Origin of the sequence: Paraburkholderia sp. J67, assembly GCF_905220265.1 — a bacterium.
Taxonomy (GTDB): domain Bacteria; phylum Pseudomonadota; class Gammaproteobacteria; order Burkholderiales; family Burkholderiaceae; genus Paraburkholderia.
The window spans coordinates 1-115,343 of the sequence record NZ_CAJMZK010000027.1 but is presented as its reverse complement, the minus strand read 5'-3'; the positions used below and the strand labels follow the sequence as shown (position 1 = coordinate 115,343).

Sequence of the window (115,343 nt, the reverse complement as noted above, 5' to 3'; positions counted from 1 at the left end):
ACGGTGATCCACAGCAACCAGGGCACAGGATTGGTGTGCTCCCCAGGCTCCGCGTGCTCGTGCAGATCAATCAGGGAGTCGTGTTGGGAACGGCGTTTCATTGCATGGCTCCAGCTTCGGAAGCGGAAATCGGATAAGTGTGGTTGAGCGAAATCAGGTAGGCCGCCAGATCGAGCGCTTCCTGCGTAGCGACGATCTGGCCCTGCGCTGGCGCACACTGCGGCGGCAGGCTGATCACCTTTTCGCCGGGCGCGGCCTGCGTGACATGCCGGAACAGGAACGGATACGACGGCATCACGCTGCCCGGCGACACCGCTCGCGGCTGATACAGATGTACAAGATTCCAGTCGAGGCTCGGCTGGCGTGCGCCGATATTGAACAGGTCAGGCCCGGTGCGGGCAACGCCAAGCTGATGCGGATCGTCATAGGCATAGTCGGCCGGCACCGAGGGGCGCCCCCAGCCGCGCAGCGCATCGGGGCCGAAGCTGGACGCGCGCGGTTGCTGCGTATGGCAGTAGACGCAGCCCATCGAGATATAGGTGGCGCGGCCGCGCAACTGGGCTATCGTGTACGGTGCGAGCCCCTCCGGTGCCGCCACGGCCCGCAATTGCCGATACGGCAAGGCCACCAGCAGCAGCGTGGCAAGCGCCAGCATGATCAGCGCGCCGATGAAAATGGTCAGCAGCCGGTTCATGCCTGCACTCCCAGAGAACCGGCTTGCTTGATACCCACGCGATCCATCCGGTGCACACGGCGCCCGACTACCATCGCAAAGAAGTGACCGGCGAAGATCACATGACCGAGTGTCATTAACGCACCGCCGACCGTGCGCGCCAGCAGCCAGGGTTCGAGCAGCGTCACTGATTCGATGAACGGACGCGAGGCATCGAGTAGTGCGATGCCCTGAAGTACGCCGCCAATCGTCAGTGCTACGAAATAGATCGCGAAGCCGACGCAGACCAGCCAGAAGTGCGCCGCGATCAGGCGCGGGTACGGCCACGGACGTTCGAGAACGCGCGGCATGATGAAATAGATCGAGCCGAACATGATCATGGAGAAAAAGCCGTAGACCCCGAGGTGCGCATGCGCGACCTTGTATTGCGTGAAATGGACCAGCCGGTTGAAGAACGGCACGGCCTCGAGCGAACCCTGCAGGGACACCAGCGTGTACAGCATCGCGCCGAGCACCACGAAGCGCAGCGTCGGTGAATGGCGCAACGCGGCGAACCGCCCCACCACGGTCATATGCTGGTTCACGCCGACAGCCAGCACTGGCACGATCATCATCACGCTCTGCACCACCGACACGCTGACCAGCCAGCCGGGCACTGGCCCTCCGATCAGGTGATGGATGCCGGCCTGACTGTAGAACATCGCGAGCGCCCAGAAGCCGACCAGCGAGAGGCTGTACGAATAGATCGGACGCCCGAGCACCTTGGCGATGAAGTAGTAGGCCGAAGCCAGACCGATCGGCGTGAGCCAGAGGCCCAACACGTTGTGCGCGTACCACCAGTTGACGATCGCCTGCTCGACGCCGGAATGGACGTGCGGGACCTTGGCGACCACATAGAGGATCGGGAACCACAGCAGCGCCGCGCTCGCATACCAGACCGACACGTACAGGTGATCGACAGTGCGCCGGCGCAGCGTGCACAGCAGCGGCACCGCGCAGAGCGCGCCGCCTGCGGCAAACAGGATGCCAATCTGCCAGGGGATCTCGAGCCATTGCTGGCCGTCGGTCCAGCCGCACAGGATCGCCGAGACGCCGCCCGCCACCGCGCCATTCCAGGCCAGCGCACCGAGCGTGGCGAAGCGCGCACCGACCAGCTCGGTGCCGAGCAGGCGCGGCAGCATCCACAGCACGACGCCAAGGCCGGCCATCGAAGCCCAGCCGTATGCGACCATGTTCAGATGAGCGGTGCGGATCCGGCCGAACGTGACCCAGGCGCTCTGCGCGAGGAAGTCGGGTGAGGTCAGCCTCTGTGAGGCAATCAGGCCGGCCAGCGAGCCCAGCACAAGCCAGACGATCGAGGACGTCAGGAAAGCGAAGGCTGGGCGACGGCTCGAGCGGTCCTGCTTCAGACGCGCTTCGCAAGCGTCGGGCGCGAGGGCGTGATGCGCGGTGCCGGCGTGAACGCCGCCCTCCGCTGCGCGCTCGACGGCCTGCAACGCCGCGAGCTGCTGCTCCGGCGCGGCGGGATCCTCGACGACACCGACCTCGTCCGCGGCGAAGATCACCTCTGCCGCTGCGGGGCCGGCGCGCATGAGCCCGTTGGTCTGGGCCCAGATGAACAGGAACAGGCCGAGCACGGAGATCAGGAATGAAAGCGCCAGAAGTGCGCCGATTGTCAGTGTCATGCGGGGAATGCCGTGGTCAGGAACGGGAAGTGTCGGGCGAGCCGGCACCAGGCGTGTTCAGGTGCGCTTTGCATAGACGTTGCACCAGCCGTCTGCGGACACGGCCTTGCCCGGGAACATCGGGCACGGCCCTGAGGTCTCATTGGCCGCGCCGGTGTAGAAGCGGCAGTTCGCACACTTCTGGCCCGCCTGATACTTGGGAAAGTGTGCAGCGTCGACTGTGCTGGCCCTGGCGCGATAACCAAGGCCCCTGGCGGCCGGGTCGTTCTCGTCGACGGACGGCGCACCTGCCTGGGCGCGTTGCGCCACGGCGAGTGCCGCGCACAGGCCTACGGTGTGGATAATGAAAGTTCTGCGTGCGTGGGAAACCATGATGGAGTGCTCGTTAAGAAGTTGAATTCGTGAGGTGCAGCGCAGGCCCGAACTAGTCCTGAGCCAATGCGAATACGTAAAGCGTGCCGCCGCGCGGAACATCCTTCGCAACGTCGGCCATCGGGCCGCCCCAGATCGGATTGGCGCCGCCGTAGCCAGCCAGCACTGCTACGTATTCCTTGCCTTCGACTTCGAATACGGAAGGTTGCGCGATGATGCCGCTCGCCAGTTGCGGGCTGGTCCAGAGGATCTTGCCGGTTGCGGTATCAAACGCATACAGATGGCCGTCGAGCGAACCACTGAAGGCAAGGCCGCTCGACGTGGTAGCCACACCGCCATTCCAGGGCATTTGGGTCCAGTGACTCCAGAGTTTTTTGCCGGTATTCACGTCGATCGCCTGCAGTTCACCGTAACCCTCACTGCCCGGTTCCGGCTTGATCTCGAAGCCTTCGCCGAGATACGGCAGTCCTTCCATGTAGCTCACCGACTTGCCCGACAGGCTCATACAGGCGTGCAAGGTCGGCACCACGGCAATATGACGGCTCGGGTCGTATGACACCGACCACCAGTTCTTGCCGCCCAGGAAACTCGGGCAGGTTTCGATAGTCGCACCGGCTTTCGGATACTTGCTGGCGTCGGCAATCGGCTGTCCGTCCTTCGTGTAGCCCGTGACGGATTCCGTCTTGACGAACGCCTTGGCATAGATCAGCTTGCCGGTAGTGCGATCGATTGCGTGGAAGAAGCCATTGCGGTCGGCGTGCACGATCGCGTCGTAGTCCTTCCCCTGGTAGGTAATCCTGGCGAGGATCGGCGTGTTGACGCCGTCATAGTCCCACGTGTCGTTACGCGTGAACTGGTAGTGCCACTTTAGGTCGCCGTTCTTTGGATTGAGCGCGAGCAGTGAATCGGAGTACAGATTGTCGCCAGGACGCAGTGCGGCCAGCCATGGGCCGGGGTTGCCCACGCCCCAATACAGCGTGTTTGAGGAGACGTCGTAGGTACCGGTCAGCCAGGCCGCGCCGCCACCGTGATCCTGCATGCCGTCGGGCCATGTATCGCTGCCCTTCTCTCCCTTGCCCGGGATCGTGTAGCGCTTCCACTGGATCGAACCATCCTCGGGATTCAGCGCCGTGATATAGCCACGAATCCCGTACTCGCCACCCGACGTGCCCACGACGATCGAACCGTTCAGCGCGAGCGGCGCGAGCGAGAACGCGTAGCCAAGCCCCGGCTCGAACATCTGTTTTTTCCAGACCAGATTGCCGGTCTGGGCATCGATCGCCGCCACCTCGCCGCTGAGCATCGCGACATAGACGTTCTTTCCATACAGCGCGACGCCGCGGTTGACCACATCGCAACAGGCCGTTTTGAACGACTCCGGCCCGAGCTTCGGCTCAAACTTCCAGAGTTGTTCACCCGTCTTCGCGTTGAACGCGTAAACGTTGTCCTTCGGCGTGCTCACGAACAAATAGTCGCCGTTGATGATCGGGGTTGCTTCGAAGCCCTGCTTCAGGTCGTCAGGGAACTTGTAGGCCCATGCCTGCTTCAGATTCGCCACGCTCGCGAGATTGATCTGCTTCAGCGGCGAATGCGATTGACCGTTATAGGTGCGGTAATAGGTCAGCCAGCCCGGATCGTTCTGCGCGTTGGCCAGCCTACTGAATGTGACCGGCGGATAGTCGGCGGCCGCGTAGGCCATGCCGCCACTGAGCATGGTGGCTGCGGCAAGCCCGATCCCCCACGATGTCATTCGGAATGCCGAAACTACACGTTCTCTCATCTTTGTCTCCAAATTCGTTTGCATGACCGTTCTTAAACAAGCGGGAACACCAGATACCCGGGCGGGCAAGGGCTTATCGCCGTCGCTACAAAGCAAACCCCGTGCCATCACGACGCGATGCCTGCTGGATATGGGTTTCAGCGGTTTTTGTCGCCGCTTCGCGCACGAAACCGTCAGCACGATATCTGTTGCGTTTCGTCACAGCCGGCCAACGAACGTGTCACCAAACAGGACAGCGAACGATGCAGGCTGGGTGCGGCACACATGGTTCGCCAGTCATCATCGACGATGATATTTGCATAGGACTGCGTAGCTATTCACCGAGCCGCACTGAACACACGCGGAAGAGAGGGTGGAGTGGCGTTGAAAACTTGCCAAAGGTAAATCGGCACAACGGCAGGCGCGACGACGGGTCAGAAGGCCGTCGACGGATTTTGGTCGAGTTCGGCGAATTCGCGCCAGGTAACGACCCGGGCTGCGAGTTGTTTGCGACAAAGTGAGGCGCGTATCAGATGACGCTTCAGTCCGAGGTGTTGCCGGATCGGCCAGAACCACGAGAGAAATTTTTTGTGTGCATTCCGGGTCGAGAAAGCCACGCATGCGCCGTGCGCGTTCACGAGTTGGCTGGTGACATTCTCGGCACGGTTGTTTAGCCGGGCTGCTGAACTGAAGATCGCGCGGGTTAGGTGCACAAGCCCGGGATCTCGGTCTTCGACGCCGATAGCTGCGCACTGATCGGTGACGATCCAGTGCGGCCCCGGGTTGGGGCGCATCAGGCGCTTGAAGAAGCGCTTGGCGGCAGCCTTTATCTCTGGACGCCAGTTCACTTCGATACTGACCGAATCACCACGACATTGGAAGGGCCACTTCTGCTTTGCTCCAGCGTGCTTACTACCACTGCCCTCCCACATAGACATCAAGAGGGGCACCCCTCATCTTGTCATGTCAAAGCCACTTTCAAATCTCCGACCGGACATTACCGTGTAGCCACTACAATTATGCTCTGTCCAAAGGGCGATCATAACTATTATGTTAAATAATAAGCCACTTGCCGCGTTGTTGGGTGGCCGCGCTCGCCTACGGTTTTCGCAATCGCTTTCGGCGACCAATCTCAGACCACGCGCGATAGCTCGAACCCTTTGTGGTCTGCATCATCTTGTGTCTCCATTCTTACGGGGATCTACTTTGCAGCCAACTCCCAAAGAGCAGTCCTGTCATTGACTTGCTAAAGGCGACCGGGCCAATTAGTGTTCGGCGTAGCGGCGATTCGCCGTTGACGATTTCGTGCGAGCCAAGCCACTGCGCGGTTATCCGCCGTTGAACGCCGGCTTTCCCTTGAGAATAAATGCCCGGACGGCGCCACGGAAATCGGCTTCCCCGGCGCATTTCACAAAACTTTCCTGCTCCGCGAGCAGTTGTTCGGACAGCGTCCGGCTTAGTGAGTCGTTCAGCAAGGCCTTCGTCCTACCGAGCGCTAACGCGGGCCCTTCGGCAAGACGGATCGCCATAGCACGTGTGGCGCTCGCCAGATCCGCCGCAGACACAACACGATTCAGCAGGCCCAACTCCAGAGCTCGATCGGCGTTTATCCGATCGCCCAACAACGCAAATTCTGTCGCCAACTTCAGACCCACAATACGTGGCAGACCAAAGCTTCCACTCCCATCTGGGGTCGTACCGAGTTTGCAATAGGCCATTTCAAAAAATGCCTCGTCCGCTGCAATCGCCAGGTCGCAACTGTTCATGAGCGAAAGGCCAAAACCGGCGACTGCACCGCGAACACTTGCAATGATGGGTTTCCCCATGCAGCGCATCAACGAGATAGATTCATGGGCGCCCGCAATGAAATTCTGAAGTTCTAGCCGCCGTTCGTCCGATGGCCTGTCGAGCAGCGCCTGGAAAACCCAGATATCACCGCCGGCCATAAAATGCGCACCCGCTCCTTGCAAAACGACGACGCGCATTGCATCGTTCGCACTCACTCTCCGAAGTGCTTCCTGTAACTGCGCGCTCATCGAATGATCGAGCGCATTGAGCGCCTGTGGCCGATTCAGCGTGATCGTCGCAATGCCGTCCGCCTGGTCACAATCGAGTAAAACAACGCTCTGGTTCATCGCATGCAACTCCTTTTGAACACACGCTTTCCTATTGCTCACATCACTATCTAATAAGGGTCGCGAATGCCGGTAATGCCACGCTCGCGTAGCGCACGAATCAGTGTCGAGCGCTCCCTTGCGACGTTCGTCAAGGCCGGGCGGCGATGCGCTGCGATCTCCTCCGCCGTATAGGGCTTGAAGTCCTTCGGCAACGCAGCGGGGTTCATCGTCACGAGCAGCCAGTTCAGTACATCCGCAAGCTCCTGGTCCGACAACGCCGAATTGGATGCCCCCGGGACGCGCATGACGTACTCGCGTCCCTGCGGCAAATGCTCGAAGTACCCAAGCGAGTTGGCGAGCGGAGGAATCTTCCCGGCAACGCCCACCGCGCCTCGCGTATGGCAGCACATGCAGTTCAGCACCCAGTTCTGTTGTGCAAGCGCGCCGCCGGAAAGCGACTGCGCGCCCGCGATAACCGGGACTTGAACGAAGCAGAGGCATGCGAGTACATGCCATGCTATCTGCCTTGCACCTCTGACCCGCGCGCGCATCATGGCCCCGTCGATCTCGCGACGGCCGGCACACAAACGTCGGTGCCAGCGTGCGCTCCATGTATCGAGTTCATAGTCCCAATCCCTTCGTGACCGACGCACGTTGCGTATGCACTGCCGCTGCATCCAGGCTTTGCGCGCGGGCTGTGTGAATCTCGGCGGCCGTGAACGGCTTCGCGCCGCCATGCGACGGGTTCAGGTCGAACACGACGTAGTTCAGCACCTGCGCGAGGTCCTCATCGCTCAGAGTCGCGAAGCTCGGCATCTTGAAGTTGTAGCTCTTGTCATGCACCTTGATCTCGCCGAACATCCCGTGCACGACCGTCGCCGTCAACTGGGCACGTCCTTGCGCAACCGTCGAGTATTTGCCCGGATATTCCGTGAGCGGCGGTGCGAGGCCGTCCTGTCCTTTGCCACCCGCCTGATGGCACACGGCGCAATGCGCCCCGAACAGGCTCTCGCCTGCGGGAAAGTGTGCCGCCTGCTGTGCGTGGGCGATACCCGTATGAGTCGCAGTGGAACACAGGCTCCACAAGCGGCTCCAGATATCGCTTGACCACCGTCTGCGCGATGCGATCAGAGATCGTCGGAATGCCCAACGGCCTCGTGCCCACACCCCCCGCTTTGGGTATGTCAACCCGCAGAACCGGAGGTGGCATGTAACTGCCGGACGACATCCGATTCCAGATTCGATACAGATTGCTTTTCAGATCTGCCTCGAACTCCGCCATCGACTGCCCGTCCACACCCGCTGCCCCACGGTTGGCCTTCACCTGTTGATACGCTTCCCACACCTCACGTTTGGAAATACAAAACGGTTTTGCCTTATCCATGAAGGTCCTCCCCTAGCGGGTTGCCCGCACGATAAAGCCAGACGATGACGCCCCTTCGGTCCAGTCCCATTACAGGCCCTTCAACCCTACTACGGACGTCTCCGCCCCTGTGTCCCGCATCGGTACTCTCATCCTTGCGGAGGCCTTCCGCTTGGATTTCTCCCTTGGCATCAGGACGACAGGTTCCCAAATTCCTTACCGAAGCCTGAGTCAAAGTCACGCCGCCTTTATGCCGGATGCCGAATGGGCCGTCAGCAGGAATCGCCCAAACTCGTCCCGGAGCGTGCAATCCCCCCGGTTTTGACATCGATCATGATTTTTACGACACGTCATCAGCGGTTCACTCACGTTCGTCTCTTTGACTCCCACCTGCCGGGCTAAACCCCGACTTTTCCAACAACGCTCACCACGAGGGCTCTTAACCCACGCAGCTTGTGGCGGTTTGAAGCCTGCTCCTGCAAGCCGACTTCGAGGGGCCCTCCCTCATCTTCGGTAAAGCATCGCAAGCATCGATCAGTCGATGCCCGCGTTCTTGGCACACTCTGCACAAAAATCAAGGGCACCCCCAATAGAGAACCTCCAGCGCGGCCGCGACATGCATACGCTGCTGCGCGAGCGGACGAGGCAGAAGCGACTCGGCACGCTCCAGCCGCCGCAGCAGCGTATTGCGATGAACGTGCCCCTTCTCGGCGGCTTCAGTGGCGTTGCAACCTTCGGCGAGAAACAGGCGAAGCGCCTGGCGCAGCGACTTGTCTGCTGTGGCCAGATCACCCAGGGTGTGCGTGATGAACTACCCTTGACCATAACCGCTGTCGGGGCCTGCTCCAGCAGTTGCGGAAATACACACCCAGACGTATGCCGAAATCGCACCTGCTACGCCATGCAGGCAACAATATGCCTGCTCCGCAACGCACACTGCATCACATACTCAGGTCCGCTCCGTTGCCACGCACTGCATCGCGAATCTGGTCGTCCAGCGCAGTGAGCAGCGCGCGACGCCTGCGCTGAGCGGCATTCATGTCGGTCGCCTCGCTCGATAAACTCCGCTGAAACGTCGTCAGGACATGCCAGCGACGCCATAGACGCTTTGCCCCACAATCCTGAGCGAGGAGCCGATAGTCCGCCTTGACTCGCCGCTTGCGGAACATATAACGCCAACTCGAATATACGTGTGCCTCGTTCGACACGATCAGGGCGGTCCTCGCCCCCATCTCGCGCGCGAGCGAATTCGCCAGATAGATGATCAGGGGCTTCGGCCGCAGGCCTGACCACTTTCTCGTCAGCGAGCGGTACAGTGCTCGTCCGTCAACCGACGTATCGGGACCCTGGATGCATCCGATCAGCAACTGTGGTCTCCCCGCCCTGCCTCCAACCGAGGCTATACAGAACGAGCAGGACACCACGCGTACGCCGCCGCTATCGCGAATGCAGATCGTCCAATCGCCTTCCTTCTGAAACCGTTCAAGCGATTCGGCGTTCACGTCCCATGTCTGGCCGGCGACGACGAGTGTCGCGAGCCGGATACAACCCGATTCGATCAACTCGCGCGCAATGCGAGGTGCGCGCGTGACGGTAAGGTAGTCGTGCTCGAGACTCACTCGCAGACGGGTATGCGAATCAAGTCCGGCATGCATAAATGGACGGTGGATGCGCTCAATATTGAACGGCACCCGATCGACGGCTGTCCGGAAAGGGGCCTGCGAACAGCGCTCTAGCCAGCGAAGCGTGGTGCGCAACCAGACCATCGCGCGCATCAGAAAGCGAATGCGCCTCCATCGGTGATAGCTCGTCGGCAAGGGGTACGCCTTGCATGCATACGCCCAGAGGAACGCCAAGCTGCTTCTAAACGAACGCTTTGAGGCAGAACATAGTACTGTCGTGGAACCTGATTGCATCTCGTAATGGATTCGATAAAGAAGGACGTGCTTCTGGCTATTGGCCCTGGGAAAATTGATCAAAGCAGCCAGTGCAGTTACAGCTTATTTATCGAAAGCTGATCGACAGTGGAGATGGTGTGGACAGCGCGCGGATTTGCGTATTGAAGAATTGGATTTGCCTGCGATCTACTCTATACAGCACTAATATCGCGGAGATGCGACCTCAGCGGTAGCGACGACGAGGTACCACTATTTCGAAGCACGATCCGCCTGCGCTCCCGGAGTGGTATTGCACCGACCCGCCATGAGCACTGGCAATGGCTCGAACGACCGACAGGCCAAGGCCCGATCCACCGAATTTACGCGAGCGCGACGCATCGGCCCGCGTAAAAGGCTCGAATACCAGCGATGAGAATTCCGGACTCAATCCGGGGCCAGCGTCCTCTACGCTGATCAATACATCGTCGCCCGTGGCATGAGCGCGAATGAAAAGCGGACCGGGAATGGCATATCGCCTAGCATTGTCGAGCAACGCGAGCAACGCCTGACGCATACGCATTGCATCGCACTCCACAACAATATCCTCAAGCGCGAGGTTGACCGCCAGCCCCGCTTCGTCCAGCGCCTCGTTCATCGGCTCCACCGCGCGACGGATTTCGACGTCGATGTGCGTGGGCTCCATGTGCATTTCCAGCCGGCCGATGTCCTGCAACGTCACGATGTGCAGGTCGTCGACGAGGCGGGTGAGGCTTTCCACCTGGAACAATAATCCGCGAATTTGCGTGTCATTCGGCACGAACACGCCGTCCCTCATACCCTGAAGGCGGCCCCGCAAGATCGTGAGCGGCGTGCGCAACTCGTGCGCGATCGCCGCGTTCCAGGCGGTCATCTCGGCGGTCATGCGCTGGAGCCGCTCAGCCATGGCGTTGAAGTCGTCGACCAGCAATGCCGTCTCCCCGAGCGAGCGATCGCCCGGTATTGCACGCGCAGCGAGGTCCCCCGCCGCGATACTGCGCGCGCCCTCAGCGAGCGAATTCAGCGGTGCGAGAATGCGCCGCGCGAGCCGCGACGCCACGATGATCGCCACGACGAGGCCGATCAGCAGCAGAATTGCAAAGACAAGATAATCGCCCGGATCGGGAATGAGCAGTTCCTTCGGCGATATCGGTCCGGATGGCGGCGCAAGCGCAAACAGCAAGCCATAAATCACAATCGAGCCCACGAACGCAATGAGCATCGTGATGATCGAAACGAGCCCCATCGAAAGCACGATCTGGCGGCCCAGCCGCCCACGCTGGCTCATCGTCCCGTTCATCAGATTTCCGTCAATCGGTAGCCCACCCCGCGCACGACGGTGATCATGTCCGCCGCGCCAACCTTGTCGAGCTTCTTGCGCAGATTGCTCACATGACTGTCCACGGTGCGCTCGAGCGCGTCGCCACCTGGCAGGCAGGCATCGATCAGCTCGCTGCGCGTGAACACCCGATTGGGTGATTTGGCCATATGCGCAAGCACGCGAAACTCAGTGAGCGTCAAAGCCAGTTGCACATTTGATCTACCCTCGGCATCGGCAGCATCGGCAGCATCGGCCGCTTTGGCTGCAACGCGCACGCTCGCAATATAGCTCTGCGTATCCACTTCGAGTCGCCCCACGCGCAGCACCGGCTCGGTCCGCGAAGTGCCCGTGCGCCGCAATACCGCCCCGACGCGCGCCACGACTTCGACCGGGTTGAAGGGCTTCACGATATAGTCGTCCGCGCCAATGCGCAGGCCCTGCAGGCGGTCGATATCCTGATCGAGCGCGGTGACCACCACCACAGGCGTATCGCCGCGGCGGCGCAGCTCCGCCAGCACCTCCCAGCCGTCCTTGCCCGGCATCTTGATGTCGAGCAGCACGAGGTCGGGCTTGAGCAGCGGTTGCACGTCGAGCGCGGACTGCCCGTTGCCGACCTGATAGGTGCGATAACCCTCGCGGGTCAGGTAGGCGTCTAGTATTTCCGCGATTTCGGGTTCGTCTTCGGCGATCAGGATCAGCGCGTTCATGGTTCGTCGCGTTAGCGTGAGTCGGACTGACCCAGCATCGTGCCCCCACGCTGGCGTCGCGGCAACCCGCTCCATCGAATCTCCATCATAGCTCAACAGCTCCCGCATCCCGGCGCGTTGCGGGGCGACGGCTGCTCCTCCACACGCTCTTCACACAACGCCCATCATCCGCGCACAGCGCTGCGTCACCATGCGCGCTTCGGCATACCGCCGGTACGGGTTCACACACCAACATGAACGGACAACAGATCAAAACGGCCGCGATCAGGGGCACCACCGCGGTGGCCCTGACGCTTTTCATCATGGCGTGTCACGGCGGGAGCGGCGACGACGCCGCGCAGGATGCATCGATGCCGAACGTAAGCGTAGTGAGGTTGCATCCGCACGCCGTGCCGGTCGCGACGGAGCTGCCCGGACGCGTCGTCTCCTTCCTCGAAGCCGAAGTGCGCCCACAGGTGAGCGGCATCATCGAGCAGCGCCTGTTCGTGGAAGGCGCCGAAGTCGAGGCGGGGCAGCCCCTTTACCAGATCGATCCGGCCAGTTATCAGGCGGCCCGTGACAGCGCAGACGCCGCCCTGTCACGCGCCCGTGCGGCCATTCCGGCGGCCCAGGCCAAAGCCGACCGCAACAAGGATCTGGTCAGGCAGAACGCGATCAGCATGCAGGAATACCAGGAATCCATGGACGCACTCGCCCAGGCCAGGGCGAACGTGGCAGCGGCCAAGGCCGCGCTCGAAACGGCACGCATAGACCTCGACCGGACCACGATCCGGGCCCCCATTTCGGGCCGCATCGACCGCAGCGCCCTCACGCCCGGCGCCCTCGTGAGCGCCAATCAGGCTACCGCGCTCACGGCGATCCATCAGATCAATCGTGTGAACGTCGATCTGACCCAATCGAGCGCAAGCCTGCTCGACCTGCGAGAAACCATCGATGCGGGCCACATGACGAATTCTAACGGTGAGGCTCCGGTCAGGCTTCGGCTGGAGAACGGAGCGCTCTATCCGCTCGCCGGTGAGCTCGCATTCGGCGAATCGAGCGTCGCAACGGACACCGGCACCTATACGCTGCGCGTCACCGTGCCCAACCCGCGGCGCGTGCTGCTGCCCGGCATGTACGTGCGCGCGATCGTCGAAGAGGGCGTCGTGCCGCAAGGCTATCTGCTGCCGCAACGCGCGGTTAGCCGCGACGCGCGTGGCGAGGCCAGCGCGTTGTTTGTCCGCGCCGGCAAGGTCGAAGAAGTCACCCTGCGTGGTGCGCGTGCGCATGGCAACTTCTGGCTCGTCACCCAGGGCCTGCGCGACGGCGATGCGCTGGTCGTCGAAGGCAGCCAGCAGGTGAGATCGGGCGACGCCGCACAGAGCACCGAAGTGCTCGTCGATGCCGCAACCGGCGCGGTGCGCCCGCTGCCCGCGAGTCCATCGGGAGGGACCGGCACCGCCGCCGCTAACGCGCCCACGCGCTCCTCCGCTTCGTCGGCACAGCGGAGCTGAGGACAGTCATGTCGGCATTCTTCATCAAACGCCCTGTTTTCGCGTGGGTGCTCGCAATTGTCGTGATGCTGAGCGGCCTGCTCGCGCTCAGGCAACTGCCGGTCGCCCAGTACCCCGAAATCGCGCCCACCACAATCTCCATTTCCGCAACCTACGCAGGCGCGGACGCGCAGACCATCGAGAATTCGGTCACCCGCGTAGTCGAGCAAGGCATGACCGGTCTCGACAATCTGCTCTACATGTCCGCGAGTTCAGACGATTCGGGCGAAGTCCAGATCCGCCTGACCTTCAGCAACGCGGCCAATCCGGACGTCGCGCAAATGCAGGTGCAGAACAAGCTGGCGCTCGTCACCTCACAACTGCCTCAGGTCGTGCAAAGCACCGGGCTCTCTGTCACCAAGTCGTCGGCCAGCTTCCTGATGGTGGTCGGCTTCGTTTCGAAGAATGGCAAGCTCAGATCGATCGATCTGGACGACTACGTGGGCAGCACGCTGCAGGACCAGATCCGGCGCGTGCCAGGCGTCGGCAACACCCAGTTGTTCGGCTCAAGCTACGCCATGCGCATCTGGCTCGATCCCTACCGGCTCTCCCGCTACAGCCTTATGCCATCGGACGTGGAAACCGCATTGCGCGCGCAGAATGCCCAGGTGTCGGCGGGTCGACTCGGCGCGCAGCCCGCTCGGCCGGGCCAGCAGTTGACCGCCACGGTGACCGCACAGAGTCGGTTGCAAACGGCCGCGCAGTTCTCCGACGTGATCGTCAAAAGCGCAGTGGATGGCTCCGTGGTCCGCCTCAAGGACGTTGCCAGGGTCGAGATCGGTGCCGACAACTACACGTATGCGTCGACGTACAACGGCATGCCGGCCTCGTCACTCGGCATCAACCTCGCCACCGGCGCGAACGCGCTGGAAACGGCCCAGGGCGTGAAGCAACTGATCGACTCACTCAAGCCAACGCTGCCCGCGGGGGTCGATGTGGTCTATCCGTACGACACCACGCCGTTCGTCAAGCTCTCGATCCACGAGGTCGTGAAGACGCTGCTCGAAGCCATCGTGCTCGTCTTCATCGTCATGCTGGTATTTCTGCAGAACGTGCGGGCCACGCTGATTCCCACGCTCGCCATTCCCGTCGTGCTGCTCGGCACGTTCGGCGTGCTTGCGATGTTCGGCTACTCGATCAACACGCTGACGATGTTCGCCATGGTGCTGGCGATCGGCCTGCTTGTGGACGACGCCATCGTGGTTGTCGAAAACGTCGAACGCGTGATGGTCGAAGACCATCTCTCGCCGCTCGACGCCACGCTCAAGTCGATGCGGGAAATCACGGGTGCGCTGATCGGCATCGCGACCGTGCTGTCCGCCGTCTTCGTGCCGATGGCATTCTCGTCCGGCTCGACGGGCACGATCTACCGGCAGTTCTCGGTCACGCTCGTCACGGCCATGCTACTTTCCGTGGGCGTGGCGCTGATCCTCACGCCGGCCCTGTGCGCGACCCTGCTGCGGCGCCCGGAGGCGCACGGCGCAAGCGGTGGTTTTGCCGCCTGGTTCAATCGCGGCTTCGATCGCGGCTCGTTGGCGTATCGCCACGGCGTGGGCGGTGTGCTCGCGCGCGGCAAGCGCTTTCTGGCGATCTTCGTGGCGATCGTTGTCGCAACCGGTTGGATGTTCATGCGTTTGCCCACGTCGTTTCTCCCCGTTGAGGACCAGGGCATTCTGCTCACCACCGTGCAGTTGCCGCCCGGCGCGATGGCCGCACGCACGCGCGACGTACTCGACAAGGTCACCCACTATTACCTTCACGAAGAGAAGGACGCAGTAGAAGGCGTGATGGCCATCGAAGGCTATGGCTTTGGTGGCTCGGGGCAGAACGCGGGCATGGTGTTCGTGCGCCTGAAGGACTTCGAAACCCGGCACGCACCGAACCTTTCCGCGCAGGAAGTCGCTCAGCGCGCAAGCGCCGCATTCGCCGCCATCGGCGACGCTCAGGTCTATGCGCTCCTTCCGCCGGCGATCGATGGCATGGGCACATCCAACGGCTTCGACTTCTATTTGGAGGACACGCATGGAGCAGGACGCGAACGACTCACGCAACTGCGCGATCAGTTGCTTGCCGCAGCGGCGCGCAGCCCTGCGCTTGCCAACACGCGGCCCACGGGGCAGGACCCGGCGCCGCAATTCTCCGTGGACATCGATCAGGCAAAGGCCAGCGCGCTCGGCCTAAACCTCGCCGACATCAACAACACGCTCTCGGTGGCCTGGGGCAGCGACTATGTGAACGACTTCATCGACCGCGGCCGCGTCAAGCACGTCTATGTGCAGTCCGACGCCGACTTTCGCATGCAGCCCGCCGATCTCGACAGCTGGCACGTCCGCAACACGCAAGCCGCGATGGTGCCGTTCGCTTCGTTTGCCACGGGGCGATGGAGTCTGGGTCCGACTCGTCTGGAGCGTTACAACGGGGTCTCCGCCGTGGAAATTCAGGGCGAAGCCGCGCCGGGTGTGAGCTCGGGCATGGCGATGAGCGAAATAGACCGGCTAGTGAAGCAGCTTCCGCCGGGCGTCCGTCATGAGTGGACGGGGCTCTCGTATGAAGAACGTCTTTCGGGCGACCAGGCCAGCGGCCTCTATGCCATTTCTGTGCTTATCGTGTTCCTTTGCCTTGCTGCGCTGTACGAGAGCTGGTCAATTCCGCTGGCGGTGATGCTCACCGTGCCGATCGGCATGGCCGGAGCACTGCTTGCAGCGATGCTGTGCGGTCAAACCAACGATATCTATTTCAAGGTGGGCCTGCTTACGACCATCGGTCTCGCCGCCAAGAACGCGATACTGATCGTCGAATTTGCGCTGGAGCGCGAAGCGCAAGGCGCGAGCCTCATCGAAGCAACACTCGATGCCGCGAGACTGCGCCTGCGGCCGATTCTGATGACCTCGTTTGCCTTCATCCTCGGGGTGCTGCCGCTGGCCATCGCGAAAGGTGCGGGCTCCGGCGCGCAGAACGCGATCGGTATCGGCGTGATGGGCGGCATGCTCGCGGCGACCGTACTCGGTGTTTTCTTTGCACCCCTGCTTTATGTGGCCGTACGCGTTGCCGTTAAGGGCAAACGCTCATGAATACAATCCAGCTCACGATCATGTATTTCCCAAAATTCATCCCGAACGCGCAGCGCGCAGCCGCGCTGCTGGCTCTCTGCGCCGGCTCGCTGCTCGCGGGGTGCGCCGTCGGCCCGCGCTACCAGGCCCCGCACGCCGACGTGCCCGCCCAATGGAGCACGCAAGCCGGAGCAACGGCCACGCAGCCGGATCTCCACCAATGGTGGCTGCGCCTGAACGATCCCCTGCTCAATGCGCTCGTCGACGAAGCCGTGAGCGGCAACCTCAATGTGGCCACGGCTGCCGCGCGCATCCGCGAGGCGCGCGCAGTCGCAAACCAGAGCGACAGTGCGCGCTATCCTTCGCTCAACGGCACAGCGGCGTTCACGCGTGCGGGCGCGGGACCGAATGCCTTCGCCGGATCGTCTTCGACGCCTGAGCCCGGTACCTCATCGTTTGGCAGTCCAACTAATCTCTTTCAGGCCGGCTTCGACGCCAGTTGGGAAATCGATCTCTTTGGCGCGAGACAACATGCATTCCAAGCAGCACGTGAAGGCCTCGATGCGGCTCAGTGGGATCTGCGTTCCACCCTGCTGACGCTCATCGGCGACGTAACCACGCGCTACGTCGAAGCGCGCGGCTACCAGGCCCGCCTTGCGCTCGCCCGCGCCACGGCACACTCGCAGGAGGAAACCGCGCGTCTCGCCCGCGTTCGCTACACCGCCGGCTCGACCTCCGGGCTCGACGTTGCCAATTCGGCAGGCGAGGCTCAGGCGACGCTCGCCGAGATTCCCGCGCTTGAAGCCGCTTATGCGCAGACCGTGCACAGCCTGTCCGTACTGACCGGAAAGCCTCCGCGCGCGCTGCTTGCGCGCATGCAGCAGGCGCAGGATGTGCCCACACCGCCGCTGCCCGTTGCGCTCGGCGTGCCCGCCGACGTGCTGCTCTCGCGCCCGGATGTGCGGGCCGCCGAACGGCGTTATGCACAAAGCACGGCGCGCGTTGGCGAGGCTCAGGCCAATCGCTACCCGCGCGTGACACTCGTCGGCTCGCTCGGCACCTCTGGCACCCAGTTCGGCGATCTCGCGCGGCATTCGTCGATCGGCTGGTCGATCGGGCCTTCGGTGACCATCCCCCTGTTCGACGCGGGCCGCCTGAAAGCCGCCGTCGAGATCGCCGATGCGCAACGCGATCAGTCCTTCATCGCTTATCACGCCGCCGTGCTGACAGCCTTGCAGGATGTCGAAAACGCCAGTGTGACGCTCTCGCGCGAGACTCAACGCGCCGAGGGCCTTCAGCACTCCACCGATTCCTATAGCGAGGCGTCGACGATCGCGAACGCACTGTACCGTTCGGGCTCGACCAGCTATCTCGATCTGCTCATTGCCGAGCGCGCACTGTTCGCTGCACAAGACGCGCTGATCCAGAGCCGTGTTCGCATCACCACCGACTACATCGCGTTGAACAAGGCATTGGGCGGTGGATGGGAGGCGCCGATAGCACCGGATTGAGGAGATACAACAGGCACACTAACTGGTAGCCATGGTCTACGATGAGAGGGACCTGCTCGTTACTCGAGTCCCTCTCGCCGACTAGCTGTTCATCCAGTGCGTGAGCGCCGGCAGCGGTTGCCACCATTGGGCGACAGCAAGGCTCAGACCGCTGACGATCAGGCACCACATGCTCGACATCAGCACACCCACAGTTCGTGAGAACGTCCGAGGATTGTCGTTTTCAATTTGCAAAGCGCGATAAAGCGTGGCGGCCTGCAGGATCATTGCGCAGAAAGCGATCAGCGCGCTGATGGCCGCGAAGAGCGACCATCGTTGCGACGACGCATCCACCACGAAAAATTTGAGGTAGGCGAGCGTGGTGCCGGAGAGGAACACCGTAGCGCTTACGAGCGCTTGATGAAAACCACCAGGGATCTTGGGTTCCATGCGCGACGGCGGCCCGGAAGTGGTCAGTGCCCGACTCTAGCACAGAGTCCCGGGAGCCCACTATGTGTGGGCACTTGCCCTTTCATTGCCTTTTCGGCTGGGGATTGCAATAGCACCGAGTTTTCTCTATTGCTCGGCGTGCTTTACATACATCGAATGACGCGGACGGGCGAACACGCGCCTGACCATGGGTTCGAAGAATGACAGCGGCAATGTATCGTAGTCCTCCATGAAAGCCGGAGCGTCATATTTTTCGCAGAATTCAGCGGTGCGCAGGAAGAGTTCCGGCTGATCGCCGAACCGATCGCGAAGATTGCGATCAAGGCCAAGATGATGGAAAAAGTAGTAGCCCTGGAATATGCCGTGATGCTGCACCATCCACAGGTTTTCCGGACTAACGAAGGGCTGGATTATGGCCGCGGCAATATCCGCGTGATTGTAGCTCCCCAGCGTATCGCCAATGTCGTGCAGCAGCGCAGCAAACCATGTACTCCTCGTCGCGGCCATCGCGATATGCGAGCGTGGCGGTCTGCAGGCAATGTGTCAGCCGGTCAACCGTGAAGCCACCGTGACCGCCCTGCAAAATTTGAAGATGATCGAGTACGCGCTCGGCAAGCGCCGCGGCGTAGGGCTTGAATTCCCCGGCGATTGCAGCCCAGTCCTCGGGAGTGCCTTGACCGATGTGAGAAAAGGTGGCGCGCTTAGTCATGTATGCGACTCGCGACTTGCCCGGCGCACACATGAATTTCTGCTGAATCAACGATCATCATCAAGTCTCCTCATTCAGTAACGCTTCAGGTTTCGATACGGGCTTCATGAAGCGGTCAAGCTTTTGTAGCGAACGACCTTGCCGGTCTGCCGTTTCCGGCCACCCTCCCGAACGACTAACGACGGAAAGACGGATCCTTACGATCAAGTCTTCTCAGCAGTGCGGGCCATGCCAGATCGCCGAACGAACCCATCGTGGCAATCTTGCTTTCCGCCTCGATTGTTTCGAGCAGCGCCTTCGGCACCAACGAAAGCGGCTTGCCACCCGATTCGGCCAGAACCTGAATTCGACAAGCGGATTCTAGGGTGTACATCGCGAGAAACGCGTCGGGAATCGTCCGTCCGACGGCGAGCAGCCCGTGATTGCGCAGGATAAGAAGTTTGTTTTTACCCAGGTCGGCGACAAGCCGGGCCTTTTCGTCATCCCGCACCGCGATGCCTTCGTAATCGTGGTAGCCCAAAGTGCCGTATATCGACAACGCCTGTTGCGATACCAGCTCCAGACCGCCCTGCCGCGCGGCGATCGCCACCCCGTGCAAACTATGCGTGTGCAGCACACATCTTGCGTCTTCGTTGGCAGCGTGAATGGCGCTGTGAATGGTGAATCCGGCGGGATTGACCGGGAACGGCGTATCCATGACGGGCCGGCCGTTCAGATGCACCTTCACCAGGCTCGAAGCGGTAATCTCCTCGAACAGCGCGCCGTATGGGTTGATCAGAAAATGGTGTTCCGGACCGGGCACGCGAGCCGAGATATGCGTGAACACCAGATCGTCCCAGCCGTAGTGGGCGACGAGTCGATAGCAGGCCGCCAGATCAACGCGCAATTTCCATTCGTCATCCGAAACATGCGAGCGAACATTCGCACCTTCAGCATAAGTCAACGGGTCCATGCCCAGGGTCTCCAACGTGTCTGACGTAAGGAAATCTCGGCACCATATTGACACGGCGAACGATCCTAGATTGTCAAAAAGACTACAATCCAAGCGCTTGAAGCCTCAAACCGGATCCGCATTTCCCCTAATATCCGCGTGTACACGAGTCTCTCGGGCGAGCGACATGGCGCGGAGCGGTCGCGATGTCAGACGGAAAGAATAGCGAGCGGGTACGAGCCGTGCTTCGACTCCGTTCTTCGTCCCACGTCACACCTCACAGGTGAGCGCCGAGTTCGAGCTTCGCGATCGCGTTGCGATGCACTTCGTCGGGACCGTCGGCGAGACGCAGCGCACGCGCGCCCGCATACGCGCGCGCCAGCCCGAAGTCCTCGCTCACGCCACCCGCTCCATGCACCTGAATCGCCCAGTCGATGACCTGGCATGCCATCTCAGGCGCCGCCACCTTGATCATCGCGATCTCCTTGCGCGCCGCCTTGTTGCCGTGCGTGTCCATCTTCCACGCCGCGTGCAGCACGAGAAAGCGCGCCTGGTCAATGAGGATGCGCGCCTGCGCGATGCGCTCGCGCGTGACACCGTGATCGGCGATCCTGCGGCCGAACGCGACGCGCGAACTCGCGCGGCGGCACATGGCTTCGAGCGCGCGCTCGGCGCGCCCAATCAAGCGCATGCAATGGTGAATGCGCCCCGGCCCGAGTCGCCCCTGCGCGATCTCGAAGCCCCGCCCCTCGCCCAGCAGCGCATTACCGACCGGCACGCGCACGTTCTCGAACAGCACCTCTGCATGACCGTGCGGTGCGTCGTCGTAGCCGAACACGGGCAGATGACGCAGCACGGTCACGCCCGACGTGTCCATCGGCACGAGTATCATCGACTGGCGGCGGTGCGCATCGGGATGATCCGGCGCGGTCTTGCCCATGAAAATGAGGATCTTGCAGCGCGGATCGTTCGCGCCAGAAGTCCACCATTTGCGCGCGTTGATGACGTAGTAATTGCCATCGCGAACGATGTGCGCGGCGATGTTCGTCGCGTCCGACGAAGCCACAGCGGGCTCGGTCATCGCGAAACCCGAACGGATTGTGCCATCGAGCAGCGGCATGAGCCACGCTTGCTGTTGTTCGGCGCTGCCGTAGCGCACGAGCGTTTCCATGTTGCCGGTGTCGGGCGCTGAGCAGTTGAACGGCTCCGCGCCAATAGACGAACGGCCCATGATCTCGCACAGCGGCGCATATTCGAGGTTCGTCAGCCCAGCGCCGTACTGCGATTCGGGAAGGAACAGATTCCACAGACCCGCTGCTTTCGCCTTTTCTTTTAGCGTCTCCATGACCGGCGCCGGCTGCCACGCGTTGCCAGTCCCGCGCGCCGCGTCCATCTCCCCTTCTAACTGGCGTTCCGCCGCATAGACATGCTCGTCCATGAACGCGCTCAGTCGCGCCTGGAGATCCTTCACCTTGCTCGAGTGCTCGAAATTCATCTGTGTTGTCCTCTCTTCATTGCGAAGGCCGCGCATCGAACGCCGGCCCATCATTGCGCCACTCAGCCCGCCGCGTCGATTTGCTGTGCCACCGTCCAGGCCAGATCGGCGAGCGGCCGCGTGCGCTTGCCGACTTCGAGCGCCTGCGCGCTGGACGCATTGCCCTGCAGCGCACGCGCATACACGCCCTGCAAGATGCCGACGAGCCTGAACAGGTTGAACACGAGGTAGTAGCCCCAATCCGCCTCCGACACCGACTGGTTCGACGTCCGCATCACACGTTGCAGATAGCGCTGCAAATACGCGGCCTCGTCCGGTATGCCGAGCGCGGCGAGATCGATGCCTGCGAGCCCGCGCCCCTGATGCATCGGCATCCGCCATGTCATGCAGTGGTACGCGAAGTCGGCGAGCGGGTGACCGAGCGTCGAGAGTTCCCAGTCGAGCACCGCGAGAATGCGCGGCTCGTGCTGATCGAAAATCACGTTGTCGAGCCGGTAATCGCCGTGCACGATGCGGCTCTCGTCCCCGTCAGGCACGTGCTGCGGCAACCAGGCGATCAGGCAGTCGGCGGCTTCGATCCGTTCGGTTTCAGCCGCGCGATACTGCTTCGTCCAGCGCGCAACCTGACGCTCGATGTAGTTGCCGGGCTTCCCGTAGTCGGCAAGGCCCACCGCAGCGGGATCGACCGAATGCAGCGCCGCGATCACGCGGTTCATCTCGTCGTACAGCGCGCCGCGCTCCGCGCTCGATAGCCCCGGTAGCGCGCTGTCCCAATAGATACGTCCTTCGACGTACTCCATGATGTAGAACGCGGTGCCGATCACGTCGGCATCCTCACATAGCGCGTACGCGCGTGCGACCGGCACGCCGGTGCCCGCAAGCGCGCGGATCACCCGGTACTCGCGATCGATTGCGTGTGCCGAAGGCAGCAGCGCTCCCGGCGGCTTGCGGCGCATCACATAGCGACAGCCCCCTGCTTCGAGCAGGAAGGTCGGATTCGACTGCCCGCCCTTGAACTGCTCGACGTGCAGCGCGCCTGCAAAACCGTCTACATGCTCGCGCATGTAATCGCCAAGCCGCCCGGTATCGAATGCATGCGCCTGCGCAACCAGCCGCGTGCCGCTAAAGCTCATTTGCGCATCGCTCGTCATGTCGCCGACATCCCGCCGTCGATGGCCAGATACTGGCCAGTCACGTGCTGCGACGCATCGCTCGAAAAGTACGCGAGCGCGCCCTTCAGGTCCTCGTCGCCACCCAGCCGTTGCAGCGGTGTGCGCGCGATCACCTGGTCACCAAAGGCATCGAGCGTGTCTGCCGTCATCTTCGACGGGAAGAACCCCGGGCAAATCGCATTCACGTGGATGCCGTAACGGCCCCACTCAGTCGCGAGCGCGCGCGTGAAGTGGATCATCGCCGCCTTCGAGGTGTTGTACGCGATCGTGCCTGCTCCGCCCGACATGCCTTTGAGCCCCGCGATCGAAGCGATGTTGACGATCTTCCCGCTCCTGCGTGGAATCATGCTGCGCTTGCCGATCTCGCGCGTCAGGAAGAACGGCGCGTTCACGTTCAGATTCATGACCTTGTGCCACGCTTCGTCTGGATAGTCCTCCGCCGGCGCGCCCCAGGTCGCGCCCGCATTGTTGACGAGGATGTCGACGCGCCCGTGCGCGGACAGCACCTCGTCGACGAGCGCCTCGGCCATCTGCAGCCCGAGGCCCCGCGAGCCTCCCGTGACGAGCGCGATGCGCCCGTCGAGCTGAAACAGTTCCTTCACCGACACCACGTTCTCCTTCACTCAGCACACTTCGAACAGCCCGGCCGCGCCCTGGCCGCCGCCGATGCACATCGTGACCATCACGTACTTCACGCCACGTCGCTTGCCTTCGATCAGCGCATGGCCGACGAGCCGGGAGCCGGACACGCCATAAGGATGGCCGACCGCGATCGCGCCGCCGTTCACGTTCAACCTGTCGTCAGGAATTCCAAGCGTGTCGCGGCAATAGAGGACCTGCACCGCGAACGCCTCGTTCAGTTCCCACAGCCCGACGTCCTCGATCTTCACGCCTGCGCGCTCGAGCACGCGCGGCACCGCGAACACCGGGCCGACGCCCATCTCGTCCGGCTCGCAGCCGGCAATCGCGAAGCCGCGGAAAATGCCGAGCGGCTGCAAGCCACGCTGCTCGGCAAGCTTGCCGTTCATCACGACGCACGCGGAAGCGCCGTCCGAGAACTGGCTTGCATTGCCCGCCGTGACCACGCCGCCCGGCAGTGCTGGACGGATCCTCGATACCGCTTCGAGCGTCGTGTCCGCGCGAATCCCTTCGTCGGAGGCGATCGTCACTTCCTTCGTCGCGAGCTGGCCGCTCGCCTTGTCGATGATGGCCATCGTCGTGGTCATCGGCACGATCTCGTCGTCGAACTTGCCTGCCGCCTGCGCGGCCGCTGCACGCAGTTGGCTGCGCACGCCGTATGCGTCCTGCGCTTCGCGCGCGATATCGTAGCGTTTCGCGACGGTCTCCGCCGTCTGTAGCATGCTCCAGTACAGCTCGGGCTTGTGCTCGACAAGCCACGGATCGAAGCGCATGTGCTTGTTCGACTCGTTCTGCACGCACGAGATACTCTCGACGCCGCCCGCGACGATGGCGGGCGAGCCTTCGAGGATCACGCGCTGCGCGGCCATCGCGATCGTCTGCAAACCTGACGAGCAGAAGCGGTTCACGCTCACGCCTCCGGTCGTGACTGGCAACCCGGCGCGCAACGCGATCGCGCGCGCGATGTTGCCGCCCGTTGTGCCTTCGCCGAACGTGCCGCCCATGATCACGTCCTCGATCTCGGCCGGATCGATGCCGGCGCGCGCCACAGCGTGCAGCACCGCGTGCGCGCCCAGCGTCGCGCCGTGTGTCAGGTTGAATGCGCCTTTCCAGCTCTTCGCGAGGCCGGTGCGCGCGGTGGAAACGATCACTGCGTCGGTCATGTCGATATCCTCAATTGAAAGTGCGGCCTTCATCGGCGAGCTTCACGAGCAGCGGCGCGGGCTGCCACCACGCTTCGGCGCCGGGCTCGGCGGCGAAGCGCTTCAATGCGCGCACGACATTCGCGAGACCCACGGTGTCCGCATACAGCATCGGGCCGCCGCGATGACGCGGGAAGCCGTAGCCCGACAGGTACACGACGTCGATATCCGAAGCGCGCGCGGCAATGCCGTCTTCGAGAATGCGCGCGCCTTCGTTGACGAGCGCGTAGACGCAACGCTCGACGATCTCCTGCTCGCCGATCTTGCGCGGCGTGATGCCGCTTTCGCGGCGGAACTGCTCGACGATTGCGTCCACGGCCGGATCGGGAATCGGGTCGCGCTTGCCCGCTTCGTAGCGATACCACCCCGCACCAGTCTTTTGTCCGAAACGCCCCGCTTCGCACAGCGTATCGGCCGCGACGCGCGGCTGCGAGCCGGGCACCTCGGCCGCATGACGCTTGCGCGCGGCCCAGCCGATATCGAGCCCCGCCATGTCGGCCATCCGGAACGGCCCCATCGCGAGGCCGAACCGTTGCAACGCGCCGTCGATCTGCTGCGGCGAAGCACCCTGCATCAGCAGCCCGCCCGCAGCCGAGCCGTAGCGGACGACCATGCGGTTGCCGATGAAGCCATCGCACACGCCTGCCACGACGGCGACCTTGCGGATGCGTTTCGCGAGCGCCATACAAGTGGCGAGCACATCCGGCGCCGTCTTTTCTCCCCGCACGACTTCCAGCAGTCGCATCACGTTCGCCGGGCTGAAGAAGTGCAGGCCAATCACGTCCTGCGGCCGTTGCACAAACGAGGCGATCCGGTTCAGATCGAGCGCCGACGTATTCGACGCGAGAATCGCGCCGGGCTTCGCAATCGCGTCGAGACGGCGGAACACGTCGTGCTTCACGCTCATCTCTTCAAACACCGCTTCGATCACGAGGTCCGCATCCGCGAGCGCCGCATACTCCAGCGTCGGCACAATGCGTGCAATGCGTTCGTCAAGCTGCGCCTGCGTGAGCCTGCCCTTCTTCATCGACGCTTCGTAGTTGCGGCGGATCGTGCCGACGCCACGATCGAGCGCTTCCTGCTTCGTTTCGAGCAGCACGACCGGCATGCCCGCATCGGCGAAGGCCATCGCAATCCCGCCGCCCATCGTGCCCGCACCGATCACGCCCACGCGGCGGACGTCGCGCAGCGGCGTGTCGGCGGGCACGTCGGGCAGCTTCGACGCCGCGCGCTCCGCGCTGAAGATGTGACGCAGCGCGCGCGATTCCGGCGACGCCATTAACGTCGCGAAGATCTCGCGTTCGAGCCGAAGTCCCTCGTCGAACGGCTTGCCGACGGCGTTTGCGACCGCTTCGACACATTGCAGCGGCGCAGGGAACGGGCTGGAAGCGGCGCCCACATTCGTCCGCGCGAACTGGAGGAACGGCTCCGCGAGCGGATCGACGATCGCGATGTCGCGCGCGCGCCTGAACGCCCGCTTGCCGACGACCACATCACGGGCGAACGCAACGGCCGCATCGACCACATCGCTCTCGACGACTTCGTCGAGCAGCGCGGTGCCCGCAACCGCCAGCGCATTCACCGGTTGCCCCGAGACGATCATATTCAGCGCGCGCTCGACGCCGATCAGCCGCGGCAACCGTTGTGTGCCACCCGCACCCGGCAGCAGCCCGAGCTTGACTTCGGGCAGGCCCAGCGACGCATCGCGCCGCGCGAGACGGAAATGGCAACCCATCGCGAGCTCGAGACCGCCGCCAAGACAGTTTCCCGCGATGGCCGCCACGACCGGCTTCGCTGACGCTTCGATCGCGGCAATCACGTCGGGCAGCGTGGGCGCGCTCGACGTCCTGGCCGTGCCGAACTCGCGCACATCCGCGCCCGCGCTGAATATCTGCTCGCCACCGCTCAGCACGATCGCCTCGATCTCCGGGTCGGCAACTGCCCTATCGAGCAGCGCGACGATGGCCGCGCGCAATGCGAACCCTAACCCGTTGACCGGAGGTTCGCTCATCTTCAGTACACCTATATAACCGAGTTTTATCAACCCGGCAGGGATATTCGTCGACATGGAGTCCTCGTCAGGAAAACGAAAGGAAAACGAAAGGAAAACTGCGCATCTTGCCATCACGGTCAATCGTGGCGATTCTGAATTTACATTACATACGTTATGTATATCGGAGAAATGCTAACGCTTGCGAACGGTCGTGAATAGCTTGGAATGATCGGTGTAAACACCTAACAACCACGCAAATCATTGTATTTGTTAGATATTATTCTCAATAATATAATTACAGCAGTGATGTATAATTGCCTCGAAGGCCTGAAAACTCGGTCACGCATACCCTCAATTGCGGGTATGGCGCAGGCGAAAATGGCGTTGTCGAAGCACTCCAGCATCACGTTGGCCGCGAGCAGCCCAGACATAAAGCGTAGCCATCGCCGGTAGCCGATCCAATCGGCTGAGCAAATTGAGTCTGACCGGTTCGTCTGATCGATTCGTGTCTTATGATGATTTATCAGACTACCTGATGGAAAATGGGCGAACAGAACGTATCTCCATCGTTGAGTTTCGCCATCTCTTCCCTGCAGAGCAGACCATTGCGTACGTAATCCGGGTTCGAGTCGGGAAGGTCGAGGAACGTGGCGTCATCACCGAGGAAGCGCGGCACTAGCATATGACGCATCCAGGCGTTGCCTCAGCGCCACGCCGCCCAAGGCAGATTTGCCGTGTCCTGATGCCATGGACCTCGGCCGCTGTTGCCTCCTTCCTTTCGATGAGCAAAGTCTGTATCGCGCGATGGGACTCGTATCAGGCATCGGCTTGATCGCGTCATAATCACTCGCCATATTGTTAGTACAACAACTTAATATATTCATTGACGAGAAAAATTTCAGGCCGCCGCGCGTTGAGACATAAATCGACGCCTGGGCACTTGCTCAAGTGGTCCGGGTGCCTTGCCTGCGCGGATGCGAGAGCGGCGATTGCCCGGGTCGTCGTCTGCGCAGCGATGAATCGCGAACCGATTTAAAATAACAACTGTCGCATTAAAAATAAACAGGGTATTCCCTGCTTCACCGCGACTGGGTGGTCCATGCCAATCCTAACTTGACATTTACCATCACAAACGTTATGCACTGTCGTGGCGCGCTCGAGCGAGGACCGCAGTCCCCGGCTTTGCTTTCTGGAGGGACGACGTGCAGATGCGTTAATATTACAAATACCATTCATATCCAGCTACATTACGATGTAGTTGAAAGAAGTGCCTTGAGGCATGCCTCTCAGCTCAAACCACTCGACTTCCTATCTATGGCGCGCCCCCACTTCCCAACCTCGGCAAGACCGCAAGGCTGCTACCGGCCAGCCCCCCATCACGGCACGCAGAGGCAGACCGGTCGGGGATCACAAGATCAAGCGCGACAGCCTGCTCGCCGCCACGGCCGCCGTGATCGCGCGCGAAGGTTATGCGGGGACCTCGTTGCGCAAGATCGCAGTTGAGGCGGGATGCACCACGGGTGCCTTGAGCTACTACTTCGCGGACAAGGACGAGATCGTGAAGGCGCTTGTCGAAAGTTCGTTCGACTTCTTCGACACGATCCTTGAACCGTCCGAAACGCCGCTTGACGTCAGAACCACGCTCGAGCGGTGGATGAACTGGCAAACCGCGAAGGACCTCGATCCCCGGGTCGTGCAGTTTCAATTGTTGGGCCAGGCGAAATACGAGCCCGTTGTAGCGGCCGTCATTCAGCGCCGCTTACGCAGTATCGCCTCAAGCTGACGGCGCTGGTGGCCAACGACCAGAAGCGCGGACTCATCCGCAGTGATGTTCCCGCGGATCTGCTTGCCGATCAAATATGTGCGCTTGGAGACGGCTGGTCTGTCATGCTTCCGGTCGAGCCGGAGCGATTCAAGCCGCGTCGCCTCAAGGCGCTCATGAATGCCTTTTTCACCTTGCTGAACCCGCCCGAGGCTCAAGCGCAATCCGAAACGAGCGAGCCGGCGCACACGGCGCGTCGCGCGTAATGACCTGTTCCCGGCAAGCCGTCGGCCGCGTCATGCGACCGACTAGTCTTTTTCGTATCGCAGATTTCCAGGTTCGAGTCAATTGCTGCGGCGAAACCGCCGATCATGGAAATTGATCGAAACAACCTCCCCCGGTACGTGCTGGCGTCAGAACCTGTGTCCGAACCCGAGAATAGCGAAAATCTGACGGTTGTTTGACGATGGAGTGGCACCCGCAATTTCCGCTACTGCAGCCGACCCCAGAGAGTTAATCCCTGAAGCATGTTGGTAGAGAGCGCCGCCATAAACGTATGTTCGTTTCGAAAGCGAGTAGTTGCCGGCGAGCTCGACCTGTTGGTAACGCGCGGAGTTCACCCCTGAAGACTGAGTGTACGACCAGGCCGCGCCAAGGAGGAACGCCGGCGTCACAAAGTATTTGAAATTCAGTTCCCCGATGTTGAAGGTTTCGGTTCCGCGATAACCCGCCTCCGTCTCCGAGAGACCCGAGACCGCTGTTTCGCCGAGATCGGTGTATCGCGTATTGCTATAAACCGCTCCAATAGTCGCGTTGCCGAATGAGCAAGCCGCACCGGCAGTGAAAATTTTTTGTGCACCTGCGGACGCAAAACCCGCGTTGACGGTGCTAAACATATTGTTTCCCGTCGCGCTCGCCGATGGATTCGTGCCGTAGAACGAAAAATTTGGTTGACTTGCGACCTGATAGCCTACACCCAAGGTCACTACGCCATTAGCGTACGCCCCCCCGATCGCCATGATCCGGTGTTCAGCCGTCGATCCGCTGATGCCCCCGAAGCTGTACATCGCCTTGCCGGTAAAGCCGGCGATGGTCGGTGTCGTGTAGACCACCGCATTGTTGATCCATTGGAAGCTGTCGAGGTTGTCGACATCGCCTGGATGCGCGCTATAGCCGCCGCCACCGAACGACCAGGCGTTGGCTGTCACTGGCCAGACGTACCAGAAGCCAGGCGAGTACTGACGCCCGATCGTCACCGTTCCCGCGCGACCGGAAAGTCCAACGTCCGCCGTACGCCCAAAGATAGCGCCGTCATTACCTGCCACGCCGGAATTGCTCGAGAATCCACCTTCGATCTTGAAAATCACCTTCAGACCGCCGCCCAGATCCTCGGTACCCAGCAATCCCCAGCGATTCGACTCTGAAGTCCCACTCGACAGATAGTATTGGTTCTTTCCGCCAGCGTTCGAGTTGAAGACCAGTGCATTGTCGATGGCACCGTATAGAGTGACGCTGCTCTGCCCGTATGCGACTGAAAATGGAGCCAATAACGCAATGCTTATCAGGCGCTCCTTCACCTTGATATCTCCGGTTTTATATTCGCACTAGAAATTAATTGAAAATATAAGCTCCGTTGAAACCTCAGAAGCAATGTCGATATACACGACTAGGTTCAATGGCTTTAAATGGCAGACACGCTAGAGCTGTGCACGTTACCTTCGCCAGATCTGGAGACCACGCGCAATGACAGAACGATTTTCGCTCGGCGCGGATCCCTTATCGCGCGGGGACAATGTGAAGGCCGGATCCGCAGCGACATCCCCGCGGATCCGATCATTGATCAACGCTGTGCGCCCGGCGACGGCCAGACTATGCTCGCAGGAACGCAAGAGCAGGCCTAAGTTATGCCCGAAATGATTAAGGTTAATTGCGGGACGTTGGACTAATGTGGCCAATGCGCCTGATATCCGGCGCCATTTAATGCACAAGCGATATCACTGGCCGCTTGGGCGCCTGTTTCAATGGCGCCTTCGATGCCGCCGACACCGATGGCCGCGATGTCCGCACCCGCGAAACGGATGCGGCCGTGAGGCTTGCGCATCAATGGGGCCACCTGGGTCAGGTTGCCAGGCCGGTGATGCACCCACCCGCCCTTGGAGAATGGGTCGCTTGCCCAGTCCTGGCAGACGGTTTCCAGCACTTCGATATCCGGGATGAAGTCGCGCAGCGCCCGCTGCACGGACTCACGATCATTGCCGTCGAGCATCGACGTATCGCAACAGAAGCACACCACCAGTGTGTCGCCGTTGTCGTACCGCTCGGCCCGCGCTGTATTGATGGGATGCTTGCCAACCGGCGCGTGAATCAGGAATGGCTCAACCTGGCCCTTGACCCGGACCCAGATCTTGCTGGGCATGATCGCGTGCTTTTGCTCGATCATGGCGCACACGGCCTGCGCCAACGGCGGTGTGATCGAGACGTCGTTCAGCATGTTCAGGGGCAGCGCCACAACGGCGTGCCGCGCACGGATACGCTCTCCGCAGCGAGTGGTCACGACGATCTCCTGGCCTTTGTCCTCGATCGCGGCCACTGGCGTTGAAAAGCGCACCTCGGCTTTCGAGTCGGCGGCCATGGCGTTGATCAGGCGTCCGGTTCCTCCTTCGATCGGCCAGTGCCCTGCGACTTCCTTGAAAGCGTCCCAGTCGCCGAAATAGATCGCCGCCCAATACAGAAACTGCGCAAGGCCCTGCTCGGTCTCGGAACCAACCAGTGTCGCCATCATGTTGATCAACAGATCATGGTCGTGCGAAGAGAGTTCAAGCGAGTCGATCCGGTCGCGCAGGGTTTGCTTGTCGATCGCACTGACATCGGCGGCCTCGAAGTCGCCCATCCGGGGAAAGTATGCCCGCGCGTCGGCAAAAAACCGCTCTACCAGTGGCGTGGCTAGCAGCTTGAGTTCGACAGGTGTTCCAGAGTGCACCGCGCCGCCAGCGAGCCAGTACGCCCGGGTAATGGATAGCGGCGTCGCAAGGCCAATGCCGTAGCGTCTGAGCTCGCGCCAGATATGCGCCTGGGTCCAGTGGACATAAGTGCCGCCCATATCCAGGTGAGTACCTAGAACTTCACGCCACCAGGTTCTACCGCCAATGCGCTCGCGCGCCTCGATCAACACGACCGAATGGCCAGCCATGCTGAGGTCCCGTGCCGCAGTGACTCCCGCGAAACCAGCGCCAATCACCGCAACATCGTACGGATCCGTCATGAAAGGTCTTCTCCTTTGCTTCATCCGATGCGAAAGCCACGCAGGCCCGCGCCTGTTCATGCATCATGCGCTGAGTAAAGAACCCGTTCTTCAGCTCAAGCGCAGGTCATCTTCAGCGGCCATGCCAGCGCCCGGCGCTGTGTTTTTGTTCATTGCACTGCCAAGTTCTTCGCCAGCGACAACTTCGAGCGAACGGTTCGTGGTGCGAGGCCCAAACAGGACGACTGGAATCGAAAAGAGGATGTAGCAGGCTCCGGCGGCGAGCATCACCCCCTCCATGTTCCAGCGCGTGAAAAGCGCCGCCCCCAGGACGCCGGAGGCGGCCCCGCCGAATCGTCCGCCTGAAATCACCATGCCGCTGCCAAGCGCACGCAACTGCGTGGGAATCGTTTCCGGGATATAGGTGAAGTAGGCGTTGATGACCATTCCGGTGATGATTGCGGCAACGCCGCCAGCGCTGATCACCACCCAGTTGGTCGTCGACATGCCGAGCACGCCCAGCGACACCGCGCTGAGGACGCAGGTCGCGAGGATTGTCGACTTGCGCTCGCACCGGTCCAGGAGCCGCATGGTAATGAGCGGAGTGATCCCGTAAACCACGTTCCAGATAAACATGACGTAGTACGCCGATTCCTCCGAATATTTCAGGCCATTGATGAGTGCATAGGCAGCCCAGTTCCCGTACAGGTAATAGCCAAGGTAAGCGCCGAAATAGCCGATCGAAAGCACGGCCACGGTACGCCGTACGGCCCTGTGTTTCAACATTTCGCGCAGCGTAGGCTGGTGCGCGTTTTCCAGCCCCGTAGCAATCTGGAGCTCATCGAGCGAGCCGTGACGCAGTGCACGCTCTTCCAGATTGCCGACGATTGTTTCAGCACGAACGAACTGCCCTCTGGAGGCAAGCCAGCGGACCGACTCCGGAACGGTGAAACGCACCATGGGTGCGATCAGCAGCCCAACACTCCCGGCGATGAGCAGGTGGCGCCACGCGTTGGGGCCACCATGCGGAAGAACGAACATTGTCAGCGCCGCAGCGCCAATGCCCGCCACCACATAGCCCGACGACACAATAGAAGCGAATCGCCCGCGTGCTTTGCGCGGAAACATCTCTGCGACATAAACGAGCAACACGGACGTTGCGGCCTGCACGCCGATGCCGGTGACGACCCGGGCGGCCAGCATGGTTTCATAGCCCGGCGCAAACGCCGTGGCCAATGCGCCCAGCGAATATAGACTGGTGGACCAGACGAGAACGGAGCGGCGCCCGAATTTGTCCGAGAGCAGGCCTCCCGCGAGGGCGCCAATGATCATCCCTACAAAGAAGGCGCTGGTGACGTAGCCGATTTGCTCCAGACTTAGGTTAGTGTATTTTTTAATTGTGGGTATGGCGTAGGCAAAGATGGCGTTGTCGTAATACTCCAGCATCAGGTTGGCCGCGAGCAGCGCGGCCCACAGGTAATGCGTGGCCAACACCGGCACCCGATCCAACCGCGCAAGCAAATTGAATCTGACTGCCATATCTGAGCGATTCATGTTTTCTCTCCATCAACCCATTCGCTGTTCTTTTCTAATTTCCAGTTGCTTTCCGCGTGAACCACCGCTCGCCGGCAGTGGCATCGGGTCATCAACTGGCACCGCGCCCGGCAACCACGATCGGGCGAATCTCCACCATGCCCCCAAAATAGGGGCGACCCCGTCGAGTCACACCAGTGCCCATCTACGAGAGAACCCGGCGCCGCCGCTCTGTAGATAAACTTCAGCGCCATACGAATTTCTATTCATAATATTAGGTTTGCTTATCATTATCTAGCGCCAGGCCGACTCACCTTTCTTATGACCATGTTTTCTTCACCCTTGCGAAGCGGTTCAATGTTCGCTGGACGGGGACATGTGATCCATAGGAATCAAACGCTAATTCATTAGCATGCGTAATTACAAAATAAAAATAATCGATGAAGTCTCCACGTTTCCAGCCACTAACGCAAAATTGTAGATCCAGCAAACGCTAAAGTCGTTCTGGATCGGTACCGTTCAACGGAGCCGACGGAAACACGACACGCGGGATTGCAATAACAATTGTTATGTGAAAATAAATAGGGTACCCCTTCCGGTTGTGGATGCCCCCCCTTCTCCTGTGCGGCACTCCATGAAGCGAGTTCGGGAGTTTTCTCCATCCCCCATCCGCAGAGGAAGGCTCCATTCGAGGAGAGATCGTGGCTCACGCCTTCCCGTCGAAGTGGCTTCTCATGGGTCAGCGCAACTGCGTGCTTCGGCGTGTCAACTATCGCGATTCTGGTGGGCAGCAAGGGCCGGATAGGCTCAAACCCCAGCCTTCCCGGCTTCGCGTTGCTGCAGTTCTCGCCACATTATCTTGCCGCTGCCGGACTTCGGCAGCGATTCGACGAATTCGACAACCCGCGGTGCCTTATACGACGCCATGCATTCACGCGCCCATGCAATGATGTCGTCGGTGCTGACCGAATTCGACTGCCCCGGCTTCAGCACCACGAGGGCCTTGACCGTTTCGCCGCGATGCGCGTCTTGCGCGCCAATCACGCACACCTCCTGAATCGCCGGATGGTGGTACATCATCGCCTCGACCTCGGCCGGCCACACCTTGTAGCCCGACGCGTTGATCATCCGCTTCAAGCGGTCGGCCATGAAGAAATAGCCGTCCTCATCCATCCACCCGAGGTCCCCCGTGCGCAGGAAACGCTTGCCGTCGATCTCGACGAACGCTTCGCGAGTCGAGTCGGGATTGCGCCAATAGCCCTGCATGACCTGTGTGCCGTGCACGACGATCTCGCCGGTCGCGCATTGCGGTACCGGCTCAAACTTTGCCGGATCGACAACCCGCGCATCGACGTCGAAAATCGGAATTCCGAGGCATTGCGGCTTCGGGCGCAGTAGCGGATTGATATGTGTCGAGGCGATCGTCTCCGACAACCCGTACCCCTCGACATAATCGATTCCCGTGATGTCCTTCAGCTTGTTCGCCACGGCAACCGGCATGGCGGCGCCGCCGCCGCCCATCCATCGCAGACTCGACAGATCGTATTGGCCGAGCTTCGGATTCGACACGAAGTCGACGACCATCGTCGAGATCGATTGCCACCAGGTCACACGGTGATGCGCGATGATTCGCGCGGCCACATCGCGATCCCAACGCGGCAGCACGACAACCGTCGCGCCGCCGTATAGCTGGCTGTTCAGTCCGCCTTGCATACCGGTTACGTGGAACATCGGCAGCACCGACAACGCGACCTTATCCGGCGTGTCGCCGAGCCAGTGAACGCCGCCAACCGCCGTGCACATAACGCTGCGATGCGTATGCATGCAGCCTTTCGGCTTGCCGGTTGTGCCGGAGGTATACGGCATTACGCAAAGATCGTCAGCCCCCGCCGTTAACGGCCCCGGCATCATACGCATATCGAGCGCGTCAGACCAATGAACGACGCCGGGGCCCTCGACATGGCGCGTGGCGGTCACCAAATCGGGCGGCGTGATGCCAGGCAACTGTCCCACGTAGTCGCTGTAAGTCGCGACGACTACGTGTTCAAGCTGCCCGCGCGCATCGCCGACGAGCGGCGCGACACGCGGATACAGGTCCTGCGCGACGAATACGGTACGCGCGCCGCTGTCCTCGATGTAATGGCGCAGCTCGTCTGTCGTGTTCATAGGATTGACCGGCACGACGACCGCGTTGGCGCGCAGGATTCCGTAATACGCGACCATCCATTGCGGGCTGTTCTGCATGTAGAGCATCACACGGTCTCCGGCCTTCACACCGCAGCGCTGCTGCAGAAAGCCTGCCAGCCGCTGCGCCTCGTCCCTGAACTGCGCGAACGTGATTGAGGCGCCGTAGAACACGATGAATGGCTTGTCCGGATAGCGCGCCGCCGCGACTTCCGCGTTATAGAAAAGATTCGTCGCCGGCAACGTCAGATGTGTCGGCAGGTGCGCTGGCCAGAATGGCGACCGGGTCGCGGGCATGGCTTGACTCCGTTGTTCATCGAACATCAAGTTACAGGTGGGCACCGGGCTCCAGTTTCGCGATCATGCCGCTATCCACCTTCATCTAGTAATCAGGAATCCTTATATTGCCGCGGAAAAACATCGCTTGCGACGCTTGCTATCACAGTCAATCGTGGCGATTTTTAATTTGCATTACAGTCGTTATGCCAACCCGGAAAAATGCTAACGCTTGCAAACGGTCCTGCATAGCCCGAAACGATCGGTGTAAACACCTAACACCCGCACAACTCGTTGTATCTGCGGAACATAACCACTAGATATATGATTACAGTCGTGACGTATAATTGCATCGACGGCCTGAAACTCTGCGATGCAGACCCTCAACTGCTGCAACTCAACCTTTCCGGTAGCCCATGTCCCACTCGACGATCATCCACCGCCGCGATCTGGAATTCCAGCTCTTCGAGCTATTCGAAGCCGAGGCGCTGACACAACGGCCACGCTTTGCCGAACACAATCGTGAAACTTTCGTCGCCGCGCTCGACCTCGCGCACACGATTGCCGAGGAAAAATTCGCACCGCACAACCGGCTCAGCGACGAGCACGAACCGCAATTCGACGGCGAGCGCGTGTCGATGATTCCGGAAGTGCGCGAAGCCGTGCGCGCGTACAGCGAGGCGGGGTTGATCGCCGCGGGCAAGGATTACGACCAGGGCGGCATGCAGTTGCCCGCACTCGTTTCCCACGCGTGCCATTCGCTGTTCAAGAGCGCCAACATCGCGACGAGCTCGTACGTGGGGCTCACGATTGGCAATGCAAACGTGATCGATCGCTTCGGCACGCCCGCACAGAAGCGCAAGTATCTGCAGGCGCTGCTGGAAGGCCGCTTTTTCGGTACGATGGCGCTGACCGAGCCGCAGGCGGGATCGAGCCTCGCCGATCTGACCACGCGCGCGGTGCCGAACCCCGACGGCACGTACTCGATCACCGGCAACAAGATCTTTATTTCAGGCGGAGATCACGAGCTCGCCGAGAACATCGTCCATCTGGTGCTCGCGCGCATTCCCGGCGCGCCGCCTGGGGTGAAGGGCATTTCGCTTTTCACCGTGCCGAAGTATCACGTGAACGACGACGGCACACTGGGCGAGCGCAACGACGTCGCACTCGCGGGGCTGATCCACAAGATGGGCTGGCGCGGCACCACGTCGACGATGCTGTCGTTCGGCGAGCGCGGCGCATGCATCGGCGAGATCGTCGGCGAGCCGCATCGCGGCCTCGCGTGCATGTTCCAGATGATGAACGAGGCGCGTATCGGCGTCGGGATGGGCGCAACGATGCTCGGGTACCGCGGCTATCTCGCGTCGCTGCAGTACGCGCGCGAGCGTCGCCAGGGGCGCCTGCCCGAAGAGAAACGGCCGGACGTTCCGCAGGTACCGTTGATCGAGCACACGGACGTGCGCCGCATGCTGCTCGCGCAGAAGGCGTACGTCGAAGGCGGCTATTCGCTGTGTCTGTATGCCGCGCGGCTCGTCGACGAGCTGCGAACCGCCGATGACGACACCACGCGCGCCGAAGCCGGACTGCTGCTCGATCTGCTGACGCCGGTGGTCAAGTCGTGGCCGTCCCAGTGGTGCCTCGAGGCGAACAGCCTCGCGATCCAGATTCACGGCGGCTACGGTTACACCCGCGAATATCCGGTCGAACAGTTCTACCGCGACAACCGCTTGAACCTGATACACGAAGGCACGCACGGCGTTCAGGGTCTCGACCTGCTCGGCCGCAAGATTTCCATACACGACGGGCGCGTCATCGGGCTACTTGCGCGCGAGATCAATCGCACCGTGCGGGAGGCTGTCGAGACGCCTGCGCTAGCGGAGGAAGCGCACGCGCTAGCGCAGGGCTGGCATGAAATGGGCGAGACACTTGCAGTATTACGCCCGGCGCTCGCCGAACATGCGGCGCGGGTGCTCGCGCAGGCGAATGCATTTCTCGAGGTGTTCGGGCACACCGTGGTCGCGTGGCTGTGGCTGCGCCAGGGACTCACAGCCGCTCGTGCGCTGCCGAATGCGACGGACGACGACATCAGGTTCTATCGCGGCAAGCTCCAGACCTGTCAATGGTTCTTCCGCTGCGAATTGCCGAAGATGCAGTCGCATCATGCGCTGCTGCGCCGTCTCGACGACACGACGCTCAATATGGCTCCCGACTGGTTCTGACTGCTCCATAGCGGCGACCTCCTTTCAAATGCATGGACTTTAGGCAAAGGTATAACGATGGTACAACTAACAAGACTTTCCAGCCTGACCGCCACTCAGGACGACGTCATCGCGGTGCTCGAACGCGATGGCGGCGTGATTATCGAAGACTTCCTCACGAGCGAGGATCTCGCCGGAATCAAGGCGGATCTCTTTCCCCTCCTCGAGCAGCAGCCGGTTGGACGAGACAGCTTTTCTGGCGACCGCACGCGGCGCCTGTCGCGCCTCTTCGCGCGCACGCGCCACCTCGCGAAAATGGCCACGCATCCGCTATATCTGCCCGTGGCCGAGCACTTTCTGTGCAAGCCGCGCGAAGTCTGGGTCGGCGACAAACGCCTCACGCTGAACGCTGGTGTGCGCATCGGCGTCACGCAGGCCATCCAGATCGGCCCGGGCCAGGCGGCGCAACCCCTGCATCGCGACGACACGGCCTTCATGTGGCGTCATCCCACAGGAGGCCGCGAAGGGCGCGTCCAGATCATGTGCGCGGCCACCGACTTTACCGCCGAAAATGGTGGCACACTCGTCATTCCGGGCAGCCATGTCTGGGACGACGAGCGCAAGCCCGACTTGTCCGAAGCCTGCCCGACCGTCATGAAGGCAGGGTCGGCGCTGATCTTTCTTGGATCGACCTATCACGCGGGCGGCGCGAATCGCACGCAAGCGGAATTTCGCACAGCCGTGGGCATGGCGCTCGACGCTGCGAATGTGCGCCAGGAAGAGAACATGTATCTCTCGCTTACCCCGAACGAGGTCGCGAGTTATCCCGAGCAGATCCAGCGACTCCTGGGCTGGTCCGCAGGCGATAACCACATGGGTTGGGTGGAGGTCGACGGACAGATGGTCGATCCGATCCGGCTGCTAGGCGATCTGGAGCGTGCGACGATCATGGGTGTCGGCGCCAACAATCACTGATGCTTGAAGCCAGGGTGAGGATGACTTCTCAATGCGTCCATTGAGAAATCGTTCGCCACTGCGATACCAGGCGAAGAACTGCGTTTCCCCGTCCGCCCTCATCCAGCGCTATACAGGCCGCGCTCGTCGCGTTTGACCTTACCATCCTCAAGCATCTCGGCCAGATGCTGCGTGATCGTGCGCGTTTCGGCGGACACGGCCCACTGGCTCTCATAACCTTGCGGATACAGCACCCGAAGCTCGACCAGTTGCTCCAGCGTCTTCGGCGACTCGTTCAGATACGTCAGCAGACGCTGTTCGCGCGCGTCCATCTTCGCCGCAAACGCGGCAAGGTCGCGCAGGAAGTGCGCGCGATCGGTATAGACACCACGATGGTGTGAGGTCACCCAGATCTTTGCCGGGATCTCGGGCAGCCGGGCGAGGCTGCGGCGAAAGTCGTGCAGGCTTGAGCACGCATCGCCGTAGTACGGTCCGAAGCCGGTCAGATCGATGTCGCCAATGAAGGCCACGCCTTCCGGTTCAACCACCAGAACACAATGGCCGGCTGTGTGACCGGGCATATGGAACGCGCGAATCCGCGTTTTGCCGAGCTCCCACGTTGCGCCGTCGGCATAGCCTCGCGCATCCGGCCGCGGCGCATAAAAAAAGTCGCACTGAAGCATCGCCAGCATCGCCGACGCGTCCCGCGTTGCATTGCCGTACGCGGCAAACATGCCGTCCCAGCTACAGATCGCGGGCAAATCGGCCTCGTGCACGTAGACCTCGGCGCGGGGAATGCGGTGCAACCCGGTCATATGGTCTTCGTGCACGTGCCCCATCACCACCAGTTCCGTCGCGTCGAACTCGGGTCCAATGTAGTTCGATACCAGGGGCGTATCAAAGGCGGCGCGAATGTCCGACCCACGTATCAGCACCTGGTTGCCATCAGGGTATTTCCCGTTCTTCTCGCCGAACAACACCGAAACGCGGCCAAAGTCGACGCGCGCGATCGGTATGCGAGGAGCGGTGTTGCCAGGAGCAAGGTTCATGCGATCGATTCCTTTGTTCGTGCGGGCGCTGTACGCCCGCCGTACGGGCCCTCTCCATGTGACCGCCGATGACTAGATTGTCATGCCGCCGTCGACCACGATGCACTCGCCGTTCGTGTAGCTCGACGCGCCCGATACCAGATACAGCACCGTGCCCGCCATCTCCTTCGGTTCGGCATGCCGGCGCAACGGAATGCCGCCAACGAGGCGCCCAACGATTTCGGCATCTTCGAACAGGGCTCCGGCGAATTTGGTCTTCGTGAAGCCGGGCAGCAACGCATTCACGCGAATGCCGAATGGCCCGCACTCCTTCGCGAAGGCTTTCGTCATATTCACGACGGCCGCCTTCGTGATCGAGTAAATGCCTTGCCGATCCCCCGGCTGCAGCGCATTGACCGACGCGGTATTGGCGATCGCGCCGCCGCCTTGCGCCCTCATCAGCTTGCCGGCCTCGATCGACATGAAGAAGTAGCCGCGAATGTTGACCTCGACCGTCTTGTTGTATGCGCCGATGTCCGTATCGAGAACGTGCCCGAAATAAGGATTCGCTGCTGCGTTGTTGACCAGAATATCGAGGCGGCCGTGCCTTGCACGGATCGTTTCGAAGGTGGCCCCAATGTCTTCCATCTTGCCGACATGGCACGCCAGTGCCTCCGCACTGCCCCCGGATTGGACGATCTCGTCGGCGACTGTCCTGCAATCCTCGATTTTGCGGCTCGACACAATTACATGCGCGCCTTGCGCCGCGAGCAATCGCGCAATCTCTTCGCCAATACCTCGGCTCGCGCCGGTTACCAATGCAATCTTGCCCGTCAGGTTGAACATATCCGGTGTCATCGACTTCGCTTTTGTAGAGTCATTTTACGAAGATGCCTGGCGGCCATCGCAGGCGGCAGCGGCGCGTGCTGCGCGATCCACCTTGTCGTCCATCCGTCCCAGCATCGACATCGCGCCGTTGACGGCACACCACCGCAGCGGCTCCGGCAGCGTGGTCGGGGTTTTATGGTGCAATCCGGCCAGTAACGCCGGCTCTTCGCCGCGAATGCGTTCGGCCAGCAACCGCCCCACGAGCGACTGCGCGCCCACGCCATGCCCTGAGCAACCAGCGGCATAGAACACGTTCTGTCGCTCTCCCGTTGCGCCGACGACGGGCAACGCGTCTCCCGCCACGCTGATATAGCCGCTCCAGCAAGCACGAACCGTGAGCTCCTTGAGTGTCGGGAAGCGCTCGCGAAATGCCCGTATCAGCGCAAGATACGCTGCGCTGTCCGGAATATTCGGTGTGCGCGAGCCAAATGCATAGCGCACCCGCTTGGTCGTGGTCACGAGCGTGTTACGCGCCGTCAAACGATGACTCTCCATCTTGCGGTGCGCGGTCACGATGCCCTCGCGGTTCGGCCAACGCAGTTGCGCCAGTTGCTCCGGCGAGAGTGGTTCGGTCTCGATGGCCGAGACACGCATCGGTACCACCTTGTTTTCAAGCAGGCCCAGTTGAGGCGTGTAGGCATTGGTGGCGAGCACCATGAACTGCGCACGCGCGATGCCCCGTGGCGTTCGCACCTCGACGATGCGGCCTGTCGTCCACGACTGCACCTCCGTGTTCTCGTAGAGCATCACGCCCGCCTCGAGCGCCACGCGGCGCAATCCCATGACATATTTGCCGGGGTCCAGCGTGCCGCCGCGCTTGATGTAGCTGCCGAACAGAAACGCGGGCGGAATGCCTCGCGCGCGCATCGCCGCCCAATCGAGGAATTGCATTTTGATGCCGAAATCCGCGGCCTTGCGTATATTTTCCCGAATGTTTGCTTCGTGCACCGGATGAATGCCCGCGCGAATCAACCCCGAATCGATGTAGTCGCAGTCGATGCCGTGCTCATCGAGCATCCCTTCGACGTGACTGACACCCGCTTCGAAGTAGTCGACGATCTTCTGCGTTTGTTCGCTGCCAATGCGGTCGAGAAAGAGATCGAACTTCGCCCCCGATCCGCCCGCGAGGTAGCCCGCATTCCGTCCGCTTGCGCCAAACCCCGCGAACTCGCGCTCGATCACGACGACTTTGGCGCCCTGCTGCGCCAGCGCAATTGCTGCATTTAGCCCGGCAAATCCGGCACCGACGATGATCACATCCGCGTTGACCTCGCCCTCGAGTTCGCGCTGCAGATCTAGCGGCCCCTCGACCCATCCGCCAATCGTGCGATATTTCCCGTGCGCTGCGTCCGTTTGCGCTCGCGAGGCGAAATCGCCGCCGGAGCCTTTGTCGACAGGGGGCTTGCCCATCCCGGCGTAGCCGGCATTCAGTTCTATAACCATGATCGATACACTCGAGTGAAAATATCTTAGCGCGCCCGCAGGACACCGTCCTGCGAGAACAAGATTGGCGCGCCGGAAGCGTTTGCCAGGACCGCGGTCAAGGTCGCGCGATCGGCGCGCTGCGAGATTTCGGGTGCTGAGCCGGCGGCACGCTGATTCAGCACTAACCCATCCAGCCCAACGCCCACCAGCCGATCGCCGACTGCTACGAGGTCGGTGATCGAGCTCTTCGTCCCCGAGCTCACTGGCGACCAGGTCGCCCCGCCATCGCGGCTTTCTAACAGGCTGCCGAGCAAGCCGCCGACGACGATCCGGCCGTCGGGCAGCGCAACACCCGTCCATAGCGACCCCTTGCCGCCTGTAGCCAGGTAGGTCCAGTCCGCGCCGTCGTTTGCGGACTTCAGCACCGTCCCCAGTTCGGAGACCATATAGAGCGAGCCGTGATGGTCGGAGAAGATGTGGTAGAGATTGCGGTCCGCCTTCCCGCCTCCTGGTGGCTTCGGCAACGTCGTTTTCATCCATGTCTTGCCGCCGTCGTGCGTCGCGAGCATCAGCGACCACAAGCCCACGGCAATGCCGTCCTGCGGGCTCGTGAAGACCACGGAAAAGAGCGGCTGGTCGACCGAGCTGTCCATGCGCTGCCGGCTCCAGGTTTCGCCGCCGTCGCTCGTCGCCAGAATCACGCCCCATTGGCCGACGGCCCAGCCATGCTGCGCATCCAAGAAGGTCACGGCGGACAGCGTGGCCGATACCGGCACCTGGCGCGCCTGCCGATAGGTGTTGCCGTCGTCGTCGGAGAGCAGAACGAGACCGTGCTCGCCCACGGCGACGACGCGCTTGCCGGCCCGTGTCGCGTCCAGCAGCATCATGTGCGCCGGGTCGGTCCAGGCATGGGCAGGCATCGCGCTCCATTCGCTCACCGTACCCGGCGCTTCTGCAAAGGCGGCCGCCGTTACGCAGAGCGCGGCGGCCGCAATCAGTGTCTTGATCATGAAGGAGTCTCCGTGATTGTGCGGGCGTCAGTGGCTAAAGAGGCCCGGGGCGCGCGCGGGCTTGCTGCGCGGAAACCAGCGCTCGAGCACCGACGCCAGCGCGGGCAATGCCGTCATCGCCATCAGCAGATTGACGAGGAACATGAACGCCAGCAGCTTGCCCATGTCGGCTTGGAATTTCAGCGCGGAGAAGCTCCATGTCGCCACGCCAATCGCCAGTGTGATCGCGGTGAAGATCGTTGCGACGCCAACTTCCAGCATCGCGTGCTGCACCGCCTTCACGATGTGCTGGCCGCTCGCGAGATGCACCTGCAAGCGGTTGTAGATGTAGAACGCGTAGTCGACACCGATGCCCACCGCGAGCACCATCACCGGCAGCGTCGCGACCGTGAGCCCGATCTGCAGTTCCTTCATGAACCAGTAGCCGATGAAGGTCGCCACGGAAAGCGGCGCGCAGCATGCCAGCATCGCGCGCCAATCGCGATACGCGAGGAACACGAGAATCAGGATGGCCGCGTAGACATACAACATCATGGGCAGCTCGCTCTTCGCCACTTCGTCGTTAGTGGCCGCCAGCACGCCCGCGTTGCCCGCGGCGAGGCGCACCGTGAGGCCGGGGAAGGCGTGCGAAGCGCGGTATTGCTTCACGTCGTCGAGAATCCGGTTGATCGTCGTGGCCTTGTGATCGGCAAGGAACAGATGGACGGCGGTCATGCTGCAATCGTCTTTCATGAAACCCTTCACGCGCGCGACGTCGACCGACACCGCCCCATAGTTCTCGGGGTCGATCGGAATGACATTCATCTTGGGATAGTCCTCGTTGTAGCCCTGGTTGTACGCGCGCAGCATCGACGGATACGACTGCACCGACACCACGCCTGGCTCCGTGCGCATCGCGGCGGCAAAGTCGTCTTCGTACAACCCGACCGCCGGGTTATCGCATGCCTTGCCGTTCGACTCGATCGCGACCGTGAGCCAGTCCAGTCCCATGTCGTAGTTGTGCGCGATTGACGTCGCGTCCCGATTGAAGCGCGCATCCGCGCGCAGTTCCGGCGCGCCAGGCTGCAGCGTGCCGATCACGCGGTCGCGGCTTTGCCACGCGGCGAGCCCGAATATCACCACCGTCAACGCGAGCGTGAGCGCGGCGTATCTCGGCTCGGCTACGCGCGCCAGCACACGCAGCGGCTTCGCGCGCTGCTGAGCGCGCTTGAGCGAATTGTCCGCGTAGGTCTTCGTGAAGTTGAAGCACGAGGCGGCGACCGGCAGCAGGATCAGGTTCGTCACGATCTTGTACGCCACGCCGAGCGACGCCGTGATCGCCAACTCACGCACCATCGGAATCGGGATCAGCAGCAGTGTGATGAACGATACGAACGCGGTCACGAGCGCCAGCACGCCCGGTATCAGCAGACCGCTGAAGCTGTGGCGCGCGGCGTCGAACGAGCTATGGCCGTGCGCAATCTCGCGCACGATGAAGTTGACCTGCTGCACGCCGTGCGATACGCCAATTGCGAACACGAGGAACGGCACCAGCACCGCGAGCGGATCGAGGCCGAAGCCCAGCAGCTTCAGGGTGCCGAACTGCCAGACGAGCGAAGTCAGCGAGCAGGCAATCAGCAGTACCGTGAAGCGCACCGAATGGCAATACCAGTAGACCGCTAGCGCGGTCAGCAGCAGCGCGATCGCGCAAAAGCCGAGCACCGCCTTCGCGCCATCAGCAATGTCACCGATCTGTTTCGCGAAGCCGATGATCTGCACTTCATAGCCGGCGTCCTCGAACGGCTTGCGAATGTTCGCTTCGAGCAGGTGATTGAACGTCACGTAATCGAGCACCTTTCCGGAGCGGTCACGCTCGTTCAATTCGGCCGTGATCATCGCGCTGTCTTCGCTGTGCGAGACGAGCGTGCCGACATAGCCGCCGAGCGTGGTTGCACGACGGATCTTCTTCACGATCTCCGGGGTCAACTGCTCGGGCGTGACGTTGCCCGAGATGATCGGCTCCGCGCGAAAGCCTTCGTCGGTAATCTCGTTCACGTAGGCGTTCGGCGTCCAGAGCGACTGCACGCCGATGCGGTCCACGTTCGGCAAATACGTGACCGCCTGCGTCAACTCGTTTAGACGCGTGAGCCCCTCCTTCGTCCAGATCGAGCCGTGGCGCGCCTTCACGACGACGGTGATGCGGTTCGCACCGAGCAGGTCGTTGCGGTACTTCTGGAACGTCTGGATGTACTCGTGGCCAATCGGCATTTGTTTTTCGAAGCCGGCGTCCATGCGCAACTGCACCGCAAACACTGCCATCACAACGGTGAACAGACCGATCACGCCGAGCACGATCGCACGATGGCCGAAGAAAGACCTTTCCAGACCGCGGACTAGACGATTTAACACGACATTACCCCTTCAAGTATTTCGACGGCGCACGACCTGCGCCGCCCTCCACTGGCTCATCGGTCAGAAGTTTCGGGTGACGAACATCCCCACGAAGTTGCGATCCGCATAGGGCTGCCCCACCGTGTTGTGCCCGCCCCAGAACAGCGTGTAGTTGATGCCCGCCTGCCAGACGGTGGGGTTCTGGTTGAACAACACGTAGAGGTTCAACGATTTCGCGCCCTGCAGGTAATTCGCGGTCAACGTGGGCGTATAGCCGTAGAGACCATCGGCAAAGGTGAGGCCAGGCGTGACCTGCCAACCGGGAATCAGACTGCCGTCATAGGTCCAGTTGAAATCGACCGTCGCACCGACCGAACTCGACGTGCCCTGCGCCATGGCAATCGGGTAGCCGAGGCTCGAGCCGTTGTTCAACCAGGTCAGATAGCCCGCCTGCGGCACCTGTGTGACCTGCTGGCCGTTGACCGTGCGCGTCACGCCGCTCGAGCTCAGGCCCGGGTAGTAGATCCACGTGAGCTCCCACGTCAGCGCCGCGGCGTCCGCGCCGATCAGCTTCAGGAACGGATAATCGCTGCGTGTCAGCGCGAGGATGCCGTTGATGTCGTACTGAAGCTTCTTCATGTCGGCCCATTGCTGGCAGTTGACGCCCGACACGCCGTTGGTGTTCAGGTCGAGCGGACCTCCCGCACCATAGCAACTCGACAGTGAGACCGCATCGTGCGGCCGATACGACAATTCCGTGCCGATCGCCCAGTCGCCGAGCGCGAAGTTCGCGCTGGCGCCGAAGAGCTGACGATTCTGCAGATACGACCAGTCCAGCGTGCCGTTGGCCAGCGACGACAGCACGGGCGACTTGTCGGTATAGTTTTCGTAGTAGAAAGCGAAGTTCGCATCGAACGAGCGCGGCGCATAGTTGAACTTCACGCCAAACTGCGGATGGTACTTCGACGGCGCCTGCCAGTTGACGGGCAGACCGATATCATTCCAGGGCGGCCCGGCAAACTCGCCGCTCACGAGACCGGTGTTGATCCCGTTGAGCACGTTCTGGTTGCCGCTGCCCGGCCCCGCGATCGTGCCTGCGCTGGGACCGGCCACGTTGAAATTGGTTGTACTGATCGTAGCCGGATCTGTCCCGCGCCCCAGAATGTTCGTGGTCGACCAGAACGAACCGACCGGCGGATAGCGATTCCCGTTCCATTGGAACTGATAGTAATCCTCAGTACTGAAGCCATGTCCCAGATCCGCGGCAAAGCTCAACATCGGTGCGGGCAGCAATGCCTGCTTGAGCTGCGAGCCCGGGATCAGCAGCTTCTGGATGTCGAGCGAGTTGGTCGCATTGATGCCGCTGCTGGCAAAGATGCTCTCGCCCCAGTTGATCACCTGGTTGCCCAGACGCACGTGCGCGTTCTGCCCGTTGATCGTGAAATCCTTTTCGCCCCACAGATCGAGCAATTGCGCATCGTACACAACCTGCGCGGAAGCCGTGCTGGAAAGGGGCGTGCGGTTCGTGTCGCCCGCGAGGAAGTCGTACATGCCCGTACCACGGACCATGAACTTCAGCCCTTCGCTCGGCATCGTCAGCAGCAACTCGCTGGTCGCGCTCACGTAAGTGCTGAACGGCTGTCCCTTGCGGTAGTTCAGATCGCCGTCGTCGCCGAATCCCCATTGATTGGTGTTGGCTGCGGCCCCGCAGCCGAATGCGTTCGGGTCGCCGGTCAGCGAGCAACTCGGGCTCTTCGTCCGAATCCCCGCGCCTGCCGTGATGTTGCTCACCAACGACCCCGTGAGGTCGTTCATGCCCGTCGTGAAATCGTAGCCGTGGGCATTCGACGTTGCCGCCGCCAGAACGGCTACCGAAATTGCAGGACATCTAAATTTAATGGTCTTTCTCATCATGTCTCACCCTACCCGCGCTCAATGAGAGCGCGCGTCACCGTCGCGCGCTCCTCCCCCTCCCGGTGCAACGAAGCTCAACGCTCGCTGACCGACCTCAGCGATTCCGAAGTGAAGAAGTCCACCTTGAAGCGCGGGTCGTTGACCTGTTCGTACCAGCGAATGTCTTTACCCTGGCCGATTGTCGATTGATCGAATACGTAGCGGCCGTCGATCAGGTCATACTGAACGAACGGCTGGGTGTCGCATGCGCCGCCGAGTTCATACACCGGGATCGGATAGCTTTCTCGTACCTTCCAAAGCTTGCCCTGCGCGTCGTAGTCTTCTCCCACAAGCGCGAGCCAGCTGTCTTCGTCCAGATAGAAGACTTTCTTCGAATCGACGTGGCGCGCGTTGGACTTGAGCGTCGCTTCGATCACCCAGACGCGATGCACCTCATAGCGCCGGTTGTTGGCAGCGATACCATCGGGCGTAGCGACGTCGTGCAGTTTCTCGTCGAACTTGTACATGCCAAACGAGTTGTACGGCACGATCATCTCGCGCTTGCCGACGAGCTTCCAGTCGAAACGGTCGATCGGGCCGAAGAACATGTCGGCTTCATCCATCAGATACTGATTTTCCATCCCGATGATGGGCGCATCGTGCATGTACGCGGGCATGCGTCGCACACGACGCTGGCCTGGGAAGTAGTAGTAGGTCTCCGGGTCCTTGTCGAAAAACTGCCGCTGTACAAAAGCCTGTCCCGCCAATGCGGGCGGCGACTGGATCGTGTAGAACGCGCCCTGAATGAGCTGATCGACGTCTTGGAGTGTGGTCTTCCCGGGCTTGCCCCATGGGAGATACACGATCTGCGGTGCCGCAGCATCGATCCATTCGTTGCCGCCGGGGCGCGGCGAGACGACGGTCGTCATCACCGGCCAGTCGGTGCCTTCACCGCGGTAACGAATCAGGTAATTCCAGATCGCTTCGGCGCCGCTTTTCGGCTGGGGGAACGGCACGGCTGGGAGGATCGCGGACTGGATGTTGTTGCCGCTCGCATCGAGCTTCGCCGTGTTGAGATCCGCCGTCGAGTTCTGTTGGACGAAGTCCGGCAACTGGCATTCGCGATGTGACGGATAGACGTCCATCCGATAGCCCTTCTTCTGCTTGATCAGCTGAACCTGACCCGGAGAGAGCATCGCAGCATACTTGTCGACATTGGAAGCGTCGATCGAATACAGCAGCTTTTCGTTGCGATGCTTCCAGAAGTCGCCACGGAACTTGCCATACGACCACGCGGAATCCGGCGCCTGCCGCCCCACGTACGCAGGCACGGCACCGTCCTTGCTGGCTGAGCGGTCGCCGCCCTCCGGCGTAAGATCTTCCGCCGCGGCGGCAGAGCCGACAACGAGCGACATCGCGATGGCGATTGCAGAGAATGCTCTGAGCTTGCACGTATTCATTTGTCTCCTCCTTACGATTTGTCCGGTTCAGCGGCCGGCCGAACCCACTACCGCCACCGCGCGGATTTCAATGCGGAATTCGGCACGTGCGAGTTCCGTCACGCCCACCGCCGTCCATGCCGGATAGTCGCTCGGGAAGTACTCGTCCTTCACCGCGGCGAAGGCCTGGATCTCCTGGCGCATCTGCGTATGGAACGTGTTCAGTTCCACGACATCGGCGAGCGTTGCCCCTGCTTGCTCCAGCACGCACTTCAATGCTTCGAAAGCAAATCGGGCTTGCTCCGTCATGTCGATTCCCACTCTTCCTTCGCTGTCCGTGCCCACCTGCCCCGAGACCCAAACGATGTCGCCCACCCGGATTGCAGGCGAATAGTGAAAATTCTCGTAGCGCGTCCGGAACGCAGACGGAACGATCGACTGCCGCTGTTGATTCGATTTCATGTGATAGGTCGCCTTACTCAAACGATTGACAGAAACCCTCGTGGGCTACCGGGTCGCTACGCAAAAAAGCCGCCCCTGCGCAGTTGCTTAGCTGTCCGAATAGATAACGATTCAAACCCCTGCTCGCGCTGCCACGCAGACCGACCGAAGTCCCGCTTCGGATAGCCGCCGCGCCAAAGAACGCGGGACATGCTGCCCGAGATCCAACCCCAAGGGGAAACCCGAGCTCGCGCCTTGGAAGCACTTCTGTCCGGCTTCCTGGCGATGCATGGAGAACCGCGAGTCCAGCTCGACACCGTAGCGTGAGCGCAATATCGCACAAACAATTAATTTACACAATGATCGTTATCACAACACGCGTTTTTGTAAATATTCGCAGGAAATAGGGTACCGGCGCGTCGGTACGGCGGGCCTGCAGACGCGCCGTTCGATAACTTCATACGGTTTCTCCGCTTGCCTGTTGCACGAGTGGCGGCCCGGGAATCCGGCGCACAGAGCGCTGGGTTTTTTCCTGCCCCGGACTTTCCCCTAGCCCAGGGGTTCCGCCTTGTTATTTATTTATTCACTCGTTAGCATAAATGCATAGTGAATCAGCACCGTAGCAAGGATTCGCTGCGCGGCCAGTCACGTCACTCGGCGAACGTGACGTTCATGCATGACGTCCACGCGCGCCTACATCGAGAACCCGCACCATCGCCAGTTGGAAAAGAGGACACTCATGCACGCCTCCAAGAACGCAGCGAGAACGATCCTGCTCGCGTCGAACAGGCCAAATCGTCTGTCATCTTTCGGCGCCGGATGGTTGTGGTCGTTAGGCATTCTGCTCATGAATGTGCTTCCGGTCGTGTTCCAGTCGTTGCACAGAAGCGGCGGCCTCGGTGAGGACCTGCTTGGCACCTTGGGCACGGCGCTGGTTCTCGGATTCGGTATCAGTACCGCAAGCGGCCCAATCTGGATCTATCGATCGAATCCGAAATCGGTCGCTCTGGCAGGACTGCTGGTTTCCGCCTTAGGGATGCTGGGCATCACGTTCGCCGCCAGCGCATCCGATCAGATTTACTGGTGGTTCGTGGCTGGACTTGCAAATGGCTGCGTCGCAACACCGGCTTTCACGGCGCTTGGAGTCTCCGAGAATCCGCTGCGGGCATACAGCCTGGCATCGTTCGCATCGCTGGTTTTCGCTGCCGCCGCCTCGTACGCGTTGCCGCTGTTCGTCGTGCCGCACTTCGGCGACAAAGGTCTGCTGGTCGCGCTAGCCCTGATCTTTATTGTCTCGCTGCCTGCGGCACTGACATTGCCGGCATTGCGCGGGAGAATCGGAGCAAAGCACCCCGCTGCGAGCGGCGCGCATGAACGCGCAAGGCGTGCCAGCTTGACCGCGCCCATTCTCGCGGCGCTGTCCGGCGCCATCTTCATGGGCGTCTTCATGGGCGGTGTTTACACGTTTATCGATTCGCTCGCTTCGGCCGTTGGCATCGGTGCGCAGGCCGTCGATCCGGTCATCGCCATTGGCCTTGTCACGTCGATGATCGGCTCCATCCTCCCGGCAGTGCTCGGCCATCGCGTCAATACGACAATCGTGATGGCGATCTGCTCCGTCTGCGTCGTCCTGACATATCCGGCAATGATGAGCCACTCTTTGGTGACCTTTAGCCTCGGCTTCATCATGCACGGGGTCTTCGGGGTGCTCGGGTACACCTATTCGCTCGGGATCGTCCGGCGCCTCGACTTCACCGATCGTCTCTACATCGCCTATCCCGCGCTGCAATCGCTCGGTCTCGCAATCGAGACCTCATTCGCCGGCTACCTGCTTGCCCACTTCTCGACAAAAATGCTGTTCGGCACGTCCGCAGTGCTGATTGGCTTTTCCTTACTGCTTCTCCTGATCGCCGGGAACATGGCGGCCAGAACCTGCCGCACGAGGGTTGGCATGCCTTGCGGCGCGCCGCTAATCTGACGGCTCGCGCGAAACACGCGTATTCAGACCACGCTCCATTGGAGCGTGATTCGCAACAGCAGTGCAAATAACGGGCACTCCCACCCACGGCACTCCTGAGCGTTTTCCACTATCGCTTCAAGCAACCCGGCCCGGTTTTCAGGCGTTGTAACCCCTGAATACCGGGCCGCTTTGCATTGCGCCCTGCCTTATCGCAACACTTATTATAAAAACATATGTTGTGTAAATGTGGCTAGTCATCTACAGTGATCGCAAGCGGGAAGTCACGCTTTCGCCATCCAACGAACAAGGAGACTCGCAATGCCCATCAGTCAGTCCCAACGAGACGCGCTCTACCACGACGGCGCCGTCCTCATCGAGAAGTGCCTGAACGAAACGCAACTGAACGAGTGCTACGACGCGCTCAAGTGGGCCGTCGCCAACCCGAGCCCGTTCGTGTTTCGCGGCCTCGACGGCACGGCGCTGCAGACCCACATCGACAACTGCAACCTGCTCGCGAAAGACAAGCTCGACGATCTGATGATGCGGCTGCCGTTCGGCAAGCTGTTCCAGGAGCTCTGGGGATCGGAGCACGTCTGGTACTACGCGGAGGAAATTTTTATCAAGGAAGGCGGCAAGAGCGGCCGCGGGCCGTGGCACCAGGACACGGCGAACCTGCCATGGGCCGGCGAGCACTGGGGCAATGCGTGGATCACGTTTCAGTCCATCCCGAAGCGGAACTCGCTGGAGATCATTCGCGGTTCGCACCATGGCATCCAGTACGATGGAGCCAGTTTCATGAGCGCGGACGATCCGACTGATCCGCTCTACGGTGATGGCTCGTATCCGCGTCTGCCGAACATCGATCGCGACCTCGCGGAAAATCCCGACTCGTGGGACGTCCTCTCCTGGCCGGTCACTCCCGGCGACGTCGTGCTACTTCACCCGCGCTCGCTTCACGGCGGGGCGCCGGTCGACGGTAACTGCCCGACCCGCCACACACTGGTTGTGCGCTTCTTCGGCGATGACGCCCAGTTCCGTACGCTGCCAGAATCGCATCCCCGCTACGCGCGCAATGGCCCATTCTTCAAGGAGGAAATGGCGAAGCTCAATCCCGGCGACCCGTTCCGCTCCCCCGTATTCCGCCAACTCGTCTAGACGCTACGCGTTATGCCTGGCACGGGGACCGCGGTCCCCGGCTTTGCTTTCTGGAAGAACGAAGCGCGGACGTTTACACGTTACGAATCGCCTTCATATCCGGCTGCATTACAATGCGGTTGAATAAGGTGCCGTACGGCATGCCTAGCAGCTCAAACCACTCGACTTTCTATCTATGGCGCGAACCCCCACTTCCCAACCTCGGCAAGACCGCAAGGCTGCCGCCGGCGAGGCACCTGCTGCGGCACGCAGAGGCAGACCGGTCGGCGATCACAAGATCAAGCGTGACAGCCTGCTCGCCGCCACGGCCGCCGTGATCGCGCGCGAAGGTTATGCGGGGACCTCGTTGCGCAAGATTGGAGTCGAGGCGGGATGCACCACGGGTGCCTTGAGCTACTACTTCGAAGACAAGGACGAGATCGTGAAGGCGCTTGTCGAAAGTTCGTTCGACTTCTTCGACACGATCCTCGAACCGTCCGAAACGCCGCTTGACGTCAGAACCACGCTCGAGCGGTGGATGAACTGGCAAACCGCGAAGGACCTCGATCCCCGGGTCGTGCAGTTTCAATTGTTGGGCCAGGCGAAATACGAGCCCGTTGTAGCGGCCGTCATTCAGCGACGCTATACGCGGTATCGCCTCAAGCTGACGGCGCTGGTGGCCAACGACCAGAAGCGCGGACTCATCCGCAGTGATGTTCCCGCGGATCTGCTTGCCGATCAAATATGTGCGCTTGCAGACGGCTGGTCTGTCATGCTTCCGGTCGAGCCGGAGCGATTCAAGCCGCGTCGCCTCAAGGCGCTCATGAATGCCTTTTTCACCTTGCTGAACCCGCCCGAAGCTCAAGCGCAATCCGAAACGAGCGAGCCGGCGCACACGACACGTCGCACAAAATAAGCTAATTAACGAAAACCGTCGGCCGCGCCATGCGACCGACGCGTGCGCCGCACTCGCGGCAACCTCCCGCCAAAACCTCGTGTCCGCATTCGAGCGACACGCCATTCCTCGCCCCTAGATACTTCCCTGCATCTCAAGTTGCGCTCGCGCTAGCACGGCCACGAGTTGCGCGCGCCGAGGCTTATATTTTAAATTACATTCGTTGCGTAAATTCAATTTCGTGACTATAGTGCACTCATCCCCGCCGATAACGACGCGCCTGAAACGCCGCACCGGGTCAACCATCAGTATGCACAACGAGTGTTGCACGAAAGCGCGAGAAGATCGCGTTGTCCTCGCATCACCCCGAAATTCACGAGAAAAAATCCATGGCAGATCTGTACGAAGTTGCGGTGATTGGTGCCGGATTCGCGGGCGTCACCGCCGCCCGCGAAATCAGCATGGCGGGCCACTCGGTGGTGTTGCTCGAAGCACGTGATCGTGTCGGCGGCCGGACCTATCTGAGCGAAGCGCTTGGTCGTCCGCTGGACATGGGCGGCACCTATACGCACTGGAGCAAGCCACATGTGTGGCGTGAGCTCAAGCGCTACGGCATCGGCCTCGCCAACCCACTGCCGATCGCCAGGTCCTATTGGCTCGTCGACGGTGTGGTGCACTCGGGAACGCCGACGGAGTTCGCCGAGTTGGCCGCTCCGCTGCTCACGCGCTGCTTTGCCGACGCACGAACGCACTTTCCGCAAGTCGACAACATTGCGGCGGCCGACGTTGCCTCCATCGACAGGCAGACCATCGGTGACCGGTTCGATTCGCTGAACCTCTCGAAGCAGGACCGCGAGCTTCTGATCAACGTCATGGCAACGCTGGTCGGCTCGGAGGGCGAGCAGGGGTTGGCTCAGTTGCTGCTCTGGTGCGCGACCTATTTCGGCAACTGGAATGCATTTAGCGAAAGTGGCGGGCGCTGGCCCATCGATGGTGGAACGAAGCGATTGCTCGACGCCATCGCCGCCGATTCCAAAGCTGAACTGCGCCTGTCCACGCCCGTCGCCGCAGTCGACGACAACGGCGAGGAAGTCATCGTGACGACCCGCGACGGGCAGCGCATCCGCGCGCGCCACGTCGTGATGGCGCTACCCTTGAACACCTTGAGCGACGTTGTCATCACGCCAGCCCTGGCCCAGCCTATCCAGACCATGGTCGAACAGAAGCATGCGATCAAGCCCAGCAAGATCTGGGCACGCGTCAAAGGCGAGATCGAGACTTTCCTCGCGCATGCCCCGGTCGGCAAGCATCCGATCAATACCGCGCGCACGGAGTTCCGTCACGAAGGTGACACGCTGGTTGTCTCCTTCTGCTCCGATGCGTCCGCACTCGATGGCGGTGACCGCGCCGCCGTGCAGCGCGCGTTGCGGACCTTCGTGCCCGATATCGAAGTCGTAGAAACGGCATGGCACGACTGGGCCAGCGATCCGTTCGCACAAGGCGGCTGGGTGCATCACCGGCCAGGCAATCTCACTCAGGTCGTTCCGCAAATGAGAAGCCCCCATGGCCACATCCACTTTGCGGGCGGGGACTTCGCTGCGATCGGAGTCGGTGGCATTGAAGGTGCGATCGAGACCGGCGCCAGGGCCGCAGGCGACATCGTTCGCGCGTTGAACGGCGTCGATTGCTGAGTGCAGCTCTTGCCGATCAGGTGAAGCGCATCGGTGGCTGCGAGTACGCCTGGTAGCTCCTGGCAGCTGCAAATCAGGCCGATGCGCCCCCCCCGGTGGGCAGTCTAATGATAGTGAGCACGCAAATGCAAGTTAGCGCGACTTCGCCGTCATGTAGCCCACCGCCGCCTTGATCTCGGCATCGGAACACGCCGAGCAACCCCCGCGCGGCGGCATGGCCTTGAACCCGAGCAGCGCGTGATGCAGCAAGGTGGCGTCGCCCTGCGCAATGCGTGGCAGCCACTCGCCTTTGTCCCCAACTTTCGGTGCGCCTGCCGCACCCGTGGCGTGACATGCGAAGCAGACCGAGCTATAGACAACCTCGCCGGAGCGCGCGGGGCTCGCCGCTGCGGGTGCTGCTGGAACAGCAGGTGCCGCAGTTACGGGTGCAGCGACCGTTTCGTGCTGTACACCTGGGGAGGCAGCGGGAATGAGAGCGAAGCCGCCCTCCCCGCCACCACCGCCTGTCGCGCCATGCAGCTGGCTGAAATAGGCCGCGATATTGAGGACATCACGGTCCGAAAGCGGCGCGGCCATCGCGTTCATCGTGGGGTTCTGCCGGGTCCTGCCGTCACGGTAGGCTAGCAGTGCGTTCGCCAGGTAGTCGCGCTGCTGGCCAGCCAGGTTCGGCACGCCCGGGATCTTCGCCACGCCGTCCACGTTATGGCAGGCGAAGCACACCGCCGCGCGCCGCTTGCCCGCGTCCGTATCGGGCGCGAGCCCAGAGGTCTGGGCATGCGCCATCGTGTAGAACAGCGCCAGCAGGACCAACCCGAAGCGGATGATGTTGTTCATTTCGATTCCTCCCCGTATCAGTTGAAGCTGTTGTGCATCGAGACCGCGATCCCGTACACGAAGAACACCGCAATCCAGACGCCGAGCACCGACACTGCGCCCGTGCCCAGCCGCGCCGCCGTGCGGTCCGCGATGTACACGCCCTGCGTGCGTCCCGCGCGGTATAGCAGCATCAGATAGAAGCCGCCGACGAGACCGCCGATACCGGCGAGCGTGGCGAAGAACAGGACCGTGGAAGGCCAGTCGGCGTGAACCGGATAGGTCCTGATGGTGTAGCCCAGCGGCCGAAGGTAGTGGATGCGGATGATCTCGCGCCACGTGGCAAGGAGTCCGAGCAATGCCAGGCCGAAGGTCGCGGGCAGATAGCCGTGCGCGTTGTCGTCGAGCTGGCGCATCCAGAGTGCCATCGTCGCGATCGCGCCGACGATCAGCCAGCCCACGGGATGCAGCGCGAGGCCCGACCCCGCCGGAAAATCGCACTGCCAGGCAAGCAGCGGCAGCAGCGCGATCGCGTAACCCCACTGCGCAAGCTGCCTGCCGAGGTGGCTGACGAACGCGCGGTACGCCGGCTCGCGATCAGCGTGTACGGCGAAGTAATGCACGTAGGCGAGCAGAAACAGCCCCACGGCCGGCACGCACAGACTCATGAAGAACACATAACGCGGCCACTGGATCGCATGCAACGCGGCGCCGCGCGTATCCACCATGCCGCCCGGCGCGTACCAGTTCATCCACTGGTCCGGCAGCAGCGCCTGATACGAGAGCGCATGCATGATGAGGCCATCGAGGCAGAACAGGCCGAGGGCGGCCCACGCGTATACGCCGATGTGCTTCTTCGCGCCTTCGCGATTCGCGTGGTAGAACGCGAACCAGCAGCAGTAGGCCACGATCAGTGTGAAGATGAAGGCGATGGCCCAGCGCCCGGAGAGCACGTTCGACGTGTACCACTGCGGGTCGTAAATCACCTGGGTAAAGAGCAGCGGCCCTACCCCCAGCACGATGAGCAGCGACACGGCGACCTTGGCCACCTTCGTCATCGCCATCGACAAACGCTCCCAATACTCAGCAGCGGCGCGCCGATGGAACGCAAAAATCGCCAGCCCGGCGGAGCCAAGCGCGAGGTGCACGAAAGCGATATGCCCCACCCACGTAGTCACCATCAGGATCTGAAACACCACGGGTTGCGCGGGAACCCCGGCAGGGTCGCGCATCGTGTTCATTACGGCACCAATGTCCATGGCTAGTTCCCCTGCGACGGCGCGTTCGCTGCCGCGTGTTGTTCGGCGATCAGACGATCCACGTTCTTGCCACTGTCGACCGCCGCGAGGTAGTGCGCGATGGCACGGATCTCGTCGTCGGGCAGGTCGATGCGCGGCATATAGGGCTGCGCGCCATATTTGAGCGGGCCCCCCAGGAACGCGGCGATCATGTCCTCGTCGGTGGACCGGTGCAGCTTGTCGGGCAGATTGCGCAACGGGCCGCCCGGTTCAAGCGAGTGGCAGTTCGCGCAGGCCACCTTGGTCAGCAGACGGCCCACCTCGAGTTCGTTGGCGGGGGTGACGGTCCGTAAGCGGTCAGGCACGAACGGATGCAGCTGCAGCAGACCGTGGTCGGCAATGCGCTCGACTTCCGCGTGGATGCCCTTGCCCGGCACGTCGCGCGCGATCACCTGGTTGCCATAGATGTACTGCCCCGCCACATACGGCTTGCGCATCGATTCGCGCATACGCTCCTCGGGCCACACGCCCACCACAGCGATGAAGAGGAACAGCGAGACGGCAAGCGAGGTGTAGACGCGTTGCGGAAAGGCCCAGGCGAACAGCAGCCAGAAAGTCGAGACGAGGAACACCGACACCATGCCCTTCGCGTAGACGGGCAGCAGATGCGTGTCGAGCATCACGAGCGCGTTGTTCGGCAGCGTGCGCACGTAGTAGAAGAACATCACGACCGCAATGGCGCCGCCAACGAGCCCGACGGGTGCGATAAAGCGCACGACGCTGCGGCGCAGCGCGAGATCCTTCACGCGGCTGGCCACCAGCAGGCCCACGAGTGCAGCCATCACGAGCATCGCGCCGGTACGGGTGCCGAGCTGCGCGAAGAAGTTGACGTTGTAAAACGCCTCGCTCGTCGAACCCGTCTGATACCAGCTATCATGGCCCGGCCACATCATGAACGAGAGCACGCCCACGATCAGCAGCATCGTCGCCCACGAAGCGAGTGCGAACGACCACGTGAGCTTCAGGTGCGTGCGCGGATCCACCTTGCCGATCAGGTACACGAGCGCGTAGACGCCGATGACTTCGATCGTGAAGTAGACCCACTCGCTCGCCCAGACCCAGACGAAGTTGTGGATCAGCCCGCTCACGCCGCGCGGACTCGCGACGGTGATCGCATACCAGATGCCGGGCCCGGTGATCGAGCCGATGATGTACGAGAACACCAGCAGGAACATGCCGTAGCGCTGGATGAAGTCCATCAGCTGCGGCTTGTTCTCGCGGTAGGCGCGCGTTTCGAGCAGTGCGAACAGAAGCGATGCGCCCACCGATGTGTGGGACGCCACGACGTGTATCACGCCGATGATCCCCATCACCCAGGCCGTCCCGATGCCCGGGACGTAAAACGTCGGATACATGCCTAGCATGTCTAAGTGTTCTCCCCGTATCTTTTTGTGTTCCAGCGGATCAACGGTAGCCGTCGCCGCTCAGTTCGTTGTCGCGTTTGCCTGCGAATGGACCTCAAAGACCGCAATCGCGTGCCGCTGGGCGGCGACCTGTTCCCCCAGCGAGAACGCAGCTTGCGCTGCCTGCTCGACGACGGCGGCATTGTTACGGATCACCTGATCCATGCGGTTCACCGCCTCGTTGACCTGCCCGATCCCGCTGCGCTGCGCTTGCGAAGCTTCGAAGATGCTGTCGTTGATTTCGACCACACGCTGGATTGCATGCCGCACGTCCCCCATGGCATAAGCCACCTGATCCGCATGTGCGGCGCCACCCGAGATGGACTCCACCGAATTGCGCACCAGCACCTTGATTTCCTTCGCTGCGCTGGCCGCCCGCTGCGCGAGGCTGCGCACCTCCCCGGCGACGACGGCAAACCCGCGGCCGTGCTCGCCGGCACGCGCCGCCTCGACAGCGGCATTCAATGCGAGGATATTGGTCTGAAACGCGATCCCTTCGATCAACGCCGTGATTTCCACGATCTTCGCCGAACTGGCGGAAATCACGCCCATCGTGCCGCGCATCTGCTCGACGGCCGCCACGCTCGTATCGGCCGCGAGTGACGTCGCATTGGCAAACTCCGCGGCCTGGCTGACATGGTCCGCATTGCGTTGAACAGACATGATGAGCTCGCTCAGGCTCGCCGCAGTTTCTTCGAGCGACTCGGCTTGTCGCCTTGCACCAGAGGACAAATCTGCGCTGCCTTCGGCTATCTGGATCGAAGCGCACTGGATCGCATCGCTCGATCCCTTGATCGTATGCACAGTCCCGGCGAGGTGCCGATCCATCGTTTGCAGCGCATCGAGCAACTGAGCGAACTCACCATGCAGGCTCATGGCCTCGGCATTGCCCAGCCGGCCTTCGGCGATTTCCCGGGCAACACCGAGTGCCGCCTTCAGCGGCGTCGAAATCGCCCAAAGCAACCAGGCGGAAGCAGCCGTGGCCACGAGGACGCCAACGCCGATTGCCCCTAGCACGGTCCATCGCAACGCATCGAACGTCGCGTGGCCGCGCTCCGCCAGTTGCCGCGCCTGCATGGCGCTCAGTGCGACGTCGCGGCCGATTGCGTCGGACAACGCATCGCCGGTTTCCGTCAGCTCGTCGATCGAGAAAGCCGCCATGTCCAGATTGCCGGAACGAAGCACCGCAGCGATATCGTCCGATTGCGTCCGGAAATTGGCCGATACCTTCGCTACCTGGTCGGCCAGTCGGCGCTCATCCGCCGTCGCAATTTTCGCGGGATAGTAGTCGTGCCAGGCCGCATCGAGCTTCTTTTGCTCATTGCCGATATCGACCACGAGTTCCTCGGCCTTGTCCTGTTCATGCAGCGCCTGGATGTAGCGCATCTGCAGACGGATCTTCAGCGCCGCCGCCTGCATTGCGGCGAGATCCTCGATCGGCACGGTACTCGCCGTGTACATGCTGCCCATGTCGGTGCTGAGCCTCGCCAGACCGCGCAGGCCCATCATGCCGATCGTCACCATCAGCGCCACGCAGACGCCAAGCGTAAGCATGACCTTGAACCGGATCGTCCCCGTAAAAGCACCTATGCGGCCAGTCTTTTTATTTTCCATTACGAAATATAATGTTTCTTCGCCCGCCGCTTGCTACCACCGGTCGCCAACTGATGCTTCAGAGATCGCCAACACGCGCCATTACGTCAGCCTTTCCTGCTATACGCGCTGCACCAACCCTTACCTGCAACCTGCTTGCCCCCGAACATCGGGCACGGCGCGAACGCGTCGCCGGGCTTGCCCTGATAGAACGTGCAGTTGCTGCAAACCTGGCCAGCGGCGTACTTCGCGTACTTCGCCTTGTCTACCCTGGTTGCGTCGGACTTGTAGCCAAGGGCCTGCGCCGTGGGCTCAGCGTCGGATACCTTGGGGGATTCGGCGAACGCAAGACGCGTAAGCGCCAGACTCGAAGCTACACCTGCGGTCGTGATCATAAAAGTGCGGCGGGACTTTCTCATAAAAGTACTCCTTATTGTGGGATGGGCGTGCCGGTAAGGCACAGTGATATCAAAAACGAATGGCCCTCGAATTCACCTTGGTTGTCGAGCGCGTCATCGTGTTCAGGCTTTCAGCGCCCCGAAAATCTCGCTCAACATCGCCTTCGCATCGCCGAACAACATGCGGTTGTTGTCCTTGTAGAAGAGTGGGTTGTCCACACCGGCATAGCCCGAGGCCATGCTGCGCTTCATCACGATCGAGGTCTTCGCCTTCCAGACCTCCAGCACCGGCATCCCCGCGATCGGGCTGGCCGGATCCTCCTGCGCTGCCGGGTTCACGATGTCGTTCGCGCCGATGACCATCGAAACGTCCGCCTCGGGGAAATCGACGTTGATCTCGTCCATCTCCAGCACGATGTTGTAGGGCACCTTGGCCTCGGCCAGCAGCACGTTCATGTGTCCCGGCATGCGGCCGGCCACCGGGTGGATCGCGAAGCGCACGTCGACACCCTTTTCGCGGAGCACCTTGGTGAGTTCATACACCGTGTGCTGGGCCTGCGCCACGGCCATACCATAGCCAGGTACGATGATGACGCTCTTGGCGCCGCGCAACAGCTCGGCGGTTTCGGTGGCGCTCACCGCGACCACCTCGCCCACCGGCTGCGCGCCGCCGCCCGCTGACGCAGGAGCACCGCTTGCGGTGCCGAAACCGCCGGCGATCACGCTAATGAAGTTGCGGTTCATCGCGCGGCACATGATGTACGAGAGAATCGCGCCCGACGAGCCCACCAGCGCGCCCACCACGATCAGCAAGTCGTTGCCGAGCATGAAGCCGGTGGCCGCCGCCGCCCAGCCCGAGTAGCTGTTAAGCATCGACACCACCACGGGCATATCGGCGCCGCCGATGGCCATCACCATATGCACACCGAACAGCAGCGCGATCGCCGTCATCACGACGAGCGGCGTCATGCCATCCTGGATGCTGCCAGCGTGGAGGAACGCGCGGCCGCACACGATCACGACCAGCAGCGCGGTCAGGTTGAGCCAGTGCCGCGCGGGCAGCAGCAGCGGCTTGCCACCGATCTTGCCCGAGAGCTTGCCGAACGCGATGATCGAGCCAGCGAACGTAACCGCGCCGATCAGGATGCCTACGTAAATCTCGACTTCGTGGATGGACGTCACGGCGCCGGTGAACTGCATCGACGTGTCGACGTAGCTGGCGAAGCCCACGAGGCACGCCGCCAGGCCGACCAGGCTGTGCATCAGCGCCACCAGTTCGGGCATCTGCGTCATCTGTACCTTTCGGGCCGCGATGATGCCAACGGCACCGCCAACGACCAGCGCGCCGACGACGTACGGAATGCCCGCAGCCGAAACACGCGGCCCGAGTACGGTGGCCAGCACGGCAACGGTCATGCCGATGATACCGAGCAGGTTGCCGCGACGCGCGGTTTCAGGATTGGCGAGCCCGCCAAGGCTGAGGATGAAGAGAATCGCCGCGCCAATATAGGAGACGGCAGTCAGGTTTGCAGTCATGCTCGACCCCTCATTTACGGAACATCGCCAGCATGCGCCGCGTGACCGCGAAGCCGCCGAACATATTGACGGCCGTGAGCGCGAGTGCAGCCACGGCGAGGCCTAGGATCAGGCTTGACGGCCGTTCACTGCTGCCTCCGGCCAGATCGCCCAGCGGCGGCGCGACCTGCACCACCGCACCGATGGCGATAATCGACGAGATCGCGTTGGTCACGCTCATCAGCGGCGTGTGCAGCGACGGAGTGACGTTCCAGATCACCATGTAGCCGACGAAGCAGGCCAGCACGAACACCGTGAAGTGCGACAGGAACGTGGTGGGTGCGTACAGCCCCACCAGCAGCAAGGCCAGCGCGCCGAGGCCGAACACGATGGCCAGCGACTTCGCCGACATCGGCTCGCCCTTGCCGTGGCCCTTTTTCGACGCGACTGCCACCGCAGCAGCAGCCGGCTGAGGTTTGGGTGCGATGGCCGGCTGCTTGATCGGTGGTGGTGGCCAGGTGATGTTGCCTTCCTTGATGACAGTCAGGCCGCGGATGGCGTCGTCATCGAAGTCGACGTTGATCGTGCCGTCCCTGGTCTTGCACAGTTCCTCGATCACGCGCAGCAGATTGTTCGCATAGAGCGTGGACGACTGCCTGGCGAGACGCGACGCGAGATCGGTGTAGCCGATGATCGTTACACCGTGGCGCACCACTGCCTCGCCGGGCACCGTGAGCTCGCAGTTGCCGCCCTGTTCGGCCGCCATGTCCACGATCACGCTGCCCGGCTTCATCGACTGGACCATTTCGGCCGTGATGAGCTTCGGGGCCGGCTTGCCAGGAATCAGCGCGGTGGTGATGATGATGTCCGCGTCCCTCGACTGCTGCGCGTACATCGCGCGCTGGGCCTGCTGGAAGCCCTCGCTCATGACCTTCGCGTAGCCGCCGCCACCCGAGCCTTCCTCGTCGTAGTCGACCTTGACGAACTCGCCGCCGAGCGACTTGACCTGGTCGGCCACTTCGGCGCGTGTGTCGTTGGCACGCACGATCGCGCCGAGGCTGGCCGCAGTGCCGATGGCCGCGAGGCCCGCCACGCCCGCCCCGGCGATGAACACTTTCGCGGGCGGCACCTTGCCGGCGGCGGTGACCTGCCCGTTCAGGAAGCGGCCAAACGCATGCGCAGCCTCGATCACGGCGCGATAGCCGCTGATGCCGGCCATCGAGGTGAGCGCGTCCATCTTTTGGGCGCGCGAGAGCGTGCGCGGGAGCGAGTCGATGGCGAGCACCGTGGCGCGTTTCGCGGCCAGTTGCTGCATCAGTTCGGGGTTTTGGGCGGGCCAGACGAAGCCGATCAGCATGGCGCCTTCGCGTATCATCGCGACTTCTTCGCTGCCCGGGGCACGCACCTTGAAGACGATGTCGCTATGCGCCCAGAGTTCGACGGCCGATGCCACGACCTCGGCGCCGGCCGCACGATAGGCGTCGTCGTCGAAATTCGCGGCCGCGCCCGCGCCGCTTTGCACGGCGACCTGGAAACCCAGCCCGATCAATTTCTCGACCACCTCGGGCACGGTCGCTACACGCCGCTCCCCGGTGGCCACTTCCATAGGAATGCCAATCAGTAATGTCATATAAAAAATTGACCGTTCACATTGGTATTGACCATCGCAAGGATTGCAGCCCTGGCAGCGACGGTGAAGTCACACCAGCCGCGCGACCGGTCAGTCGTCCGCGCAGAAAATCGCCGGTGTGAGGTTGGTGAAGTTCTTCATGTCGCTCATCACCTCGGCGGTCTCGGCGGAGGAAAGCGCCGCATCGATCCCGTTCTGATCGCTGAAACGCAGGATCGCTACGCATGCGAACGGTTGCAGCGCTGGCGATGGAAACAGGACCTCGGCCGACTGCAGACCAAACTCACTCCACGCCGAGCGAACAAGAGCAGCATGGGTCGAAAGATAATACTCGCGGTCAAACGTCCCGCCTTCTGCATTCGGGTAGCTCACGATCAGGGTAGTCATATTCAGTTCCGTGTTGAGATTCAGTTGAGAATTGCGTTAGGCGGATGCGCCAGCGCCTTGCATTCGGGCCGGCATAGCTCGCGCGCGGCGCAGCATCTGCCAGCCGAACAACAGCATCCATAGCGGCAGAATCAGCACGACGACCATCTCGCTCGCATTCGAAAGCGCGTCGAGATCCGGGAAAAAGCCGAACAGGAAGAAGAGCCCGAAAGCCCAGCCGACGATCTTGAGCAGAATTGATCCCCTCCAGCCATCCTTTTTTAATACGTTGGCGGCAATCGGCGTCCAGAACAGTACGAGGGGCCCCTCGATCCACCAGAGGCCGTTTTGCGTCGCATTGGCTATCGCCGTCCATACCGCCGCCGCGGCGTTTCTTGTGGCATCGTCGCCGCCCGCGTACAGATGGGCCAGCGGGTGAAGGATCGCAAACTGCATGACGGCGCCGGTTACGCCCACCACGACGTACAACACGACGGCCATCGCCACCATGTTGCCGAGCGCGCCCAGCTCTTCGCGAAAGACATGCACAAAGTAGCCGCCAATGACGAGGAAGGGCAGATAGAACCCAAACGTGTCGGCGACCATGCACCAGCGGAACAGATCGCGGGTATCCGGTTGCAAAGCAAGCATCGATGTTCCGTGCAGCACCATATCGGCATCCGGGCCCGTGACCACGAATGACAAGCCGACATTCGCGTACGCGAGAATTCCGCCGATGATTGCGCTCCAGGCCGTGAAGCGCATGGCCTTATGCGAGGTTTGATTCATCGTTGATCTCCGGGGAAAGGTCAGGTTCGGTAAGGCGTGGGCGAGTTCAGCGCGACTCCGCCATTTTTGGCGCGCTCCAAAGCGCAGTAGCCGTAATAGATCGCTGGCATGAAGTAGGCCCATGAGCACAAAGCAAGCGTAAAAAAATTGAGAAAGACGTTCGTTTCTTCGCCCGGTATTTTGTAAAAGTCGTAAATGGCGGCAATGCTCAGCGACGTTACCAGAGCCACCCCTACGGCCAGAGCACTCAGCATTTCGCCAATTTCCAGAAGCCGCTTGATGAAGTACACGAGATATACCGATAGCAGAATCCACATCGTCAGATAGAAGTAGGGCAAAAACCCCGCGATGAAATCTTCTCCCACAAGAACAAATGTGAGCGCAAACGAAACGACGAATGCCGTGACGTCTTGACGAATTGACGGCTTGTAGCCATGCGTAATCGCCATCAGGCCGGCGACAGCGATGATCGGCATGCCGAATCCGCGAGAGAACGCATCGAAGAAGTGTGCGACCTCATAGGAAACTGCATTTCCTGTAGCAAAAAAACCAATGGCGTTCGTCGCCGAAGTACCGACGATCCACATCTCCAGACCAAGAAGATAGTTTCGCTTCCTGACGATCTTCCAGCCGTAGAAAAACGAGCTCAGTGCCAGCAAAGCACTGGAAAGCATAAGAACTACAGATCTGAGGTCCATGACTAAACTCCCAACGCAGGTTGCATTTGATGGATCAATTCTTCTTCGGGTCAAGGCTTGCCAGATAGGTGGCAATGGCCTTGCGGTCTTCGGGCGAAAAACCGGTTGCAAGGTTTTTCATGACACCTGTCGCCTCGCTGCGGGTGCCGGAAGCGAACTCGTCGAACTGCGCGAGGAGATAGTCGTATCCCTGACCAGCCAAACGCGGAAACTGGTCGTGGCCCATCAATTGAGCGCCGTGACAGGCAACACAATTGCCCGCGGCCACCAGATGCTGTCCCTTCTCACGCAGTTGCGCATCCGGCTCGAAGTAGTGATTCGCGACCGGAGTCACCCCGGCAAAATATTCCGCCAGCGATTTGATCTGCGGATCGCTCATTGTCATCGCAAGGGGCCCCATGTTCGGATTACGGCGCGCCTCACTCGCGAAATTGTGAAGCTGCGTTTCCAGGTAGGGCGCCGGCTGCCCTGCGAGACTCGGATACCCCTGATGGAGCGAATTACCTTTGACGCCGTGGCAGCCCATGCAGACGTCGGTCACATGAGGCCAGGGGCCGCCGTCAGCCAGGTAAGCCGTGGTCGATGCTGCGAGATAGCGCTGCAGCCGGTATAGACCCAGCAGATCCGAGCCGAAAATGGCCAGCAACAGGGCAATAACCAGAGGAGTGCCAATCAATAGAGTTTTTTTCATCATTACCCCCTACGCTCGGCGCAGCGCATTTAGCGCCTGAAGTGCGCCCTGATGGCCGGAGCGCACGGCGCCATCCATGTACCCGGCCCAGATATTCGCGGTCTCCGTTCCCGACCAGATCAGCTTGCCGCACGAGGGGCGCAGCGCCTCTCCATGAGCGCTCCAGAATCCTGGCGGAATCGCGGAAACGCAGGTCAGTGTCCAGGGATCGACCCGGCCCCAGTCCTGATCGTGGTAAGCGATGGGAGACAGCGCTTCGTCGCCGAATGCCTGCGCGTAGAGCTGCTTATGCACGGCCATTGCTGCGTCCCGCTCAGACGGGACCATCGCATTCTCAATGAACGCATTGATAATACCGATCTCCCCTGCCGGCGGGGAGTTGTCAAAGGCCCAGATGATGGGGCCATTGACCTGGAAGATGCTGCCGTTCATGCCCTTGTCGCGCCAGAACGGGCGGCGATACACCATGGCGGTCTTCCGCGCCGGGGAATTCGCGGGCCACGCGCGCTGCAGGGCCGCACGCTTTTCCGGCAGGGGCGGATCGAACTGCAACTGATGGCACAAAGCCGGATGGATGGCCATGATGACGGTCCGTGCCCGCACTTCTCCGTGGTCGGTATGCAGGGTGACGACGTCGCCGTCCCATCCGGAGATCAGGCGGACCGGAGAAGACAGGCGAACCTTTTCACCCAGTTGCTCGGCCATCTTGATGCTGAGAATTTGCGAGCCGCCGATGAAGCGGGTTTCCTGGGCGCTGTGCTTGATGCTGTCGAGTTGCGAGTAATCGCAATCCGCCGAATTGACCATCGAAAGGAAGTGCAGCAATCCCATCTTAGCCGGTGCCGCCCCGCCCGAAAGCGTGATGCTGCCATTCCATCCGACCTGATCTTCAGGCTTGATATTCTGCTTTGCCAGCCAGTCACCGACCGAGAGCTTGTCCAGTTCGGCGACCTTCGGGGACGTCCACGGTGCGCCACAAGGCACCTCGCGCGAGAGTCTGCTGAGCTTTGCACCGACCGCCTCATCGGTGCCGAATGTGCCCTTCAGATCGACTGCCACCCGGCCGTCACCTCCCAGCATGACCGTAGTCCCGTCGTAGTAGGTCGGGAAGGTGCCGATACCCAGTTCGCGGGCAAGATCCGCAACGGCGGTCTGGCCGGGCCCGATCCATTGGCCGCCGACTTCCGAAACGTACCCGCCGGGAATGTTGTAGTTGAACGTTCGCCCGCCCACGCGATCCCGTGCCTCAAGAACCAGAAAGGACTCGCAGCCCGCGTGGCGCAGGTCGCGCGCGGCGGTCAGTCCGGCCAACCCCGCCCCTACGATGGCGACGTCGAGAATGCCGTCCGCGCCTGGCGCGGCCTTGGTGACCGCGGCATACGCCTGATGGGTGCTCATGGCGAGCGTACCCACGGCAGCAACCGAGGCGCCGGCATATTTGAGCCAGTGCCTGCGCTGCAGGTTTGCAGCGCCGTCCGGGGAAGATTTTTTTGCCATAGTGCCTCTGTCTACGTGATGAAGGCTCCCGCTCCGAGCGGGTCAACGAAAGCGTCCCACTCAGGCGCCATGCTTTTATCCGGCCGATATACCGTGCCACGCAACGCCTTGGAATGCCTATCCGAACGATTCGTGCACCGCGCACCGGTACCAGCGGGTGCCGCAATCTCAGCGCCGCATTAGTAGAACAACAAACCAAAGATAGGTCATGATACCAATTTGTAGAGCAAGAAAATAAAGGGTATTCCCTGTATCTCCAAAAATGTCTCGCGACATTGCGTTTTCGGACGCCTGGCCGGGCACTGAAGCGCGCCGTGCCATGGAGAGACTTTGACGATCCGGTCAAGTGACCAAAATCAGACCGGCATACGTCCGGGCATCACAGGTGCAAATTCTGGCCATGCGCTCAGATTGACGAAACCCACTCCGGCACGACCATGAACAGGTCGCCAACGAGGCCGTAGTCGGCCACGCTGAAGATCGGCGCTTCTTCGTCCTTGTTGATCGCGACGATGACCTTCGAGTCCTTCATGCCGGCCAGATGCTGGATCGCGCCCGAGATGCCGACAGCCACGTACAGTTGCGGAGCGACGATCTTGCCGGTCTGACCGACCTGGTAGTCGTTCGGCGCATAGCCCGCATCGACGGCTGCGCGCGAGGCGCCCAGCGCTGCATTGAGCTTGTCGGCAAGCGGCTCAAGCACCCTCGTGTAGTTCTCGCCGCTGCCCAGACCGCGGCCACCCGAGAGAATGATCTTCGCGCTCGTGAGTTCCGGACGGTCGAGCTTCGTGACTTCACGGCCAACGAACTGCGTGAGGCCGCTGTCTACTGCTGCTTCGAGCTTTTCAACCGCTGCGCTGCCGCCTTCGGCTGCAACTGCATCGAATGCCGTCGTGCGAACGGTGATGACCTTGATCGGGTCGACCGATTGCACTGTCGCGATTGCGTTGCCTGCGTAAATCGGACGCTCGAACGTGTCCGGCGCATCGACAGTGGTGACGTCGCTGATCTGCGCGACGTCGAGCTTCGCGGCGATGCGCGGCGTCACGTTCTTGCCCGCTGCCGTCGCCGGCGCGAGGATGTGCGAGTAGTTCTTTGCAATGCTCAGAACCGTCGCTTCGACGTTCTCTGCGAGACCCGCTTCGAGTTGCGGCGCGTCGGCCAGCAGCACCTTTGCAACGCCCACGATCTTCGCGGCTGCGTCGGCTGCAGCCTGAGCGTTGTGGCCCGCGACCAGCACGTGCACGTCGCCACCGATTTTCTGCGCTGCTGCGACCGTATTCAGCGTCGCGGCCTTGATCGAGTGATTATCGTGTTCAGCTATTACCAGATTCACCAGATTCGTCATTTTTCGTCTCGCTCCTTACAGCACCTTGGCTTCGGTCTTCAGCTTCTCGACCAGCGTCTTCACGTCCGGCACCTTCACGCCGGCCGTTCGCTTCGGCGGCTCGGCAACCTTCAGCGTCTTCAGACGCGGCGTGACGTCGACGCCCAGGTCTTCCGGCTTGACGGTCTCGAGCGGCTTCTTCTTCGCCTTCATGATGTTCGGCAGCGTGACGTAGCGCGGCTCGTTCAGGCGCAGGTCCGTCGTGACCACGGCGGGCAGCTTAAGCGACAGCGTTTCCGCGCCGCCGTCCACTTCGCGCGACACGGTAGCCTTGCCGTCGGCAACCACGACCTTCGAAGCGAACGTCGCCTGCGGCAGGTTCGCCAGCGCGGCAAGCATCTGCCCCGTCTGGTTCGAATCGTCATCGATGGCCTGCTTGCCGAGGATCACGAGTTGCGGCTGCTCCTTGTCGACGAGGGCTTTCAAAAGCTTCGCGACAGCCAGCGGCTGCAGGTCTTCATTCGACTCGATGAGGATCGCGCGGTCCGCGCCAATGGCCAGCGCCGTGCGCAGCGTTTCCTGGGCTTGCGTCACACCGGCGGAAACGGCGATGACTTCCGTCGCCACACCCGCTTCCTTCAGACGCACCGCTTCTTCCACCGCGATCTCGTCGAACGGGTTCATCGACATCTTCACGTTGGCGATGTCGACGCCCGTGCCATCCGACTTCACGCCAACCTTCACATTCGCATCCACGACCCGCTTCACCGCCACCAACAATTTCATTGCCGCTCCTCGTCCAATTCATTTGTATTGCTTACGCTCGTCGCCGGAATGATCCCTTCTGCCTTCCATACCTGTTCCAGACGCAGGTAATTTTCCCTGTTGCGCGCTTTCGTCGCGGCGCTGGGCGGATAATCGATCCAGCGCTGCGGAAGCATCCCCTCCTCTCCGGCCTGCAGGAGTTCGGCCCGGACTTGTGCGCGGGTTTTGCCCGGCGTCGGGCTGACGTCCAAACCCGTGCGCCCTTCCACGCGAGCCGTCTCGGTTCGCACACTCGGGTCATCCTGTACTTCACTCGAGGCGTACACGGAATGCGGAATGGATTGCTCAGGACGGGGAACGCCGCCACCACGCGCCTGAGCCGAAGCGGCGACGGTTGTTAGCACAGCGGCGAGAGCCGCATGACTCAATATGGCAGCAGCATTCATGTCGCATTCCTTATCAATAAATGAATTCAAAACCGGATTGAGGGCACTTCCCTCACACCAGCCTCTATCCGATAACCCGATTCGGGTGCCGTGGCGCCCCAACGCGAGGGAAATCCATCGCCGCCTGCGGCCTGGTTACTCCTTCGTCCACCCGTTCTGATAGAGCTTCCCTGCCAGCACGCCCAGACGCAGCGTGAGGTGATAGTTCTCGCCGTCCTCGATCAATGCGGAGCGCACATCGCGGAAGAGCTTCTCGATCGGGAACTCGCGGGTGGTACCGTTGCCGCCGAAGAGCTGGAACGCCTCATGCGTGATCTTCATCGCTTCTTCAGTCACGCTGACCTTGGCCTGGGCCGTCGCATACGGATGGCTCTTCGGAGACAGACGCGAGAATGCGAGGCTGCGTCGCGCAATCGCACGCGCCATCTCCAGCCGGCGCAGCATCTCGCCCACGCGTAGTTGCGTCATTTGATGGTCGATCAACAGTGCCCCACCTTGCTTGCGCTCGTGACAATACGCCAGCGCGAGTTCGAACGCAGCGCGGGCCACGCCTACGAACACCTGACACATGTGCGTGCCGGCGAACGACCAGGTCGAGGCCAGATTGCCGAGATAATCGTCCTGCTGCGCAATGGCGAAACGTCTGGGCACCTTCACATTGTCGAAGTAAATCTCGCCCTGCGGCAGCGAACGCTGGCCAATCTTGTCGAGCGGCTTGCCGCGCGAGACACCCGGCAGATCGAGCGGAATGATCATGCCGATGCCGTTCGTGAATGCACTGCGTTCCCCCGTGCCATAAAAGCCATCGCCATAGTCCGCAGCCATGTACGCGAGCGCCACCTGCGCGACCGAGCCGTTCGAAATCCACGCGGAGCTTTGTCCGTTAATGACGATTTCGTCTGCGCCCACCTTCGCCGTGAGGTTACCCACCGGCTGCTTGCCGCTCGCGCTGATCTCGTCGCGATAGAGAATCGCTGCATCAGAGCCACGGTCGGGCTGCGTGTTCATCCAGCAGCCAATCTTGCCGGTGCACATGTCGATCAGCTCCTGATTACCGACTGACTGCGCCATCATCAACGGAGCAGGCGCCACGCCGATCGAGACGGCAAGCCCTGCATCACCCCAGCCGAGCTCTTCGCCGATCAGCGATTCAATGCGCACCGCCATGTCGGGAGGAAGCTGCGCGAGCAGCTGCGGATCGAGGCCCAGCTTGGCGCTTTCCATCATGGCCGCCCAGTACGGCGAGCCGGGCGCGATCACTTCCTCCGGCGTCATGCGATCCAGTTCGCAGCCGACGGGCTTCAGCACGTCACGTGCGAAACGATGAACCGTGTCCTGGATCGCACGCTCCTCCTCACTCATCGGCGTTTCGAAACCGGTCAATCCTGCCAGCGGCAACCCCACGGACTTGTGCAGTCGAATCATTTCGGTACTCCTCCTATCCTGAACCCACGTCGACTGGACTGCCCCGCAATCCAGCCACTCTTTAATAGATCAACATACCAAACATAGGTAACAATACAAAACATGAGACAAAAAAAAAAGACAGGGTATTCCCCTGTCCTTTTTCCTCGCCCGCACAACCCTGCGGCCATCAAGCCATCTCGGCGTCTACCGTCCTCCCCCACACCAGGTTACGCGCAGTCTCGATAAACATCGCCTCGAATCCTCGCATGTACGCTCGCTTGCTGCGCGTGGTGCCGAGATGAAGTGTCATGCCGTCCACCATCGAAATAAGCAGCACAGCGATATGGGTGCTCTCGGCCGCCCCACGCTCTGGATTCGCGGCACGAATGAGCTTGCTGAGTTCGCTCGTCAAGGTGTCGTACCATTCGTCCCGCATCTGTGCGCACTCGGGGTCGGTAGAGGCAAACGAAAAGAAATGCCACCACAGCGGGATGTTCTTCGAGTCCTTCGCGTCGTGCACCGACTGATCGAGAATGGCTTCGATCGTCGCACGCGGCGAAGCGTTGTTCTGGAGAGCCTGCTTCAGGACATTGAGATACGTTTCGATCACCGGCGCCATCACTGCCCGCACGACGTCAGGGCGCGTCGGGAAGTAGTACTGGAGGTTGCTGACGCTGATTCCCGCTTTCAAGGCGACGGCACGCAGCGAGAAGTCCATGGGGCCATTCTCGAGCAAGAGCTTCCTGGCCACACGAATAATGGCATTGCGCGTACGTACACCCTGGGCCCGCAGGCCGTCGGGTGCGGTTCCCGTGGTGGGTGCTGCGCTCGACGTGCGCCGCTTACGGGGGCTGGGCTCTTTTGGCACTGTCATCGTTTCCGCCTTGAGTGAGGTAGACGTCTCTCCGAGGAGGGGTAAAGCGGTCGCACGAACCGCTTCCTAGGTAAACATGACTATACCTTACACGAGGCTGAACATCCATATGGCGAGCCGCAGGGTTCGCGCCCGCGCTTCATCGCCGCCATGCACTACAGCCAATCGTCGGGCCGCTCCCAATGCCCTCAACGCTTCCGGTCGAGGCATGGTCGCCGCGGGCGCCGTACGATAATGCCATGCGCCTCACGCATGTCGTGCCTGCGCGGCCCGCGCCTTACCGTTTACGCGGTCATCGAGCGCGTTCACCACGCCTAACGCCCCGTTCATGACGCACCAGCGCAACGGCTCGGGCAGCGTCGATGGCGTCTTGTGATCGAGCGCCGAAAGGAGCGGATTTTCGATGCCGCGAATCCGCCCGGCAATCATGCTTCCGACCATGGACTGGGCAGCCACGCCATGTCCGGAGCACCCCGCACTGTAGAAAATGTTCTGATGTGCCCCTGTCGCCCCAACAACCGGCAGCGCGTCACTGGCCAGGCTGATATAGCCGCTCCAGCAGGCCCGCAGCGCGATGCCCTTGAGGGTCGGGAAGCGGTCATGCAGGGCTGTGCGCAGTTCGCGATACGACTCGTAGTCGGGCACGTTCGGCGTTTTGGAGCCGTATGGGTAGTGGATACGCTTCGTCGTCACCACGAGGGTATTGTTGACGGTCAGGCGATGGCTCTCCATGGTCCAGTGCGCTGTCACGATGCCTTCACGTCGCGGCCAGCCCAGCGCCCTGCGCTGGTCATCGGAAAGCGGCTCGGTCTCGATCGCGGAGACTCGCAATGGCACAACCTTGTCCGCCAGCAGACCGAGTTGCGGCGTGTAGGCGTTGGTGGCCAGCATCAGTACCGGCGCACTCGCACTGCCGCGCGGGGTTTGCACCTTGATGACCGGCCCCTCGGTGTAAGACAGCAGCGGCGTGTTCTCGTAGATCTTCACGCCGGCCCGCAAAGCCGCGCGCCTGAGCCCCATCACGTACTTGCCCGGGTGGAGCGTGCCGCCGCGCGGCACGTAGTTGCCGAACAAGAACGCCGGCGGAATGCCACGTGCGCGCATCTCGGCCTGATCGAGAAACTCCGACTGAAAGCCCAACCCGGCGCCGGTTCGCATGTCATCGCGCACCTTGTCTTCCTGAGCGGGATCGATGCCCGCCCGGATAATGCCCGTCTGGTTGTAGTCGCAGTCGATCTCGTACTCCTTGAGCTTACCTTCCACGAAGGGAACGGCGTCTTCGTAGTAGCGGACGATCTCCTGCCCTTTCTCGTTGCCTACACTCTTGAGAAAAAGATCGTATTCGAGCGAGAGTGCACCTGCCAGATAGCCCGCGTTGCGTCCACTTGCACCAAAGCCGGCAAATTCGCGCTCGAGCACGACCACTTTCGCTCCGTGCCTGACCAGTTCGAGCGCTGCAGAAAGCCCCGCAAAACCGGCGCCGACGATGACCACATCTGCACTCACGTCGCCAGTGAGTTCAGGCTGCATGTCGCCTGGCCGTTCTACCCAGCCGCCGAGCGTGCGGTACTTCTCCAGGTCAGCGGCCATTCTGGCCGCCTCCACTGGGACAGCCGATTCGACGCGGGAGCATTGCGTAGCCGCCACCGCCGGCACGACCACGGCTGCCGCCGCCGCACCCTTGATGAAGGTGCGGCGGTTCACTCCGGAACGCGAGCCGTCCTGTTGTCCTGCTTGTGCTTCCGTTGTCTCGTTCATACATGCTCCATCAAACCTTGCTCAGAATGTGGACAGCAAGCGCCGCCTCTTCGATGCCCTGAAACCCACCGCCGTTTTCCTGAATCGCGTGGCGCGCGCCCGGCACCTGACGCGCGCCCGCTTCTCCGCGCAGTTGAGAGACCAGTTCGTAAAGCTGACCGATTCCCGTCGCACCCAGCGGATGCCCCTTCGATTCGAGGCCGCCGGATGGATTGATTGGAATGCGCCCGCCGACCGTGAACTCGCCACCTTCGGCAGCGGGACCGCCCTGGCCGGGCGGGACCAGTTGCAGGTTTTCCGCCTGAATGATTTCGCCCATCGCCGACGCATCGTGCACCTCGGCAACATCCATGTCCTCGGGGCCGAGGCTTGCCTGCTCGTAGGCCTGCAGCGCCGCGAGGCGGCCGATGTTCCGTTCGGGCTCTTCGATACCGCGATGAGTGAAGCTGCGGATCACGCTTGCCGCAATGCGGATACAACGCTTGCGATCGGCGCCGATGCGCCGCAGCCCCTCTTCGGAACAAAGGATCGCAGCGGCCGCACCGTCCGAAACCGGCGCGCACATGGGCAATGTGATCGGATACGTTATCGGCGGCGCCGCGAGCACTTCGTCGATCGTGAACGGCTGACGGAACTGCGAGTACGGGTTATGCACCGAATGCAGATGGTTCTTCGACGAAACTGCTGCGATCTGGCGCTGCGTGGTGCCGTAGGTCTTCATGTGATACCGGCACAGCGCGGCGTAGACCGACATGAAGCGGCTATAAGGCCGATCGGACTCCGATCCGGACGTAGGCTCAATACCTTCGCCAAGCTTCATCAAATTGGAAAAGTTCTCGTCGACACGCGACACGTCCCAGCCCGCCTCGAACAGGGCGAATGATTTCGCCTTGTCCGGGACGTTCATCTTCTCTGCGCCGAGCGCGAGCGCCACATCGCAGGCACCCGACCGAAGCGCCTGGGCCGCGAGATGCACCGCAGTGCTGCCGGATGCACAGGCGTTTTCGACGTTGTAGACCGGAATGCCCTCGATCCCGATCTTGCTGAAAACGACCTGCCCCGGAATGGATAGCTGGCCCTGCAGCGGCCCATTGGTGATACCCGCATAGAAAGCCGCGCCGATCGCCCCGCCATCGCAGCCCGCATCTTTCAGTGCGCCGCGTAGTGCTTCGCCTGCGAGATCGTCGATGCTGCGCTCGAAGTGCCGGCCGAACACGGTCATCGCAATGCCGGCGATGTAAATGTCGCTCATGTGTTTTATCTCTCCGTGGCTCACTCAGATCCGGCGGGTTTGACCCTGCCAGTACTGCTCGCGCAGATCCTTCTTCAGCACCTTGCCGGCGGTGCTGCGTGGCAGCGCCGCAATGAAGTCCACGCTCTTCGGTGACTTCACCGAGCCGAGCTTCTCCTTGCATAGCGCCACGAGTTCTTCGGCGCTGACGCTCTGCCCCGCGTTGAGCTCCACCACCGCCTTCACAGCCTCGCCCCACGTTTCGTCGGGCACGCCGATCACCGCGCAATCCTGCACCGCCGGGTGCGCCCAGATCACCTGTTCGACTTCACTCGGGTAGACATTGAAACCGCCGCTGATGATCATGTCTTTTTTGCGGTCGGTGATGTGCAGATATCCTTCGGTATCCAGATGACCGACGTCGCCCGTGTGCAGCCAGCCCTCGACGATCGCTTCCGCGGTCTTCTCCGGCGCCTTGTAGTAGCCCTTCATCACGAGGTCTCCGCGCACGCAGATTTCGCCGGTCTCGCCCTGCGGCAGGATCTCGCCGCGATCGTTCAGAATCTCGACGCGCACGAGCGGATTAGGGCGGCCAACCGAGGAGAGCCGCTCTTGCGGCGCAAGCTTGCCGTCCACGAAGTGTTCGGCCGGTGTGAGATAGGAAATCGATGCCGGAGCTTCCGTCTGGCCGTAGCCACCCGCCATGACCGGGCCGAACACCTCGATCGCGCGCTTGAGCTTTTCCACCGACATCGGCGCCGCGCCATACAGAAAGCACTTGAGCGACGAGAAATCCTGGTTTTCGATGCCAGGGATATCGAGCAGGCGGTAGATCACCGTCGGCGGAAGGAAGAACTCCGTGACCCGATGTTTCGCGATCGCCGCGAGAAGCAGCGCTGGGTCGGGCTTCGGCAGCACGACCACCGTACCCCCGCGCGCGGTGCACGGCAGCGACAGCATCCCCGCGGTATGGGTCATGGGCGCCGCGGCAAGATTCACCGGACGCTCCGCGCCGTACGGAAACGCCATCATGAATTGCGCGAAGTAGGTCTGAAACGCGCGATGCGTATTCATCACGCCCTTGGGCAAACCCGTCGTCCCGCCCGTACCCGAAAGCGTCACGATGTCGTCCATGTCGTAGTCGACGCGCGGTTCGGTCGCGGGCTGCGCCGCGCTCCACTTCTCCAGCGACGGTGCCCACGGCAGATCGGCATCGATACAGATCCAGAGCCTGACCTTGGGGAGGCTGGGACGCAGCGCTTCAATCACCGGTGCGAATGCCTGGTGGAAGAACAGCGCTTCACAATCGAACGCGTCGAGGAGGTACTGGTTCTCCTGCGGTGCGCTGCGCCCGTTCACCGGGATCCACACCACGCCTGCACGCCACAGTCCCAGCGTGCAGATCCATGCCGTGACGTCGTTGTCGGCCCAGACCGCTGCCTTCGCTTCCTTTTCGAAGCCAGCAGCGAGCAGGCCGTTGGCGATGCGGCACGACAGCGTGCGCACCTCATCGAACGAATAGCTGCGCTCGTTCTGAATGTAGGCGACGCCGTCGGGATTGATGCGCCAACCGCGGTCGAAGAAGTCAATGATTGCCATGTTCCATGTTTCCCTGAATCTGTCCTGAATCTGTACCGAAACTGCGCGCTTGCGGCGCTTACAGCTGCGTGACGGTCGCGCGCGCGAGCCCGCGCTGCTCGAGGAAGCCGAGCAGATAGCGATGTCCGAATGCCTTGGATCCCGAGGCAAAGCCCACCTTCGCGGTTTCGCCGTCGAGAAGCTTGATGGCTGCTGCCGTCTGGATGGCGCCGGTCGCGATGTATGGCGTAATGCCGTGCACGGTTGCGCGAACGGCCGAGAGCTGGCCGCGACCGATCGCGAAGTCGACCGTGCGATGAAGCGACGTGCGTTCGCGTGGCGGCATGGCCGGCGTGGTCGAATCGACGAGTTGCTTGAGCACCGCATCCTGCTGCTCGTGCGGCAAGTTCGCGTACTCGGCATCCCACTTCTGCCCGAGCGCATGCACCATCTGCATCGCGTTGTTGTCGTAGAAGCCCACGCAGGAAACGCAGCTGCGCACGCGCGGATCGTTCTCGAAGTACACCGGCAGTGACGTTCCGCCCCACGGCAGCGCGAACACGGGCTGAAGGAAATCGGGAGAAGCGATGTTGAACGAGGCGTGCCGGTCATGCGGCACCAGCTTCTTTTCCCACAGATAGCAGGATTCCTGACGATAGCCTTCGAAGATGGTCGCGGTAGACCCTACGCTTACGCCAGCGCCGGCGCCGCGCGGGCCGCGCGTGAGCGTGGCGGTCTCCAGCGCGTCGGTGCCGGGCGTTTCGAGCGCCAGTTCAGCGGCGATTTCGGCGAACGTGTACATGTAGGCATTCGAGGGCGACACGAGCAGCCCGGCCTGCCGGAACTGCTCGCCAAACTGCTCGCGAACCTCGCGGATAAAGTGCTGCTCGCCCGTGGTGTCGAGGTAGTGGCAGCCTGCCTTGAGCGCCGCTTCCACGGCGGTGAGACCGAAGTTGAAGAACGGCCCGACCGTGTTGCACACGACCTTTGCACCGCGGAAGGCATTCACGAGCGAATCCACGGTGTGCCCGGCTTCGATGATTTCGTAGTTCGCCGACTCGAGGCGCACGACACGCTGCGCCATCATTTCCTGCGTGCGCTTCGCATTACGCGCCACGGCGGTAAAAGGAATGTTCTGGTCGATGAGCCAGTCCATGATCAACATGCCGGTGTAACCGCTTGCGCCATAAACGACGACGGGATGCTTTGCCATGCTTGTCTCCTGAAACGTGATTGGTCAAATGTTGCGTCTGTCAACTACCTGCGATGCCGCGTGAAGTGACGAGCACCGCCGTCGGTTGATGCAGCGATGACATGCGGCCACTTCATAGAACACAATGCAAAACTTAGGTCATATTGCCAAACTTAAGGCGCTGAAAAAAGACAGGGTATTCCCCTGTCTCTCCATTACTCCTGCCCGTTACGCCATGGCAGCTATTGCTTGCGGGCGTCACTGCCACCCGGCGTCAAGCTCGCGAGGTAGCTGGCCACCGCCTGGATGTCCGCGCCCGACAGGGAGGCCGCCATCCCGTTCATGGCGCCGCTCGGGTCATGACGCTCACCCGTCTTGAAGGCAACAAGCTGCTTCGCGAGATAGGCGGCGCCTTGGCCCGACAAACGCGGCACCTGATCCCGGCCCATAAACGACGCCCCGTGGCAGGCCTGACAACTTTTAGCCGCCACGAGTGCCATGCCGCGCTTTTCGAGTGCCGCCTCGGCGCGCACCGCTTCGCTTTGAGCTGGCGTCTGCCGCGCGAAATAGGCAGCCAGCGACTGGATCTGCTCGTCTGTCAGCTCTCTCGCAATCGGACCCATGTAAGGGTTGGGTCGCTGCCCGCCGGCAAACGCATGCAACTGGGCGACGAGATAAGCCTCCGGTTGTCCGGACAGCGCCGGATACCAGGCGTTGACGGACTGGCCATGCGCACCGTGACAGAAGACACAGGTCTCCTGCGGTTGCGGCCAGGGACCTCCGTTGGCCACCTCCGTCTTGTCGATCTCGCTCATCGCCTTTTCGAAATGCATGCCATCGAGATAATCGCGCCCGTAGAGCGCACCCACGCACACGACGCCTGCCAGCACGACAACTGCACCCAAGATCCATGCCCGCCTCATTCACGCCACCTCGCTACGTCGAGTGAAACCGGCCAGCGCCTGCAAGGCTGCGCGGTGGCCCGAGCGCACGGCGCCGTCCATAGCGCCGGCCCAGATGTCGGCGGTTTCAGTCCCCGACCAGATGAGGCGCCCCACTTCGGGATGCAGATACTTGCCCCACTTCGTCCAGAAGCCCGGCGGCATCGGATTGATGCAATGCAGGGTCCATGGATCGACCCGGCCCCAGTCGTAGTCGTGGAATTGCGATGGACGCAGCGCGCGGTCGCCGAATGCCCTGGCAAAAGTGGCCGACAGCGTTTTTTCGGCCATCGTGGGATCGTCCGGCAACATCCCCGGCGCGACGAATGCAGCGATTACGCCAAGTGACGCGTCGGGGGGGGAGTTGTCGTACGCCATGAAGACCGGGCCACCGACCTGGAAGATCGTTCCGCAGTAACCGGCGTCGCGCCAGAATGGCTTGTCGTAGACGTGGACCGTCTTGCGCATTGGGGCATTCGTGGGCCAGTTCTGCTGAAGCTGCGCCCGCCCGCCGGGCAGCGGCGGATCGAACACCACCTGATTGCACAGGGCCGGATTCATCGCGACGATCACGCGACGCGCCCTGACCACACCCTGATCGGTGTGTACCTCAACGACCTCGTGATCCCAGCCTGCGATCTTGCGCACAGGCGAGGACAGCCGGATCTTGTCGCCGAGGTGCTCGGCCATCGTGCTGCACAGACGCTGCGAGCCGCCGACGAAGCGCGTTTCCTGCGCGCCGCCCTTGAACGCTTCGAGCTGCGTGTAGTTGCAGCTCGCACTGTTGATCATCGATAAATAGTGCAGCAGCCCCAGCTGCGCCGGCGCACCGCCCGTGGTCAGCTTCGCCGCTAGCGCGAGAAAGTAGCCATCCTCGTATTTCACGCCCTGCTGCAAGAGCCACTCGCCGTAAGAGAGCTTGTCCAGTTCCGCCAGATGCGGGGCTTTCCACGGCGCGCCCGACGGCACGCCGCGCGACAGTTCGGCTAGCCGGTTGCCGATGGTGTCGTCCCCGCCAGTGCCGCCACGAAAATCCTGGGCCACTGTGGCGCCCTGTGCGATTACGACGGTCTTGCCCGTGTACCAGCTCGGAAACGTATCGATCTCGAGTTGCCGTGCCAGATCGAAGATCGCGGTCTGCCCGGGACCGATCCACTGTCCCCCGGCTTCGGAAATGACGCCGTGCCCAAGGTCATGGTTATAGGTGCGTCCACCGACGCGATTGCGTGCCTCAAGCACGACGAACGAATCGCATCCGGCCAGTTTGAGATCCCGACCCGCGGTTAATCCAGCGAGACCCGCGCCGATGATCGCGACGTCCAGAATGTCGCCATTCATGGGCTTCGTTACGGCAGCCTGTGCCAGCGAGATGCCGCCGGCCGCCAGTGACGCCGCGCCCATCGCCGTAAAACGTAGCAGCTGACGCCGGGTCTGCGTATCCGGCTTGCGTTTTCGATCCATCTTTGATGCCCAATTCAGTTTCATTACTTCTCCCCTTTCTTTTCTGCTAATAAGGAGAACGTTTTAACCAGGTCGCGTCCGGCGCTTCTCAATGGGCCGTCAGCACCCCGTCCTGCGAAAACAACACCGGTTTGCCGGCGCCGTCGATTAATGCGGCGGTGAGCGTCGCGCGATCTTCGCGCTGCTGGACTTCGAACCATTTGGCTCCCGCACCCTGCTTCAATATGAGGCCATTGAGACCCACACCGAACAGGCCGTTTCCGTTTGTAACGAGATCCGTGATCGAGCTCTTCGTCCCGGCGTTCAGTGGTGTCCACGTCGCCCCGCCGTCGCTGCTCTGGTACAGGCTGCCGAGCAGCCCGCCCACGACGATCCGTCCATCCGGGAGCGCCACGCCGGTCCACAGCGTGCCCTTGCCGCCCGTCGCCAGATAGCTCCAGTTCGCGCCGCCGTCCGTGGACTTGAGCACCATGCCCTGTTCCGAGTCGATATAGAGGGCTCCCGTGCGGTCTGCGAAGATGTGATACAGATTGCGGTCCGCACGGCCGCTGCCCGGCGGCTTGGGCACCGTTACCTTCGCCCACGTCTTGCCGCCGTCGTGCGTGGCAAGCATCAGCGACCACAGACCCACTGCAATGCCGTCTTTCTCGCTCGTGAAGAGCACAGAGAACAGCGGCTGGTCCACGGAGACGTCTATGCGCTGCTTCTGCCAGGTTTCGCCGCCGTCAGTCGTCGCGAGAATCACACCCCACTGGCCAACGGCCCAGCCGTGCTGCGCATCCGTGAAATTGACCGCCGAAAGCGTTGCCGAAACCGGCACGCTGCGCGCCTGCCGGAACGATTTTCCGTCGTTGTCCGACAGCAAAACGAGGCCGTGTTCACCGACGGCGACTATGCGCGGGCCCGCGCGTGTCGCGTCCAGTAACATCATGTGAGCCGGGTTCGCCCACGCGTGGGCGGGCTTTGCCGCCCAGTCCGCCACGGCCCCCGGCGGGAGGGCCCAGACTGCCGCGCTCGCGCACAGCGCGGCGCACGCAACAAGCATCTTGATCATGACTGCGTCTCCCATGTTCAGTGACTGAAGAGTCCGGGCGCACGCGCCGGTTTGCGTCGCGGGAACCAGCGCTCGAGCACGGAAGCCAGTGCAGGCAGCGCCGTCATCGCCATCAGCAGGTTCACGAGGAACATGAACGCCAGCAGCTTGCCCATATCCGCCTGGAACTTCAGCGCCGAGAAGCTCCATGTCGCCACGCCGATCGCCAGCGTGATCGCCGTAAATATCGTCGCCACGCCCACTTCGAGCATTGCATGCTGCACAGCCTTCACGACGTTCTGGCCGCCGGCCAGATGCACCTGCAGCCGGTTGTAGATGTAGAACGCGTAATCCACACCGATGCCCACGGCCAGCACCATGACGGGCAGCGTGGCCACCGTGAGGCCGATCTGCAGTTCCTTCATGAACCAGTAGCCGATGAAGGTCGCCACCGAGAGCGGCAGGCAGCACGCGAGCATTGCGCGCCAGTCGCGGTAGGCGAGGAACACGAGAATCAGGATCGCCGCGTAGACGTAGAGCATCATGGGCAATTCGCTCGCTGCGATTTCTTCGTTGGTTGCGGCCAGTACGCCCGCATTGCCGGCCGCGAGACGCACGGTGATGCCAGGAAACGGATGCGTTGCGCGGTACGTCTTCACGTCGTCCAGAATCCGGCTGATTGTCGTAGCCTTGTGGTCGGTGAGGAACAGGTGTACCGCCGTCATGCTGCAGTCCGCTTTCATGAAGCCCTTCACCCGGCCCACGTCCACCGATACCGCGCCGTAGTTCTCCGCGTCGATCGGAACGACATTCATCTTCGGGTAATCCTCGTTGTAGCCCTGGTTGTAGCGGCGCAGCAGCGCTGAGTAGGACTGCGCCGACACCACGCCAGGCTCGGTGCGCATCGCGCTCGTGAGATCGTCCTCGTACAGACCGACCGCCGGGTTGTCACACGCCTTTCCCGTCGACTCGATCGCGACCGTGAGCCAGTCGAGCCCGATGTCGTAGCTACTCGCGATCGACGTGGCGTCCCGGTTGAAACGCGCGTCCGCGCGCAGTTCGGGCGCGCCCGGCTGCAGCGTGCCGATTACGCGATCGCGGCTTTGCCAGGCCGCCAGTGCGAACACCACCAGCGTCAACGCAACGGTTACGCCTGCATAACGCGGCTGGGCGATGCGCGCGAGCCCGCGCAGCCATGCCGAGCGACGCTCGCTGCGCTTGAGCGCGCTATCGGCATAGGACTTCGTGAAGTTGAAACACGAAGCCGCGACGGGCAGCAGCACGAGATTCGTCACGATCTTGTAGGCCACGCCGAGCGACGCCGTGACGGCCAGCTCCCGCACCATCGGAATCGGAATCAGCAGCAGCGTGATGAACGACACGAATGCCGTCACGAGCGCAAGCACACCCGGAATCAGCAGGCCGCTGAAGCTGTGGCGCGCCGCATCGAAGGAGCTGTTGCCATGTGCAATCTCGCGCACGATAAAGTTGACCTGCTGCACGCCGTGTGAGACGCCAATCGCGAAGACCAGGAATGGCACCAGCACGGCGAGCGGATCCAGTCCGAAGCCCAGCAACTTCAGCGTGCCGAACTGCCAGACCAGCGAAGTGAGCGAGCACGAAATCAGCAGCACCGTGAAGCGCACCGAATGGCAGTACCAGTAGACCGCGAGCGCCGTGAGCAGCAGTGCAATGCCGCAGAAACCGAGCACGGCCGTCGCGCCATCAGCGATATCACCAATTTGCTTGGCAAAGCCGATGATCTGGATTTCATAGCCCGCATCCTCGAACGGCTTGCGGATCTGCGCTTCGAGCAGGTGGTTGAACGCCACGTAGTCGAGTACCTTGCCATTACGGTCGCGCTCGTTGAGCTCGGCTGTAATCATGGCACTGTCTTCGTTGTGCGAAACAAGCGTGCCGATATAGCCGCCGAGCGTCGTCGAGCGGCGAATCTTCGCGACAACGTTGGGCGTGAGCTGATCGGGCGTGATCGTGCCGGAGATGATCGGCTCGGCACGGAAGCCCTCGTCGGTAATCTCATTCACATAGGCGTTCGGCGTCCACAGCGACTGCACGCCAATGCGGTCCACGTTCGGCAGGTACGTGACGGCCTGGGTCACCTTGTATAGGCGCGTGAGCCCCTCCTTCGTCCAGATCGAGCCCTTGTGTGCGCGCACGACCACGGTGATCCGGTTCGCGCCGAGCAGGTCGGAGCGGTATTTCTGGAAGGTCTGGATGTACTCGTGGCCGATCGGCATCTGCTTCTCGAAGCCCGCATCCATGCGCAACTGCACGGCGAAAAAGGCCATGACGGCGGTGAACAGGCCGATGCTCACGAGCACCGCCGCTCGGTGAGCGAAGAAGAACCGTTCCAACGTTTTGACCAGGCGATTTAACACGGCATTATCCCTTCAGGTGATTCAATGGCGTACGGAACAGGCCATCAGAAGTTCCGCGTGACAAACATCCCGACGAAGTTACGGTCTGCGTACGGATTGCCCACGGTGTTGTGCCCGCCCCAGAACAGCGTGTAATTGATGCCCGCCTGCCACACGGTCGGGTTCTGGTTAAACAGCACGTAGAGGTTCAGCGACTTCATACCCTGCAGATAGTTCGCGGTGAGCGTCGGCGTATAGCCGTAGAGTCCGTCAGCAAACGTCAAGCCTGGCGTCACCTGCCAGCCGTGAATCAGCGAGCCGTCGTAGGTCCAGTTGAAGTCGACCGTCGCGCCCACGGAACTCGGGGTGCCCTGCGCCATGGCGATCGGATAGCCCAGGCCCGAGTTGTTGTTCAGCCACGGCAGGTAGCCCGCCTGGGGCACCTGCGTGACCTGCTGGCCGTTGACCGTGCGCGTGATGCCGTTCGTATTCAGGCCCGGGTAGTAGATCCAGGTGAGCTCCCAGGTCAGCGTGGCTTCGTCCGCGCCGAGCAGCTTGAGGAACGGATACTCGCTGCGCGTGAGCGCCAGCAGCCCGTTGATGTCGTACTGGAACTTCTTCTCGTCGGCCCACTGCTGGCAGTTCACGCCGCTTACGCCGTTGGTGTTCAGGTCGAGCGGGCCACCCGCGCCATAGCAGCTCGAGAGGGCCACGGCATCGTGCGGCCGATACGAAAGCTCAGTGCCGATGGCCCAGTTGCCGATGCCGAAATTCGCGCTGACACCAAAGAGCTGACGGTTCTGCAGATACGACCAGTCCAGCGTCCCGTTGGCCAGCGACGAGAGCACCGGTGACTTGTCGGTGTAATTTTCATAATAGACCGCGAAGTTCGCATCGAAGGAGCGCGGCGAATAGTTGAACTTCATGCCGAACTGCGGATGGTACTTCGACGGCGCCTGCCAGTTGACGGGCAGACCGATATCATTAAAGGGCGGCCCGGCAAACGCACCATTGACGAGTCCGGAATTGATGCCGTTGAGCACATTCTGGTTGCCGCTGTTCGGCCCCGCAATCGTGCCTGCGCTGGGACCGCCCACGTTCAGATTCGTAGTGCTAACCGTATACGGGTCGGTGCCGCGGCCGAGGCTGTTAGACAAAGACCAGTACGAACCAACCGGCGGATAGCGGTTGCCATTCCACTGAAACTGATAGTAGTCCTCAGTACTGAATCCATGCGAAAGATCCGCGGCGAAGCTGACCATCGGTGCGGGCAGAAGCGCCTGTTTCAGTTGCGAGCCGGGAATCAGCAGCTTCTGCACGTCGAGCGAGTTGGTGGCGTTGATACCGCCCTGTGCGAACATGCTCTCGCCCCAGTTGATCACCTGGTTGCCCACTCGCACATGCGCGCCCTGCCCGTTGATCGTGAAATCCTTTTCGCCCCAAAGATCGAGCAACTGCGCGTTGTAGACGACCTGCGCCGCGGTGGTGCTCGACAGCGGCGTGCGGTTCGTGTCGCCGGCGAGGAAGTCATACATGCCCGTGCCGCGGATCATGAACTTAAGCCCCTCGCTGGGCATCTTCAGCAGCAGCTCGCTGGTCGCGCTGATGTAGGTGCTGAAGGGCTGGCCCTTGCGGTAGTTCAGATCGCCGTTGTCGCCCACGCCCCACTGGTTGACATTGGCCGCCGCGCCGCAACCGAATGCGTTCGGGTCGCCCGTGAGCGAGCAGCTCGGGTTTTTGGTGCGGATACCCGCGCCCCCCGTGAGGTTGGTCACCCACGAACCCGTGAGGTCGCCCAAACCCGTCGTGAATTCGTAGCCGTACGCACTCGTTGCCGCCGTTCCAAACATGGCGAGCGTTACCGCAACATACCTTCCAATGATCTTCGTTTTCATGCGTCTCCCCTGCCGCCTGCCTCGATGCCGACGCACACCACCGGTGCGCGTCGGTCCCCTCGTCCTGCGCCAAACCTCAGCGCTCGCTCACCGATCTCAAGGATTCGGCCGTGTAGAAGTCCGTCTTGAAGCGGGGGTCGTTTATCTGCTCGTACCAGTGAATGTCCTTGCCCTGGCCAATCGACGAGGCATCGAAAACGTAGCGTCCGTTGTTGAGGTCGTACTGCGCCATCGGCTCGTTATCGCAGGTGCCACCGAGCTCCCACACCGGGATCGGATAGCTCTCGCGCACCTTCCAGAGCTTGCCCTGCGCGTCATAGTCCTCGCCCACAAGCGCCAGCCAGCTATCCTCATCCAGGTAAAAAATCTTCTTTGACGCGACGTGGCGTGCCGTGGGCTTGAGCGTCGCCTCGACCACCCAGACGCGGTGCACCTCGTAGCGACGACGGTCGGACGAAATGCCATTGGGCGTGGCGACGTCGTGCAGCTTGTCCTTGAAGGTGTACATGCCGAAATCGTCGTACGGGACGATCATTTCCTTCTTGCCCACGAGCTTCCAGTTGAAGCGGTCGATGGAGCCGTTGAACATGTTGGCTTCGTCGATCAGGTACTGATTCTCGAAGCCGATCAGCGGCGCATCGTGCGTGTAGGCCGGCATGCGCCTCACGCGGCGCTGGCCCGGAAAGTAGTAGTACGTCTCAGAATCCTTGTCGAAGTACTGGCGCTGTACGAAGGCCTGCCCAGCCAGCGCAGCGGGCGAATCGACCGAGAAATAGGCGCCCAGGTTGAACTGGTCGACGTCCTGCGGTGTGGTTTTGCCTTCCTTGCCCGCCGGGAAATAGAACGCTTGGGGGCCCACCGCGTCGATCCAGTCGCTGCTTCCCGGGCGCGGGGAAATGGACGTAACAACCGGCGCCCACTCGATACCCTCGCCGCGATAGCGCGTCTCGTAGTTGAGGATCGCTTCGGCACCGTTCTTCGGCTGCGGAAAGGCCACGCCTGGGAGCGTCGCCGCCTGGATCGTCTCGCCACCCGGAGCGAGTTTCGCCGTCGTAAGATTCGCAGTCGAATTCTGCTCAGCGAATTCCGGCGCCTGGCATTCGCGGTGGGACGGGTAGACCTCCATGCGGTAGCCCTTCAACTGCTTGACGAGCTGGACCTGCCCCGGTGACAGCTTGTCGGCGTATTTGTCGACGTTCGACGCATCGATCGTGTACAGCGGCTTCTCGCTCTTATGCTTCCAGAAGTCGCCGCGGACCTTGCCCCATTCCCAGCCGGCCGGCGTAGCTTCCCTGCCGGTAAACGCCGGCACGAGCCCATCCTTGCTGGCCGCGCGCTCAGCACCTGACGGCGTAAGGTCATCAGCAACGGCCGTTCCGGCCACAAGCAACAGGGCAGCCGCAATGGCAGACAAGGCTCCGATGGTACGCTTTCTCATCATGACTCTCCTTCCGATCTCTCTCATTCGTAATAGGTAATGCGAGGTTCAAACCCGACGCATTGGCGCACCGGGAGGGGGTCACTCTTCGCCGCACCCTGCCACGGCCACCGCCCGAATCTCGATGCACAACTCAGGCAGCGCCAGTTGTGTGACGCCAACCGCCGTCCACGATGGATAGCGCGACGGGAAATAGGCATCCTTGACCGCCGAAAAGGCCTCAATCTCGCCGCGCAGGTCCATATGGAAAGTGGTCAGCTCCACCACATCGGAAAGGTTCGCGCCCGCCGCCTCGAGCACAGCCTTGAGGGACTCGAAGGCGATGCGGGCCTGCGCCGGCATGCCCTCGCCGGGTTTCATATCAGGGCCGATGCCGACCTGGCCGGAGACCCAGATCGTGTCTCCCACGCGGGTCGCGGGTGAAAAATGGTAGGCGTCGTAGAACGCCTGGAACGGCGGCGGGACGATCGCTTGCCGCGTAGTGGACATTGTCATGGTGGTGGTGCCCTTAGTCAGACGAGTTGACGAAAACATGGCGCGCGAAACGGATCCCCTTCCTTCAACGCGGCGAGTTCTTCGAGGAACAAGACACCAACTGGCGTGAAGCCCGAGACGCTCGGCTGCGGCAGCGGACTGAAAACCGCGTCGTCACCGAAGAAGCGCAGCACGAGCGTGTGGCGATCCGGAAACGCGGGGTCCACCGCGCCACCGCCGTGCAGCACGCCCGGATGCAGCAGCAGGACGTCGCCGGGCTCCGTCGCCCACGAAATGATGTCGTAGGCGGCCGGATTGACACGGCGCTCAGCTTCGATATTTGGCAAGCGTGGCCAGACATCGCCGCCATGCAGAGGATCGGTCGGGTCATCAGCATTTTGAAAGGTCGTGCCGTCGTGACGCGGACCTCGATGCGACCCCCGCACGACCTCGAGCGCATTCTGTTTGGGTACGGCCTCGAAACTGATCCAGGCATTGCCGAAGTGCATGCCTTCCCATGGCAGGTAGGACGTGTCCTGATGCCACGGTGATCGGCCGCTCGTGCCGCCGCTCTTGAGGAACAGTTCCTCGGCGAAATACCAGACGTTCGCGGAGCCCCACAGGTCGGCGAACAATTGCCCGAACGGCAGTTCGCCGGCCAGTTCATCCAGGCGGCCCTTCGCAAACGGATTGGCGTTGTCGTTGTGCGTCTTGTGCACCGTGCCTTCGAACAGGCTGCCAGCCATAGGTCCCGGGTTCTCCATGCCCCAATCGAAAACCTGCCGGCACCGGGCCAACTGTTGCTCGCTGAGCAGGCCTTTGACCAGAACGGCACCGTCCTCGGCGAACGCCTTGCGCGTGGCTTCATCCATAGCTGAACTCCTGAATCGTCAATCGGCAACCTGCTCCCAAATGCTTCCCGCAGCGCCTTACCTAGAAAATACTACCAAAGTTAGGTAATGATACAAAACTAAAAAAAAGAAAAAAGAGAGGGAATTCCCTGCCTTCACAAGGTTACTCACAAGGAGCCAAGCCACTGCTAGAAGCAGAACGCGGCACTGTGCCTGCAAGCGGACCTGGAGATCAACGCCCTGACCTCCGGGGGGACGCCAATCAACGAGCCGTCCGAACTTTCTTGCATTGTTTTGTAAACGTGACTATCTTAGTCTTAGTGTACAATTTTTAAACCATCTGAAATATCTGCGCCTCTGGTGGTCGTGGACCAGGACCGATCTGCACGCATCCACAACGCGGATACCGGTCGCGAAGTGCCAGCGTCGAGTCGACTTTGAGCGACGAAGGCCATTGACGCAATACGCGCTCTTGCATTTTGGTAACGACGTACCGCAGTCGATCGAGTAGCGGCCCGGTGCCATGGCATCGGAAACCGTGAGAACGTGGCTGGGAGCGGCTTTGGCTGCGAAGCCGGCGGAGCGCCCGTTAATGGCGGAAAGAGTGGGAGACGGTGATGTCCAACATTCTCAGCAACTGGATTTATATGGGTAGCAACGCATACGACGAATACACGTTCGTACCATGGCTGAACAGGAACGTCTATCGCCGGACTGTCGACTTTAGTCAAGTCTGCATGCTGTAACGTCCGTGCAGCGTATTTCCAATGGACCACGGCGCATGAGGTACGAACTCACATCTGGAACGGGAGCCCAAACGCTGCAGGGGGGGGTAGCTACGAGTCCGGCGAGGGAGAGTTGCCCCTCCTATTCACGTTGGATTCCTAATCATCAATCCAGCATAGTGAATATCGAGATGCTGAACGGCTTCCATCAGGCAATCGTGAGCGCCATGGTATTTCTTGCCGGCACCACACTCTCCTACCTCAAAGTCTTTGTCGTGGATGGGCCGGAGGAACATGGATGCTTGCGCCGCGATGAGCGCGCTCTGCGCATTCGGCGCGACGATCGTGCAAGTTCTCACGCTGCGCCGAGCCTTGTAGATCGCCAACGACGATCCTCAACCGTTCGCGAAAACAGCGCGCCTGCTAATGTGGAGCATAGGCTCCTGCTCGGCAATGGCGTCAGTCTTGTGGTTGCCCAGTGGTGACGCCCGCTGCCTGGTCTCACACACTGGATGAACACGTAGCGTCCTGATACCCGCCCGATCATGGCCTCATCCGCCTCAGCCTCGCGATTCAGCGAAGGCACAAACGTGACGATCTCTTACTTTTGTACTCGCCGATCCGAGAGAGACGGTAACGGCTGTCATAACAACGCCCGACCTCTCAGCTGACATCGCGAATCAGCGAAGCAAGTTCTTGTGCCGATGCAGAGTTCGACCGCGTCAGGTTCTGGGCGACACTGCGCCTGTCCGCCTCAGTACGCTGCTGAGACAGAAATCGCTTTCCGCTTACCTTGGAAATCACTATCTCAAATCCGAGCAAGTGTTTGGATGCGCCTTCGACGAACTCGGGCGCAGCCTCCTTCAATGTCCAAGGGTTGCTGCGCCCCGACTCCTGCGCCTCCGTCAGCGATTCCAGGTGCGATATGATCCACTGTGGGTTATCAATAAACGAAATCTGCCCCCGCACCTCGACAGCAATGTAGTTCCAGCTCGGCGCCACCCGTCCACTACGCTGCCCATTCACATACCAGCGGGGAGATATATAGGCATTGGGGCTCTGGAACACTGCAACGACTTCGCTCGAAGCAGGAAATGTGGCGACGGGATGTTTCTTCGCCACATGTCCAAGAAGACGGGCCCGAACGCCAGTCTCGTCTAGCTCCACTGGCAACAGATTGGCTTCCAGCCCATGGTCGGCGGAGCCTATCAGAGTCGCCAGTGGATAGGTGCGTATGAGTCGATAGAGCTCATGAATCTCTGGGATGGCGAAAATCGGTTGAATATGCATAGGTATCTTGGTGAATTTGCATCCATTCTGCCCGCATCGCAAACCGCCGTCTTGAACGTTTTGGCCAATACAATCTCCTACGTGAAAGCCCCGACGATCGGCGCTGAGACGCGTAGTGAGGGGGCAAAACCGCCAAATCTACGGAACTCACGGTTCATGTGAGACTGATCCGAGTAGCCCAAGCCAGATGCAATGTTCCTCAGTGACAGCACGCCTTCGTGCAACAAACTCATGGCCTGCTGAAAACGAAGAATGCCCGCCAGAGAGCGAAGCGGAATCCCTGCGGCAGCCAGGACGTCATGACGCAGCGTACGAGAGGCCAGTTGAATGCGCCTTGGTTCGCGACCGAAGGCCTGATCGATTGCGTCGATTGCACGTTTGTGACTGAGAGAAACCGGCGCATTCGATGCAGTGCGGGCGACGGCTTGAACAAGACCATGCTGCAGTTCTTCTACGGATCGAGCGAAGAGGATCGAATGCGCAGATTTGCCGAGCAGCGTGGCAACGCGCCTTCCGGCGATCCACTGATTGCGCATCAAGGCGGCTGGTACGCCGAGGCACGTCCCACCCCATCCGATACGAAACCGAACGCCAATGCTGACCACACCTGGGCGAACTGTGAGATATCTCCAGGTATCAGCGGGGCCCGCGAGCGCAAGCCACACAGCGGTCACTCGTGATCCGGACGTGGTAGTGCAGTGCGCAGCCAGGTCCATACGCCCATCCGGCAATATTAGCTGGCTTCGCGAGACAGTTGCGTCATAGCGCCAAATGGCCACAACACGTTCCCGGTCAATTCCGTCCTGGGCAAGTTCTCGATAGGCCCCGAGAGCGATAGCAGTGCTCATGAAGGTAAGCTTCGCATAGGTGCAATCTCATTCACAACAGTTCCTGATTTCAATCGCGATGAGCGACAGCCACGAGCGAGCGTCTCACCGTCCGGATCGGCTCTCGGGTAGATAGGATAGCCATCTCAAGTCTAATTTATCCAAATCAGCGCTGATCCGCAGTTACGATTGCCCTCACGCCTTCAGATACATGTCGCAGCTGACGCCCGGCCGCCCTTCGGATCGAATCTTTCCCGCCGGTAGCGCTTCAGATTGACCGGTCCCCTCGCGTTTGAGGACATCATTAAAGACAGGGGCGTTCGGGTGCGACGTGAAATTCGTCTACGAAGGGCTCGACATCAAGCCCCACGGCGTTGAGGCGGCCCCGCAAACGCACGCAAACAAATGCAGGCACTCCACGCTTGAGCTCGAACGTACGGAGCGCCCGGTTTAACGTCTGCGCGAATGCCTGACGGCAAAGCGAATCCGCGCTTTCTGGTTCCCGGTCCGGATCGAATCATGCCGGACCATCACTAACCGGGAAATCAGGCGTAGCTATAAACACCGTGACCGGTCTTGCGGCCCAGCCGCCCTGCCGATACTAGCTCACGAAGCAGCGGGCACGCACGATACTTAGGATCACCGAAGTCCTTGAAAAAGACGTCGAGCACCGAAAGGCAAACATCCAGGCCAACGAGATCCGCCAGCGCCAGCGGCCCGATGGGGTGATTTGCGCCCAGGCACATGCCGGCGTCGATTTCCTCGGCCGTTGCCGCGCCTTCCGCTAGCAGGAAAAGCGCTTCGTTGATCATCGGCACGAGAATGCGGTTGACGACGAAGCCAGGTGAATTCTTGACGCTGATCGGCGACTTGCCGAGCCGGGTGGTCAGCTCGCGAATCGCTTCCGCTGTGGCGGGACTAGTCTGCAAGCCAACGATGATCTCGACCAGCGGCATGAGCGGGACCGGGTTGAAGAAGTGCATGCCGACGAATCGCGCCGGATCGGCGAGCGCCGCGCCCAGCGTCGTGATCGAAATGGACGACGTATTGGAAGCAATAATGGCGGTGTTCGACACAACCGATTCAATTTGCTTAAGAATACGAATTTTCAGATCGAGGTTTTCAGTGGCCGCCTCGATCACGAGGTCCACGCCAGCGAGACGTTGATAGTCCGTGGACGTTTCGATACGGCCGAGCGCGGCGACTTGCGCCGCCGCATCGAGCTTTCCCTTCGCCACGAGCCGGCCGAGGCTGTCGCTCAGCGCGACGAGACCTTTCGCGAGGGCAGCGTCCGCCACGTCGACCATGATGACCTTGAGGCCCGCGACAGCGGCGACTTGAGCAATGCCGGCGCCCATCGTTCCTGCGCCGATGACGCCCAGCGCTTCGATTTTCATCGCAAGTTTCTCCTGCGCGTGCTGTCGCGCGTTGCTGCGTTGCGGTTCGTTTTTAGCCTGTCCACAAGAGGACGGCAGATGCGCAGATCGTAGCATCGCGGAGAAACGACCGGCCTGTCCAAATTTGCCGATCTTGTGACAAATCCGGCCACATCATCGCTGGTCGCCCGGGGCGTTCACCCGCGCCGCGAAGTATCACCGGCAAACGCCCGGTTATCGTTGAGTGATGTCGTACAAAAGCGGATGTGCAATTCGAACGTAGTCTGCCCAACTCAGGAGAATCGATCGATCCAGCCGCCCAGCATTAAAGGCGACCTCGTGGTTTTCGTCGACCAGAGCGGGGTCGGTGACAAGCCTGATAGCGTCGTTGAAGGCGAACGGTGGCACCGCGCCCATCACACAATCAGTCAACGCTGTCGCGAACTATGCAGGCGCCAAGGTCGCCTTCTTTTGGCCCACCTGCGGCCCCGAGCTTCCTGAAGTCAAGCTTTCGATTGTCTGGAAGCACGGCTAATACCGGCGGGACGGTCGCGTCCTTGAATGTGCAGCATGGCTTTTCCCTCCCTGTTCAGGCGCGGTGCCACGTATTGACGCGATGGCGTCTGATCGCCCCTCATGGGTGTGCTCCAGTATCCGTGCGCCGGATGCATCAGCAAATCGCACAGTTGTTCAACGACGGTTCGCTCGCTCATCGCGTTCGCTCATATGAAGAAGGGGAGATCGTCGCCCCCCCATACCGCCTGTCTCCGCCTGAACTAATCTGCGCGGGAAAGCTCGATGAACCGAGGCTCCTCAACGACGCCACGGCGAAGGATCTAGTTCACGCTTCGCCGTATCAAGGAATAGTCGCTGCCGGATCGAGAGTGTCGTGTGGGCACTAATGCCATTACAGGTGCCGGTGCGAGTCTCCTGCCCGGCACCTGTAGCACCAGCTTGCCTGCCGCAATCAATGGCGCGGCGCCCTATTCCGAGCGCTCCATAATTCCGGCGCCGGCGCTCGCCCAGCGGCTCATCTCCATGCCGCGCAACAGTTTCAACAAAGATACTGTCGACGACTTCATCGGTATCGACGTGGCCAAGGCGAGGTGCGACGCGATCGATCCCGCCGAATTCCCCGAACACGAGGAAGCCCTGCGAACGTTGCATCGCTATCTCGAGAGGTGGCTCGGGCTCAGAGAGGGCAACCCATTCGATCTTTAACTGGTGGCCCCTATCGAAGTCGAGCATTGAATTACGAGCGGCCAGTGTCCGCACCGGCCGAAGAGCCGCGCGCAGCCTTCCTGCGACGAACGTCCGCTTCGCTTTGCAAAGAGCCGTTGATGCTTTGACATACCGGAAGTCGGCTCTGGGTCCGCTTACGGCCTTTGGCGCCATTGTCGCCTTGCGAGTCGCTCCGCGCCGTGTCTATGCGCCGAAGACGGCTCACTGTTCTCCATACGTGGCTTCCTCTCATCTCCTGCGAGCTAGCGTTGAGAAGCGGATTGCTTGCCTTAGGGGCATGCGTCATCGAGGACCGTGACCGCTTACGCCTCCCGACGGCCCTCCTGCTGCGCCGTGCTCTGCCGCGCCCCCACTCTTCCCTTTGCACCCAGATTCCGTCGCAAGTCAATGAAGTCACCCCATGGACGAAGACGCCGTTTGCGATAAATCCGCCTATCGCAAATGCGTTCTTTACTTGCGATTTAGGCACATCCTCACTGGCGTGAGCGGGTGAAGTTTTCTCCAGAAGTCGATAGGCGACGCGACTCTTAAGATAAGTATTCTTATCGAGTCCATCAGAAAAGCACCAAAGTCGAATCATCGTCGCGGCGTCGGTAGTCGGCCATGATCCGCCATTCGGCGGCGCCTCTCAAATCGTCAACATTCGCTGGATGCGACAGCCGGTAGTGGCAATGGTAATCGTGGCCGGTCCGTGCAAACTGAGATCAAGTCCAACATGTTGGCTATTTCCAGTCCACTCGCAGCATGGTTGATCGTTCTCGCGTCCGGTTTTCTCGAAGTCGTATTCTCGGTCGCCATGAAGTTATCCGACAGCTATACGAAGCTATTGCCCGGTGCAATATCTATCGTGGCTGCGGTGTTGAGCGTTTGGTTGATGAGCTTTACGCTGAATATCTTGCCCTTGGGAACAGCCTATGCGGTATGGGCCGGGGTCGGTGCAGCCGGAACAGCACTGGTCGGAATATTCCTGTTTCACGAGCCTATACTCTTTGGCCGGTTGGTCTGCATCGCACTTGTCGTCGTGGGGATCATCGGGTTGCAGTTGCAAGAAGGAGGTTAGATCACACCGCGAATGGCAGCTACAGAGAGGCATGGAGGTCCCTTTCGGGTCGCACCGAGCCGGTCGTGCGCAACCACTCGCCTGACGATGCAAAACGCATGAGTCCGCGTGCGGCCAAAATCAGTCACACGCTGACGTCTCCTGAATCGTTGGCAACTCCGGAAAATCGCGCAAGGTCACCGAAACCTTCAACCTGGCACTCAACGACGCCAGATTGCTCGACCAGCAGCTCATGGTGGTCGAGCTCGTTGAAACTGCACTGTCGTTGTAAAGGGACACAGATCAGCAAAGAACTCCGTTCGGATATCCGTTGTTCACATCCCCACAATCACTTGCCGATACCTCGCGCAGATGCGGCGCACCGCCTCGACATCGTGCGGCACAGGCAACGCCGCCATCGCGCGAAAGAATGCATCGTGACGCGCCGGCGCAGCGACCAGCAGCATGCGGACGTCGGCAGTCTCGCGGTTGATGAAGCCGTGTACGTCCCCGGGCGCGACCGTGACCACAGCACCTGCTGACACCCGTTGAACGGTTTCGCAGATCAGGAATTCGAGCGTGCCTTCGTGCACGACAAACGTCTTGTCTTCGTCGAGCGAGCGATGCGCAGGGGCGCCACCGCCCGTCCCAATGCGCATCTCCATGACGGTATACGGAGCGTCGGTGATGGCGGGGTCGGCGTCGGCCGTACCCGCGATCACGCGGGTCGTCATGTTAGAGAAAGAAAGGACAGCGGATGGCGTAACGATGGCGGTTTTCATGAGCGTCGCAAAGCGTGTTGAGAAAGCGCTAGTCTGCGCCCGCGAGTCGCGCCCGATAAGACCGTTAGAATGGCGACTCCTGCCAACGAGATGGACAATGGATATCAATGGCTCTGTCGCCTTTGTAGCCGTCGTGGACAGCGGCTCGTTCGCCGCCGCTGCCCGCGAACTGGGCCTGCCCCGCTCGACCGTGAGTGCGCGCGTGGCCGCACTGGAGACACGGCTCGGCGTGCGGCTACTGCGGCGTTCGACGCGACAACTCGCGCTGACCGAGGACGGTGAGATCTGGTACGCAAGTGTCGGCGGTGCCATTGCGACGTTGCGCGAAGCCGAACACCACGGACTCGCTGAAGGCGCGACGTTATCCGGCACCATCCGCCTGAGTGTGCCGCTAGATTTCCCTGACACCGTTCTCGCCGATGCCATCGCGGCATTTCTCGGCGCGCACGCGCGCGTACGCGTGGAGGTGCACGCCAGCAACGACATCGTGGATTTCGTCAGTGACAGGTTCGATCTTGCAATACGCGGCGGCAAACCGGGCGGCAACGGCGCAGTTGCGCGGCGAATCGGCGGTTTCCGTATGGCGTCGTTCGCTAGTCCGGCATGGCTCACGCGACAAGCGGGGACAAATACTCGCTCCGACGGCAAAGCGCCTGGGCGCAATACGATAGGGTCCGGCTCGTTCCCCTCACACTCCTCGCTCTCCTTCGCCACGGGTACGAATCGCACTGGGGACGCTTATTCAAGCGTCAAGGCCAACAGTTTCGGGCTGCTCAAACAGTTGGCGATACGTGGTGCTGGCGTGGCGATGCTGCCCGAGCATCTGTGCGCGGACGCGCTGGCCGCGGGCACGCTGGTCAAGATTGACGCCCCATTGCCTGCCGTCGCGCAGGGCCTTTACCTGGTTTATCCGTCGCGCGGCGACATGAACGCGCGCGTGCGTGCATTTGCGCGGTACCTAGACGACGCACTGGAACAACTCACGGTGGCGCCTTGAAGTGCCTGCTGACGATGCGGGCGCACCATGTGCCGTCCAGAAAGGAATGGACTCAGTGCGGCCAAAATGCGTCACTCGCGCAACCGGTTCGCCCATATCATGGAGCGACCGCTTCGCGCCCAGAAGCGGTCGCAATTCCGTTCAACAATGGACAATAACTCAGCTAGCTGCCAGGTCGAGTTTCATGTGTACTATCCCGTGCGCTATAGAGACGCCTATCGTGCCTACGCAATGCTATCTGCCGAGAGGCCTACGACTCGGGCGGGAGCTGCTCTGAAGCTCGGGCTATGAGCATCAGCAGCAATCATGTGAGGCGTCACTTCGTGTGCGGCTAACGCTCCGGCCGAAGCCCAGCGCTCGATCAACACGAAACGGTCGTCATCATCGACGACAGCATGGAGATCATACTGAATACATCCTGGTTCGCTACGCACAACCGGAGCTAGCTTTTCGAAAGCCGCGATCTGCTCGTGGCGCATTCCTGGCCGGGTTTGAATCGAGATAACAAGCATCACCTCTAGTTCATTCTTGCGATTGTGAAGGTCTAAGTTGCTCATAACGACTCCGTGCTGAAGTAATGCCGACGGAAGACGAAGCGGCGTAAACGCAAAAGGCCCCGTCGTTTGCCGGCGGGGCCTTAGAGATATGCAACCACAAATACTACGTGCGTATCCAAGACGTCCCACCGTCACCGATGGTCGTCGTTGTGATGTTGGTCACGAAAAGGATGAGTTTGCGTTGCATGCCCTTACGGTACCGCACACGTTCGCGATTCGTCAACTCTGCTGGAGGCGATGCTCAAATCTGCCCGTACGCCGGCCTCTGAGGTTCAGCGGAGTTGAAGACCTGCTGATGCATGGAGGCTCGCAGAACACGCGTTTCCGTCATGTCATCGGACACTCAATCGACCCTCGGCCGACCGTGACGGGTCGCTCCGGGCCGATCACGCGCATCACTCGCGTTGCGATGCAAGACCCAAGAGCCCGCCTGCGGCCACGATCGGTCATTCCGCCTCGTACTGGAGATCTTCGACAATCTCATCATCGAGGCACGATTTCATCGCAACAATCTTTCTAGCCCAGCGATTGCAGCAGTCTGAATCCTTCAGGCCAATCGCCAAGGTTGCTGTCTGCATTGAGATGTCCTTTCCCTCCAACTTCGACAAGCTTGCTGCCCCACGCTTTCGCGCAGCGTCCTGCGTGCTCTATGCTGCCATACGGGTCGTTGGAACTCGACACAACGACGGTGGGAAAAGGTAGCTGTTTCGATGGCAAAGGAGCAAATCCAGTTGCAGCCGCCGCGGGAAACGCCGATGCGCAAGGGTCCAGCACCGCGACGAGCAGCGCTCCGCGAATTCGGGGCGAATATCGGCTCGCCCAATGCGCCACCGCGAGGCATCCCAGGCTGTGCGCCACGATGAGCGTGTCGTCGTCGCTTTGCGCCAACTGATGTTCGATTGCGGATACCCAATCGTCGCATGCAACCTGATCCCAGTCTTCGACGACGAGTCGCCGCCAGTCGGGATGCGATGCCTCCCACACGCTTTGCCAGTGCAGTGGACCGGAATTCCCAATACCGGGAACAACGAACACGGGGTAGACCATCTGCTAGCTCTCCATCATTGAATGAGTCTCAAGTGTAAGAGCGCGCGAATTCTGGCAACATCGCAAATCGAATGAATTAATGGCCTCAACCGGTCGAATTAACGGAAATTGCCCGAACGCGCAAATGAAACCTAAGCAGATAACGTTGGACCGGCTGGATTGGCGAATATTAGAGGCGCTTCAGAGCAACGCGCGCATTAGCAACACCGAACTTGGCAAGCAGATCGGACTTTCGCAGCCAGCCGTCACTGTCCGTATAAAACGACTTGAGGAGCATGGAGTAATCGAGGGTTACGCGGCGCGGATCAATCCCGGTCTCGTAGGCCGTGGGATTGCCGCCATCGTCCGGATCAGGACCACGCATGCCCAGATCAAACATTGCCTGAGTGCCTTCGAAGCAATGCCCGAAATCATTGAGGCGCATCGCATCACAGGCGAAGACTGCTTCATGGTGCGGATTGTGGTCGAAGACATGACGCAACTGGAGGTGGCGATCGACACGCTGGCGAAGTTCGGGCCGGTCACCACGGCTGTCGTGCTGGCAAGTTATCCCCCGAAGACAATCCGCGGCTCGCTACTTTGAACGGCTGCTATGGAGAGAGGCGAGTGTCTGCTGAGGGTCGATTTCACCCATACGCGGAACGGCTGCCCTTCTACCGGTCAAACGATCAGCGCCTTCTGCGCCGCTTGAATTTGACATTACGATGGCATTTTCCGGATCTGTAGGTGGCTGCCCCTCGTACAAAGTATGAATCTGCGAGCGATCCGCATACCTGTGGTTATTCCCTACATTGTCATCGCGGCGCTTCGCTCGTGCGTTAGAGCGATTGAGGCAAGACATCGTGCCTTGCCCTCCTCCACAAACGGGATACCACAGATATGAAAAAGATCATTCTCGCCACCATGGCGTCCGTCTCGATGCTCGCAGCAATCGCTCCTGCATACGCCTACGACCACCATCATCACCCCGTATGCCACAAGGTGCGCGTGCATCATCATTGGGAAAAGCGTTGCCATTGAACTGCCATCGATCTCGTGGCCGTGGAACTTCATGGCCACCGTCCTGTTGAGCACAGCGCGGCAAATTACTCGACCACGTCGGTTGGCGAGGCGTACAGCGAGCACTGATGGTCACGGCGCATCTGCCGGCAATGGCATAGCGCCATTGCCCCTCAGAGACACGAGAGACACGCCACAAAAAGCGCACGTCGGCTTTTGCATCCCCGCCCACCGGACCCGCTGCCTCAACCTTGCGAAGCAAACGTAGACCTTAAACCTGATCCAGAGCGCAGAAGGATCACCCTGCCCCTTGGCGTATCCAATGCTGAAGCCCATAATCGCGAATCAGGCGGTTGATATGGGAATAGGAATAGCAGATCTGGAATTCCCGCTCGATAAACCGCTGGACCATTGTGTTTGTCCAGCAATCCCCCGCAAGGCCAACCCTGTCAGGGCGCTGCCGAATTGAGTGAATCACGCGTGCGAGGTCCTCAGCGGTGAGACGCGGTCTGCGCCCGACGTCACCCATCTGCGCCAGGGCTTGCGCGCCCCCCTCTGTAAATGCGCTCGCATATCGTCGTGCTGTCGCTGCGCTTAAATCCAGTGTCGCGGCGACATGTGCGATGCTCTTCCCGGCAGCCAGCATCCGCGCTGCATGCTCACGGCGCCCCGACCAGCGGGACCCGTCTCGTTTGTCGTTGGCGCTCATGGGCACTCCCTCCCTGAACCTTCGCCGATGATCTCTCGTTTTCTTCGATGACACCATCAGGACTGAATCGAATTCGATCTCAGTCTTACACCGGCCCCTGTTCCGGCGGATGGCACCCCGCTCAGATGGCGAATGCACTCCCCCGCTGGCATATCAAACACCGCACCGGCACAGACAGCGTCAAAACCTGGGCAACGTCTGTCGCGTACATCACGTTAAAAATTCACAATCCTGCTTTCATCATTTCGATGCGCAAGCAACGAAGTTTGCCTGAAGCGGTGGCACCCGATGCGCGGCATCTCGCAACCTGGCCACGAAGGACAGCGGAACGGACAAGGCCGCAACCTGGTCGTGAACCGCGCGACTCGGGGTGATGAGCGCGATGGTTTGTGTTGCTTTCAGGACACGAAGCGCGCGAAACATTTTTGCTCAACTTGTTGACGCGAGACCTGCCGCTTACGCTACCGAATATGGGGAATCAGGCTGTGAATACAGCGGCGGTCATCATTGGTCGGGGAACGAGACATGAAACTCTCCCATAAACTCCAGGCGCGTTCGACGGCCTCTATCTGGTTGCTCGTTTTCGGCCTGCTTCTGTCAATGACTGGTATTACGTTGTGGTGCCATGGGATCAACACCCCGGCGGCAGAACAGACGGGGCGATCATTTGCTGTCACGGCCATTCTGATCGGTGTTATCTCGACGATCTATGCGGCGCACGAGCTTTCGCAAAGACGTCGATAAAAGAAGATGACGCCTGCTCTAAACATACGATGATGTCCATCGTCGTCGCTAAGGCGCGGGTTCGACCAAAATAGCGTCAGTCGCTCGCGCGTTCCATCGCCCAAAGTCCAGGCTCGATGGCATGCCGTCCGGATCAAACAGAAGCGCAACGATTTCCCGCGTCGGCACACTAGCGGGCAGTGTCGCGACCTTGCGAGGCCGAAACCACCGGCAGCGCGAAATTTCATTGCATGGATGCGGTCGTGCGTCGTCCGGCAAGACGCAGAAAAACACGTGATGGCATTTGTTCAGTCTACCGAACTGGAACAGATAGTCGAGCCTGTAACCCTCAAGCGCGGTCTCTTCGCCAAGTTCCCGATGGACTGCTTCCAGGGGAGTTTCGCCGCGCCAGATCGTGCCACCCGGTAGTGACCATCGAGACTGTCCCCTTTCGACAAGGAGGATTTTTTCTCGCTGCCAGCAAACGGCGGTTGCTCTCTCTTTCATGCTTCCGGATTTCGTTGTAGCTGCTATATTTTTCAGACGAATTGAACGTTGCTCAGGGAAGTAAACCTCGGTGCAGCGCCAGGCGCCAAGGTACGGGGAGCAACGCTCGCGCCCGCCGCGCCAGAGAGACAATCGGCGCAGCGGCTATCGCATTGTGCCGGGGAGAAAAAGAGATGAAAACCCGCTCGCCTGTGGAAATCTGCGCACCTTCGGGCATCTTTGCACTTGCCTGTGTGCTGTCTATCCCAACCTGCATCATCGCCGTGATCTGGATGACAGTGGGCGTCTGCTGCCTGGGCTACCGGAGCCTTGACCAGTTCCCCACGGAAGGCATTCCTCGCCGATGGCGCTACGGAATTCGTGGCGCCTTCCTGCACTTATGGCATCTCGCATGGTGGCCATGGTACGTGCGCGATGACCTGCGCCAGTGCGCCCGTCATGCGCAACGCCTCTTCATGCATCGTGGTCCTGACAGCACACGAGAAGCATCAGGCCGCAATGGCGGCGACGACCGCGCGGACAGGCCCTGAGCGGGCCTGCTGGCCGCGTGAACGTTCAATGACGCGTTCGCGTCCAGCGACACCAGTCGTGATGATCCAGATGACGGAGAAGGTCGGCGCGCCGACGCTCGCGACGGTAGTGCGCCATAACACCGTAAGCGGCAATCGCCAGCACCAGCATTCCAACAGCCGTACCCAGCAAGGATCCGTTCATATTTGCCTCCTCAGGTACATTCCTGTCGCTGCCCACCGGCACGGCGGGCAGCCCCCCACGAATATAGATCCGCTGGATGACAGGCTATCTGTGCGCTAGCGCACAGATAGCCACTCCGCATCACGTCGGGATGTGAGCGGAGGAAAGGACCATGACAGTGGGTTCTATTAACCCGGCCTTCCGCAGCGGTCAGCGCGCCTCGTGGCAGAACACATCATCGATGAGATTGCGCGCAGCGCTGTAGCCGCCCATCAGAGCATCGGCTTCAGTTGTGAAAGGTCGGCCGCCGGCCTCGCCAAAGCGCAGGGGAGAAAGTGGAGAGAGCGGACTGGACGCCTGAAAGATTCTGACGACCGCGATATAGCCCGGGCGCCGCTGCGCGAGCCGTTTTGCACCGATGGCCAAATCGGCCTCTACGGATACCTCGAGGGTATATCCCTCATGTTCATAGATGCGAGTCATGGTTGTCTCCCGCCTTATTTTTCATGGCGGCACGCGCGGACGCCCGGCATGCTTCCGGGACGCGAACAGATCGCCGCAAATTCGTTCGTCGTGACACGTGAGAGCGCAATCTGCACGTCGTCCAGATCTGCGTCGTCTTCAGACTGCTGCACGATGAGCTGCTTGACGCGCACGCTCCCGCTCCCCAGTGCCTGATGGACGGAGTCGAGCGACACACTCCCCCGCTCAGCCAGCAGCTGTATGCTGCGCTGTTGCCGAACGGAAATAAAGCGGCGTTCCAGCGGTTTCACGCCAGCCAGGATGATTACGATAATGACAGTGGCACCCATCGCTGCGGTGTACATGCCGCCGCCCACGGCAAGTCCGATCCCCGCAACCGACCACAGGCTCGCAGCGGTCGTCAAACCACGCACGACCTCGCCACGCAGCAGGATAGATCCCGCGCCCAGAAAACCAATCCCGGAGACTACCTGGGCGGCAACCCGTGAAGGATCGAGCACGACGTTTGGCTCCCCGAGCACGTCGGCGAACCCGAATGCCGATACGAGCATCATCAGTGCAGCGCCGACACACACCAGCATGTGCGTGCGCAGACCTGCCGCCCAGTTCAGTCGCTCGCGCTCAAAACCAGTCACGCTGCCGGGCAGCGCCGCCATCAGCAGTCGCGACAGCAGTTCAAAATTCCATATCATCTTTCACCCTCGGAACAGTGCGCGCTGAGCGCGAACCTGTAGCAAGGGCGGCATTGTGACATTTTTGTGACATACGCGCAGCGCGCCGGTGTTTCTCTTCGAACGTTGCGCCGAAAACGCCACCGAGAATGGCTCACACAGAAGCGTCAGTAGCCAGATGCTCGCTTCCGGCCTCAAAGCAGCAACGGAATTTACCGGACGTACGTGCTCTACCACGGGTCGAGCGAAGGCCGGTCTCGGGATTCGCACGGAACACATGAGTGCGTGGGCGCAAACTCGGCCCTTTCCTCGCACGAGCGATCGGCTTTGGGGCACCTGCCTGGCATCCAGACAGGATCATCAGATCGGGGATGCACTTGCTGGACGGAAGCGAATGGCCCATCAGAAGAATGATGGCTAGCGGGTACGACGTTTTCTCTTGAAACCCGCGGCGGCGCCCCCACCTCGCGAGGCACCCCGTTCAATTCCGACGCCCCATGCCCAACAAACCATCCTCACGCCTGCCTGCCGGACGTTCAAAGGCCATGCTGCTCCCCATGGCCCGCGACCGGGCGTCGGACCTGATCCTGCGCACGCGCCTGCTTCTGGAGCGCGCCCTGCGCGGCGATATTGACCGGGGGCTGATCAATCATTTCGCCCAGGTGTGCATTCTCACCGGATACGTAGCGCGCGCGGGCTACGCGAAACTCCCCCCCGGGCATGTCAATGCGGTCGAGGTGGAACTGGCGCAGGCATTGATCAACTTCGACGAAACCGGGGTCTGGGGTGTGCTATCGGACAAGCTCATCGCTGGCCTGAGAGATGTGGTCAATGAGTACGACCGTATGCTTGGAGCGGTTCGCCTTGAGGTTTTTGCGAAGGCCAGTGATTACCTGGACCACCTGATGGCCAGGGTCGCCAACGAAAAGACCGGGCAGACGGAACCGTCCGCCGCACTTGCGTATACGCATCGCGCTACCGCGCCGGCTACGCACCAGGTCGCATCGTCCCACGCGTAAAGGCCGCGTAGCGCGCGTCGCGCGCGAGGGACTGGAAATGCGCCTCGCCACTTCGCTAACCGCTTCAGGCAGCAGGCGAAGTGGCGGGCCCTGGTTGGTCTCTCAGGTTCAAGCGTATCGCCGCTCATTGTTGACGGCGTGGCAGGACGGTAATGGAGCGCGCGATTTGCATCAACGGCGCTAAATCGTTGCAGCCAACACTTCGCGAGAAATATGTCTGATTAATTGGCGCAACGATAAATCACTAACATCAGTCCGTACATTCGATTTCGAGGTGGATTCCTGACCTGAGGCGTCCGCGCAGACTCCAGAGGCGCGAAACTGGGGTCGTTGAGGCATCGCAAGACACGTTCCGGTCTGCCCCGCAGACTGTGGGAGCGCTTGCCGGGTTGTAGTTCTCGCACACGTGAACGAGTTCAACTGGCAGTCGAAGTGTCAAAGCTCAAGGCGAGACGGCTTTCGGACGTCGCTTCCGCCATCTGAAAGCCAGCAATGCGTTTATGGGACGTTCCGGTCAGTCAACGTTCGCCCTCAGTCGGGTGCAACGCCCGACCACAAATGGCAACGTCCCCTGGAGCCGTTACGTCACCGATCTGCCGATGTCACCGTCCTGGGTTCGCTGGCCAGATCCAGGCAACCCTGAATGCAAGCTCACAAAAAGTTCACGCTCCCCCTGCGAATTGCGTGCTTTACCCGACCACATTTGAGTCAGCACGAGTCAACATGATTGACTCGATATTCGACCGCTGCGCGAGCGCAGCCAGCATCTTCTGGTCGTCGAAGCGAAATACGCACAGCAAATGTTCGTTCGATGCGAGCGTCCCAATCTGGGAGGGAGACAGGCCGACAAGGTAATCGGCTATCTCTGGAGCCATCGCGAGTCTGGCCAGACCCTGCGCCCTGTCCTCGATCAACATGCGTTGTACGAGCATGAGAAAAGCGAGATTGATGTCGCGAATGCTTTCATGCGAGTCGAACGATTTCATCATTCCGTGTTTTTATATCCAGATGCCAGCGGCTACACTGGTCGCACTACACGATTCATTCACACACATCTCTTTGATGCTTTCTGATTGAGTTCAGATGAATAGAGATTTTTACTGATGACTTCTGTTTTGAGATTAATCTAACTGCGTTCTTCCGGTCAAGCTTCAGACCACCAGATCGCAGCGGTGACCACACCCCACGTGGAGAAACCTTCACTTTGGCGAACCAGACTGGGCGCGGATCTCTGCGTCAACACAACGACTCCACCGCTTCGGATCTATAGACTGATTTGACCTGCGTCGACGAATCCATACTAATCGACTCGCATTCCTTATTATATTTTTTCACGAATTCTACCCATTTCGATGCACAGAATTAGTTGAATTGCATAATCGGATCAATCACTCCGGTGTCTTAAAAAAACCGTGTGATTTCAAAATCTGCACGCCGCGTCATCCTCACACACATGCTTCGTACACTGTGCTACAACGAGCCGGCATCCCCCTGGATGGCCAGGAGCCGCGGCGAGACCGCCGAAAGGGACACGTCTGAGAATACGCCCGGTCGATGGCAGTCGAAGGCCACTACGCATCCCGCAGCCAGCGATAACCGTCGTCGCCAGGACGGCGGAGCTCTAGGCTGTGTGGGCGACGCAGTCTGCCGTCACGGTTCGCCTGCAACGCCAAGGCGTGCCAGGCTCAATGTATGAATTTGCCGCACGATTGGGGAGCGATAGTCAAGAAACCAACCGCCCTCGAGATTGAACAACTTGATCAGATCCGCTTCGTCGTGGGGAAGTGGCAGGGCGTGGACGTCTTGCGCCAGCTCCTGCGCGATGTCGATCAGCTTCGCGCGTTCGAGCCAATCGCAACGCGCACCATTGGAAGATAACCACATCTGGCACGACTCAATCAGATGATCGGTTCGCAGCCAGGCACCACTGCGCGCGTACGCGAGAAGCTCCCCCACCACGAGGAAAGACAACAGTTCGGCCCTTGTCTCTCCGTCCATAGTCTCCCTCTCCGTCAGCACGGTAGTGCCAATGCCTTTGCAGCGCGACGCGCAATGAACGGTCCGCACCTTGGGTTTGCGGGACCCGCCTTCCAGCGGCGAAGTCTGATCACACGGTTAAGTCAGTGTAGCTTTCCGGATTGACGTCGTCTCGCGGTCACCAGTAGTGGATTGCTGTCTTCACCTGACGCGCTCTCATTGACGTCAACTGTAGTGACGACGACGCGTACATCCTGGGCAAAGGCATCATCGAACCGCTCCCGTGCAGTCGCCATGCACCCGTCGGCATCCATCCCGCCCGCGCTTGCCGCCAGTTGGGCCGAGGCCCGGGCAGCAAGGCCAAACGCGCAGACGGCTTCCTCCCACGACAGTCCAAGCTCCAGCATCTGTCGAACCAGTTGTCCCGCCACCCGACCGATCCTGTCCCTGATCTCGTCATCCATACTGCGACTTCCTTACTCTTCCATTCGATTCAACCCGCCCGCAACCCGCTTCCCGGTCGCTGGCCATTGACCATACAGCAGCTCAACCATTGCACGAGCCGGAAGCTCGCCATGAGTGTGCGGATCCTGCGCGGACGAAACCAGCGGCACCGTCGATCCCGTTTTTCATCTGAGGCTTTACGCCTTCTGCAAGACCGACAAATTACCTGATGGCATTTGTTGAATCCGCCAAGCTGGAACAGATAGCCGGGTTCGACGTCCGCCAACGTTGCCCCCTCAACAAGTTCGCACCGCGCTGCGTCGACAGGCGATTCATGCCGACGGATCGTGCCTCCCGGGAGCGACCAGCGGCCCCGCCGCCGTTCCACAAGCAGGATCCGTCGTTTCTCCAGCATACGACTGAAGCACGCTCTTTCATATTTTAAGGCTTGCACACACGTACGAAATATCTCGAGCACGACTTCGAAACACAGCCAACGGGCGGCCGGATCTCTGTCCCGCCATTCGCTATGGCGAAGCAACGCCGCGCGCCGAGCCTGTTTATTCACAATCGGCCGTTGTTTCGCGTCACGCGCTCATGAAGGGCGAGTAGTGCTGCGCGGGCCGTCGACGTTCCACTCGGCATCTCAATCGCTGGCATCAGCGCGGCGATGAGCGCGAAGCCTGCCCCGCCCGTGATGGCGCGCCCGGCGTATCAGTCTCAAGACGGTCGATGCGGGCAAGCAACGCTTTAGCCTGCTTCTCGATATGGATTGGCAGATGAGGCTTCGCCAGGACATCGCGAACACGCGCGCGCCAATAGTTCAGATCCGCGATCGCTTCACCTTCGAGCGCACGCCGGCTTTCAGCTGAGTATTCGAGATGGCCAAGCACCTTGCCAATGTGCATCAGCTCACTCTCTCCAGAATCGTAACCCACGTCTACTTCCCTTCCTTGCTGTCTGAAATTTTCTGACGAAGCCACAACCTAGCCGCATCAGGATGTCCTTTAAAGTTTCAGAGGCGCTGGCCACGCCTTTGCCGCTACTCGTGGAGGTCAAAGCGACGAAGGACCTCAGCACGACGTCTCTCACGCCGGTAGTGTGCCGCAACGCCAACCGCTGCGATCACGAGCACAAGGGTGCCCACCGCCATACCCACCCAGGTCTCGTCCATACTCGCCTCCGCCGCATCACTGGATCTGCCTTCTCCTCCCGGCAGAGCGAAACGCAAATGTAGTACGCGCGCATGCGGGTCGCGTTGAATGTGGCCGGACTCAGGACACACGTGCGATTGCACGCAGCAGCGCGTCGCCGCGCGGTGTTACCCTGACCACGGATACACCGGTATCGCGCTGATCAATCGCGATCAGGTTGAGCGCACGAAGCGCCACTAGCTCAATGCGTGTGTCGTCCATGCGCTCCGTCGCGCCTTTGACCAGGATCAGCGTGGCAATCTCGTGGGGACTCAGCATGCTGTGTCTCATGAAGTCATAAACGCACCGCAAATCGCAAGGAAGGACGCGACTACATAGCTGCTGCGCCGGACAGTCAAGCTGTCCTGGACGACTGAACCTTTTTCGCGTCGGGGCCGGTCACTAAACTGCAGTCAAGACCCGCGCTCACTCGCGGGTTGCCAACATGCCAGCGTGGTCTGCAAGGACCGGCGGACTGAACATTGTCATAGCCTGCATCGCGACATCCAGCCAGAAACTCGTCTGCACTGAATACTGTGAGACGAGCGCGCCGACGACACTGGCAGGATCCCAGAGCGAGAGGCATGACACGCCGATGGCTTGCTCACTGTCGGCACGCGCTCCTTTACCAGCCAGCAGCGCTGAATAAGCCGCAAGGTTCAGTTGTGCGAGATCGCCAACGCTCCTGACCAGTTGACCAGGTGCGAAGGGAAAGAGGGCTGCGAGGGCAATCGGGGTGGCAAGTGATTTTTTATCAGTAGTGCTCATTATATGAATCCGTCAAGATAACCAACGGGTAGGCCGCTGCCACAGCGGCCAATAGTCAGTCAGCTCCCAAGCCAAACAATCGACTCGCGAAATCTGCCCAACCCATCTAGAGCACACATTCTAACTTTGTTAAATCGGCACTACAGGCGCAATGTTCCCAGGAATTCCCCCAATTGGCGCCATTGCAGATTGCCGGAATCCCTCTCGTGATTCGCGAGTCATGCCTGAATTTGCATAGTCATGATCTTAGAGAGTCAAGACTGGCGCGCTGATGAAAAAGAGCGGTGTTCACCCGCTGTTATCGTTTTAGCTCGTTGCGTTGATCGGGAATCCCAGCACATTGCAGAGATCCCGGGCAAATTCCTCCAGGACTTCCAGGTATTCAGGACTTTCTGGCGAGCAGTCTTCCAGCATTCTCTTGCCTTGCGCCCGCCGGATTGTGCGGATACTGGCCGCCACAGCCCACGCCTCATTAAGTAACGGGACGCTGCGATCTTCTTGTCGTTCATCTTGTCTCATGAGTGGATTTTCGGCGCGGAAACACCAAACTTTAGCCTTGCTGATCAGGTCAGTCAGATCTATCCCCTATCCAGCTGTCAATTGACCCAATAATGCTGGTCACGAAGCGTCATCAGGCGAAGAACGCTTTGAAACTGTCACTGTTTTGACAATAATGCTGTTACTTCAGGCATCCTGCTCACATCGTTGCTTGCAAGTGCACACCGGACAGTGCTTCCGGGACGCGCAATAGTTTTGTCACCTTCGAATAGACGATGAAGCGGGCTCGGCTGATATGGCTGGGTCAGCGATCAACCCGTTCCTGAACAAGCGCACGTGCCAGCGGCAACAATTGCGATGGTCATCGCGTAAGCTCACACACGGGGCCAGCCGCGGCGCTTTCGTACCTCTCAGCCGCGCTGCCACGTAGGCCGAGCCCGAGCAATGCCCTCGGTGAGCTTCAGTGTCGGGAACCGCAGTTTCATTTTTGTGACCAGTTAAACCCCGGAACCCCGCATTGCGGGGTTCATAAACTTCCACTCCCGGAAAAGACCATGGCAACCGCGAAGAAGAATGCAGTAGAACAGGCAGAGACACTTTTCGATAACTCCAGGGCAGCGGTGCCTGCCGAAAAGGTTATGTCCCAATACCAGGCTTTGCTGGCGCAGCGCGCCGAACTGGAAGCGCAGATTGCGGCAGTCCGGGAAGAGGAAGTGGCGAACGCGCTGGAACAGATCCGGCAGCTTGTCGATGAATACGATCTGCATGAAGAAGTCCAGTTCACGCGTGCTAGCCGTGGCGCCCCGCGCGGCTCCGGTGCCGGTGTCGCTCGTGGCCCTGTCGCAGCCAAGTACCGCGACCCAGACTCAGGGGCAACGTGGAGCGGGCGCGGCAAGCCCCCTGCCTGGATCGCGGGCAAGGACCGGACCCAATTCGTCATTGGCTGAAATACCGCCCAGGAACTCCCACAATGCGGGGCTCCTCACTTTCTGCAACTGTTGAGGTGCGTGCAAAATTGATCTAGTGGGGGGAGTTTCAACGGCAAATCGCCGCACAGCACGAGATCGCGCAACCCAACCACCTTAGGGTGTGTCTGGCGCACCGCCGGGTATGCCAGTCCACCCTCGTTAAACGTGTGCACCTCTGCGCCCATTGCAGCGAGCAGGCGCGTCGCCTCTTCGCTCAGCAGCAGGCTGAACCTCATGCGAAATCAGTGTGCTTGCACTGGGGCCGATCCATGATGCCCGAGAGAAGTGATTCAACCGCATCGTGACATGGGTACCCAGCCATGGGGACGTGTTACCCATGCCGCTCAAGGCATCCGGTCGCGAATCGCGATCAGCAGGTCGACATGTCTTTCTACGAGCAGCGGGATCGGCGATTCGCCGCTGATCCACCGTCCAACTGTTCGCCGGTCGTATCCGGCATATTCCGCAAAGGTGACCTGGGTCCAGCCAAGGCGAGCCAGCGCGTAAGCAAGGTCCGCATGCCTCACCGATCAAGCAAAATGTCGCACTTGTCTCCGATAACACGGGACATTTTGTCATAGCGAGTGCAAACAGGCGACTCCCCGTTGCAACGAGGCAGCCAGGTCGGCCCAGTGCTGGGTCGACAGACCTTTCCGGCAAGGAAACCGGGTCGCCGGCGCTTTCAGACGCGACAAATGGCAGCGTGAACATCAATATGTGCCGCTTCTGAAGTCCGGAGCACGCTGACCTGTCGGCCGGGCCATGACAGCCCCACATCCGTCAACACGACGGCCGAAGTGCTCAGCGTTCCTGCCGCGTATCCGGGATCAGGTAGACACGGGCCTCGAGTACGCGCAGCTGCGGCGGCTCCTGAGCGATGCCCCATGCGCGCAACAGGGCATCAAACGAAGCTTCGACTGTCGAGGAGCGTGGCTCGGGCAGTGAAACACCGGTCGACCGGTAGCGCACGGCGCCTCGTTGAGCCGCACCGTTTGCCCGTGCGACCGCCCCATTGCGTAGTGCGTAACGGATGACGTCTGAAGCTTCACGTGAGCCCATCAATCCCGAGGCCGTAATCTCACTGACTGACGCACTTTCACGTTGCGCCAGCCAGCCCAGCAGCGCGAGCGCACCAGCGTAGACCTTCATGCCTGACCTCTCCCTTTCGGCCTCGTTATGATTTTTCGGTGGCCTGTAGATAGCGAAGGTTCAGGACGTAGTGCGCCCCCCTTCAGAGCCTGCGCGTCACCGCAGACCGCCGACAACATGGTTATCGGTCGTGATTCCTGAGCGCTTGAATCGTCTGCAAAGGTCGATGGTTGCTGTTCCCAGTTCGTTACTTTTGCGCCCGGGCTCGTGCATTGGCTTCATCCGCGATCGAGTTCGGCGTATCGAACGTGACGCCACCGTCCCATTCGAGCGAGACTGGCGCGCCGCAGAAGGAGCAGGCCGAGGTCTCGCCGTCATGCGAATCGCCGTCGAGGCGCTGCTCGCCGCGGTGGCCACATTCGGCGCATCTGTAGACATACAGCACTTTTCCGGCTCGCGTCATCCTTCACCCTCCTTCGGGACCGACTTGACGCGTAGTTCCAGCAGCAACTTCCGTAACCCTACGTCGGTCTGGACACACGCCAGCTCCACCGAGCCGGTTTTCTCCAGATCAGTGCAGCTTGCTACCGTGCCGGCGTAGCGCGGTCGCCAGCAGGGGATTGTCGTCCGCCTCCTCTCCGGCACCTTCAGACTGGTTCGTCGTGACGATGACCCGCACATCGATCTCAAACGCCTCCATCAATTGCTGGCGCGCAATCGAAACACAGTCTTTACCGCCATCTGCCCCAGCACTTGTGGCCGTCTGCGCAGCCGCTCTGGCGGCCAGACCAAATGCGGCCACGGCTTCTTCCCAGGTCAGCCCGAGCTCGATGATCTGCTGTACAAGCTTAGCCACCACCGCGCCGATCTTCTCTCCGGTTTCGTCATCCGTGTTCTACGTTTCGCATAATCAGGTTCTTCTGGCACATCAATCAAACGACGCGAATCCGGCTCTCCCTATCCGTCATCGCTGGTGGCCATAGCCGTCCGCTCGATAACGGCGCGAACCTGGCGCGCTGTCCGATTTCCCCGCAAGTGGTCGCTCGCGGGCAGATCATACCGACGACGATTGGCACGACGCAATGCGCCTTCCGCGTGACAGCACTGATGCGATTTGTGCGACCCATCGCATGGACCTGCGCGGGAAGAATCCGCCGGCATGCGTGCCGCTCTCAATCCTGCGAGCAGGCCGGCGTCAAGCTGGATCAATGACCTACAGCCAATGGCTTCCCCCCTGTCCGCAATTTGTACACATTTTTCGGACAAGCGCCCCCGGATAGCAACCGCATTAATGGGGCCACATTTGAGGCAGTCTTGACTACAGAGTGCCGCCGTGAGGCGTCTACGGGGCAAGGATGTGGCAGACCGTTAGATGCATTTTTTGCTGGCGCACGACGCTCTCGCGACGATCAGACGAACGCGCCGGATCTCGTCGCCGGCGGCCTTCGTTGTGTTGTGAACTTTCGCAAGACTCACCGACGAATTGCGATAGCCGTGACGCGCGCTGTGCGCATCGCTACCAACGCGCGCGGGGCCGCGTCCCGCACACGCGCCAGTGGAATCCGAACGTCGCGATGGCATCTAAATCGATAAGCCTGACCGCGACCCGCCTGCACGTCGTCATGCATGATTCGAGCACGATGCAGTGACATCAAGTCGTGACGCGGAGAAACCCTTGATCCCAATTCGTGAGAGATGCGCAAAAAGATAAGTAACCCGTTCACTTCCATCGGATGTCATCAAAGCGTGAAAGACCAGCCCCTCAAAACTCAGTCATGAATCGATAGCTTCTCTAAACGTTGGCATGCAACGGATCGCGAGGATGGAAACAGTTGGAAATCCATGAATTGATCATTTCACACGGCAAATGACTACATTTGAACAATTCAAATGCGCGTTATGGCATAGTTCGTCAAACCAACTTCAGGGAAACAAAAACAATGGCCACGCTCGATTCCATTCAGGCAAAGATTGCGAAGCTTCAGGCTCAGGCAGAAGCACTTGTCGTCACCAAGTCGACGGTCGTCTTGAACAAGATTCGTGACTTGATGGACAAGCACGGTATCAGTGTTGCCGACGTCGACGCTCACGTAGGCAAGCGTCGCGGCGGCAAAGCTGCGAAGGCTGTCGGCACCGCATCGGTTGCGAAGTACCGCGATCCGAAGAGTGGCGCGACGTGGTCGGGCCATGGCCGCGCGCCGCAGTGGATTGCCGGCGCGAAGGATCGAAGCAAGTTCCTCGTTGAAGGTGCCACCCAGGCCGCCGCACCCGTGAAAACTGAAGGGAAGCGTACCGGAAACTACAAGCGCGGTCCGCAGCCAGCGCTCTATCGCGATCCGAAATCTGGCGGGACCTGGAGCGGTCGCGGCCGTGCTCCGGCCTGGATTGCGAATGCGAAAGACCGCACGCGCTTCCTGATCGCAGACGCTGATAGCAAGACTGTCGAAGCCCCTGCCGCGAAAAAAACTGCAACGGCAAGGAACGCCGCGGCAACAAAGAAAGCGGCGCCTGCCAAACAGGCAACTGCTGCAAAGAAGGCAGCGCCTGTCAAAAAGGCCGGTGCCGCGAAGAAAGCCGCTCCGGCCAGGAAGGCGACCACGGCGAAAAAGGCCGCACCGGTTAAGGCAGTAAGCACCGCGAAAGAAGCGACTGCCCCGAAGAAGGCGAGCGCGACCAGGAAGGCCACCCCGGCCAAGAAAGCGACGACTGCCCGCAAGGCCCCGACGAAAAAAGCCGCCGCTGCAAATGCTCAGGTGCAGGACACGACGACCGCGTCTGCGCCCAGCCAAAATGCCGTGCAGGCAACTGATCTGTCGACGGCAACCGCATAAGAGACTCCGCGTCCCGCAGTTGCGGGACGCCTCTGGTGCCGGTCGTTACTGCGAGTTTCAGAACCTGGACGTACTCAGACCCGCCAGCTACTTTTGAATCTCTTCCGCTTTCCCCAGATCCGGATTCACAGAGTGCCAGCGACGCGCCCTGTGTTCCAGGCCGCCGAGTCCCCCAACAGACTCGGCGGCTTTTTCTTTTGGCACACCGCCTGGGATAGCGCATCTGCTATTGTCGGCAGCGAGAACATTCCGTCGATGCGGGGTAGAGTATCGACTGCAGAGTGAACGTTCACCAAACCACCGGTCACTTGTCATTCGGCAGACACTTATACTGCCTTTGCTCTCGAAGCAGTGACCGTGGGAACTTCAGTGAGCAGCGAGATTCGCATGCGGGATATCCATATTCAGTCGATCGCGGACTCCGTAAATTCCTATCGACCAGCGAATTACACTGAAACCTGTGAGCAGAGAGTGCGGGTATGCCCTCGCACTCTCGAAACGCTCGAAACGCTCGACAGATCCTCTTGATGTGTCTGGACAGCACAGACGTTAAGTGCCCTATGATATTCTGGTGGCACACGACTTGCACGGGTTCAATCTGAAAACCACGTAGCGAGTGGAGATAACCGGGATGGATGAAAGAAAGCGAGATAGCATCGTGGCCTACCTGCAACGCAGGATGGCCGAATTCGATATCACACCAGAGGCCATTGCAGCCTCAATCGCCGAAGACCAGCTTCGACTCAACTCCGTGAGATATCGCGACGCCTTTGGCAATGGCTGGGATGGCCAGGGTGCCGCACCGCAATGGATCGTGAATGCAACCAGCGCTGGACAATCGCCCGAGCACTTTGCGGTGGCCAGAGCAGCAGAAGTCCCAACGAGCGGACGTACTGGCGTAGACTGGCGCGACGATCCATTTGCGGGTAGTCGACTCGCAACCGTAAAGCCAGAGCATCATCAGATTCCCTGAACGAGCAGACAAGGTCGTATTGGCTTCTTAACCCCGCTTTGCGCAGATGTCTGCCTGATCGGGACGCAGCCGCTTTCTGCGGGAACGAATGGCTGGGATGGAGCGCACGCGGCGCTCTAAGTTGCCTGTTCGCGCAAACCTGAGCCGAGTCGTCAGGACGGGATAAGGAACCGGTCCCGGTTCTTCGCTCCTTTGATCCAGTCAGGCGCCCGTCCCCGGCCCGACCACGTGGCGCCGGATTTCGGATCCTGGTATTTCGCGGGTGAAGCCCCTGCAGTGCT

Annotated in this window: 108 protein-coding genes and 3 pseudogenes (1 of these 111 running past the window's edge); 23 read left to right on the top strand and 88 right to left on the bottom strand. The window is 61.0% G+C overall.

What is annotated here, in order from left to right; all coding sequences use genetic code 11:
- The 13 genes and pseudogenes from U5782_RS33125 to U5782_RS33065 all read right to left on the bottom strand — a co-directional run.
- On the bottom strand, nucleotides 1-101 hold the 5' end (the start) of the coding sequence (locus U5782_RS33125; protein WP_322048067.1) for a cytochrome c. Its footprint begins 487 nt before the window's first position; 101 of the gene's 588 nt are visible here — the first part of the coding sequence; it begins with the start codon at nucleotides 99-101; its stop codon lies beyond the left edge, outside the window.
- Nucleotides 98-694 carry a cbb3-type cytochrome c oxidase subunit II gene (locus U5782_RS33120; protein ID WP_322048066.1) on the bottom strand — a complete coding sequence of 199 codons (597 nt, stop codon included), beginning with the start codon at nucleotides 692-694 and terminating at the stop codon, nucleotides 98-100. The genes U5782_RS33125 and U5782_RS33120 overlap by 4 nt, the downstream gene beginning before the upstream one ends.
- Entirely contained in the window at nucleotides 691-2,358 is a 1,668-nt protein-coding gene (locus U5782_RS33115; protein WP_322048065.1) for a cbb3-type cytochrome c oxidase subunit I, read from the bottom strand. Before U5782_RS33115 ends, U5782_RS33120 begins: the two co-directional genes overlap by 4 nt.
- A gap of 57 nt (nucleotides 2,359-2,415) precedes the next feature.
- Complete coding sequence (locus tag U5782_RS33110) at nucleotides 2,416-2,730, bottom strand: high-potential iron-sulfur protein (RefSeq protein WP_322048064.1); 315 nt, start codon at nucleotides 2,728-2,730, stop codon at nucleotides 2,416-2,418.
- Nucleotides 2,731-2,782: 52 nt separating this feature from the next.
- Nucleotides 2,783-4,510 (bottom strand): methanol/ethanol family PQQ-dependent dehydrogenase, encoded by a 1,728-nt coding sequence (locus tag U5782_RS33105; RefSeq protein ID WP_322048063.1) that lies wholly within the window; start codon nucleotides 4,508-4,510, stop codon nucleotides 2,783-2,785.
- Between the two features lie 413 nt (nucleotides 4,511-4,923).
- Nucleotides 4,924-5,316: pseudogene (locus tag U5782_RS33100) on the bottom strand (DDE-type integrase/transposase/recombinase); the annotation flags it as partial.
- A 501-nt stretch (nucleotides 5,317-5,817) separates the two neighbouring features.
- A complete protein-coding gene (locus tag U5782_RS33095) occupies nucleotides 5,818-6,624 on the bottom strand; it encodes an enoyl-CoA hydratase/isomerase family protein (RefSeq protein WP_322048062.1) in 807 nt (268 codons plus the stop codon).
- A 50-nt stretch (nucleotides 6,625-6,674) separates the two neighbouring features.
- Entirely contained in the window at nucleotides 6,675-7,160 is a 486-nt protein-coding gene (locus U5782_RS33090) for a c-type cytochrome (RefSeq protein ID WP_415914445.1), read from the bottom strand.
- 67 nt (nucleotides 7,161-7,227) lie between these two features.
- On the bottom strand, nucleotides 7,228-7,683 hold the full coding sequence (locus tag U5782_RS33085) for a c-type cytochrome (RefSeq protein WP_415914448.1): 456 nt from the start codon (nucleotides 7,681-7,683) through the stop codon (nucleotides 7,228-7,230).
- An 860-nt stretch (nucleotides 7,684-8,543) separates the two neighbouring features.
- Nucleotides 8,544-8,735 carry a helix-turn-helix domain-containing protein gene (locus U5782_RS33080; protein ID WP_322048077.1) on the bottom strand — a complete coding sequence of 64 codons (192 nt, stop codon included), beginning with the start codon at nucleotides 8,733-8,735 and terminating at the stop codon, nucleotides 8,544-8,546.
- Nucleotides 8,736-8,910: 175 nt separating this feature from the next.
- Nucleotides 8,911-9,786 carry a DUF535 family protein gene (locus U5782_RS33075; protein ID WP_322048060.1) on the bottom strand — a complete coding sequence of 292 codons (876 nt, stop codon included), beginning with the start codon at nucleotides 9,784-9,786 and terminating at the stop codon, nucleotides 8,911-8,913.
- A 304-nt stretch (nucleotides 9,787-10,090) separates the two neighbouring features.
- Nucleotides 10,091-11,182, bottom strand: coding sequence for an ATP-binding protein (locus U5782_RS33070; protein WP_322048059.1), 1,092 nt, complete (start codon nucleotides 11,180-11,182; stop codon nucleotides 10,091-10,093).
- A complete protein-coding gene (locus U5782_RS33065; protein WP_322048058.1) occupies nucleotides 11,182-11,910 on the bottom strand; it encodes a response regulator in 729 nt (242 codons plus the stop codon). Before U5782_RS33065 ends, U5782_RS33070 begins: the two co-directional genes overlap by 1 nt.
- Nucleotides 11,911-12,191: 281 nt before the next feature.
- On the opposite strand from U5782_RS33065, the gene U5782_RS33060 reads away from it, so the two are divergent.
- Genes U5782_RS33060 through U5782_RS33050 form a run of 3 tightly spaced genes read left to right on the top strand, consistent with a single transcriptional unit; the run spans nucleotide 12,192 to nucleotide 18,003 of the window.
- Nucleotides 12,192-13,403, top strand: a complete 1,212-nt coding sequence (locus U5782_RS33060) for an efflux RND transporter periplasmic adaptor subunit (protein WP_322048057.1) — start codon at nucleotides 12,192-12,194, stop codon at nucleotides 13,401-13,403.
- 8 nt (nucleotides 13,404-13,411) lie between these two features.
- Nucleotides 13,412-16,513: an efflux RND transporter permease subunit gene (locus U5782_RS33055; protein ID WP_322048056.1), complete on the top strand. Its 3,102-nt coding sequence runs from the start codon at nucleotides 13,412-13,414 to the stop codon at nucleotides 16,511-16,513.
- Nucleotides 16,510-18,003: an efflux transporter outer membrane subunit gene (locus tag U5782_RS33050; protein WP_322048055.1), complete on the top strand. Its 1,494-nt coding sequence runs from the start codon at nucleotides 16,510-16,512 to the stop codon at nucleotides 18,001-18,003. The genes U5782_RS33055 and U5782_RS33050 overlap by 4 nt, the downstream gene beginning before the upstream one ends.
- Before the next feature lie 81 nt (nucleotides 18,004-18,084).
- On the opposite strand, the gene U5782_RS33045 is transcribed toward U5782_RS33050, so the two are convergent.
- The 8 genes and pseudogenes from U5782_RS33045 to U5782_RS33010 form a co-directional block, all read right to left on the bottom strand.
- Entirely contained in the window at nucleotides 18,085-18,432 is a 348-nt protein-coding gene (locus U5782_RS33045; RefSeq protein ID WP_321845103.1) for a hypothetical protein, read from the bottom strand.
- Between the two features lie 126 nt (nucleotides 18,433-18,558).
- Nucleotides 18,559-19,141: pseudogene (locus tag U5782_RS33040) on the bottom strand (HD domain-containing protein).
- Nucleotides 19,142-19,316: 175 nt separating this feature from the next.
- Nucleotides 19,317-20,093 carry a class II aldolase/adducin family protein gene (locus U5782_RS33035; RefSeq protein WP_321845102.1) on the bottom strand — a complete coding sequence of 259 codons (777 nt, stop codon included), beginning with the start codon at nucleotides 20,091-20,093 and terminating at the stop codon, nucleotides 19,317-19,319.
- Nucleotides 20,094-20,349: 256 nt separating this feature from the next.
- The gene (locus U5782_RS33030; protein WP_321845101.1) at nucleotides 20,350-21,567 is read right to left on the bottom strand and encodes an acyl-CoA dehydrogenase family protein; all 1,218 of its coding nucleotides are present in this window, start codon (nucleotides 21,565-21,567) and stop codon (nucleotides 20,350-20,352) included.
- Nucleotides 21,568-21,629: 62 nt separating this feature from the next.
- Complete coding sequence (locus U5782_RS33025; protein ID WP_321845100.1) at nucleotides 21,630-22,718, bottom strand: phosphotransferase; 1,089 nt, start codon at nucleotides 22,716-22,718, stop codon at nucleotides 21,630-21,632.
- Nucleotides 22,715-23,347, bottom strand: a complete 633-nt coding sequence (locus U5782_RS33020; RefSeq protein ID WP_415914447.1) for an SDR family oxidoreductase — start codon at nucleotides 23,345-23,347, stop codon at nucleotides 22,715-22,717. Before U5782_RS33020 ends, U5782_RS33025 begins: the two co-directional genes overlap by 4 nt.
- A 15-nt stretch (nucleotides 23,348-23,362) precedes the next feature.
- The gene (locus tag U5782_RS33015; RefSeq protein WP_321845099.1) at nucleotides 23,363-24,541 is read right to left on the bottom strand and encodes an acetyl-CoA C-acyltransferase; all 1,179 of its coding nucleotides are present in this window, start codon (nucleotides 24,539-24,541) and stop codon (nucleotides 23,363-23,365) included.
- A 10-nt stretch (nucleotides 24,542-24,551) separates the two neighbouring features.
- Nucleotides 24,552-26,648 carry a 3-hydroxyacyl-CoA dehydrogenase NAD-binding domain-containing protein gene (locus U5782_RS33010; RefSeq protein ID WP_322048054.1) on the bottom strand — a complete coding sequence of 699 codons (2,097 nt, stop codon included), beginning with the start codon at nucleotides 26,646-26,648 and terminating at the stop codon, nucleotides 24,552-24,554.
- Between the two features lie 1,204 nt (nucleotides 26,649-27,852).
- On the opposite strand from U5782_RS33010, the gene U5782_RS33005 reads away from it, so the two are divergent.
- On the top strand, nucleotides 27,853-28,356 hold the full coding sequence (locus U5782_RS33005; RefSeq protein ID WP_321845097.1) for a TetR/AcrR family transcriptional regulator: 504 nt from the start codon (nucleotides 27,853-27,855) through the stop codon (nucleotides 28,354-28,356).
- 8 nt (nucleotides 28,357-28,364) lie between these two features.
- Nucleotides 28,365-28,601 (top strand): hypothetical protein, encoded by a 237-nt coding sequence (locus U5782_RS33000; RefSeq protein ID WP_321845096.1) that lies wholly within the window; start codon nucleotides 28,365-28,367, stop codon nucleotides 28,599-28,601.
- Between the two features lie 147 nt (nucleotides 28,602-28,748).
- Here the strand turns inward: U5782_RS33000 and U5782_RS32995 are convergent, their stop codons facing one another.
- From U5782_RS32995 to U5782_RS32980, 4 genes are all read right to left on the bottom strand, one after another.
- Complete coding sequence (locus tag U5782_RS32995) at nucleotides 28,749-29,912, bottom strand: porin (RefSeq protein ID WP_321845095.1); 1,164 nt, start codon at nucleotides 29,910-29,912, stop codon at nucleotides 28,749-28,751.
- Between the two features lie 365 nt (nucleotides 29,913-30,277).
- A complete protein-coding gene (locus U5782_RS32990; RefSeq protein ID WP_321845093.1) occupies nucleotides 30,278-31,597 on the bottom strand; it encodes an NAD(P)/FAD-dependent oxidoreductase in 1,320 nt (439 codons plus the stop codon).
- Nucleotides 31,598-31,687: 90 nt separating this feature from the next.
- On the bottom strand, nucleotides 31,688-33,130 hold the full coding sequence (locus U5782_RS32985; protein WP_321845091.1) for an MFS transporter: 1,443 nt from the start codon (nucleotides 33,128-33,130) through the stop codon (nucleotides 31,688-31,690).
- A gap of 786 nt (nucleotides 33,131-33,916) precedes the next feature.
- The gene (locus tag U5782_RS32980) at nucleotides 33,917-35,590 is read right to left on the bottom strand and encodes a long-chain fatty acid--CoA ligase (RefSeq protein WP_322048075.1); all 1,674 of its coding nucleotides are present in this window, start codon (nucleotides 35,588-35,590) and stop codon (nucleotides 33,917-33,919) included.
- 395 nt (nucleotides 35,591-35,985) lie between these two features.
- Here U5782_RS32980 and U5782_RS32975 point away from each other — a divergent pair, with 395 nt between their 5' ends.
- Nucleotides 35,986-37,788, top strand: coding sequence for an acyl-CoA dehydrogenase (locus tag U5782_RS32975; protein WP_321845089.1), 1,803 nt, complete (start codon nucleotides 35,986-35,988; stop codon nucleotides 37,786-37,788).
- Nucleotides 37,789-37,845: 57 nt separating this feature from the next.
- Complete coding sequence (locus U5782_RS32970) at nucleotides 37,846-38,742, top strand: phytanoyl-CoA dioxygenase family protein (RefSeq protein WP_321845088.1); 897 nt, start codon at nucleotides 37,846-37,848, stop codon at nucleotides 38,740-38,742.
- A 98-nt stretch (nucleotides 38,743-38,840) separates the two neighbouring features.
- Here U5782_RS32970 and U5782_RS32965 read toward each other — a convergent pair whose 3' ends face one another.
- The 8 genes from U5782_RS32965 to U5782_RS32930 all read right to left on the bottom strand — a co-directional run bounded on the left by U5782_RS32965 (nucleotide 38,841) and on the right by U5782_RS32930 (nucleotide 49,236).
- Nucleotides 38,841-39,770, bottom strand: a complete 930-nt coding sequence (locus tag U5782_RS32965; protein ID WP_322048053.1) for an MBL fold metallo-hydrolase — start codon at nucleotides 39,768-39,770, stop codon at nucleotides 38,841-38,843.
- 72 nt (nucleotides 39,771-39,842) lie between these two features.
- The gene (locus tag U5782_RS32960) at nucleotides 39,843-40,607 is read right to left on the bottom strand and encodes an SDR family oxidoreductase (protein ID WP_322048052.1); all 765 of its coding nucleotides are present in this window, start codon (nucleotides 40,605-40,607) and stop codon (nucleotides 39,843-39,845) included.
- Nucleotides 40,608-40,631: 24 nt separating this feature from the next.
- Nucleotides 40,632-42,080, bottom strand: a complete 1,449-nt coding sequence (locus U5782_RS32955; protein WP_322048051.1) for an NAD(P)/FAD-dependent oxidoreductase — start codon at nucleotides 42,078-42,080, stop codon at nucleotides 40,632-40,634.
- A 26-nt stretch (nucleotides 42,081-42,106) separates the two neighbouring features.
- A complete protein-coding gene (locus U5782_RS32950) occupies nucleotides 42,107-43,072 on the bottom strand; it encodes a WD40/YVTN/BNR-like repeat-containing protein (protein WP_322048050.1) in 966 nt (321 codons plus the stop codon).
- A gap of 27 nt (nucleotides 43,073-43,099) precedes the next feature.
- Nucleotides 43,100-45,460: an efflux RND transporter permease subunit gene (locus U5782_RS32945; protein ID WP_321845080.1), complete on the bottom strand. Its 2,361-nt coding sequence runs from the start codon at nucleotides 45,458-45,460 to the stop codon at nucleotides 43,100-43,102.
- A gap of 63 nt (nucleotides 45,461-45,523) precedes the next feature.
- Nucleotides 45,524-47,353 (bottom strand): DUF1302 domain-containing protein, encoded by a 1,830-nt coding sequence (locus U5782_RS32940; RefSeq protein ID WP_322048049.1) that lies wholly within the window; start codon nucleotides 47,351-47,353, stop codon nucleotides 45,524-45,526.
- 77 nt (nucleotides 47,354-47,430) lie between these two features.
- Nucleotides 47,431-48,795 carry a DUF1329 domain-containing protein gene (locus tag U5782_RS32935; RefSeq protein ID WP_321845077.1) on the bottom strand — a complete coding sequence of 455 codons (1,365 nt, stop codon included), beginning with the start codon at nucleotides 48,793-48,795 and terminating at the stop codon, nucleotides 47,431-47,433.
- A 27-nt stretch (nucleotides 48,796-48,822) separates the two neighbouring features.
- Nucleotides 48,823-49,236 carry a RidA family protein gene (locus tag U5782_RS32930; protein ID WP_322048048.1) on the bottom strand — a complete coding sequence of 138 codons (414 nt, stop codon included), beginning with the start codon at nucleotides 49,234-49,236 and terminating at the stop codon, nucleotides 48,823-48,825.
- A 655-nt stretch (nucleotides 49,237-49,891) separates the two neighbouring features.
- Between U5782_RS32930 and U5782_RS32925 the strand changes: the two genes are divergently transcribed.
- From U5782_RS32925 to U5782_RS32910, 4 genes are all read left to right on the top strand, one after another.
- Entirely contained in the window at nucleotides 49,892-51,193 is a 1,302-nt protein-coding gene (locus tag U5782_RS32925; RefSeq protein WP_322048047.1) for a hypothetical protein, read from the top strand.
- A gap of 306 nt (nucleotides 51,194-51,499) precedes the next feature.
- Nucleotides 51,500-52,330 carry a phytanoyl-CoA dioxygenase family protein gene (locus tag U5782_RS32920; protein ID WP_321845239.1) on the top strand — a complete coding sequence of 277 codons (831 nt, stop codon included), beginning with the start codon at nucleotides 51,500-51,502 and terminating at the stop codon, nucleotides 52,328-52,330.
- A gap of 175 nt (nucleotides 52,331-52,505) precedes the next feature.
- Nucleotides 52,506-53,225 (top strand): TetR/AcrR family transcriptional regulator, encoded by a 720-nt coding sequence (locus U5782_RS32915; RefSeq protein WP_322048046.1) that lies wholly within the window; start codon nucleotides 52,506-52,508, stop codon nucleotides 53,223-53,225.
- A 368-nt stretch (nucleotides 53,226-53,593) separates the two neighbouring features.
- Nucleotides 53,594-54,895, top strand: a complete 1,302-nt coding sequence (locus tag U5782_RS32910; RefSeq protein WP_322048045.1) for an NAD(P)/FAD-dependent oxidoreductase — start codon at nucleotides 53,594-53,596, stop codon at nucleotides 54,893-54,895.
- Nucleotides 54,896-55,027: 132 nt separating this feature from the next.
- On the opposite strand, the gene U5782_RS32905 is transcribed toward U5782_RS32910, so the two are convergent.
- From U5782_RS32905 to U5782_RS41690, 32 genes are all read right to left on the bottom strand, one after another.
- Nucleotides 55,028-55,729, bottom strand: coding sequence for a c-type cytochrome (locus tag U5782_RS32905; protein ID WP_321845071.1), 702 nt, complete (start codon nucleotides 55,727-55,729; stop codon nucleotides 55,028-55,030).
- Between the two features lie 17 nt (nucleotides 55,730-55,746).
- A complete protein-coding gene (locus tag U5782_RS32900; RefSeq protein WP_322048044.1) occupies nucleotides 55,747-56,967 on the bottom strand; it encodes a hypothetical protein in 1,221 nt (406 codons plus the stop codon).
- Between the two features lie 2 nt (nucleotides 56,968-56,969).
- A complete protein-coding gene (locus tag U5782_RS32895; RefSeq protein WP_322048043.1) occupies nucleotides 56,970-58,370 on the bottom strand; it encodes a cytochrome ubiquinol oxidase subunit I in 1,401 nt (466 codons plus the stop codon).
- A 60-nt stretch (nucleotides 58,371-58,430) separates the two neighbouring features.
- Nucleotides 58,431-60,023 carry a methyl-accepting chemotaxis protein gene (locus U5782_RS32890; RefSeq protein ID WP_322048042.1) on the bottom strand — a complete coding sequence of 531 codons (1,593 nt, stop codon included), beginning with the start codon at nucleotides 60,021-60,023 and terminating at the stop codon, nucleotides 58,431-58,433.
- A gap of 86 nt (nucleotides 60,024-60,109) precedes the next feature.
- Entirely contained in the window at nucleotides 60,110-60,421 is a 312-nt protein-coding gene (locus tag U5782_RS32885; protein ID WP_321845066.1) for a high-potential iron-sulfur protein, read from the bottom strand.
- 102 nt (nucleotides 60,422-60,523) lie between these two features.
- The gene (gene pntB / locus U5782_RS32880; RefSeq protein WP_322048041.1) at nucleotides 60,524-61,936 is read right to left on the bottom strand and encodes a Re/Si-specific NAD(P)(+) transhydrogenase subunit beta; all 1,413 of its coding nucleotides are present in this window, start codon (nucleotides 61,934-61,936) and stop codon (nucleotides 60,524-60,526) included.
- Nucleotides 61,937-61,946: 10 nt separating this feature from the next.
- A complete protein-coding gene (locus U5782_RS32875; RefSeq protein WP_322048040.1) occupies nucleotides 61,947-63,545 on the bottom strand; it encodes a Re/Si-specific NAD(P)(+) transhydrogenase subunit alpha in 1,599 nt (532 codons plus the stop codon).
- Between the two features lie 90 nt (nucleotides 63,546-63,635).
- Entirely contained in the window at nucleotides 63,636-63,932 is a 297-nt protein-coding gene (locus U5782_RS32870; RefSeq protein ID WP_321845062.1) for an EthD family reductase, read from the bottom strand.
- 36 nt (nucleotides 63,933-63,968) lie between these two features.
- Nucleotides 63,969-64,676 carry a hypothetical protein gene (locus U5782_RS32865; RefSeq protein WP_322048039.1) on the bottom strand — a complete coding sequence of 236 codons (708 nt, stop codon included), beginning with the start codon at nucleotides 64,674-64,676 and terminating at the stop codon, nucleotides 63,969-63,971.
- 44 nt (nucleotides 64,677-64,720) lie between these two features.
- Nucleotides 64,721-65,398: a hypothetical protein gene (locus U5782_RS32860; protein ID WP_322048038.1), complete on the bottom strand. Its 678-nt coding sequence runs from the start codon at nucleotides 65,396-65,398 to the stop codon at nucleotides 64,721-64,723.
- Between the two features lie 34 nt (nucleotides 65,399-65,432).
- Nucleotides 65,433-66,089: a c-type cytochrome gene (locus U5782_RS32855; protein WP_321845238.1), complete on the bottom strand. Its 657-nt coding sequence runs from the start codon at nucleotides 66,087-66,089 to the stop codon at nucleotides 65,433-65,435.
- 9 nt (nucleotides 66,090-66,098) lie between these two features.
- Entirely contained in the window at nucleotides 66,099-67,586 is a 1,488-nt protein-coding gene (locus U5782_RS32850; RefSeq protein ID WP_321845059.1) for a flavin monoamine oxidase family protein, read from the bottom strand.
- 406 nt (nucleotides 67,587-67,992) lie between these two features.
- A complete protein-coding gene (locus U5782_RS32845) occupies nucleotides 67,993-68,925 on the bottom strand; it encodes an electron transfer flavoprotein subunit alpha/FixB family protein (RefSeq protein ID WP_321845237.1) in 933 nt (310 codons plus the stop codon).
- 24 nt (nucleotides 68,926-68,949) lie between these two features.
- Nucleotides 68,950-69,699, bottom strand: a complete 750-nt coding sequence (locus U5782_RS32840) for an electron transfer flavoprotein subunit beta/FixA family protein (protein WP_321845057.1) — start codon at nucleotides 69,697-69,699, stop codon at nucleotides 68,950-68,952.
- On the bottom strand, nucleotides 69,696-70,124 hold the full coding sequence (locus U5782_RS32835; protein WP_321845056.1) for a DUF4148 domain-containing protein: 429 nt from the start codon (nucleotides 70,122-70,124) through the stop codon (nucleotides 69,696-69,698). The genes U5782_RS32840 and U5782_RS32835 overlap by 4 nt, the downstream gene beginning before the upstream one ends.
- A gap of 135 nt (nucleotides 70,125-70,259) precedes the next feature.
- Complete coding sequence (locus U5782_RS32830; protein WP_321881173.1) at nucleotides 70,260-71,549, bottom strand: acyl-CoA dehydrogenase family protein; 1,290 nt, start codon at nucleotides 71,547-71,549, stop codon at nucleotides 70,260-70,262.
- A gap of 169 nt (nucleotides 71,550-71,718) precedes the next feature.
- Nucleotides 71,719-72,405, bottom strand: coding sequence for a TetR/AcrR family transcriptional regulator (locus U5782_RS32825; protein WP_321889257.1), 687 nt, complete (start codon nucleotides 72,403-72,405; stop codon nucleotides 71,719-71,721).
- A gap of 246 nt (nucleotides 72,406-72,651) precedes the next feature.
- Nucleotides 72,652-74,163: an FAD-dependent oxidoreductase gene (locus U5782_RS32820; protein ID WP_408585036.1), complete on the bottom strand. Its 1,512-nt coding sequence runs from the start codon at nucleotides 74,161-74,163 to the stop codon at nucleotides 72,652-72,654.
- Between the two features lie 10 nt (nucleotides 74,164-74,173).
- Nucleotides 74,174-75,415, bottom strand: coding sequence for a thiolase family protein (locus U5782_RS32815; protein ID WP_321845051.1), 1,242 nt, complete (start codon nucleotides 75,413-75,415; stop codon nucleotides 74,174-74,176).
- 24 nt (nucleotides 75,416-75,439) lie between these two features.
- On the bottom strand, nucleotides 75,440-76,993 hold the full coding sequence (locus tag U5782_RS32810; protein ID WP_322048037.1) for a class I adenylate-forming enzyme family protein: 1,554 nt from the start codon (nucleotides 76,991-76,993) through the stop codon (nucleotides 75,440-75,442).
- A gap of 58 nt (nucleotides 76,994-77,051) precedes the next feature.
- Entirely contained in the window at nucleotides 77,052-78,185 is a 1,134-nt protein-coding gene (locus U5782_RS32805) for a saccharopine dehydrogenase family protein (RefSeq protein ID WP_321845048.1), read from the bottom strand.
- A 221-nt stretch (nucleotides 78,186-78,406) separates the two neighbouring features.
- Nucleotides 78,407-79,087: a c-type cytochrome gene (locus U5782_RS32800; protein WP_322048036.1), complete on the bottom strand. Its 681-nt coding sequence runs from the start codon at nucleotides 79,085-79,087 to the stop codon at nucleotides 78,407-78,409.
- On the bottom strand, nucleotides 79,088-80,566 hold the full coding sequence (locus tag U5782_RS32795; protein WP_322048074.1) for a flavin monoamine oxidase family protein: 1,479 nt from the start codon (nucleotides 80,564-80,566) through the stop codon (nucleotides 79,088-79,090).
- Nucleotides 80,567-80,654: 88 nt separating this feature from the next.
- A complete protein-coding gene (locus U5782_RS32790; RefSeq protein ID WP_322048035.1) occupies nucleotides 80,655-81,620 on the bottom strand; it encodes a WD40/YVTN/BNR-like repeat-containing protein in 966 nt (321 codons plus the stop codon).
- Nucleotides 81,621-81,637: 17 nt separating this feature from the next.
- The gene (locus tag U5782_RS32785) at nucleotides 81,638-83,998 is read right to left on the bottom strand and encodes an efflux RND transporter permease subunit (RefSeq protein WP_322048034.1); all 2,361 of its coding nucleotides are present in this window, start codon (nucleotides 83,996-83,998) and stop codon (nucleotides 81,638-81,640) included.
- 44 nt (nucleotides 83,999-84,042) lie between these two features.
- A complete protein-coding gene (locus U5782_RS32780) occupies nucleotides 84,043-85,872 on the bottom strand; it encodes a DUF1302 domain-containing protein (RefSeq protein WP_322048033.1) in 1,830 nt (609 codons plus the stop codon).
- A gap of 76 nt (nucleotides 85,873-85,948) precedes the next feature.
- A complete protein-coding gene (locus U5782_RS32775; RefSeq protein ID WP_321845042.1) occupies nucleotides 85,949-87,313 on the bottom strand; it encodes a DUF1329 domain-containing protein in 1,365 nt (454 codons plus the stop codon).
- Nucleotides 87,314-87,391: 78 nt separating this feature from the next.
- Entirely contained in the window at nucleotides 87,392-87,805 is a 414-nt protein-coding gene (locus U5782_RS32770) for a RidA family protein (RefSeq protein WP_322048032.1), read from the bottom strand.
- Nucleotides 87,806-87,822: 17 nt separating this feature from the next.
- Nucleotides 87,823-88,656, bottom strand: coding sequence for a phytanoyl-CoA dioxygenase family protein (locus tag U5782_RS32765; RefSeq protein WP_321845040.1), 834 nt, complete (start codon nucleotides 88,654-88,656; stop codon nucleotides 87,823-87,825).
- An 850-nt stretch (nucleotides 88,657-89,506) separates the two neighbouring features.
- The gene (locus tag U5782_RS32760) at nucleotides 89,507-89,746 is read right to left on the bottom strand and encodes a hypothetical protein (RefSeq protein ID WP_322048031.1); all 240 of its coding nucleotides are present in this window, start codon (nucleotides 89,744-89,746) and stop codon (nucleotides 89,507-89,509) included.
- 277 nt (nucleotides 89,747-90,023) lie between these two features.
- Entirely contained in the window at nucleotides 90,024-90,650 is a 627-nt protein-coding gene (locus tag U5782_RS32755; protein ID WP_322048030.1) for an FMN-binding negative transcriptional regulator, read from the bottom strand.
- A gap of 77 nt (nucleotides 90,651-90,727) precedes the next feature.
- Nucleotides 90,728-90,928: a helix-turn-helix domain-containing protein gene (locus U5782_RS41690; protein WP_415914446.1), complete on the bottom strand. Its 201-nt coding sequence runs from the start codon at nucleotides 90,926-90,928 to the stop codon at nucleotides 90,728-90,730.
- Here U5782_RS41690 and U5782_RS32750 point away from each other — a divergent pair.
- Nucleotides 90,869-91,330, top strand: coding sequence for a hypothetical protein (locus U5782_RS32750; protein WP_322048029.1), 462 nt, complete (start codon nucleotides 90,869-90,871; stop codon nucleotides 91,328-91,330). The two genes, U5782_RS41690 and U5782_RS32750, sit on opposite strands and share 60 nt — an antisense overlap.
- Nucleotides 91,331-92,022: 692 nt before the next feature.
- On the opposite strand, the gene U5782_RS32745 is transcribed toward U5782_RS32750, so the two are convergent.
- Nucleotides 92,023-92,874: a 3-hydroxybutyryl-CoA dehydrogenase gene (locus U5782_RS32745; RefSeq protein ID WP_322048028.1), complete on the bottom strand. Its 852-nt coding sequence runs from the start codon at nucleotides 92,872-92,874 to the stop codon at nucleotides 92,023-92,025.
- Nucleotides 92,875-93,087: 213 nt separating this feature from the next.
- A pseudogene (locus U5782_RS32740) lies at nucleotides 93,088-93,566 on the bottom strand (YbaK/EbsC family protein).
- A gap of 178 nt (nucleotides 93,567-93,744) precedes the next feature.
- On the opposite strand from U5782_RS32740, the gene U5782_RS32735 reads away from it, so the two are divergent.
- Together U5782_RS32735 and U5782_RS32730 are read left to right on the top strand one after the other, a co-directional pair.
- Nucleotides 93,745-94,074: a hypothetical protein gene (locus U5782_RS32735; protein ID WP_322048027.1), complete on the top strand. Its 330-nt coding sequence runs from the start codon at nucleotides 93,745-93,747 to the stop codon at nucleotides 94,072-94,074.
- A gap of 712 nt (nucleotides 94,075-94,786) precedes the next feature.
- Nucleotides 94,787-95,155: a multidrug efflux SMR transporter gene (locus tag U5782_RS32730; protein ID WP_322048026.1), complete on the top strand. Its 369-nt coding sequence runs from the start codon at nucleotides 94,787-94,789 to the stop codon at nucleotides 95,153-95,155.
- Nucleotides 95,156-95,469: 314 nt separating this feature from the next.
- Here U5782_RS32730 and U5782_RS32725 read toward each other — a convergent pair whose 3' ends face one another.
- The gene (locus tag U5782_RS32725) at nucleotides 95,470-95,868 is read right to left on the bottom strand and encodes a cupin domain-containing protein (protein WP_322048025.1); all 399 of its coding nucleotides are present in this window, start codon (nucleotides 95,866-95,868) and stop codon (nucleotides 95,470-95,472) included.
- Between U5782_RS32725 and U5782_RS32720 the strand changes: the two genes are divergently transcribed.
- Nucleotides 95,867-96,913 (top strand): LysR family transcriptional regulator, encoded by a 1,047-nt coding sequence (locus U5782_RS32720; RefSeq protein WP_322048024.1) that lies wholly within the window; start codon nucleotides 95,867-95,869, stop codon nucleotides 96,911-96,913. The genes U5782_RS32725 and U5782_RS32720 overlap by 2 nt on opposite strands.
- Nucleotides 96,914-97,137: 224 nt before the next feature.
- Here U5782_RS32720 and U5782_RS32715 read toward each other — a convergent pair whose 3' ends face one another.
- Together U5782_RS32715 and U5782_RS32710 are read right to left on the bottom strand one after the other, a co-directional pair.
- On the bottom strand, nucleotides 97,138-97,470 hold the full coding sequence (locus U5782_RS32715; RefSeq protein ID WP_322048023.1) for an antibiotic biosynthesis monooxygenase family protein: 333 nt from the start codon (nucleotides 97,468-97,470) through the stop codon (nucleotides 97,138-97,140).
- A gap of 516 nt (nucleotides 97,471-97,986) precedes the next feature.
- A complete protein-coding gene (locus U5782_RS32710) occupies nucleotides 97,987-98,517 on the bottom strand; it encodes an RBBP9/YdeN family alpha/beta hydrolase (RefSeq protein WP_322048022.1) in 531 nt (176 codons plus the stop codon).
- A 124-nt stretch (nucleotides 98,518-98,641) separates the two neighbouring features.
- On the opposite strand from U5782_RS32710, the gene U5782_RS32705 reads away from it, so the two are divergent.
- Together U5782_RS32705 and U5782_RS32700 are read left to right on the top strand one after the other, a co-directional pair.
- Nucleotides 98,642-99,100 carry an Lrp/AsnC family transcriptional regulator gene (locus U5782_RS32705; protein ID WP_322048021.1) on the top strand — a complete coding sequence of 153 codons (459 nt, stop codon included), beginning with the start codon at nucleotides 98,642-98,644 and terminating at the stop codon, nucleotides 99,098-99,100.
- A 296-nt stretch (nucleotides 99,101-99,396) separates the two neighbouring features.
- Nucleotides 99,397-99,537: a hypothetical protein gene (locus U5782_RS32700; protein ID WP_322048020.1), complete on the top strand. Its 141-nt coding sequence runs from the start codon at nucleotides 99,397-99,399 to the stop codon at nucleotides 99,535-99,537.
- A gap of 277 nt (nucleotides 99,538-99,814) precedes the next feature.
- Here U5782_RS32700 and U5782_RS32695 read toward each other — a convergent pair whose 3' ends face one another.
- Nucleotides 99,815-100,225 carry a helix-turn-helix domain-containing protein gene (locus U5782_RS32695; protein WP_322048019.1) on the bottom strand — a complete coding sequence of 137 codons (411 nt, stop codon included), beginning with the start codon at nucleotides 100,223-100,225 and terminating at the stop codon, nucleotides 99,815-99,817.
- 525 nt (nucleotides 100,226-100,750) lie between these two features.
- On the opposite strand from U5782_RS32695, the gene U5782_RS32690 reads away from it, so the two are divergent.
- The gene (locus tag U5782_RS32690) at nucleotides 100,751-100,969 is read left to right on the top strand and encodes a hypothetical protein (RefSeq protein ID WP_322048018.1); all 219 of its coding nucleotides are present in this window, start codon (nucleotides 100,751-100,753) and stop codon (nucleotides 100,967-100,969) included.
- A 48-nt stretch (nucleotides 100,970-101,017) separates the two neighbouring features.
- Here U5782_RS32690 and U5782_RS32685 read toward each other — a convergent pair whose 3' ends face one another.
- The gene (locus tag U5782_RS32685) at nucleotides 101,018-101,455 is read right to left on the bottom strand and encodes an NUDIX hydrolase (RefSeq protein WP_322048017.1); all 438 of its coding nucleotides are present in this window, start codon (nucleotides 101,453-101,455) and stop codon (nucleotides 101,018-101,020) included.
- 173 nt (nucleotides 101,456-101,628) lie between these two features.
- Between U5782_RS32685 and U5782_RS32680 the strand changes: the two genes are divergently transcribed.
- Nucleotides 101,629-101,985, top strand: a complete 357-nt coding sequence (locus U5782_RS32680) for a hypothetical protein (RefSeq protein WP_322048016.1) — start codon at nucleotides 101,629-101,631, stop codon at nucleotides 101,983-101,985.
- A gap of 373 nt (nucleotides 101,986-102,358) precedes the next feature.
- On the opposite strand, the gene U5782_RS32675 is transcribed toward U5782_RS32680, so the two are convergent.
- Nucleotides 102,359-102,631 carry a hypothetical protein gene (locus U5782_RS32675; RefSeq protein WP_322048015.1) on the bottom strand — a complete coding sequence of 91 codons (273 nt, stop codon included), beginning with the start codon at nucleotides 102,629-102,631 and terminating at the stop codon, nucleotides 102,359-102,361.
- A 14-nt stretch (nucleotides 102,632-102,645) separates the two neighbouring features.
- Nucleotides 102,646-103,323 carry an MgtC/SapB family protein gene (locus U5782_RS32670; RefSeq protein ID WP_322048014.1) on the bottom strand — a complete coding sequence of 226 codons (678 nt, stop codon included), beginning with the start codon at nucleotides 103,321-103,323 and terminating at the stop codon, nucleotides 102,646-102,648.
- Nucleotides 103,324-103,799: 476 nt separating this feature from the next.
- Here U5782_RS32670 and U5782_RS32665 point away from each other — a divergent pair, with 476 nt between their 5' ends.
- Nucleotides 103,800-104,321, top strand: coding sequence for a hypothetical protein (locus U5782_RS32665; protein ID WP_322048013.1), 522 nt, complete (start codon nucleotides 103,800-103,802; stop codon nucleotides 104,319-104,321).
- 689 nt (nucleotides 104,322-105,010) lie between these two features.
- On the opposite strand, the gene U5782_RS32660 is transcribed toward U5782_RS32665, so the two are convergent.
- The 8 genes from U5782_RS32660 to U5782_RS32625 all read right to left on the bottom strand — a co-directional run bounded on the left by U5782_RS32660 (nucleotide 105,011) and on the right by U5782_RS32625 (nucleotide 109,222).
- Nucleotides 105,011-105,310 (bottom strand): flagellar transcriptional regulator FlhD, encoded by a 300-nt coding sequence (locus tag U5782_RS32660; RefSeq protein ID WP_322048012.1) that lies wholly within the window; start codon nucleotides 105,308-105,310, stop codon nucleotides 105,011-105,013.
- A gap of 661 nt (nucleotides 105,311-105,971) precedes the next feature.
- Entirely contained in the window at nucleotides 105,972-106,319 is a 348-nt protein-coding gene (locus U5782_RS32655) for a hypothetical protein (RefSeq protein ID WP_322048011.1), read from the bottom strand.
- A 122-nt stretch (nucleotides 106,320-106,441) separates the two neighbouring features.
- The gene (locus tag U5782_RS32650; RefSeq protein ID WP_322048010.1) at nucleotides 106,442-106,762 is read right to left on the bottom strand and encodes a hypothetical protein; all 321 of its coding nucleotides are present in this window, start codon (nucleotides 106,760-106,762) and stop codon (nucleotides 106,442-106,444) included.
- A 29-nt stretch (nucleotides 106,763-106,791) separates the two neighbouring features.
- The gene (locus tag U5782_RS32645; RefSeq protein WP_322048009.1) at nucleotides 106,792-107,157 is read right to left on the bottom strand and encodes an NUDIX domain-containing protein; all 366 of its coding nucleotides are present in this window, start codon (nucleotides 107,155-107,157) and stop codon (nucleotides 106,792-106,794) included.
- A 244-nt stretch (nucleotides 107,158-107,401) separates the two neighbouring features.
- Nucleotides 107,402-107,680: a hypothetical protein gene (locus U5782_RS32640; protein ID WP_322048008.1), complete on the bottom strand. Its 279-nt coding sequence runs from the start codon at nucleotides 107,678-107,680 to the stop codon at nucleotides 107,402-107,404.
- A 336-nt stretch (nucleotides 107,681-108,016) separates the two neighbouring features.
- Nucleotides 108,017-108,214 (bottom strand): hypothetical protein, encoded by a 198-nt coding sequence (locus tag U5782_RS32635; RefSeq protein WP_322048007.1) that lies wholly within the window; start codon nucleotides 108,212-108,214, stop codon nucleotides 108,017-108,019.
- 147 nt (nucleotides 108,215-108,361) lie between these two features.
- Nucleotides 108,362-108,703 carry a hypothetical protein gene (locus U5782_RS32630; protein WP_322048006.1) on the bottom strand — a complete coding sequence of 114 codons (342 nt, stop codon included), beginning with the start codon at nucleotides 108,701-108,703 and terminating at the stop codon, nucleotides 108,362-108,364.
- A 306-nt stretch (nucleotides 108,704-109,009) separates the two neighbouring features.
- Complete coding sequence (locus tag U5782_RS32625; RefSeq protein WP_322048005.1) at nucleotides 109,010-109,222, bottom strand: hypothetical protein; 213 nt, start codon at nucleotides 109,220-109,222, stop codon at nucleotides 109,010-109,012.
- Nucleotides 109,223-109,839: 617 nt separating this feature from the next.
- Here U5782_RS32625 and U5782_RS32620 point away from each other — a divergent pair.
- Nucleotides 109,840-110,148 carry an H-NS histone family protein gene (locus U5782_RS32620; protein ID WP_322048073.1) on the top strand — a complete coding sequence of 103 codons (309 nt, stop codon included), beginning with the start codon at nucleotides 109,840-109,842 and terminating at the stop codon, nucleotides 110,146-110,148.
- A 35-nt stretch (nucleotides 110,149-110,183) separates the two neighbouring features.
- On the opposite strand, the gene U5782_RS41685 is transcribed toward U5782_RS32620, so the two are convergent.
- The 5 genes from U5782_RS41685 to U5782_RS32600 all read right to left on the bottom strand — a co-directional run bounded on the left by U5782_RS41685 (nucleotide 110,184) and on the right by U5782_RS32600 (nucleotide 112,114).
- Nucleotides 110,184-110,405, bottom strand: coding sequence for a hypothetical protein (locus tag U5782_RS41685; protein ID WP_415914444.1), 222 nt, complete (start codon nucleotides 110,403-110,405; stop codon nucleotides 110,184-110,186).
- 108 nt (nucleotides 110,406-110,513) lie between these two features.
- Nucleotides 110,514-110,696: a helix-turn-helix domain-containing protein gene (locus U5782_RS41680; protein ID WP_415914443.1), complete on the bottom strand. Its 183-nt coding sequence runs from the start codon at nucleotides 110,694-110,696 to the stop codon at nucleotides 110,514-110,516.
- A 274-nt stretch (nucleotides 110,697-110,970) separates the two neighbouring features.
- On the bottom strand, nucleotides 110,971-111,318 hold the full coding sequence (locus U5782_RS32610) for a hypothetical protein (RefSeq protein ID WP_322048004.1): 348 nt from the start codon (nucleotides 111,316-111,318) through the stop codon (nucleotides 110,971-110,973).
- A gap of 187 nt (nucleotides 111,319-111,505) precedes the next feature.
- The gene (locus U5782_RS32605; RefSeq protein WP_322048003.1) at nucleotides 111,506-111,721 is read right to left on the bottom strand and encodes a hypothetical protein; all 216 of its coding nucleotides are present in this window, start codon (nucleotides 111,719-111,721) and stop codon (nucleotides 111,506-111,508) included.
- Nucleotides 111,722-111,829: 108 nt separating this feature from the next.
- Entirely contained in the window at nucleotides 111,830-112,114 is a 285-nt protein-coding gene (locus U5782_RS32600; RefSeq protein WP_322048002.1) for a hypothetical protein, read from the bottom strand.
- A gap of 1,084 nt (nucleotides 112,115-113,198) precedes the next feature.
- Here U5782_RS32600 and U5782_RS32595 point away from each other — a divergent pair.
- Together U5782_RS32595 and U5782_RS32590 are read left to right on the top strand one after the other, a co-directional pair.
- Nucleotides 113,199-114,089: an H-NS family nucleoid-associated regulatory protein gene (locus U5782_RS32595; RefSeq protein WP_322048001.1), complete on the top strand. Its 891-nt coding sequence runs from the start codon at nucleotides 113,199-113,201 to the stop codon at nucleotides 114,087-114,089.
- Between the two features lie 631 nt (nucleotides 114,090-114,720).
- A complete protein-coding gene (locus tag U5782_RS32590; protein ID WP_322048000.1) occupies nucleotides 114,721-115,062 on the top strand; it encodes an H-NS family nucleoid-associated regulatory protein in 342 nt (113 codons plus the stop codon).
- A 152-nt stretch (nucleotides 115,063-115,214) separates the two neighbouring features.
- Here the strand turns inward: U5782_RS32590 and U5782_RS32585 are convergent.
- On the bottom strand, nucleotides 115,215-115,343 hold a 129-nt coding region (locus U5782_RS32585; protein WP_322048072.1), incomplete at its 5' end, for an H-NS family nucleoid-associated regulatory protein.

Coding starts and splice junctions, on each gene's coding strand:
- U5782_RS33035 (WP_321845102.1), bottom strand. CDS start 20,093: ATGGACCCGTTGACTTATGCTGAAGGTGCGAATGTTCGCTCGCATGTT.
- U5782_RS33090 (WP_415914445.1), bottom strand. CDS start 7,160: ATGATGCGCGCGCGGGTCAGAGGTGCAAGGCAGATAGCATGGCATGTA.
- U5782_RS32960 (WP_322048052.1), bottom strand. CDS start 40,607: ATGACACCGGATATGTTCAACCTGACGGGCAAGATTGCATTGGTAACC.
- U5782_RS33115 (WP_322048065.1), bottom strand. CDS start 2,358: ATGACACTGACAATCGGCGCACTTCTGGCGCTTTCATTCCTGATCTCC.
- U5782_RS32940 (WP_322048049.1), bottom strand. CDS start 47,353: ATGAGAAAGACCATTAAATTTAGATGTCCTGCAATTTCGGTAGCCGTT.
- U5782_RS32850 (WP_321845059.1), bottom strand. CDS start 67,586: ATGGCAAAAAAATCTTCCCCGGACGGCGCTGCAAACCTGCAGCGCAGG.
- U5782_RS32890 (WP_322048042.1), bottom strand. CDS start 60,023: ATGGAAAATAAAAAGACTGGCCGCATAGGTGCTTTTACGGGGACGATC.
- U5782_RS32955 (WP_322048051.1), bottom strand. CDS start 42,080: ATGGTTATAGAACTGAATGCCGGCTACGCCGGGATGGGCAAGCCCCCT.
- U5782_RS33120 (WP_322048066.1), bottom strand. CDS start 694: ATGAACCGGCTGCTGACCATTTTCATCGGCGCGCTGATCATGCTGGCG.
- U5782_RS32650 (WP_322048010.1), bottom strand. CDS start 106,762: ATGGATGACGAGATCAGGGACAGGATCGGTCGGGTGGCGGGACAACTG.
- U5782_RS33030 (WP_321845101.1), bottom strand. CDS start 21,567: ATGAATTTCGAGCACTCGAGCAAGGTGAAGGATCTCCAGGCGCGACTG.
- U5782_RS32840 (WP_321845057.1), bottom strand. CDS start 69,699: ATGAAATTGTTGGTGGCGGTGAAGCGGGTCGTGGATGCGAATGTGAAG.
- U5782_RS32980 (WP_322048075.1), bottom strand. CDS start 35,590: ATGCCCGCGACCCGGTCGCCATTCTGGCCAGCGCACCTGCCGACACAT.
- U5782_RS32775 (WP_321845042.1), bottom strand. CDS start 87,313: ATGATGAGAAAGCGTACCATCGGAGCCTTGTCTGCCATTGCGGCTGCC.
- U5782_RS32630 (WP_322048006.1), bottom strand. CDS start 108,703: ATGAGCACTACTGATAAAAAATCACTTGCCACCCCGATTGCCCTCGCA.
- U5782_RS32930 (WP_322048048.1), bottom strand. CDS start 49,236: ATGAAATCGAATCAACAGCGGCAGTCGATCGTTCCGTCTGCGTTCCGG.
- U5782_RS32925 (WP_322048047.1), top strand. CDS start 49,892: ATGACGTCCACGCGCGCCTACATCGAGAACCCGCACCATCGCCAGTTG.
- U5782_RS32895 (WP_322048043.1), bottom strand. CDS start 58,370: ATGCTAGGCATGTATCCGACGTTTTACGTCCCGGGCATCGGGACGGCC.
- U5782_RS32725 (WP_322048025.1), bottom strand. CDS start 95,868: ATGACGACCCGCGTGATCGCGGGTACGGCCGACGCCGACCCCGCCATC.
- U5782_RS32950 (WP_322048050.1), bottom strand. CDS start 43,072: ATGATCAAGACACTGATTGCGGCCGCCGCGCTCTGCGTAACGGCGGCC.
- U5782_RS32765 (WP_321845040.1), bottom strand. CDS start 88,656: ATGGATGAAGCCACGCGCAAGGCGTTCGCCGAGGACGGTGCCGTTCTG.
- U5782_RS33045 (WP_321845103.1), bottom strand. CDS start 18,432: ATGGAACCCAAGATCCCTGGTGGTTTTCATCAAGCGCTCGTAAGCGCT.
- U5782_RS32645 (WP_322048009.1), bottom strand. CDS start 107,157: ATGCTGGAGAAACGACGGATCCTGCTTGTGGAACGGCGGCGGGGCCGC.
- U5782_RS32820 (WP_408585036.1), bottom strand. CDS start 74,163: ATGAACGAGACAACGGAAGCACAAGCAGGACAACAGGACGGCTCGCGT.
- U5782_RS32695 (WP_322048019.1), bottom strand. CDS start 100,225: ATGAGCGCCAACGACAAACGAGACGGGTCCCGCTGGTCGGGGCGCCGT.
- U5782_RS32755 (WP_322048030.1), bottom strand. CDS start 90,650: ATGCATATTCAACCGATTTTCGCCATCCCAGAGATTCATGAGCTCTAT.
- U5782_RS32965 (WP_322048053.1), bottom strand. CDS start 39,770: ATGAACCTTGCTCCTGGCAACACCGCTCCTCGCATACCGATCGCGCGC.
- U5782_RS32620 (WP_322048073.1), top strand. CDS start 109,840: ATGTCCCAATACCAGGCTTTGCTGGCGCAGCGCGCCGAACTGGAAGCG.
- U5782_RS32770 (WP_322048032.1), bottom strand. CDS start 87,805: ATGACAATGTCCACTACGCGGCAAGCGATCGTCCCGCCGCCGTTCCAG.
- U5782_RS32665 (WP_322048013.1), top strand. CDS start 103,800: ATGCCCAACAAACCATCCTCACGCCTGCCTGCCGGACGTTCAAAGGCC.
- U5782_RS32810 (WP_322048037.1), bottom strand. CDS start 76,993: ATGGCAATCATTGACTTCTTCGACCGCGGTTGGCGCATCAATCCCGAC.
- U5782_RS32745 (WP_322048028.1), bottom strand. CDS start 92,874: ATGAAAATCGAAGCGCTGGGCGTCATCGGCGCAGGAACGATGGGCGCC.
- U5782_RS32915 (WP_322048046.1), top strand. CDS start 52,506: ATGGCGCGAACCCCCACTTCCCAACCTCGGCAAGACCGCAAGGCTGCC.
- U5782_RS32780 (WP_322048033.1), bottom strand. CDS start 85,872: ATGAAAACGAAGATCATTGGAAGGTATGTTGCGGTAACGCTCGCCATG.
- pntB (WP_322048041.1), bottom strand. CDS start 61,936: ATGACTGCAAACCTGACTGCCGTCTCCTATATTGGCGCGGCGATTCTC.
- U5782_RS32975 (WP_321845089.1), top strand. CDS start 35,986: ATGTCCCACTCGACGATCATCCACCGCCGCGATCTGGAATTCCAGCTC.
- U5782_RS32815 (WP_321845051.1), bottom strand. CDS start 75,415: ATGAGCGACATTTACATCGCCGGCATTGCGATGACCGTGTTCGGCCGG.
- U5782_RS32595 (WP_322048001.1), top strand. CDS start 113,199: ATGGCCACGCTCGATTCCATTCAGGCAAAGATTGCGAAGCTTCAGGCT.
- U5782_RS32805 (WP_321845048.1), bottom strand. CDS start 78,185: ATGGCAAAGCATCCCGTCGTCGTTTATGGCGCAAGCGGTTACACCGGC.
- U5782_RS32875 (WP_322048040.1), bottom strand. CDS start 63,545: ATGACATTACTGATTGGCATTCCTATGGAAGTGGCCACCGGGGAGCGG.
- U5782_RS32700 (WP_322048020.1), top strand. CDS start 99,397: ATGAAAAAGATCATTCTCGCCACCATGGCGTCCGTCTCGATGCTCGCA.
- U5782_RS33005 (WP_321845097.1), top strand. CDS start 27,853: ATGCCTCTCAGCTCAAACCACTCGACTTCCTATCTATGGCGCGCCCCC.
- U5782_RS32900 (WP_322048044.1), bottom strand. CDS start 56,967: ATGGACATTGGTGCCGTAATGAACACGATGCGCGACCCTGCCGGGGTT.
- U5782_RS32610 (WP_322048004.1), bottom strand. CDS start 111,318: ATGAAGGTCTACGCTGGTGCGCTCGCGCTGCTGGGCTGGCTGGCGCAA.
- U5782_RS32865 (WP_322048039.1), bottom strand. CDS start 64,676: ATGCGCTTCACGGCCTGGAGCGCAATCATCGGCGGAATTCTCGCGTAC.
- U5782_RS32835 (WP_321845056.1), bottom strand. CDS start 70,124: ATGAATGCTGCTGCCATATTGAGTCATGCGGCTCTCGCCGCTGTGCTA.
- U5782_RS32790 (WP_322048035.1), bottom strand. CDS start 81,620: ATGATCAAGATGCTTGTTGCGTGCGCCGCGCTGTGCGCGAGCGCGGCA.
- U5782_RS33015 (WP_321845099.1), bottom strand. CDS start 24,541: ATGACCGACGCAGTGATCGTTTCCACCGCGCGCACCGGCCTCGCGAAG.
- U5782_RS33095 (WP_322048062.1), bottom strand. CDS start 6,624: ATGAACCAGAGCGTTGTTTTACTCGATTGTGACCAGGCGGACGGCATT.
- U5782_RS32605 (WP_322048003.1), bottom strand. CDS start 111,721: ATGACGCGAGCCGGAAAAGTGCTGTATGTCTACAGATGCGCCGAATGT.
- U5782_RS32855 (WP_321845238.1), bottom strand. CDS start 66,089: ATGAAAAAAACTCTATTGATTGGCACTCCTCTGGTTATTGCCCTGTTG.
- U5782_RS33070 (WP_322048059.1), bottom strand. CDS start 11,182: ATGAACGGGACGATGAGCCAGCGTGGGCGGCTGGGCCGCCAGATCGTG.
- U5782_RS32870 (WP_321845062.1), bottom strand. CDS start 63,932: ATGACTACCCTGATCGTGAGCTACCCGAATGCAGAAGGCGGGACGTTT.
- U5782_RS33105 (WP_322048063.1), bottom strand. CDS start 4,510: ATGAGAGAACGTGTAGTTTCGGCATTCCGAATGACATCGTGGGGGATC.
- U5782_RS32670 (WP_322048014.1), bottom strand. CDS start 103,323: ATGATATGGAATTTTGAACTGCTGTCGCGACTGCTGATGGCGGCGCTG.
- U5782_RS41685 (WP_415914444.1), bottom strand. CDS start 110,405: ATGAGGTTCAGCCTGCTGCTGAGCGAAGAGGCGACGCGCCTGCTCGCT.
- U5782_RS32905 (WP_321845071.1), bottom strand. CDS start 55,729: ATGAACAACATCATCCGCTTCGGGTTGGTCCTGCTGGCGCTGTTCTAC.
- U5782_RS32625 (WP_322048005.1), bottom strand. CDS start 109,222: ATGAGACAAGATGAACGACAAGAAGATCGCAGCGTCCCGTTACTTAAT.
- U5782_RS32970 (WP_321845088.1), top strand. CDS start 37,846: ATGGTACAACTAACAAGACTTTCCAGCCTGACCGCCACTCAGGACGAC.
- U5782_RS32705 (WP_322048021.1), top strand. CDS start 98,642: ATGAAACCTAAGCAGATAACGTTGGACCGGCTGGATTGGCGAATATTA.
- U5782_RS32680 (WP_322048016.1), top strand. CDS start 101,629: ATGAAAACCCGCTCGCCTGTGGAAATCTGCGCACCTTCGGGCATCTTT.
- U5782_RS33050 (WP_322048055.1), top strand. CDS start 16,510: ATGAATACAATCCAGCTCACGATCATGTATTTCCCAAAATTCATCCCG.
- U5782_RS32660 (WP_322048012.1), bottom strand. CDS start 105,310: ATGATGAAATCGTTCGACTCGCATGAAAGCATTCGCGACATCAATCTC.
- U5782_RS32885 (WP_321845066.1), bottom strand. CDS start 60,421: ATGAGAAAGTCCCGCCGCACTTTTATGATCACGACCGCAGGTGTAGCT.
- U5782_RS32990 (WP_321845093.1), bottom strand. CDS start 31,597: ATGACGGATCCGTACGATGTTGCGGTGATTGGCGCTGGTTTCGCGGGA.
- U5782_RS33025 (WP_321845100.1), bottom strand. CDS start 22,718: ATGACGAGCGATGCGCAAATGAGCTTTAGCGGCACGCGGCTGGTTGCG.
- U5782_RS32655 (WP_322048011.1), bottom strand. CDS start 106,319: ATGGACGGAGAGACAAGGGCCGAACTGTTGTCTTTCCTCGTGGTGGGG.
- U5782_RS32860 (WP_322048038.1), bottom strand. CDS start 65,398: ATGGACCTCAGATCTGTAGTTCTTATGCTTTCCAGTGCTTTGCTGGCA.
- U5782_RS32795 (WP_322048074.1), bottom strand. CDS start 80,566: ATGGATCGAAAACGCAAGCCGGATACGCAGACCCGGCGTCAGCTGCTA.
- U5782_RS32710 (WP_322048022.1), bottom strand. CDS start 98,517: ATGGTCTACCCCGTGTTCGTTGTTCCCGGTATTGGGAATTCCGGTCCA.
- U5782_RS32685 (WP_322048017.1), bottom strand. CDS start 101,455: ATGAAAGAGAGAGCAACCGCCGTTTGCTGGCAGCGAGAAAAAATCCTC.
- U5782_RS32985 (WP_321845091.1), bottom strand. CDS start 33,130: ATGAATCGCTCAGATATGGCAGTCAGATTCAATTTGCTTGCGCGGTTG.
- U5782_RS33055 (WP_322048056.1), top strand. CDS start 13,412: ATGTCGGCATTCTTCATCAAACGCCCTGTTTTCGCGTGGGTGCTCGCA.
- U5782_RS32720 (WP_322048024.1), top strand. CDS start 95,867: ATGTTAGAGAAAGAAAGGACAGCGGATGGCGTAACGATGGCGGTTTTC.
- U5782_RS32825 (WP_321889257.1), bottom strand. CDS start 72,405: ATGACAGTGCCAAAAGAGCCCAGCCCCCGTAAGCGGCGCACGTCGAGC.
- U5782_RS32935 (WP_321845077.1), bottom strand. CDS start 48,795: ATGAATACGTGCAAGCTCAGAGCATTCTCTGCAATCGCCATCGCGATG.
- U5782_RS32830 (WP_321881173.1), bottom strand. CDS start 71,549: ATGATTCGACTGCACAAGTCCGTGGGGTTGCCGCTGGCAGGATTGACC.
- U5782_RS33065 (WP_322048058.1), bottom strand. CDS start 11,910: ATGAACGCGCTGATCCTGATCGCCGAAGACGAACCCGAAATCGCGGAA.
- U5782_RS32715 (WP_322048023.1), bottom strand. CDS start 97,470: ATGAGCAACTTAGACCTTCACAATCGCAAGAATGAACTAGAGGTGATG.
- U5782_RS32910 (WP_322048045.1), top strand. CDS start 53,594: ATGGCAGATCTGTACGAAGTTGCGGTGATTGGTGCCGGATTCGCGGGC.
- U5782_RS33110 (WP_322048064.1), bottom strand. CDS start 2,730: ATGGTTTCCCACGCACGCAGAACTTTCATTATCCACACCGTAGGCCTG.
- U5782_RS32590 (WP_322048000.1), top strand. CDS start 114,721: ATGGATGAAAGAAAGCGAGATAGCATCGTGGCCTACCTGCAACGCAGG.
- U5782_RS33010 (WP_322048054.1), bottom strand. CDS start 26,648: ATGTCGACGAATATCCCTGCCGGGTTGATAAAACTCGGTTATATAGGT.
- U5782_RS32690 (WP_322048018.1), top strand. CDS start 100,751: ATGAAACTCTCCCATAAACTCCAGGCGCGTTCGACGGCCTCTATCTGG.
- U5782_RS32635 (WP_322048007.1), bottom strand. CDS start 108,214: ATGCTGAGTCCCCACGAGATTGCCACGCTGATCCTGGTCAAAGGCGCG.
- U5782_RS32800 (WP_322048036.1), bottom strand. CDS start 79,087: ATGAGGCGGGCATGGATCTTGGGTGCAGTTGTCGTGCTGGCAGGCGTC.
- U5782_RS32675 (WP_322048015.1), bottom strand. CDS start 102,631: ATGACTCGCATCTATGAACATGAGGGATATACCCTCGAGGTATCCGTA.